The sequence below is a fragment of the Nannocystis sp. RBIL2 genome, from assembly GCF_026626745.1.
Lineage (GTDB): Bacteria > Myxococcota_A > Polyangia > Nannocystales > Nannocystaceae > Nannocystis.
The window spans coordinates 1375515-1490857 of record NZ_JAPNJW010000001.1 but is presented as its reverse complement, the minus strand read 5'-3'; the positions used below and the strand labels follow the sequence as shown (position 1 = coordinate 1490857).

The 115343-nt window shown below is 72.0% G+C and carries 90 protein-coding genes (2 of these 90 cut by a window edge); 49 read left to right on the top strand and 41 right to left on the bottom strand.

The annotated features are described in order from the left end of the window. The 5 genes in view from OV090_RS05875 to tssI are tightly spaced (at most 25 nt apart) and all read right to left on the bottom strand, a layout consistent with a single transcriptional unit that may run on beyond the window. Positions 1 to 750 carry the 5' portion of a hypothetical protein gene (locus OV090_RS05875; RefSeq protein ID WP_267702490.1) on the bottom strand. 147 nt of this gene lie to the left of the window's left edge, so 750 of the gene's 897 nt are visible here — the first part of the coding sequence; it begins with the start codon at positions 748 to 750; its stop codon lies beyond the left edge, outside the window. Positions 751 to 773: 23 nt separating this feature from the next. After that, on the bottom strand, positions 774 to 1745 hold the full coding sequence (locus OV090_RS05870; protein WP_267702489.1) for a DUF2169 domain-containing protein: 972 nt from the start codon (positions 1743 to 1745) through the stop codon (positions 774 to 776). A 17-nt stretch (positions 1746 to 1762) separates the two neighbouring features. Continuing rightward, complete coding sequence (locus OV090_RS05865) at positions 1763 to 1978, bottom strand: hypothetical protein (protein ID WP_267702488.1); 216 nt, start codon at positions 1976 to 1978, stop codon at positions 1763 to 1765. 5 nt (positions 1979 to 1983) lie between these two features. After that, positions 1984 to 3408, bottom strand: a complete 1425-nt coding sequence (locus tag OV090_RS05860; protein ID WP_267702487.1) for an ADP-ribosyltransferase — start codon at positions 3406 to 3408, stop codon at positions 1984 to 1986. A 25-nt stretch (positions 3409 to 3433) separates the two neighbouring features. After that, positions 3434 to 5713 (bottom strand): type VI secretion system tip protein TssI/VgrG, encoded by a 2280-nt coding sequence (tssI, locus tag OV090_RS05855; protein ID WP_267702486.1) that lies wholly within the window; start codon positions 5711 to 5713, stop codon positions 3434 to 3436. A 474-nt stretch (positions 5714 to 6187) separates the two neighbouring features. On the opposite strand from tssI, the gene tssC reads away from it, so the two are divergent. Continuing rightward, complete coding sequence (gene tssC / locus OV090_RS05850; RefSeq protein WP_267702485.1) at positions 6188 to 7711, top strand: type VI secretion system contractile sheath large subunit; 1524 nt, start codon at positions 6188 to 6190, stop codon at positions 7709 to 7711. 53 nt (positions 7712 to 7764) lie between these two features. Here tssC and OV090_RS05845 read toward each other — a convergent pair whose 3' ends face one another. After that, positions 7765 to 8559 carry a helix-turn-helix transcriptional regulator gene (locus OV090_RS05845; RefSeq protein ID WP_267702484.1) on the bottom strand — a complete coding sequence of 265 codons (795 nt, stop codon included), beginning with the start codon at positions 8557 to 8559 and terminating at the stop codon, positions 7765 to 7767. A gap of 1126 nt (positions 8560 to 9685) precedes the next feature. Here OV090_RS05845 and OV090_RS05840 point away from each other — a divergent pair. From OV090_RS05840 to OV090_RS05750, 19 genes are all read left to right on the top strand, one after another. Continuing rightward, positions 9686 to 9844, top strand: coding sequence for a hypothetical protein (locus OV090_RS05840; protein ID WP_267702483.1), 159 nt, complete (start codon positions 9686 to 9688; stop codon positions 9842 to 9844). 103 nt (positions 9845 to 9947) lie between these two features. Further along, positions 9948 to 10112 carry a hypothetical protein gene (locus tag OV090_RS05835; RefSeq protein ID WP_267702482.1) on the top strand — a complete coding sequence of 55 codons (165 nt, stop codon included), beginning with the start codon at positions 9948 to 9950 and terminating at the stop codon, positions 10110 to 10112. 94 nt (positions 10113 to 10206) lie between these two features. Beyond that, the gene (locus OV090_RS05830) at positions 10207 to 10371 is read left to right on the top strand and encodes a hypothetical protein (RefSeq protein ID WP_267702481.1); all 165 of its coding nucleotides are present in this window, start codon (positions 10207 to 10209) and stop codon (positions 10369 to 10371) included. 73 nt (positions 10372 to 10444) lie between these two features. Continuing rightward, on the top strand, positions 10445 to 10612 hold the full coding sequence (locus OV090_RS05825; protein ID WP_267702480.1) for a hypothetical protein: 168 nt from the start codon (positions 10445 to 10447) through the stop codon (positions 10610 to 10612). Between the two features lie 94 nt (positions 10613 to 10706). Next, complete coding sequence (gene gwsG, locus OV090_RS05820) at positions 10707 to 11696, top strand: grasp-with-spasm system ATP-grasp peptide maturase (RefSeq protein ID WP_267702479.1); 990 nt, start codon at positions 10707 to 10709, stop codon at positions 11694 to 11696. Then, the gene (locus OV090_RS05815) at positions 11686 to 11886 is read left to right on the top strand and encodes a hypothetical protein (RefSeq protein ID WP_267702478.1); all 201 of its coding nucleotides are present in this window, start codon (positions 11686 to 11688) and stop codon (positions 11884 to 11886) included. The genes gwsG and OV090_RS05815 overlap by 11 nt, the downstream gene beginning before the upstream one ends. Before the next feature lie 2 nt (positions 11887 to 11888). Then, positions 11889 to 13034, top strand: coding sequence for a grasp-with-spasm system SPASM domain peptide maturase (gene gwsS / locus OV090_RS05810; RefSeq protein ID WP_267702477.1), 1146 nt, complete (start codon positions 11889 to 11891; stop codon positions 13032 to 13034). 45 nt (positions 13035 to 13079) lie between these two features. After that, a complete protein-coding gene (locus tag OV090_RS05805) occupies positions 13080 to 14288 on the top strand; it encodes an erythromycin esterase family protein (RefSeq protein ID WP_267702476.1) in 1209 nt (402 codons plus the stop codon). Beyond that, complete coding sequence (locus tag OV090_RS05800) at positions 14285 to 15238, top strand: biotin/lipoyl-binding protein (RefSeq protein ID WP_267702475.1); 954 nt, start codon at positions 14285 to 14287, stop codon at positions 15236 to 15238. The genes OV090_RS05805 and OV090_RS05800 overlap by 4 nt, the downstream gene beginning before the upstream one ends. A gap of 6 nt (positions 15239 to 15244) precedes the next feature. Next, on the top strand, positions 15245 to 17452 hold the full coding sequence (locus tag OV090_RS05795; RefSeq protein ID WP_267702474.1) for a peptidase domain-containing ABC transporter: 2208 nt from the start codon (positions 15245 to 15247) through the stop codon (positions 17450 to 17452). A gap of 8 nt (positions 17453 to 17460) precedes the next feature. Further along, positions 17461 to 18336 (top strand): efflux RND transporter periplasmic adaptor subunit, encoded by an 876-nt coding sequence (locus tag OV090_RS05790; RefSeq protein WP_267702473.1) that lies wholly within the window; start codon positions 17461 to 17463, stop codon positions 18334 to 18336. 139 nt (positions 18337 to 18475) lie between these two features. Then, positions 18476 to 20233, top strand: a complete 1758-nt coding sequence (locus OV090_RS05785; RefSeq protein ID WP_267702472.1) for a hypothetical protein — start codon at positions 18476 to 18478, stop codon at positions 20231 to 20233. A gap of 326 nt (positions 20234 to 20559) precedes the next feature. Continuing rightward, entirely contained in the window at positions 20560 to 21633 is a 1074-nt protein-coding gene (locus OV090_RS05780; RefSeq protein ID WP_267702471.1) for an FIST N-terminal domain-containing protein, read from the top strand. Between the two features lie 8 nt (positions 21634 to 21641). Further along, entirely contained in the window at positions 21642 to 22658 is a 1017-nt protein-coding gene (locus tag OV090_RS50505; RefSeq protein ID WP_267702470.1) for an STAS domain-containing protein, read from the top strand. 253 nt (positions 22659 to 22911) lie between these two features. Beyond that, on the top strand, positions 22912 to 23559 hold the full coding sequence (locus OV090_RS05770) for an RNA polymerase sigma factor (protein ID WP_267702469.1): 648 nt from the start codon (positions 22912 to 22914) through the stop codon (positions 23557 to 23559). Positions 23560 to 23645: 86 nt separating this feature from the next. Next, complete coding sequence (locus OV090_RS05765) at positions 23646 to 27062, top strand: serine/threonine-protein kinase (protein WP_267702468.1); 3417 nt, start codon at positions 23646 to 23648, stop codon at positions 27060 to 27062. A 272-nt stretch (positions 27063 to 27334) separates the two neighbouring features. Further along, on the top strand, positions 27335 to 28717 hold the full coding sequence (locus OV090_RS05760) for a DUF2403 domain-containing lipoprotein (protein WP_267702467.1): 1383 nt from the start codon (positions 27335 to 27337) through the stop codon (positions 28715 to 28717). 26 nt (positions 28718 to 28743) lie between these two features. Beyond that, positions 28744 to 29754 (top strand): glycoside hydrolase family protein, encoded by a 1011-nt coding sequence (locus tag OV090_RS05755; RefSeq protein ID WP_267702466.1) that lies wholly within the window; start codon positions 28744 to 28746, stop codon positions 29752 to 29754. A 234-nt stretch (positions 29755 to 29988) separates the two neighbouring features. Beyond that, positions 29989 to 31008 (top strand): SDR family oxidoreductase, encoded by a 1020-nt coding sequence (locus tag OV090_RS05750; RefSeq protein WP_346660352.1) that lies wholly within the window; start codon positions 29989 to 29991, stop codon positions 31006 to 31008. Between the two features lie 111 nt (positions 31009 to 31119). Here OV090_RS05750 and OV090_RS05745 read toward each other — a convergent pair whose 3' ends face one another. The 3 genes from OV090_RS05745 to OV090_RS05735 all read right to left on the bottom strand — a co-directional run bounded on the left by OV090_RS05745 (position 31120) and on the right by OV090_RS05735 (position 32751). Then, positions 31120 to 31761: a hypothetical protein gene (locus OV090_RS05745; protein ID WP_267702464.1), complete on the bottom strand. Its 642-nt coding sequence runs from the start codon at positions 31759 to 31761 to the stop codon at positions 31120 to 31122. Positions 31762 to 31819: 58 nt separating this feature from the next. Then, the gene (locus tag OV090_RS05740; protein WP_267702463.1) at positions 31820 to 32326 is read right to left on the bottom strand and encodes a hypothetical protein; all 507 of its coding nucleotides are present in this window, start codon (positions 32324 to 32326) and stop codon (positions 31820 to 31822) included. Positions 32327 to 32409: 83 nt separating this feature from the next. Further along, positions 32410 to 32751 (bottom strand): hypothetical protein, encoded by a 342-nt coding sequence (locus OV090_RS05735; protein ID WP_267702462.1) that lies wholly within the window; start codon positions 32749 to 32751, stop codon positions 32410 to 32412. Positions 32752 to 32948: 197 nt separating this feature from the next. Here OV090_RS05735 and OV090_RS05730 point away from each other — a divergent pair, with 197 nt between their 5' ends. The 4 genes from OV090_RS05730 to OV090_RS05715 all read left to right on the top strand — a co-directional run bounded on the left by OV090_RS05730 (position 32949) and on the right by OV090_RS05715 (position 38274). Further along, positions 32949 to 33989: a hypothetical protein gene (locus OV090_RS05730; RefSeq protein WP_267702461.1), complete on the top strand. Its 1041-nt coding sequence runs from the start codon at positions 32949 to 32951 to the stop codon at positions 33987 to 33989. A gap of 47 nt (positions 33990 to 34036) precedes the next feature. Further along, the gene (locus tag OV090_RS05725) at positions 34037 to 35254 is read left to right on the top strand and encodes a sigma-70 family RNA polymerase sigma factor (RefSeq protein ID WP_267702460.1); all 1218 of its coding nucleotides are present in this window, start codon (positions 34037 to 34039) and stop codon (positions 35252 to 35254) included. 42 nt (positions 35255 to 35296) lie between these two features. Beyond that, a complete protein-coding gene (locus OV090_RS05720; protein ID WP_267702459.1) occupies positions 35297 to 36136 on the top strand; it encodes a hypothetical protein in 840 nt (279 codons plus the stop codon). Between the two features lie 458 nt (positions 36137 to 36594). Next, positions 36595 to 38274 (top strand): serine/threonine-protein kinase, encoded by a 1680-nt coding sequence (locus tag OV090_RS05715; RefSeq protein WP_267702458.1) that lies wholly within the window; start codon positions 36595 to 36597, stop codon positions 38272 to 38274. Between the two features lie 3 nt (positions 38275 to 38277). Here the strand turns inward: OV090_RS05715 and OV090_RS05710 are convergent, their stop codons facing one another. Continuing rightward, the gene (locus OV090_RS05710; protein WP_267702457.1) at positions 38278 to 38670 is read right to left on the bottom strand and encodes a DoxX family protein; all 393 of its coding nucleotides are present in this window, start codon (positions 38668 to 38670) and stop codon (positions 38278 to 38280) included. 55 nt (positions 38671 to 38725) lie between these two features. Further along, the gene (locus OV090_RS05705) at positions 38726 to 39100 is read right to left on the bottom strand and encodes a YciI family protein (RefSeq protein ID WP_267702456.1); all 375 of its coding nucleotides are present in this window, start codon (positions 39098 to 39100) and stop codon (positions 38726 to 38728) included. A gap of 280 nt (positions 39101 to 39380) precedes the next feature. Here OV090_RS05705 and OV090_RS05700 point away from each other — a divergent pair, with 280 nt between their 5' ends. After that, the gene (locus OV090_RS05700; protein ID WP_267702455.1) at positions 39381 to 40574 is read left to right on the top strand and encodes an ankyrin repeat domain-containing protein; all 1194 of its coding nucleotides are present in this window, start codon (positions 39381 to 39383) and stop codon (positions 40572 to 40574) included. Between the two features lie 67 nt (positions 40575 to 40641). On the opposite strand, the gene OV090_RS05695 is transcribed toward OV090_RS05700, so the two are convergent. Beyond that, positions 40642 to 41385 carry a hypothetical protein gene (locus OV090_RS05695; protein WP_267702454.1) on the bottom strand — a complete coding sequence of 248 codons (744 nt, stop codon included), beginning with the start codon at positions 41383 to 41385 and terminating at the stop codon, positions 40642 to 40644. A 419-nt stretch (positions 41386 to 41804) separates the two neighbouring features. On the opposite strand from OV090_RS05695, the gene OV090_RS05690 reads away from it, so the two are divergent. From OV090_RS05690 to OV090_RS05680, 3 genes are read left to right on the top strand one after another with little or no spacing between them, the layout of a single operon-like run. Next, positions 41805 to 43484 (top strand): DUF1592 domain-containing protein, encoded by a 1680-nt coding sequence (locus OV090_RS05690; protein ID WP_267702453.1) that lies wholly within the window; start codon positions 41805 to 41807, stop codon positions 43482 to 43484. Positions 43485 to 43494: 10 nt separating this feature from the next. Next, entirely contained in the window at positions 43495 to 44838 is a 1344-nt protein-coding gene (locus OV090_RS05685) for a DUF1552 domain-containing protein (RefSeq protein WP_267702452.1), read from the top strand. A gap of 45 nt (positions 44839 to 44883) precedes the next feature. Continuing rightward, a complete protein-coding gene (locus tag OV090_RS05680; RefSeq protein ID WP_267702451.1) occupies positions 44884 to 45792 on the top strand; it encodes a hypothetical protein in 909 nt (302 codons plus the stop codon). A gap of 15 nt (positions 45793 to 45807) precedes the next feature. Here the strand turns inward: OV090_RS05680 and OV090_RS05675 are convergent, their stop codons facing one another. Together OV090_RS05675 and OV090_RS05670 are read right to left on the bottom strand one after the other, a co-directional pair. Continuing rightward, the gene (locus OV090_RS05675) at positions 45808 to 47034 is read right to left on the bottom strand and encodes an MFS transporter (protein ID WP_267702450.1); all 1227 of its coding nucleotides are present in this window, start codon (positions 47032 to 47034) and stop codon (positions 45808 to 45810) included. Between the two features lie 601 nt (positions 47035 to 47635). Then, on the bottom strand, positions 47636 to 49084 hold the full coding sequence (locus OV090_RS05670) for an NAD(P)/FAD-dependent oxidoreductase (RefSeq protein ID WP_267702449.1): 1449 nt from the start codon (positions 49082 to 49084) through the stop codon (positions 47636 to 47638). Between the two features lie 106 nt (positions 49085 to 49190). Between OV090_RS05670 and OV090_RS05665 the strand changes: the two genes are divergently transcribed. From OV090_RS05665 to OV090_RS05645, 5 genes are all read left to right on the top strand, one after another. Beyond that, positions 49191 to 49484 (top strand): DUF4404 family protein, encoded by a 294-nt coding sequence (locus OV090_RS05665; protein ID WP_267702448.1) that lies wholly within the window; start codon positions 49191 to 49193, stop codon positions 49482 to 49484. Between the two features lie 168 nt (positions 49485 to 49652). Further along, positions 49653 to 50225, top strand: a complete 573-nt coding sequence (locus tag OV090_RS05660; protein ID WP_267702447.1) for a hypothetical protein — start codon at positions 49653 to 49655, stop codon at positions 50223 to 50225. Between the two features lie 15 nt (positions 50226 to 50240). Next, entirely contained in the window at positions 50241 to 52340 is a 2100-nt protein-coding gene (locus tag OV090_RS05655; RefSeq protein WP_267702446.1) for a peptidylprolyl isomerase, read from the top strand. Positions 52341 to 52454: 114 nt separating this feature from the next. Further along, positions 52455 to 52949 (top strand): hypothetical protein, encoded by a 495-nt coding sequence (locus OV090_RS05650; protein WP_267702445.1) that lies wholly within the window; start codon positions 52455 to 52457, stop codon positions 52947 to 52949. Positions 52950 to 53123: 174 nt separating this feature from the next. After that, positions 53124 to 54623 (top strand): transglutaminase domain-containing protein, encoded by a 1500-nt coding sequence (locus OV090_RS05645; protein WP_267702444.1) that lies wholly within the window; start codon positions 53124 to 53126, stop codon positions 54621 to 54623. A gap of 130 nt (positions 54624 to 54753) precedes the next feature. Here OV090_RS05645 and OV090_RS05640 read toward each other — a convergent pair whose 3' ends face one another. Then, on the bottom strand, positions 54754 to 56307 hold the full coding sequence (locus OV090_RS05640) for a hypothetical protein (protein WP_267702443.1): 1554 nt from the start codon (positions 56305 to 56307) through the stop codon (positions 54754 to 54756). 215 nt (positions 56308 to 56522) lie between these two features. Here OV090_RS05640 and OV090_RS05635 point away from each other — a divergent pair, with 215 nt between their 5' ends. The 3 genes from OV090_RS05635 (at position 56523) to OV090_RS05625 (ending at position 59600) form a co-directional block, all read left to right on the top strand. Beyond that, positions 56523 to 56846 carry a transposase gene (locus OV090_RS05635; RefSeq protein ID WP_267701425.1) on the top strand — a complete coding sequence of 108 codons (324 nt, stop codon included), beginning with the start codon at positions 56523 to 56525 and terminating at the stop codon, positions 56844 to 56846. A gap of 83 nt (positions 56847 to 56929) precedes the next feature. Then, complete coding sequence (locus OV090_RS50500; protein ID WP_267702442.1) at positions 56930 to 57808, top strand: DDE-type integrase/transposase/recombinase; 879 nt, start codon at positions 56930 to 56932, stop codon at positions 57806 to 57808. A 556-nt stretch (positions 57809 to 58364) separates the two neighbouring features. Continuing rightward, complete coding sequence (locus tag OV090_RS05625; RefSeq protein ID WP_267702441.1) at positions 58365 to 59600, top strand: hypothetical protein; 1236 nt, start codon at positions 58365 to 58367, stop codon at positions 59598 to 59600. A gap of 63 nt (positions 59601 to 59663) precedes the next feature. Here the strand turns inward: OV090_RS05625 and OV090_RS05620 are convergent, their stop codons facing one another. Beyond that, positions 59664 to 60179 (bottom strand): gluconokinase, encoded by a 516-nt coding sequence (locus tag OV090_RS05620; RefSeq protein ID WP_346660351.1) that lies wholly within the window; start codon positions 60177 to 60179, stop codon positions 59664 to 59666. A 270-nt stretch (positions 60180 to 60449) separates the two neighbouring features. Between OV090_RS05620 and OV090_RS05615 the strand changes: the two genes are divergently transcribed. The 3 genes from OV090_RS05615 (at position 60450) to OV090_RS05605 (ending at position 63481) form a co-directional block, all read left to right on the top strand. Beyond that, positions 60450 to 61214 carry a glucose 1-dehydrogenase gene (locus OV090_RS05615; protein WP_267702440.1) on the top strand — a complete coding sequence of 255 codons (765 nt, stop codon included), beginning with the start codon at positions 60450 to 60452 and terminating at the stop codon, positions 61212 to 61214. Positions 61215 to 61218: 4 nt separating this feature from the next. Beyond that, positions 61219 to 63051, top strand: a complete 1833-nt coding sequence (locus tag OV090_RS05610) for a glycoside hydrolase family 15 protein (RefSeq protein ID WP_267702439.1) — start codon at positions 61219 to 61221, stop codon at positions 63049 to 63051. Between the two features lie 103 nt (positions 63052 to 63154). Further along, positions 63155 to 63481 (top strand): hypothetical protein, encoded by a 327-nt coding sequence (locus OV090_RS05605; RefSeq protein ID WP_267702438.1) that lies wholly within the window; start codon positions 63155 to 63157, stop codon positions 63479 to 63481. A 78-nt stretch (positions 63482 to 63559) separates the two neighbouring features. Here the strand turns inward: OV090_RS05605 and OV090_RS05600 are convergent, their stop codons facing one another. Beyond that, on the bottom strand, positions 63560 to 65200 hold the full coding sequence (locus OV090_RS05600; protein ID WP_267702437.1) for an ATP-binding protein: 1641 nt from the start codon (positions 65198 to 65200) through the stop codon (positions 63560 to 63562). 113 nt (positions 65201 to 65313) lie between these two features. On the opposite strand from OV090_RS05600, the gene OV090_RS50495 reads away from it, so the two are divergent. Next, a complete protein-coding gene (locus OV090_RS50495; protein ID WP_267702436.1) occupies positions 65314 to 66225 on the top strand; it encodes a DMT family transporter in 912 nt (303 codons plus the stop codon). Positions 66226 to 66234: 9 nt separating this feature from the next. Here OV090_RS50495 and OV090_RS05590 read toward each other — a convergent pair whose 3' ends face one another. The 3 genes from OV090_RS05590 to OV090_RS05580 are packed head-to-tail and all read right to left on the bottom strand — an operon-like array spanning position 66235 to position 73279. After that, positions 66235 to 66612: a response regulator gene (locus OV090_RS05590; protein ID WP_267702435.1), complete on the bottom strand. Its 378-nt coding sequence runs from the start codon at positions 66610 to 66612 to the stop codon at positions 66235 to 66237. A gap of 20 nt (positions 66613 to 66632) precedes the next feature. Next, positions 66633 to 70613, bottom strand: a complete 3981-nt coding sequence (locus OV090_RS05585) for a PAS domain S-box protein (protein WP_267702434.1) — start codon at positions 70611 to 70613, stop codon at positions 66633 to 66635. After that, a complete protein-coding gene (locus OV090_RS05580; RefSeq protein WP_267702433.1) occupies positions 70610 to 73279 on the bottom strand; it encodes a PAS domain S-box protein in 2670 nt (889 codons plus the stop codon). Before OV090_RS05580 ends, OV090_RS05585 begins: the two co-directional genes overlap by 4 nt. Positions 73280 to 73738: 459 nt before the next feature. Here OV090_RS05580 and OV090_RS05575 point away from each other — a divergent pair, with 459 nt between their 5' ends. The 3 genes from OV090_RS05575 (at position 73739) to OV090_RS05565 (ending at position 79696) form a co-directional block, all read left to right on the top strand. Continuing rightward, positions 73739 to 75058 (top strand): M20/M25/M40 family metallo-hydrolase, encoded by a 1320-nt coding sequence (locus OV090_RS05575; RefSeq protein ID WP_267702432.1) that lies wholly within the window; start codon positions 73739 to 73741, stop codon positions 75056 to 75058. 99 nt (positions 75059 to 75157) lie between these two features. Then, entirely contained in the window at positions 75158 to 75799 is a 642-nt protein-coding gene (locus OV090_RS05570; RefSeq protein ID WP_267702431.1) for an RNA polymerase sigma factor, read from the top strand. Between the two features lie 411 nt (positions 75800 to 76210). Then, the gene (locus tag OV090_RS05565) at positions 76211 to 79696 is read left to right on the top strand and encodes a protein kinase (RefSeq protein WP_267702430.1); all 3486 of its coding nucleotides are present in this window, start codon (positions 76211 to 76213) and stop codon (positions 79694 to 79696) included. Positions 79697 to 79817: 121 nt separating this feature from the next. Here OV090_RS05565 and OV090_RS05560 read toward each other — a convergent pair whose 3' ends face one another. Both OV090_RS05560 and OV090_RS05555 read right to left on the bottom strand, forming a co-directional pair. Next, the gene (locus OV090_RS05560; RefSeq protein ID WP_267702429.1) at positions 79818 to 81311 is read right to left on the bottom strand and encodes a hypothetical protein; all 1494 of its coding nucleotides are present in this window, start codon (positions 81309 to 81311) and stop codon (positions 79818 to 79820) included. Between the two features lie 73 nt (positions 81312 to 81384). Then, positions 81385 to 82122 (bottom strand): hypothetical protein, encoded by a 738-nt coding sequence (locus OV090_RS05555; RefSeq protein ID WP_267702428.1) that lies wholly within the window; start codon positions 82120 to 82122, stop codon positions 81385 to 81387. Positions 82123 to 82533: 411 nt separating this feature from the next. Here OV090_RS05555 and OV090_RS05550 point away from each other — a divergent pair, with 411 nt between their 5' ends. Beyond that, positions 82534 to 84051 (top strand): OmpA family protein, encoded by a 1518-nt coding sequence (locus OV090_RS05550; protein WP_267702427.1) that lies wholly within the window; start codon positions 82534 to 82536, stop codon positions 84049 to 84051. Between the two features lie 112 nt (positions 84052 to 84163). Here OV090_RS05550 and OV090_RS05545 read toward each other — a convergent pair whose 3' ends face one another. The 8 genes from OV090_RS05545 to OV090_RS05510 all read right to left on the bottom strand — a co-directional run bounded on the left by OV090_RS05545 (position 84164) and on the right by OV090_RS05510 (position 95792). Then, positions 84164 to 85237, bottom strand: coding sequence for a hypothetical protein (locus tag OV090_RS05545; RefSeq protein WP_267702426.1), 1074 nt, complete (start codon positions 85235 to 85237; stop codon positions 84164 to 84166). Continuing rightward, positions 85234 to 86274, bottom strand: a complete 1041-nt coding sequence (locus OV090_RS05540; RefSeq protein ID WP_267702425.1) for a DUF2169 domain-containing protein — start codon at positions 86272 to 86274, stop codon at positions 85234 to 85236. Before OV090_RS05540 ends, OV090_RS05545 begins: the two co-directional genes overlap by 4 nt. A 132-nt stretch (positions 86275 to 86406) precedes the next feature. Beyond that, on the bottom strand, positions 86407 to 87192 hold the full coding sequence (locus tag OV090_RS05535; protein ID WP_267702424.1) for a hypothetical protein: 786 nt from the start codon (positions 87190 to 87192) through the stop codon (positions 86407 to 86409). Continuing rightward, positions 87189 to 88805 (bottom strand): DUF4150 domain-containing protein, encoded by a 1617-nt coding sequence (locus OV090_RS05530; RefSeq protein ID WP_267702423.1) that lies wholly within the window; start codon positions 88803 to 88805, stop codon positions 87189 to 87191. The genes OV090_RS05535 and OV090_RS05530 overlap by 4 nt, the downstream gene beginning before the upstream one ends. Beyond that, entirely contained in the window at positions 88802 to 89902 is a 1101-nt protein-coding gene (locus tag OV090_RS05525) for a hypothetical protein (protein WP_267702422.1), read from the bottom strand. The genes OV090_RS05530 and OV090_RS05525 overlap by 4 nt, the downstream gene beginning before the upstream one ends. Positions 89903 to 90412: 510 nt before the next feature. After that, positions 90413 to 91486, bottom strand: coding sequence for a hypothetical protein (locus tag OV090_RS05520; RefSeq protein ID WP_267702421.1), 1074 nt, complete (start codon positions 91484 to 91486; stop codon positions 90413 to 90415). 174 nt (positions 91487 to 91660) lie between these two features. Beyond that, positions 91661 to 95128 (bottom strand): serine/threonine-protein kinase, encoded by a 3468-nt coding sequence (locus OV090_RS05515; RefSeq protein ID WP_267702420.1) that lies wholly within the window; start codon positions 95126 to 95128, stop codon positions 91661 to 91663. Positions 95129 to 95267: 139 nt separating this feature from the next. Beyond that, a complete protein-coding gene (locus OV090_RS05510) occupies positions 95268 to 95792 on the bottom strand; it encodes a hypothetical protein (protein WP_267702419.1) in 525 nt (174 codons plus the stop codon). Positions 95793 to 95948: 156 nt separating this feature from the next. Here OV090_RS05510 and OV090_RS05505 point away from each other — a divergent pair, with 156 nt between their 5' ends. Next, positions 95949 to 96242 (top strand): hypothetical protein, encoded by a 294-nt coding sequence (locus OV090_RS05505; protein WP_267702418.1) that lies wholly within the window; start codon positions 95949 to 95951, stop codon positions 96240 to 96242. Positions 96243 to 96294: 52 nt separating this feature from the next. Here OV090_RS05505 and OV090_RS05500 read toward each other — a convergent pair whose 3' ends face one another. The 3 genes from OV090_RS05500 to OV090_RS05490 form a co-directional block, all read right to left on the bottom strand. Continuing rightward, positions 96295 to 97791 (bottom strand): ferritin-like domain-containing protein, encoded by a 1497-nt coding sequence (locus OV090_RS05500; RefSeq protein WP_267702417.1) that lies wholly within the window; start codon positions 97789 to 97791, stop codon positions 96295 to 96297. 282 nt (positions 97792 to 98073) lie between these two features. Next, positions 98074 to 99747, bottom strand: coding sequence for a hypothetical protein (locus tag OV090_RS05495; protein ID WP_267702416.1), 1674 nt, complete (start codon positions 99745 to 99747; stop codon positions 98074 to 98076). A 384-nt stretch (positions 99748 to 100131) separates the two neighbouring features. Continuing rightward, on the bottom strand, positions 100132 to 100959 hold the full coding sequence (locus tag OV090_RS05490; protein WP_267702415.1) for a PP2C family serine/threonine-protein phosphatase: 828 nt from the start codon (positions 100957 to 100959) through the stop codon (positions 100132 to 100134). Between the two features lie 134 nt (positions 100960 to 101093). Between OV090_RS05490 and OV090_RS05485 the strand changes: the two genes are divergently transcribed. After that, a complete protein-coding gene (locus OV090_RS05485; RefSeq protein ID WP_267702414.1) occupies positions 101094 to 101699 on the top strand; it encodes a hypothetical protein in 606 nt (201 codons plus the stop codon). A 539-nt stretch (positions 101700 to 102238) separates the two neighbouring features. Here the strand turns inward: OV090_RS05485 and OV090_RS05480 are convergent. The 3 genes from OV090_RS05480 to OV090_RS05470 are packed head-to-tail and all read right to left on the bottom strand — an operon-like array spanning position 102239 to position 106676. Beyond that, positions 102239 to 103321 carry a pseudouridine synthase gene (locus OV090_RS05480; protein ID WP_267702413.1) on the bottom strand — a complete coding sequence of 361 codons (1083 nt, stop codon included), beginning with the start codon at positions 103319 to 103321 and terminating at the stop codon, positions 102239 to 102241. Beyond that, positions 103318 to 104718 carry a gephyrin-like molybdotransferase Glp gene (gene glp, locus OV090_RS05475; protein WP_267702412.1) on the bottom strand — a complete coding sequence of 467 codons (1401 nt, stop codon included), beginning with the start codon at positions 104716 to 104718 and terminating at the stop codon, positions 103318 to 103320. Before glp ends, OV090_RS05480 begins: the two co-directional genes overlap by 4 nt. Then, the gene (locus OV090_RS05470) at positions 104715 to 106676 is read right to left on the bottom strand and encodes a LysM peptidoglycan-binding domain-containing protein (protein ID WP_267702411.1); all 1962 of its coding nucleotides are present in this window, start codon (positions 106674 to 106676) and stop codon (positions 104715 to 104717) included. Before OV090_RS05470 ends, glp begins: the two co-directional genes overlap by 4 nt. A gap of 158 nt (positions 106677 to 106834) precedes the next feature. Here OV090_RS05470 and OV090_RS05465 point away from each other — a divergent pair, with 158 nt between their 5' ends. Beyond that, on the top strand, positions 106835 to 107065 hold the full coding sequence (locus OV090_RS05465) for a twin-arginine translocase TatA/TatE family subunit (protein WP_267702410.1): 231 nt from the start codon (positions 106835 to 106837) through the stop codon (positions 107063 to 107065). A 146-nt stretch (positions 107066 to 107211) separates the two neighbouring features. On the opposite strand, the gene OV090_RS05460 is transcribed toward OV090_RS05465, so the two are convergent. Both OV090_RS05460 and OV090_RS05455 read right to left on the bottom strand, forming a co-directional pair. After that, a complete protein-coding gene (locus OV090_RS05460; protein ID WP_267702409.1) occupies positions 107212 to 108066 on the bottom strand; it encodes a hypothetical protein in 855 nt (284 codons plus the stop codon). After that, positions 108066 to 109034 carry a hypothetical protein gene (locus OV090_RS05455; RefSeq protein WP_267702408.1) on the bottom strand — a complete coding sequence of 323 codons (969 nt, stop codon included), beginning with the start codon at positions 109032 to 109034 and terminating at the stop codon, positions 108066 to 108068. The genes OV090_RS05460 and OV090_RS05455 overlap by 1 nt, the downstream gene beginning before the upstream one ends. A gap of 363 nt (positions 109035 to 109397) precedes the next feature. Here OV090_RS05455 and OV090_RS05450 point away from each other — a divergent pair, with 363 nt between their 5' ends. After that, positions 109398 to 111170, top strand: a complete 1773-nt coding sequence (locus tag OV090_RS05450; protein ID WP_267702407.1) for an ABC transporter permease — start codon at positions 109398 to 109400, stop codon at positions 111168 to 111170. A gap of 4 nt (positions 111171 to 111174) precedes the next feature. After that, the gene (locus tag OV090_RS05445) at positions 111175 to 112683 is read left to right on the top strand and encodes an FtsX-like permease family protein (protein WP_267702406.1); all 1509 of its coding nucleotides are present in this window, start codon (positions 111175 to 111177) and stop codon (positions 112681 to 112683) included. A gap of 57 nt (positions 112684 to 112740) precedes the next feature. Here the strand turns inward: OV090_RS05445 and OV090_RS05440 are convergent, their stop codons facing one another. From OV090_RS05440 to OV090_RS05430, 3 genes are all read right to left on the bottom strand, one after another. Continuing rightward, positions 112741 to 113904 (bottom strand): DUF2169 domain-containing protein, encoded by a 1164-nt coding sequence (locus tag OV090_RS05440; protein WP_267702405.1) that lies wholly within the window; start codon positions 113902 to 113904, stop codon positions 112741 to 112743. A gap of 104 nt (positions 113905 to 114008) precedes the next feature. After that, entirely contained in the window at positions 114009 to 114971 is a 963-nt protein-coding gene (locus tag OV090_RS05435; protein ID WP_267702404.1) for a hypothetical protein, read from the bottom strand. 24 nt (positions 114972 to 114995) lie between these two features. Then, a protein-coding gene (locus OV090_RS05430) for a DUF2169 domain-containing protein (protein ID WP_267702403.1) crosses the window boundary here: on the bottom strand, positions 114996 to 115343 show its 3' end. Its footprint extends 612 nt past the window's final position; the window shows 348 of its 960 coding nt (coding positions 613–960); the start codon falls outside the window, past its right edge; its stop codon occupies positions 114996 to 114998.

The following is a 115343-nucleotide window of genomic DNA, read 5'->3' as shown; positions in this document are numbered from 1 at the left end:
GATCTCTTTCTTCTTCGGCAGCCGCGCGGTCTGGGGTCGGTGACCGCCCGCGGTCGGGGCGGTCTTGCCGGGCTGGCCCGAGGGCCGCGCCGATTGCCAGCTTTGGGCCGGCGGCGCCTTCTTGGCGGCCGTCGACGTCGCGGACGAGGCGGTGTTCTTGGCGGCGTTCTTGGCGGCTGTCCTCGAGGCCATCTTGGCGGAGATCTTGGCGCCGATCGGGTTCATCACCTGGCGGGTGACGAAGCCGCTGGCCCAGTTGGCGGCGTTCTGCCCGGCGAACTCGAGGGCGGCGTCGAAGATCATGCAGGCGAAGCCGAACAGGATGTCGAAGGGCGACATCCAGGTGAAGTGGGTGGTGACGCAGAGGACGAGGCCGGTCGGCAGCGACACCGGCTCCTGACAGTTGGCGTTGAGGCCGATCGCGACCAGCAACGCGGCGGCGCACGGCTGACCCTCGTGGGTGTAGGCGCTGGCGCCGAAGTAAGAGACGGAGGAGCTGAACAGGACGTCGAGCGGGGTGAGGATGCTCGGCGGGCCGATGTGCGGGATGCCGGGGCCGATGTCGCTGCCGCGCTGGACCGTCAGGCCGTAGAAGGTCTGGCTGGTCGGCGCGAGCATCGGCGTCAGCGGCTGGAGGCCGTTGAGGACCATCACGGTGACGTAGGGGACCGGTTTGGGCAGCGGGAGCGGGGCGCCCGGCGGCCAGCAGATGTGATGATCGATGCCGATCATCAGGTCCCAGTTCTTCATCACTGCGAACACAGCGAGGCCTCTCAGTCGGGCTCGACGAGCCGGAGGGTGCAGCTGCGCCGCTGGTGCGGCGTGACCACGTAGCGGAACGGATAGCGGTAGGTGAGGAAGACGCGGCGGGCGTCGGCGTCGACGCCGATCTGGTCGAGCACCGGCGTGCGCTCGCCGCCGTCGTCGCCGATCTGTACGCCCACGCGGAGGTCGATGGGCGGCAAGGTGAAGACGAGCGGGCCGTCCTCGCGGACGCCGTGGACGACCACGGAATCGCCGGGGCGGGCGCGCGGGGCGATCATGTTCGGGAAGGCGTCGTTGAAGAAGCCTGGGCGGATCTGGCGGACCGCGCCGGTGGCCTCGTCGAGCTCGAGGCCGCGGCGCACCCGCGGGCCGAAGTGCTGCGGGCAGGTGCCGGTGCCGACCGGCTCGGGGCGGTCGTCCCAGGCGCGGATCGGGGCGGCGGGATCCTCGAGGTTGGGCAGCGAGCCGCCGCGCGCGCGCGACCGCTCGAGGTAGAAGCCGCGGCCGCCGGGGTTGTCGGGGTAGGCGACCTCGAGGCCGTCCCACTCGTCGGCGCCGCCGTAGGCGTGCGCGAGGGTCAGCGGGACCGCAGAGACGGGCTCGGGCGCCGACGGCACGAGGCCGGTGACGCCGCTCCGCCACACGCGCTCGCCATACGCGACGAGGTCGGCGCGCCAGGTGCGACCGATCTGGACCGAGACGTCGATGCGAGGGACCGGACGACCGCGGTCGCTGCGGGCGGCGCCGAAGAGCAGGACGTCGACGCCGTCGCGGACGAACCTCTGGTCGCTCGGCATGGGCCCGAGCGGGCCCTGATACGGGCCGGCCGAGACCGGCCAGGGCTGCGCGTCGGCAGGCCGCAGGCGGCCGTCGACGATGTCGTGGGTGACGCGGACGATGAGGCCGGCGAGGACCCGCTCCTCGTCGATGCAGCCGCGGAACAGATGCGCGGGGTACCGGGTGGCGTTGTGCAGCTTCATCGCGGACGGCCCGGAGGTCAGCCCTTGTTGTGTGCGCCGGGCAACAGGGGCGGCTCGTTGCGCGGGCCGGAGTCGCTGACGATCCGGAGCCCGGTGTCGTCTCGGAAGCGGCTGCGGGCGAGCGGGACGGGCTCACCCGCGGCGATGGCAGCGCGGAGCTTCTCGTGACGCGCCCTCGCGGCGGCCTGGAGCCGCACCACGACGGCTGCGGAGTCGTTCGTATCGTCGGCCATGATCATCACTCCTCCACCAGGTAGATCACGTCCCTGACGACCGTCCCGAGCTTGCCGGAGTGGCTGCTCCCGGGCGGCGGCTCGAGCCACTCGAGGACCTCCATCTCTTCGCGGTGGACGACGCGGAACTTGGTGTTGGACGGGAACAGGACCTCGGACTCACGGTCGAAGTCGACGCCGGGCGGGTATTTCGGTCGCGTCGGATCGAGCTTGTGGTGGCCGTAATATGAAAGATCCTCGATGTACACGCCGGTCTTCGACTCGATGTAGATCTCGTGCTGCTTGCGGAAGGCGGCGGGGCTGTCGCTCGCCGCTGCCGTGCTCATGAAGCCCGGATCGGAGACGACCTCGCCCGTCTGCCACTTCGGGTCGATGGCCGCCGGGAGGTCGCAGCCGCGGATCACCGGACTCTTGTACTTCGGGAGCTTGGCCAGCGCCGCGTTCACCGTCCGCTCGTAGCCGCCCCACTTGGGATCCGGGTCCTGGTTGCGCAGCGCGGTGTTGACCCTGTCGTAATCGTCGCCGGTGTAGCGGAGCACCGCGTGCAATTCGTCGTCGGGGACGTGGCCGTAGATCTGGGGCTTGGTATCCTTGAGGTGTCGAATCCAGGCCAGCTCGGCTTCCTCGGTGTGTTTGCTATGCGCCTTCGAGGCCGACTTGAAGTAGGCGATGTCCTCCGGCGTCGCCTCCGGCAGCTTCGGGGGTGGGCCGGGCTGCTGCGTCGGGTCCGACGTATCGGGCGACGGCGGGCCGGATGGCTCGTCGGGCTGACCCGCGGGCTGGCCGTTTGGCGGCTGGTTCGAGTCATTCTTGCCCGGCTGACCCGCGGGCTGACCGGTGGGTTGCTGGCCCGGGTCGGTCGTGCCGGATTGTCCGGGCTGACCCGCGGGCTGACCGGTGGATTGCTGGCTCGGGTCGGTCGTGCCGGGTTGTCCGGGCTGACCCGCGGGCTGGCCGGTCGGCTGCTTGCTCGGGTCGGTCTTGCCGGGCTGTCCGGACTTCTTGCCCGCGCCAAAATTGGGCCCGGCGGACTGCTTGCTCGCCGGCCCGCCGCCCGAGTGGAAGCTGATCGTCGGCGGGAAGCTCGGCGAGAAGATCATCTGTCCCATCGACCATGTCCCTCCGGCCGGCTTCGCCGCCGGGGCCGTCGAAGCGAAGCCTGCGGCCTTCGGGCCCGCCTGCGACTTCGGCCCGATCAACCCCGACAGAAAGCCGAAGCCGCTGCTCTTGCCCGCGGACGAATTGGCCGGTGGGGCCGCCTGGCCGGGCTGCGGCGGCTTCGCCGAGTTCCCCGGCGAGACCTTCGTCGACGGCGGGGGACCCGGTGGCGCGAGGTTCGGCTGCTCGTTCGGCGAGCCGTGCGGCTGCTCGTTCGGCGTCTTGATCGACTGCCCGGGCGGTCCGGGGATGTTCTTGGTGAAGTTCGGCACGCCGGTAGGTCGCCTGTTCGGGTCGTCAGAAGAAGCTGCCGAGGGCGTTGCCCATGTTGACGGTGACGAGCGCGCCGTCGATCGTGATGTTGCCGCCGGTGGCGATGCTGATCCCGCTGGGGGACAGGGTGATCGAGGCGCCGCCGGCGGTCAGGGTGATCGTCGCGGCGCTGACCGTGAGGGCGCCCGTGACTGCGAGGCTGTCGGTGCCGCCGACCGTGGTGGTGCGCGTCCCGGTGACGCCGAGGCTGTGGTTGGCGCCGATCGTGACGATGGCGTCGGCGCCGATGGTCGCGGCGACCATCATGCCGGCGCTGTAGACCGTGCTGCCGACCACGGTGACGAACTGGTCGAGGCCGACCTCGAGCTTCTGGGCGCCGAGGACCTGGACGTGCTGGTTGCCGCCGACGGCGAGAGCGTTGTCCATCGCCGCCACCGTGAGGTGGTGACCGGTGACGCTGACCGTGCGGTCGCCGCCGACGACGGTGTCCTGTCCGCCGGAGACTGTGGTGCGCTGGTTGGCGTGGACCGTGGTCGTCTGGTCGCCGCCGATCGTGTTTATCTGGTTGACGGCCACGGTGCTGGCCTGATTGAGGCCGATGGTGTTGACCTGGTTCTGGCCGATGACGTTCGTCTGATGCTGGCCGACGACCAGGCTCTGGTCGACGCCGACCAGCATCGTCTCGTTGTTGCCGACCGACGCCGCGCGGTCGACGAGCACGTCCTCGCTTTGGTTGTTGCGCACGGTGAGGGCGTCGTCGCGGCCGACGTCGCGGGTGGCGTCCTGGACGACGACGGTGTTCATGTCGAGCTGGGCGTGGATGAACACCTCCTCGGCGCCCTTCGCGTCCTCGAAGCGCAGCTCGTTGAAGCCGCCGCCGCCGGGCGAGGACTCGCTCTTGATCGTGCTCTTGGTCTTCTCGTCGGGCAGCGGGTACGGCGGCGTGCGCGTGCCGTCGTAGATCCGCCCGGTGATGATCGGCCGGTTGGGGTCGCCCTCGATGAACTCGACCAGGACCTCGTGGCCGATCCGCGGGATGAACATCGCGCCGAAGTTGGTGCCGGCCCACGCCTGGCTGACGCGGACCCAGCACGAGCTCGTCTCGTCGAACGGGGCGGCGCGGTCCCAGTGGAACTGCACCTTCACGCGCGCCTGCTCGTCGACGTAGATCTCCTCGCCCGCGGGGCCGACGACCGTGGCGGTCTGGACGCCGCGGATCGACGGGATCGCGGTGATCCTCGGCGGCCGATACGGGGTCTCGACCGGGAGGGCGACGAAGTCGTTGGTGTAGGCGAGCGCGGCCTGGGCGTAGACGATCTTCGTCTGCTCGCCGCGGTGGACGATGCGAATGACGTGATAGTCGCCGTCGAGCTCGCCGCGCATGTGGCCTTCGAGGGTGAAGCAGTGGCCGGGGACGAGGCGTGGGCAGTCGCTCGTGCCGGTCGCGACCTTGCCTGGCACGCGCGCCTCCTCGAGGCGGATCTTCGCGCGGGTGGTGGCGAGGCCGGGGTCGCGCAGGCCGGCGGGCGCGTCGTAGAGCTCGAGCTGGGGGTAGTCGCGGCCCTGGTCGCGGCTCTCGACGTCCTGCGAGGCGTGGAGGTCGTAGTCGCGGACGACCGCGGCGCCGGGGACGATCTGGCGGCCGAGCGCGAACACTTTCACGTGCTCGCCGCTGCGGACCTGCTCGTCGATGCGGAACGAGAGCTTCGGGTCGCCCTCGATCTTGACCCGCCCGGTGTTGATATCGGACAGCACGAGGGTGTGCCCGGACTCGCCGTGCTCGAAGTAAAAGGCGATGCCGTCCTCCTCCATGAGCCGGCGGACGAACGCGAAGTCGCTCTCGCGGTACTGCACGCAGTAGTCCCGCGCGGCGTAGCTGCTGCCGAGGCGGGCCTGGAACGCGATGCCGGCCTCGGCCAGCACGGTCTGCAGGATCGCCGGCGTCGTCGTCTGCTGGAAGATCCGGCTGTTGCGGCGGAACTGCATGCGCCACATCGCCGGGACCAGAGTGATGCGGTAGAGCGACCGCGGCGGGGCCTCGCCGGCGTACTCGGCCCCGCAGATCAGGCCGTGGACGGTGCGAGGGCTGCGATCGACGCCGGCGAGGCGCAGGCTCGCGGTCGCGCCCACGAGCTCGTCGACGTCGACGTAGCGCGAGGCGACCTCGATCTTGAACTCGTAGAGCTCCGAGACGGCCTCGACCCCGGAGAATTGCAACACCCAGTAGGGATTGATCGAGCCGTCGACCTCGAAGCGGGCCGAGTTGCCGCCGATCATGCTCGCGGCGAGCAGTTCAGACTCCACGTCGTCCCCTCCGGCCCAGCATCGGTGAGGGCAACGTATCAATTGTCCCGTGGTGGTTTCAAGCCTCGCGGGCCCATGATGTCCGCGCATTCGATTTCACGGGATGAATTCGCACTGGCGCGATCGCGGGCTCGCGCGGGTCGCGGAGTGTATTCATACTCATGACGCCGAACCACGCGCAGTGGGTTCCCGGGACGCGATGGCGCGGGTTTCGGTGAATGCGCGGTGCGGGCTCCGCGGCTTGGCGCGCGATTGCTCGTAGTACGAACCACTCCTTTAAAGCACACAGAGTTCGACGCGGGCGATTAAACATAGCGGACTCTACGGTACGGCGAGCGTTACGTGCGATCCGGCCCGGGGTCAGGGTGTCGGCAATGTCTCGGCGGAGATCGAGCGCTGGACAGGTCGGTCGCGAATTTCTACGATTGGCGAAATGTGCGGTGGGCGTTCGCCTGGCGCGCGGAGGGCGAAATCATGAGTGGGAACGGGGACGATCGAGGGTCGAAGGGCGGGACGTTGCTGTCGGAGCTGCTCACGGTCAGCAGCGTGGGGCCGCGCGGGAGCGACAGCTACAAGCTGGTGCGCCGCGGGACGCACAGGCTGCTCGACGAGCTGCTGCGCAAGGCCGAGAAGGCGGCGCCGAAGCTCGACCGCCAACTGGTGGAGGGCATGATCGCGGAGCTCGATCGCCGGATGTCGGCGCAGGTCAGCGAGATCTTGCATCACCCGCGGGTCCAGCAGCTCGAGGCGGCGTGGCGCGGCGTGCGGTACCTGGTCGACCGGATCGACGTCGCGCAGAACATCGGCCTCGAGCTGGCCCAGGTGACGAAGGAGGAGCTGCGGGTCGACTTCGAGGACGCGCCCGACATCACCGCCTCGGGGCTCTACGACCTGGTGTACCGGCGCCGGTTCGGCACGCTCGGCGGCAAGCCCTACGCGGTGATCTGCTCGACGCACGAGTTCGGGGCCGAGGGCGACGACGTGGCGCTGCTCAAGCAGTGCGCGGCGGTGGCGGCGATGGCCCACGCGCCGATCCTGGTCAACGCTGCGCCGGCGATGTTCGGCCTCTCGTCGTTCACCGAGCTGTCGCGGATCAAGGACCTGCCGGCGCTGTTCGAGGGCGGCAAGTACTCCCGCTGGAGCTCGTTCCGCGACAGCGAGGACGCGCGGTTCGTCGGCGTGTGCCTGCCGCGGTTCCAGCTGCGCTACCCGTACGGCGAGCCGGTGCACGTGCCGGAGGATTCGTCGGAGTACGTGCCGGCGGCGCAGCGGCCCGACGCGCCGGTGACGTCATTCGTGTACACCGAGGACGTGATCGACCATCACGACCGCTATCTGTGGGGGCCGGCGTCGCTGGCGATGGCCGCCCGGATCGCCGACAGCTTCACGCGCTATCGCTGGTGCCCCAACATCGTCGGGCCGCAGGGGGGCGGGGCGATCCACGAGCTGCCGCTGCATATCTACGAGCAGGGCGGGCGCCTCAAGACGAAGAGCCCGATCGAGGTGTCGCTCGACGATCAATGGGACCGCGAGCTGTCCGAGCAGGGCTTCATCGCCCTGGTGTTCCGCAAGCACAGCGCCAGCGCGGCGTTCCTGTCGGCGAACTCGGCGCATCGCCCGAAGCTGTATCCGCGCACCCCGGAGGGCGAGGCTGCGGCGCGCACCGACGTGGTCGGCTCGCGCCTGCCCTACACGTTCGTGATCGCACGGATCGCGCATTACATGAAGGTGCTGCAGCGCGAGCAGATCGGGTCGTGGAAGACCCGCGCCGACCTCGAGCGCGAGCTCAACGAATGGCTGCGCGGCTACGTCGCGGACATGCCGGACCCGCCGGCGGACACGCGGGCCCGCAAGCCGCTGCGCCGCGCGCGAGTGACGGTCGCGGAGGTCCCGGGGCAGCAGCAGTGGTTCCGCTGCGCGCTGGCCGTCGAGCCCCACTTCTCGCTCGAGGGGGTGCCGGTCGAGCTGGGCCTGGTCGGCAAGCTCGACCGCGCGTGAGGGCGCCTGCAAGGCCTCAGGCGGGGCGCGGAGGCCGGGCTCGTGGAAGGACCTCAGCGCCGCTTGTCGCGCTCGCCGGCGCGGTGGCGGGCGCGGTAATCGCTCGGTGACTCGCCGGTGACGCGCCGGAACATCGCGCTGAAGTTCGCCAGCGACGCGCAGCCGACCTCGAGCGCGAGCGCGGTCAGCTTCATGTCGGTGTCGCGCAGGGCCGCCTGGGCCGCGCGCACCTGGGCCGCGTTGTACTCGTCCTGGAAGGTCGTGTTCTCCTCCTGCAGGCGCCGCTGCAGCGAGCGCGCCGACATCCCGAGGGTCGCCGCCGCCTTCTCGAGCGTGATCCCGGCGAAGGGCGGGACGAGCACGCGGCCCAGCCGGGCGACGATCCCCTCGTTCATCGCGTCGGCCACGATCGCGTCGAGCTCCGCGACGAACGGCGCCGGCTCGGCGAGCCCCAGCCAGCGCAGCGCGGGCTCCGGGTCCTCGTGCACCTGCGTCGGATAGGGCGGCTCCATCACCTGATAGAACCCGGTCACGACGGCGCCGGGCAGCCCGGCGGGTCGCAGCAGCGCCTGCCGGGTGACGACGCCCTGATAGGCGGACTGGCGCATCCCGAGGTACGCGACCAGCGTCTCGTACGCGCCCTCGTCGACGCCGACGAGCCGGCGCAGGTCGACCAGGGACGCGTGCGGGGCGACGTCGGGGCGGATCTCCACGTCGAGGATGGCGGTGAGGGCGCGTAGATCGGCGACGTCGGGCCGGCCCCACAGCGCGAACCCGTAGAGCTCCGCGCTGGCGCACCAGTACACGAACACCCGCGAGGCGACGTAGAGGCCGATGGGCGCCGTCATGAACTCGGACAATTGCTGCGCTGGCTGCATGCGACGTCTCGCCGGCCCCCGGCGTGCGTCGCCGTCAGCCTGGACCGTCCCGATTAACGCCAGGCGATCGCGCTGTCAACGGACGCGCGCGAGCCCCGGCGGAGGAACCCTCATGGCCCGGGAGCACCCCGTGTCGCGCAAAGGCCCCACCCCTGGCGTCCGAGCCTCTGATGTCTCTCGGGTCAGGTGCGGCCGCGGCTGCGCACTCGCGCGCTCGCCGTCGGGCTCGCTCGCGGCGGCCAGGGCGGCGAAGCCGAGTTCATGCGTCGTCGTCGCTCGAGCGGGCCGCAGAACGGCGCTGGCGCGGTCCTACGCGCGATCGAGGCCGCCCGGCGCCGGGGTCGTCCGGCGGGTTTCAGCGGCGGCGAAGTTTTGCGGGTGAGCCAGCCCGGCGAAGTCGGCGGTCGAGGTGGTCACACCTGCGCGGCTCCGATGCACGCGCGCACCGTCGGTCGCGTCGGCGAATGTAAGGAGGACGGGCAAAATTGATTGGGCATAGTCTGGGCGCGGCCGGAGTTCTCCATACATAGGATCGCTGGCGGCACGCCGATTGGCGTCTTCTCGAAAGCGCCGTCGCATGAACGCAATTCACCGGTCTGCGCGGACCCGTTCACTGCGATCACGCTAAAAAATTCCGGCGAAACTGTTGGCAACGTCAGGTGCCGCTGCTACAAGAGTTCGACCGGCCTGGCCGTCATCGTAGACGTTCGGGCCGGCGCGTCCCCTTCCGGGGGGCGTCCCTTGCTTACGCCTGAAAGAGCTTATTGATGCGCCTTCCAGCCAACATCCCGTCGCGCTCCTGCACCGCGGTGCGGCGGCGCTCCGTGACGGTTCACCATGACGCTTGCGTCATGGTGCGTCGCGACGGACGCGAGTTCGGCGGCGATGTGCTGGTGAATCATTTCGGTGGTGACCGCGAAACCTGCGGCGACGGTGACGAGTCAGAGGCACACCGTCGCAAGCGGCCGCACTACGGCCGCCGCGCCTCCGGGTAGCGGCGATCGTGTGCGGGGCAGGCGAGCGGATCCTCGCACCCGACTTACATTAAACTGATTGAACTGAACTCAACTCAATGGATTGGACTATGCTTGAGACAATGAAGCGGAGAGACGACGAGAAGCAACTGCCCAAGTTCGAGTTCCGCACGCTCGGAGCGGACGAGCTGTGCCAGGTGACCGGCGGAGTGGCTCCGGAGACTGGCGCCACGCAATGCGGCTGCCACGTCGACGGCGTTTGTGACTCCGAGGGCGGCTGAATCGGCGCCGGCCCTCGGCGCGACGTAGCATCGATCTTCGCCCCGGCGGTTCGGGGCGAGTAGCGAACGAGTTTCCCGTGCGAACGGGAGGAGTGGATAGACCATGAACAAGAACAATAAGAAGCAGGACAGCGAGAAGAAGCTCCCCAAGTTCAAGGCCAACACGCTCGGCGCGGACGAGCTGTGCCAGGTGACGGGCGGGATGCCGCCGGAGACCGGCAGCACGCGGAGCATCTGCCACGTCGACGGCATCGACGACGGCGACTGAGCCGCGACGGCGAGGCTCGTACCGAGATTCGAAGTTCCCCTGCATCCATCGGCATTGGGCCGGTGGCGACTACTGAGAAGAAATGGAATTAGTCATGAACAAGAACGAGAAGAAGAAGGACAACGAGAAGAAGCTCCCCAAGTTCAAGGCCACGACGCTCGGCGCGGACGAGCTGTGCCAGGTGACCGGCGGGGTGCCGCCGGACAGCAGCGGCACGACGAGCGCCTGCCACGTCGACGGCTGCTACGACGGCGATTGAGCCGCGACGGCGAGTCCCCTGCATCCATCGGCCCTCGGCCGGTGGCGACGACTGCGAAGAACTGGAATTAGTCATGAATACGAACGCGAAGAAGAAGGACAGCGAGAAGAAGCTCCCCAAGTTCAAGGCCACCACGCTCGGCGCGGACGAGCTGTGCCAGGTGACCGGCGGCATGCCCCCGGAGACGACCAACACGCGGTGCATCTGCGCGACCGACGGCATCACCGACAATGACCCCTGAGCTGGGGACGTGACCGCGACCTCCGCCGGCGCTGCGCCGGCGGAGGCCGCTCCTTTCGGCGACCTGCGGGCGAACCCAGCGAGCGAGACCTGCCATGATCCTGATCTTCAGCAATTCCGGGGATCCTTCGACCCTCGACGTGATGCGGTGGATCCACCACTTGAGCCCCGCCAAGGTCGTCCGGATCAACGCGGACGAGCAGTACCGCGTGGCGCTGACGTTCGCGGACGACGACTTCTTCGTCCAGGTGAACGACGACGCGTTCCGCCTCGCGGACGTGTCCAGCGCGTGGCTGCGGAAGGGCGGCTTCTGGTTCAAGGGCCTGTTCCCGGCCGTGACTGCGGAGGGGCGCCCGGCGCTGACGCGCCACGTGACCCAGATGCTCGAGCGAGAGAACCGCACCCTGCGCGATCACTTTCATTATGTGCTGCGAAAGCGCAGTTCCGTGCTGGGCAGCGCCCACGGCTCGACGCCCAACAAGCTGGTGGTCCTCGAGCACGCGCGCGAGCTCGGGCTGCGCACGCCGTCGTTCAGCGTGTCGAACCAGCGCAGCCACGCCGAGGGACTGGTGGCTTCGGGCGGCGGCTACGTGACCAAGGCGATGTCCGACGGCCTGTATCTGTTCGACGCGACCGACAGCAAGACCGGGTACTTCACGTACACGGAGGCGCTGGGGCCGCAGAGCCTCGAAGGCGTGGGCGCGAGCATGGCCCCGTCGTTCTTCCAGAGCTACGTCGACAAGGCCTTCGAGCTGCGGATCTTCTTCCTCGACGACCAGTTCCGCGCGGGGGCCATCTTCTCGCAGAACGACGAGCAGACCCGGATCGACTATCGCAAGTACAACGACGTGCGGCCGAACCGGGTGATCCCGTTCCGCCTGCCGAAAGAGATCGAGGTCCGGCTGTCGCGCCTGGCGCGTACGCTCGACCTGAACACCGGCTCGTTCGACATGATCGTCGACTCGCAGGGGGAGTACTACCTGCTCGAGGTGAACCCGGTCGGCCAGTTCGGGCCGCTGTCCGAGAAGTGCAACATGGGGATCGAGCGCATGATCGCAGAGAGGTTGGTGGCGCGTGAGCACTGAACTGAAGCCGATGGACACCGCCGTGATGGTGGGAGAGGGGATGCCGCTCGGGTACGCCCAGATCTTCACCAGCGAGACCATCATCGACGACGAGACGAACAAGCGGGTGACCCTCGAGCTGACGAAGTACCGCCACGCGGTCGTCTACGTCCCGCGCGCGGGCAAGCCGATTTCCAAGCTGGAGCTGTGACCATGGACGCCAAGACCTTGCTGCGCGATGGCCTCGACAAGTACGTGTTCCTCTACTCCGACTGCATCCCGGTCGAGGGGTACGCGGCGTCGGCGATCTACGATCTGACCCGCAGGCTGATCTCGACCTTCCCGTCGGCGTATTACCCGTTCTTCGAGCTGTTCCGGGCCCGCCGGCTGCGGGAGATCCTCGGCGAGCTGGCCCCCGAGGAGGGCGACGACTTCGTCGAGTTCCTGGACTTCCTGCTCGAGCACGAATACGTGGCCGTCGTCGACGACCCGGCGTCGTTCCCCGCGATCTCCGGGTCGTGGGACGCGCCCTGCACGATCCACAACGCCATCATCGATGTCCGCAGTCAGCACCACGACTATCGCAAGATCGTCGAGGGGCTCGACGCGCTGGGCTGCCAGCACCTTCAGGTGCGGGCCTACTCCAAACTGTTCGGTCTGACCGAGCTCACCGAGCTGGCGCGGCTGTGCCGCAGCTCGTCGATCCAGACGCTGGAGGTGATCCTCCCCCACGATCCGAGCCTCGGCGACGCCGACTACGTGGCGGTCGTGGGCGCCCATCGCATCATCACCAGCCTGGTCGTCCACTCGGCGGACGCGGAGCGGACGATCGCGGTCGAGTACGGCGCGCGCGGCAGCACCGCGAAGCTGCTGGCCACGGAGATCCAGCTGACCGTCAAGCCGCTCGAGTCCCACCTGGACTGCGGCCATCTGGCGAAGCGGCAGCTGCTCCCGCCGAGCACGCCGAGCTTCAACGAGCTGCACCAATTCAACGGTTGCCTCAATCGCAAGCTCGCGATCGACGAGGGCGGCCAGGTCCGCAACTGCCCGGCGATGCGCGGCTCGTTCGGCGACCACCGGACGGTCGCGCTGACGGACGTGGTCTCGCGCGAGGACTTCCGCCGGGTGTGGCGGGCCAAGAACGACGAGATCCAGGGCTGCCGTGATTGTCCGTACCGCTATGCGTGCACCGGTTGTCGGGCGCTGCTCGCCGATCCCGAGGCCGAGGACAGCAAGCCGCTGAAGTGCGGCTACGATCCCTACACCGATTCCTGGACCGACTGGCGGGCCCGACCGGGCGCCACTGCGACGATGGCCCGGTATCAGGCGCGCCTTCACCTGCCGATCGTGCGGTCCTAGACCGATCGGCTTTTTCACCACGCCCTAGCCCGAGGCAAGACGACGATGATGCTGCGATCGATAGCCCTCCTGGCCCTCGCCACCTGCGCGCCCGGGCCCGGCGACAGCCACGCCCCCGCGAAGCCGCGCGAGGACAGGGCCGAGCTCGATCGCCTGGTCGCCGACCTGTGCGACAAGCAGGTCGTGCTGCTCGGCGAGGGCGAGCACGGGGACGGTCATACCTGGGAGATCAAGACCGAGCTCGTGCGCGCGCTGGTGGATTCGTGCGGCTTCGATTCGATGTACGTCGAGAGCGGGCTGTACGACTTCCTCGCGCTCGACCGCGCCCACGCGGCGGGCACTGCGACCGCGAAGGACGTGGCGAACGCCATCGGCGCGCTGTGGGCGGAGGCCCGCGAGACGCAGGCGTGGATCACTTACGTTCACGAGGCCGCGGCCGCGAATCGCCTGGAGGTGATGGGTCTCGACGACCAGATCCACTCCACCGCCTTCTACGCGCAGCGCGAGCTGCCCGCGGTGCTCGCGGCCCACCTGCCGCCGGGGCGCAAGGAGGAGTGCGAGGCCCGCATCGTGCGGCATCACCAGTGGACGTACGACGAGGCCCACCCGCACTCCGAGGCGAGCCAGGCGGAGCTCCTGTCGTGCTACGCGCAGATCGAGGCCGCGGTGGCGAAGGCGGCGCCGTCGACGAACACGTCCGAGGCGCTCGTCATGGCGAAGAACCTGCAGCGCTGGGTGGCGCGTGATTTCTTCACCGACGGCCAGGCGGTCTTCAACGTCCGCGATCGGTCGATGTTCGACAACTTCCAGTGGCACCGTCAGCGAGCGGGAGGCCAGGGCAAGGCGATCGTGTGGTGCGCGACGGTGCATGCGGCCAAGGACCTCGGGGGCGTCGCGTCGCACCGCGGGTTCTCGCCGCTCGGGCAGTACATCCGCGAGCACTACGGGGAGCGCGCGGCGGCGATCGGCTTCTCTGCCTGGTCCGGCGCGACTCAGCCGCGCGGTCGTCCGGGGCGCGAGCTGTCCGTCGCGCCGCCCGAGTCGCTCGAGGGCCGCGTCCTGGGGCCGGAGCAGCCGCTCCGCTACCTCGACGCCGCGGAGCTGCGCGCGCTGGGCTCGGTCGAGGCGCGCCCCCTCAATCACGAGTTCCGCCGCGCTGCGTGGCACGAGGTCCTCGACGGGCTGGTCGTGATGCGCCGCGAGACCCCGGCCCATCACGACGCGAGCCAGGTCGCGAAGAAGGGGGCCCCGTGACCGAGCCGAGCAACGAGGGCGCGGCCGTCCGGCGGGCGATCTTCCGCGAGGAGGCCGTCCAGGCGCACCGCCGCGGCGCCGGTCCGGGTCGTCCGCTGCACATCGTGGCCACGTGGACGCGCTGGGCGATGGGCGTGACCCTGCTGCTGGTGGCCGCGAGCCTGGTGTTCGCAGTGACCGCGCGCGTCGGCGAATACGCCGAGGGCCGCGCGGTGGTGCGTCGCGAGGGGCGCGTGGCGGTCACCTCGGACGTCTCGGGCACGGTGCAGAGCATCGAGGTGCGCACCGGTCAGCGCGTCGCTGCCGGTCAGGTGCTGGTGCAGCTCGACGACGCGGCCCCGCGGGCCGAGCTGTCGCGGGTGGAGCAGGAGTACCACCAGCGCCTGGTGGAGCTGCTGCGGAGCCCCGCCGACGACGCCAAGCGCGAGCGCCTGGCGACCCTGAAGGCGCAGCTGCAGCTGGCCCAGGCGCGCGTGCGCGAGCGGCAGATCGTCGCCTCGCAGCCGGGGCGGGTCTCCGATGTGCGCGTGCGCCCGGGTCAGCCGGTGGCGCCCGGCGACGCGGTGATCGCGGTCGAACAGGACAGCGCGCGCACTGTGGTGATCGGGCTGTTCCCCGGGCACTACCGGCCGCTGCTGAACGCGGCCGGGAGCCGCCTTACCCTCGAGCTCGAGGGCTTCCCGGATAGCCGCCACGAGGTCAGCGTGCGATCGGTGGCCGACGAGGTGGTCGGCCCCGCCGAGGCGATGCGCTACCTCGGGCGCGACCGCCAGGGCGCGCTCGAGCTCGCGGGCCCCGTGGTGGTGGTGGAGACCGAGCTGCCCTCGGACACCTTCGTCGCCGACGACACCGAGTACCGCGTCTACGACGGCATGCAGGGGGTGCTCGAGGCCCGGCTGCGCTCCGAGACCCTGTTGGAAGTCCTCGTTCCGGCCCTGAAGCAGTTGTGAGTCGTCATGAGCCACATCGAACAAGACCGTGCGCTCTCCAGGCGCTTCCCCGCGCTGCAGCGTCTGGGCGCGATCGGCTTCCCCCGGCACCTCGATCACGTGCAGCAGATGACCGCGACCGACTGCGGCGCGGCCTGCCTGAGCATGGTGCTGCGCTTCTACGGCCGCACCCACCCGCTCGACGAGCTGCGCGACGCGATGGGCGTCGATCACAATGGGGTCAGCGCATTGGGCATCCTGCGGGCGGCTCGTAGCTACGGGCTGCGCGGCCGCGGCGTGCGGGTCGACGACCTCGACGAGCTCGACATGCTGCCGGCGGGGACGATCCTGCACTGGGAGTTCAACCACTTCGTGGTGTTCGAGCGCGTCGATCGTCACGGCCCGGTGATCCTCGACCCGGCGCACGGTCGGCGGCGGGTCCCGCGGGCCGAGTTCGAGGAGGCGTTCACCGGGGTGGCGCTGCTGCTCGAGCCCGGCGAGGCGTTCGAGGCCAGCGGCCGGCGCCAGCCGCTGCTGCGCCGCTACTTCGCGCAGGTGCTGGCCTATCCGGCGCTGTGGAGCCGCTCGCTGCTGATGTCGGTGCTGGTCCAGCTGCTCGCGCTCGCCTTGCCGCTGATGACCACCCTGCTGGTCGATCGCATCATCCCGCGCCGCGACGTCGACCTGCTGATGGTGCTGGTCGCCGGCCTCGGCATGATGGTGCTGTTCACGTTCGTCAGCTCGCTGGTGCGCGCCAACCTGCTGGTGCAGCTGCGCACCCTGCTCGACGCCAATATGACGATCGGCTTCCTCGACCACCTGATCGACCTGCCGTACTCGTTCTTCCAGAAGCGGTCCGCCGGCGACCTGCTGATGCGCCTCGGCAGCAACGCCACGGTCCGCGAGATCCTCACGTCCGGGGCCATGTCGGCGCTGCTCGACGGCACTCTGGTCAGCGTGTACCTGGTGCTGATCTTCTGGATCAGCCCGCTCATGGGCGCGGTGGTGGTGCTGCTCGCGTCGCTGCAGCTGGCGCTGTACTGGGCGACGCGCCGGGTCCAGCGCGATCTGATGAGCGAGGGCCTGGCGGTGCAGGCCAAGACCTCGAGCTACGAGGTCGAGATGCTGACCGGCATCGAGACCCTCAAGAGCATGGGGGCCGAGTACCGCGCGGTCGATCGCTGGTCCAACCTGTTCGTCGACTCGCTCAACGTGTCGCTGCGGCGCGGTCGCCTCGACGCCATGATCTCGTCGCTGCTCGACGCGTTCAGCATGGCCGCGCCGCTGGCGATCCTCGGCGTCGGCACCAAGCTGGTGCTCGACGGCGACCTCGGCCTCGGGGCGATGCTCGGCCTGTCGGCGCTGGGCTCGGGGTTCCTGCGGCCCATGGGCACTCTGGTGGGCGTCGCCATCAAGTTCCAGGTGCTGGGCAGCTACCTCGAGCGCATCGAGGACGTGATGCAGACCGAGCCCGAGCAGGATCCGAAGCGGGTCAAGCGGGCGCCGCGGCTGTCGGGGCGGATCCAGGCCGAGACGGTCACGTTCCGCTACTCCGAGGCGGTGCCGCCGGCGGTGCGCGAGGTGTCGGTGCGCGTCGAGCCGGGGCAGTTCGTGGCCGTGGTCGGCGGCTCGGGGGCGGGCAAGTCGACCCTGGCGAAGCTGCTGGTCGGCCTGTACTCGCCGCAGGGCGGGCGGGTGCTGTACGACGGCATCGACATCGCCGGCCTCGATCTGCGCAGCGTCCGCGAGCAGCTGGGCGTGGTGACCCAGCGCGGCGATCTGTTCGGCGTGTCGGTGCGCGAGAACATCGCGCTCGGGCGGCCCGAGATCAGCCTCGACGAGGTGATCGACGCGGCCAAGCGGGCGGCGATCCACGACGAGATCATGGCCCTGCCGATGGCCTACGACACCATCCTCGCCGATCGCGGGGCGTCGATGTCCGGCGGCCAGCGGCAGCGGCTGGTGCTCGCGCGGGCGCTGGTCGGCAAGCCGGCGATGCTGCTGCTCGACGAGGCGACGAGCAACCTCGACACCGTGACCGAGGCGGCGATCCAGCGCTCGCTGGCGTCGCTGCAGTGCACGCGCATCGTCATCGCGCACCGGCTGTCGACGGTGGTGGACGCGGATCTGATCCTGGTGATGGACGGCGGGCGCATCGTCGAGTCGGGCACGCACCGCCAGCTGCTGACCCACGGCGACGTGTACCGCCGGCTGTACGAGAGGCAGGAAGCATGAGGCGCGGAATGAGACAGTGGCTCGCGCTCGTGGGAGCGCTCGCGTTCGGCGGGTGCGATGGCGAGGTCGTCGAGGTGCCTGCGGTCGAGCGGGTCGCTTCGACCGTGAGCGTGGCGCCCGTGGTTGCCGACGTGATTTCGGCCGAGGCGATGGTCGGCGTGCTCGTGCCCGAGGCCGAGGTCGTGCTGACGGCCCCGGAGTTCGCGCGGCTCGAGCGGCTCGACGTGCAGGTCGGCGACCGCGTGCGCGAAGGCGACGTGGTCGCGGCGCTGGACGTCCGGGAGGAGCGCCATGAGCTCGCGGCGGCCACCGCGGCGTGGGAGGCGAGCAAGGCGGAGCTGGAGCGGCTCGAGCTCGAGCTGCAACGGGCCAAGGAGACGCGCTCCGACACCGAGCAGCTGGAGGGCGTGGTCTCGGGGGCCGAGCTGCGTGAGCACCGCTACGCGGAGAAGCTCGCCGCGGCCCGCAAGCGCAGCGCCAGCGCGTCGCTCCGACAGCAGCGCAGCTCGGTGGACGACGCCAGCGCGAAGATCGTCGAGGCGCAGCTGCGGGCCCCGTTCGCCGGCGCCATCTCGCGGCGCTACGTCGACGCGGGCGCGACGATCGAGCTGGGGCGGCCGGTGGTGCAGCTCATCTCCGACGCGCGGCTGGTGCGGTTCGCGGTGCCCGAGGCGCGCGGCGAGGCGCTGCGGCTGGGGGCCGCGGTGCGCGTGGAGTTCGTCGACGAGGGGCTGAGCGTGACGGGCGAGGTGACCGCGATCGCGCCCGAGATCGACGCGGGGACGCGGCTGGTGTTCGCAGAGGCCCGGCTGGCGCCGGCGGACGGGCCGCTGCAGGCCTTGCGGGTCGGGACAGTGGGCAAGGTGGACTTCGTCGCGCGGTGATTCCCGAGGTCTGTCCTTCAGGACATCTGATTCTTGGCAGTCAGGCGCGGCCGGAGCTCGGGCGGTTCGCCGCGGCGAGCGAGGGCGCGCGGGCGGAGAATGGCTGCGCAGGGGCGCGGGTTCGTGCGATAAGCGAGGCATGCCCGCGACCCTCGCAGCGCTCGAGTCCGCCCTGGCCACCGGCACCGAGGCGGAATGGCTGGCGCAGCTGAGCGACGAGACGGTCCGCGAACAGGTGCAGCGCGCGCTGCAGGCCGATCGCAAGCTGTGGACGCAGTACCCTGATTCGCTGGGGAGCTGCTTGCTGGCGCGGACGTTCGGGGTCAAGGCGCTGGCGTCGCTGCACCGGGGGTGGGCGAAGGAGCTGGCGGCGCGCGGGCGGCCGTGGATCCGGCCGCTGCGCCAGCTGCCGGTGGTGGTGCTCCCGCTGGCCGAGCTGGAGTCCGCCAAGGGGCTGTCGTTCGGGGGGCTGCAGGTGCCGCGCTTCGAGACGGACGACGTCTTGCTGCTGACCGCGCAGCAGCGCGGATCGGGGCGAAAGGAGCGTGTGCGCTGGCACTGGGCCGAGGGCCGCGCGCGCGTCGAGCCGGAGCCGCCGCGCGACGAGGCCGCGGCGAAATATCCGCAGTTCGTGAGCGACGGCTGGGGCCCGATGTATATGATCCGCGCAGAGGGAGCGCCGCGGGTGGCATTGCCGTGCCCGGAGGAGGGCAGCGCGAGCGTGCGATGGTCGGCCGACGGCTCGCGCCTGATCGTGTACGGGACGCACGACGAATACGCCGGGGGATTCGTGTATGTCGTCCATCCCGAGACTCTGGCGGTCGAGCGCAGGCTCGAGGTCGATTCGCCGGTGTCGAGCGTCGCCGACGGCGGCGGACAAATGGTGGTATCGACGTCCCGCAGCGGGATGCTCGGGTGGGTCGACGGCCGCAAGCACGTGCTGCCGATCTTCGCCTACGAGTTCGCGCTGTCGCCGAGCGGCAAGTATGTGGTCACCTTCGCCGGGGCGCTGAAGATCTGGTCGCTGGCGGAGCTCGTGCGCCACGAGGCGCCGCCGCCCGAGCCCGGGTTCCCGCCGTGCTTCGATCCGGACGGCGAACGCCTGCTGTGCGACCGGGAGCTGCTCGACGGCCGCACGGGGAAGCGCATCGCGCGGCTGAATCCGGAGTTCGGGTACTACCTCGAGGGCGGACCGCCGCAGCCGTCGCTGCACCTCGGGACCCGCGTCCTGATCTGCACGCACGGCGGGCTGCAGCTGTGGGACGCGCGCCGCGGCAAGCCGCTGGAGTCGACGGAGCCGCTCGGGTTCCCGCACTGGTACACTCTGGCGTACGACCGCGAGGGTTCGCGCCTGGCGGCGCTGCAGCAGGGCAAGAAGACTGTGGCGCTGCACGAGCTGCCGCACGGGCGTCTCGTTCGCACGCTGACCTTCGAGCTGGGCGGCTCGGCGCTGGGGATGGCCGAGGACGGGAGCATGCTCGCGGTGCAGCGCGGCGGGCGGGTCGAGGTCCGCACGCAGGATGGCGCGCTGGTGCGGCTTTGCGGCGAGGCGACCGGGGAGTCGCCCAAGCCGCGGTCGTACGATCCGCCGCCCCGGTTCTCGCGCGACGGCCGGCGAGTCGCGGCGCGCGTGGGCGACGGTTGGCGGATCTGGACGCTCGCCGGCGGGGAGGAGGAGCGCGTCGAGGACGGCGCCGGCGACGGCCTGGCGGACGTCGCCGACTTCGCGGCGCCGCGGCCTCCCGGCTGGAAGCTGGCGATCGGCAGGTCGTCGGTGTTCACCCACGAGGCGAGCGGCACCACGATCGCGCTGCCGGTGGGCGGCGGGTGGCAGTTCAATCCGGCCGATCCGCGGATCTGCATCTGCAACGAGCTGCTGGTGATCCTGGAGGGCTGAGAGGTCGACTGTCCTCAGGGACATCTCCTGTGATTGGGGTCGGCAGACCTCGAATCATCGTTCAGCGCGGCGACCGCCGCCGGACGAAGCCGAGTTCGGCGTGGACGATGTAGGCCGAGGTCGACGCGGCTCGTGCGAGGCGTGATTCCACGGACATGTCGCGGCCTGCGAATGTCTGCGGAGACCCGCGCAGCGGCCTTCTGTAGTACCCTCGCTGCATGCGGACAGCGAGTGCTCACAGTGACGAACGGGACACTTCGCAAGCGGCGAGGGCGGCGTACACAGCGGCGGTCGAGGCGCTCGGCGGGCCGCCGGACTGGTTGTTCGTGCAATCGACGGAGGCCCACGCGGGCGAGGCGGTGCGCCGGGCGCTGATCGAGCTCGGGGCGCCGGCGGCCCACGGCAGCAGCTCGTGCATGGCGGTGCTGACGGAGGCGGGGGTGCACGCGGGCGGGCTGGCGCTGCTGGCAGTACGCGACCCGGAGGGGGCGTTCGGGGTCGGAGCCGCGGACTTCGGCGCGGACCCGCGCGCAGCGGCCGAGCAGGCGGTGATGGCGGCGATCGACGACGCCGGCCGCCCGGGCGAGGTGCCGATGCTGGTGTGGATCACCGCGGCGCCGGGCCACGAGGAGGCGTGCCTCGCGGGGATCGAGGCGGTGGTGGGACCCGACGTGCCGATCGTCGGCGGTAGCGCGGCAGACGACGCGATCGCGGGCCGCTGGTATCAATGGACGCGGCAGGGGACGCACTCGCAGGCGGTGGTGGTGAGCGTGCTGTACCCGTCGGGCCGGGTGGCCTCGGCGTTCCAGAGCGGGTACACGCCGACGACGCGCAGCGGCAAGGTGACGCGGGCGGACGAGCGGGCGATCCTCGAGATCGACGGGGCGCCGGCGGCGGAGGTCTACGATGCATGGACCGGCGGGGCGATCGCGGCGGCGCGCGGCGGCGGCAACGTGCTCGCGGAATCGACGCTGCAGCCGCTGGGGCGGCGGGTCGGCGGGGTCGGCGAGCTGGCGTCGTATCGCCTGGCCCACCCGGCGGTGGTCCGGCCCGACGGGGCGATCGAGCTGTTCGCCAGCTTCGAGGTCGGCGACGAGGTGGTGCTGATGCACGGGACGCACGAGGCGCTGGCGAGCCGCGCGGAGCGAGTGGCCGCCGACGCGCTGGCGTTCGCCGGGGTGTCGCAGGAGGCGGTCGCGGGGGCGCTGGTGGTGTTCTGCGCCGGCTGCATGCTGGCCCTGCGCTCGCAGCTGGACGCGATCGCGGTCGGCCTGCGCGCGGCCCTCGGCGGGGCGCCGTTCGTCGGCTGCTTCACGTTCGGCGAGCAAGGATGCTTCGTCGGCGGCGAGAATCGCCACGGCAATCTGATGATCTCGGTCACCGCGCTGGTGCGCGCATAGGAACCCACGTGGCGCGCGACGACGAATTGCTGCGCGAGACCGTGGCCCACCTCGAGCAGGCGCTGCACCGCGAGCGCGAGCGCCGACGCGAGGCGGAGGGGCTATTGTCCGGGGTCGGCACGGCCGCGACTGCGCGGTCGCTGGCAGACGCCGAGGAGGCGTTGCTGACCGCGCTCGCGCCGGTGTTCGGCTACGAAGGCGGGGCGGTGCTGGTGCCCGAGATGGGCGCGAAGTACCGCGCGGCGGTCGCTACGCACGAGGCGCTGAAGGCGGCGCGACTGGCCGCCGGTGGGTTCGTGCAGCGGGTCGAGGGCGGCGAGGTTGTTGCCGTGTTCGACGTGGCGCGCGTGCCCGACCTGCAGCCGCTGGCGGCGGTGCCGGGGGTCCGCGCGGCGCTGATGCTGCCGCTGCGCACGAGTCGCGGGGCGGCGATCCTGCTGGGGGTCCACGCGCGCGCGGCCGCCTTCTCGCCGCGGCAAGTGGCGCTGGCCAGGAGCTTCCTGGGCACTGCAGGGCCGGTGCTGGAGAGCCTGGTGGCCCGCGAGCGCGAACACCTCGGCAGCGTGGCCGCGGCCCGCGCGGCGGCGCTCGAGCAGAGCAACGCGGAGCTGCAGCAGCGCGTCGACGAGATCGAACGCCAGCGGGCGCAGATCCTCCGGCTGTCGGCGCCGGTGCTGCGAATCTGGCGCGACGTGCTGGCAGTGCCGCTGGCAGGCACGCTGGAGGAGCAGCAGATCGTGCACGTGAGCGAGAAGCTGCTGGAGACGATCGTCGAGACGCGCGCGCGGGTGGCGATCCTCGACATGACCGGGCTCGAGACGATCGAGGTGACGGCCGCGGAGCGGCTGCACGCGATCTTCCAGGCAGTGCAGCTGCTCGGGGTGCAGTGCTTCGTCAGCGGGGTGCGCCCCGCCGTGGCCGATGCGCTGGTGAACCAGGGCACGGCCCCCCGCGCCGAGACGTTCGCCACGGTGGCCGACGCGCTGGCAGCCGCGATTCTCCGCTGCACGTCGGCGAAGCGCTGAGGTGAATGGGCGTGTGAATTGATTCGAGGGTGATTCGCGGATGCGTGCGAGGGGTCGAAAGAAATGATCGGTCGCGTGGTCATGAGGTTATCGGCGATCCCTCGATAGTGAGAAGCAATGATCGGAGAGGCCGTTGTCGGTGATGGGTGAGTGAGCGCCGACAGCGAGAAAAAGATCGACGGGCGACGGAGCCGGCTCTCGCGTGCTCGTTAAACTCGCGCGTTTTTCTAAAAAATCGCGCTAGACTGTGTGGGTGGACGAACGGGCGCTCCTCGAGGCATGGCGCGGCGGCGACTCCGAGGCGGGGCGGCAGCTCATCACTCGCTATTACGCGGCGATCTATCGCTTCTTTTACGGTAAGGCCGAGCCGGCGGCGTGCGAGGATCTGGCGCAGGAGACGTTCGAGGTGGTGGTGCGCCGCCGCGACGCGTTCCGCGGCGACAGCCCGTTCCGCGCCTATGTCTACGGGATCGCCCGATTCGTGCTGGTGGCGCACATCCGCCGGCGGCAGCGGCACGGCAAGCGCTTCGAGCCGGCCGAGGACAGCGCGATCGATCCGGCCACCGAGGGCTCGGTGACCGCGCTGTTCGCCGACCGCGAGCTCGAGTACATCGTCGTCCAGGCGCTGCGATCGCTGCCGCTCGACGACCAGATCCTGGTCGAGCTCAAGGACTGGGAGGGGCTGACGCAGTCCGAGCTGGCGGCCCTGTTCGAGGCGCCGCAGCCGACGGTGGCGCGCCGGCTGCAACGCGCCCGCACGCGCCTGCGCGAGGCGGCCCTGCGCCTGGTGGCCGACCCGGCCCTGCGCGACGCCAGCGTCCACGGGCTCGACAGCTGCATGCAGAGCATCTACGGCAAGCTGCAGGCCCACCTCGGCCGGGTGCGCGAGCCCGAGCAGTGAGGCCGGCGCGAGGAATCGACGTCGGCCCGCGCGCGGCGGGGATCAGAAATACTGGCTACGGACACACCACCGGCGAGGAGTTCGTCATGCCCGTGCCCCACCTTGCCCCGCCCACCGAGATCGTCCGCCGCGCCCAGGACCGGCTGCTCGCCCGCGTGTCCTCTCTCGGCGAATCGTCGGTGACCCTGTCCGAGGAGGCCGCGCCGCCCGCGGTCGCGATCGCCACCCGGCCGGAGGCCGCGGACGAGCAGCGCTACGTGTTCCGCGAGGCCCTGGCGTCGGGCGGGATCGGGGTCATCCGCCGCGCGGAGGACCGCCGGCTCGGCCGGGTGATCGCGGTCAAGGAGCTGCTGCGCGACAGCCCCGACGCGCAGCGGCGGTTCGCGCTCGAGGCGGCGATCACGGCCCGGCTGCAGCACCCCGGCATCGTGCCGCTGTACGACCTCGGCTGGCGCGACACCGGCGAGCCGTTCTACTGCATGAAGCTGGTCGACGGCGAGAGCCTGGAGGCGACGATCCGCCAGGCCACCACGCTGCCGCAGCGGCTGCGCCTGGTCGAGCACGTGATCGCGGTCGCCGACGCGATCGCGTACGCGCACGACCAGAAGGTGCTGCACCGCGACCTCAAGCCGGCCAACGTGCTGGTCGGGCGCTTCGGCGAGACTGTGGTGGTCGACTGGGGCCTGGCCAAGGACCTGACTGCCGCCGATAGAGAGATGACCGAAGGGGCATGTCCTGAAGACCATGGCGCTTCGGACATGACGCAGGCGGGCACGGTGCTCGGGACGCTGCGCTACATGCCGCCGGAGCAGGCGGCCGGCGAGGTCGTCGACGTGCGCTCGGACGTGTACGCGCTGGGGGCGATCCTCTATCACGTGCTGGCCGGGCGGCCGCCGTTCGCGGCGGTGACGGGCGCCGGGCTGGCGGCGCAGGTGCTGGCGGGAGAGGTCGACGACCTGCGCCGCGTCGATCCGGCGATCCCGGCCGAGCTGGCGACGATAGCCCAGCGGGCGATGGCCCGCGCGCCGGCCGATCGCTACCCCGACGCGGCGGCGTTCGCCGAGGAGCTGCGGCGCTTCCAGGCCGGCCAGATGGTCGCGGCGCACACGTACTCGCTGCGCGAGCGGGCGCGCCTGTGGACCCGCACGCACCCGGTGGCGTTCGCCGGGGTGCGGCTGGTGCTGGCGGGCGGCGTGGCGCTCGGATGGCTGGGCTACGAGCAGGCCCGCACGCGGGCGGAGGCGCGGGCGCAGACCGAGCAGGCCGAGCGCGAGGCGGCGGCGCAGGCCGAAAAAGCGGCACGGAGCGCGTTCGAACGCCAGGCGGTGGTCGACGCGCAGCGGCTGCAGGCGTCGATCCTGCGCGCGCAGGACATGTCCGAAGAGAGCGATCGCACCGACGAGGCGCGGGCCATCGCGCGGGCCGCTCTCGGGGAGGCGCTGCGCACCGGCGGGCCGGTCGCGGCGGCCAGCCGGGCGCTGGCGGCGGCGATGACTGCACCGCGGGCGATCACGACGGTGGGCGCGGACGATCAGGCGTACGTGGACGACGCCCAGTGGCTGGCCGATGGCGCGGTGATCGCTACGGTGGTCGAGAACCGGCGCATGCGCCTGTGGGAGGCCGCGAGCGGGCGCATGCTGGCCGAGATCGCGGGGGTCTCGAGCATCGGCGTGGCCAGCGACGGAGCGCTCGTCACTGCGGGCGACGACGGGCTGGTGCGCCGCGACGTCCGCACCGGGGTGGTGCACGCGACGCTGGGCCCCGAGCGCGGGCTCGTGGCGATGTCGCCCGATCGCACGCGCGTGGCGGCGAGGGGCGACGGCGTGGTGGTGGTGCGCGACGCGGTCAGCGGGGCGCTGGTGGCGACGCTGCCGCGCGTCGGTCAGTCCGCGGCGTTCTCGCGCGACAACTCGCGGATCGTGACCGGGTCGAACGGCTTCGCGTGGTTGTGGTCGTTGCCCGACGGCGAGCTGCTGGGCGAGCTGCCGACGTCGGCGCGGATGAACTCGCAGGTCGCGATCAGCGAGGACGGGGCGCGCGTGGCAGTCGGGGGCAACGATCACGACGTTTACATCTGGGACGCGAGCGGCGCGCGGCCGCGGCTGATCAAGCGCGCTGCCGGACCCCGCAGCTCGATCGGGCGGTTGATGTTCTCGCGCGACGGGCGGACGTTGATCTCGGTGATCATCAACGGCGCCTGGTTCGCGTGGGACACCCTCGACGGGCGGCTCCTCCGGCGCGTCGACACCGAGTTGTATCAGTTCGACGGCGCCGACCTCTCGCCCGACGATCGCTGGCTGGCGGTCGGCGGCGGTGATGGGACAGTGCGGGTGTGGGACGTCGTCAGCGGGGCGCTGCGCGCGACGCTGCGGTCGGAGTCGGACGAGGGCAGGTCGGTGCGGTTCTCGCCGGACGGGCGGCAGATCCTCGTCGGCACCACGGGCGGCCCGACGATGGTGTGGGAGCTGCCGGCCAGCGTACCTGCGCGGTGGCACGTGCCCGGCTCACCGACTGCGATGGACATCGAGGTCGCCACCGACCGGGTGGTGATGGTCGGGCAGGGGAGCGTGACGGTGCATCGGCTCGCCGACGGCGCGGCGCTGGCGAAGCTGCCGGATGACGGCGTGACGCGCACGCAGGCCGAGCTGTCGAGCCGCGGCGCGCTGTTCACGGCCGCGGCCGACGGCACCGCCGAGCTGTGGGACGCCGACAGCGGGGCGCGGCGCTGCGGGTTGCCGGCGCGGGTCAAGCTCGAGCAGCGGCCGATCTTCCTCGCCGACACCGACGGCGTGGTGACCGTCGGCGAGGACGGCAAGGTCGCGTCCTGGTCGAGCCTCGACTGCCGCGAGCTGCAGGTGTTGCACACGCCGCCGCTGCCGTACGGCAAGGTGCGCGGCACGCCGCTCGGGCAGATCGTGCTGCCCGGAGGGACGCGGCAGCTCGAGCTGGTCGACGCGTGGTCGCCGGAGCGACGGGTGAAGCTCGAGGGCATGCAGAGCTCCATCCTGCACGTGACGACCAGCAACGACGGCTCGCAGGTGTTCGCCCACGGCTGGCGCGGCGACGCGAAGTCGTGGGACGCCCGCACCGGCGAGACGCTGGCCGAGTTGAAGGGGAGCTCGACGATGATCCTGTCCGCCGTCTACTCGCCCGACGACAGCACGATCCTGACGCTGGACGAGGGCCACTCGGGGCGATTGTGGCGCGCCGAGGACATGTCGCCGCTGGGGCGGCTGGAGGGCCGCCGGAGCTGGGTGCCGCTGTCGGCCGTGTTCTCGCCCGACGGGTCGCGGATCGTCGCGGCCGACCGCAGCGGCGCGATCGGCCTGTGGGACGCGCGTGACGGCGCGTTCGCGGGGACTGTGGCGCGGCTGCACGGCGACGCGCCGCTGACCCTGGCGTTCTCCGCCGACAGCCAGGATGTGATCGTGGTGGGCGCGCCGCTCGGGGCGGTGCGGCTGCCGGCGACGCCCGAGGGGCTGCTGGCGGCCAGCGAGCCGTGAGCGCGACTGATGACATTGTCGAGACACGGTTGTCTCGCGATCCTCGCCGCCATTGCCCGGCGGCGGGCCGAGGCTCGTGCGCGGGCGCGGGTCGTGGAACCCCTGTCGGGCGGCGGCCCATGCCCGGGCAGAGGTGTACGGCCTTCGGCAAGCGGGGACGCGCCGCCTGCGTTTCGCATGGTGTACGCGGTGGATGCATTCGCGCGCGCGACGATTGCGATGGATTCGCCGCCTGGGGTCGCGGTAGAGTGAGGACATTGGGGAGGTCGAGGATGCGGCGGACAAGCTCGATTCACGCCTCGGTCGCGCTCGCGTGGCTGCTGGCGTGCACGCCCGGCGGCGCGGCGCAGCCGACTGACGGCAGCTCGACGGGCTCGCCGGCCACCGGCGCCACGGGGGAAGGCCCGACCGGCCCGGGGCCGTCGACGGGTGGCGAGCCCCCCACCACGGGGAGCGTCGATCCGACGGGTGGAGCGGACCCCACCGGCCAGGACCCGACCGGGGGGCCCAAACCCGATGTCGGCAATGACCCGACCGGCGGCGGCGACGGGCTGGGACCGGCCGAATTCGACGCCGACGAGCTCGACGCGCCGTCGCACGGCGGGACGATCACGTTTCAGGAGATCGGCGCGCCGGGCTGGTACCCGAGCCGCCGCGATCCGGCGACGGGGCCGTGCGACGCGTATCAAAACGATACGTGCTGTCTGGCGCAGCACGAGGTCGCGGGCGACCAGCTGACGCCGTGGGACGAGGACTTGATCCTCACATTGCGCGGGCCGCTGCAGCTCAAGCAATTCGCGGTGTATCAGCCGGGCGGCGGCGACGCGTGGACCCTTGCGTCGAGCTGGGACGAGCGCTGGCCGGCGGACGGCCAGGGGCTGGCGTTCAAGGGCAACGAGACCGAATCGCAGGGCTTCCACGGGGTCGTCGGCACCGAGTGTCTGGTCAATGTCTCGACCGCGGCGCAGTTCGCCTGCGGCGAGGGCAGCGTGCCGTTCTGCCCGGCCTCCGACGATGCGCAGTACGACGGCTGGGCCGGTTCGAAGCTGTTCGTGCTGCTGGCGCGCATGCCGAACGCCGAGGAGGTCGGCGAGCCGTGCTCGGAGGACATGACCGGCAACTGGTACGATGCGCCGTGGATCGGGCTGAGCCTCGGCGAGCTGGTGCGCGCGGGGGCGTTCTCCAGCTGCCAGTGCTACGCCAAGAACCCCGACGAATGGTACCTGGGCGACGGCTGCGGCCAGTTCAACGTGTGGGAGGTCGTCAACGACAACAACCAGTACCAGAACTTCGGCGTGTTCAGCACCAACTTCTTCGGCTACGCGGGCTACGTCGGCGAGGGGCCGTGCGGCGATCAGTGCGACGTGTCGCAGCTGGGGCCGGAGGTCGACCTGATCGACAAGGGCGAGAACGTCGAGGCGGCCGAGGGCGCGGTGGCGAGCCCGAATCAGGGGCCCGGGGCGGCGTTCCGGCGGCCGATCGAGGGCTATCGCTATTTCATCATCCTGATGGACACGGCGTCGCGCACGGTCCAGCTGGCGATCGTCCACCCCGAGCAGGTGCCGCCGGCGCTCGCGCCGCTGTTGCCGGGGCTGCCGGGGGCGCTCCCGCAGGCCGCGATCGCGGACGCGCTCGGGCTGCGTCTGCCCAATTGACGGAGGACACGACTATGATGATTCGCATGACATGGCTTGTGGGACTGGGGCTTGCGCTCGGCTGCGGGGCCACCCCGGGGGACGGCGACAGCGACGGCGGATCGGACGGGTCGACGACCGCGAGCCCGGCGAGCACGACCGGGACGAGCGCGGCGAGCGGGACGGAGACGAGCGCGGCGAGCGGGACGGAGACGAGCGCGGCGAGCGGGACGGAGACGGGGCCGGCGACGCCGACGAGCACGGGCGAGGAGCCCGGGACCGACACCGGCAACTCGACCGATTCGGGCGGGGTCGACCGCTCGGCGTGCAAGCGGGGGATCGCCTACGGCTACCATTCGCACGCCGACCTGGCAGCGCTCGCGCCGGGGGTGTCGTGGTGGTACAATTGGGCGGTCCCGCCCGACCAGGACGTCGGTGATTATGCATCGCTCGACGTCGAGTTCGTGCCGATGTTGTGGGGCGGTGGGTCGCTCGATCAGGACCCGCCGATCCCCGAGGGAGCGCGCTACCTGCTGGCGTTCAACGAGCCGAACTTCGGCGCCCAGGCCAACCTGACGCCGCAGGAGGCGGCGGCGTTGTGGCCGCAGGTCGAGGCGGTGGCGGACGCCCACGGGCTCGAGATCGTGTCGCCGGCGCTCAACTACTGCGGCGGGGACTGCAACAAGACCGACCCGTTCGAGTGGTTCGACGAGTTCTTCGCCGCGTGCCCGGGCTGCCGCGTCGACCACCTGGCGGTCCACTGGTACGCCTGCACGCGCGACGCCCTCACTTGGTACATCGGCGAGATGAAGCGGTACGATCTGCCGATCTGGCTGACCGAGTTCTCGTGCCTCGACGCCGAGGACAAGTCGGTGGCGGTGCAGAAGCAATACATGCAGGAGGCGCTCGAGTACCTCGAGGCCGAGCCTGCCGTGGTCCGCTATTCGTGGTTCAGCGGCCGCTTCGACCCCGAGCCGAACATCGACCTGCTCGGCGAGTCGGGTCAATTGACGGAGCTCGGCCAGCTGTACGTCAGCGCGCCCGCGAGCTGCCCCTGATTCGGAGGACCCGACGACCGGGGCGCAAGGAGGCCCGTCGGGGTTCACCCGGTGGGCCTCGGTCTTCGCGCTGTGCCGATCCATCGCCGGCGGCCTCGACTGGCGATTTCGCCGCCGGCGAGAGGGCAGCCTCGCGCGGCGCCTCCGTTCGCGGCAACCGGCTCGGTGCGGGCCTTCGCCGTCGGCGCGTGCTGGCGTCACGAGGCGACAGGGCCATTCTTGGCGCGGAGACGCATGACACCGAACGACAGCGACAGGATCACGCGGCGTCAGATCGTGGCCTCGATGGGCGTCGGGCTCGCGGCGACCGCCGTGGCCGGCCCGGCGACTGCCGCCGCCGCGCCCGCGAGCGCAGGCGGGTCGGTGAAGAAGCCCCGGCTGCAGAACCCGATCACGCAGTACCCACGCCCGCCGTTCCCGGCGCAGCAGCAGCCGTGGCCAGGGCTGGCGAGCAAGATGACGCCGCGGCCGGACCACGGCGAGAAGAGCTACCTCGGGTCGGGGAGGTTGGCCGGGCGCAAGGCGCTGCTGACCGGCGGCGACTCGGGGATCGGGCGCGCGGCGGCGATCGCCTTCGCGCGCGAGGGCGCCGACGTGGCGATCAACTACCTGCCGGCCGAGGAGTCGGACGCGCAGGAGGTGATCGCGTTGATCCAAGCGGAGGGGCGCAAGGCCGTGGCTGTCCCCGGGGACATCCGCGACGAGGCGTTCTGCAAAAAGCTGGTCGCGTCCGCGGTCGAGAAGCTCGGCGGGCTCGACATCCTCGTCAACAACGCGGCCCGGCAGCAGCAGCGCAAGTCGATCCTCGAGCTGACCACCGAGGACTTCGACGCGACCTTCAAGACCAACGTGTATGCGATGTTCTGGATCACCAAGGCCGCATTGCCGCACATGCCGGCCGGCGCGTCGATCATCAACACCGCGTCGGTCCAGGCCGTCGACCCGTCGGCCAACCTCCTCGACTATGCGCAGACCAAGGCGGCGATCGTGGCCTTTTCGAAATCGCTGGCCAAGCAGCTGGCGCCGCAGGGGATCCGCGTCAACGCGATCGCGCCCGGGCCGTTCTGGACGCCGCTGCAGCCCAGCGGCGGCCAGCCGCCGGACAAGCTGCCGAACTTCGGCGGCGACACCCCGCTCGGTCGCCCGGGTCAGCCGGCGGAGATCGCCCCGCTGTACGTGCTGCTCGCGTCGGCGGAGTCGAGCTATTGCACGGGGCAAGTGCTCGGCGCCTCCGGCGGGACGGGGAAATTTTAAAAGAATCAATAGACCCGGCGCCATCATGAGAGCCGGCGTCGGCCGGGTCGATCTCAGCTGTTCGCCACGATGGCGAACGGCTCCGGCTGGCCGGCGTCCAGGGCCCGCAATTCACAGAGGGGATGCTGGCGCGTGGACGACGATCTCGGCGAGCAGGCGCTCGCGTCGCGCCGTGGGCAGGGCCCGCTCGCGCTGCAAGCACGACTCCAGGGCCTGCTGCGCGTCGAAGTGGATCCGGGTCTCCGCCGGCGCCGACGACTCCTCGAATCGCCACAGCGCGTCGGCGGCGAGCGAGGTCAACCACTTCAGGCGCCGGAGCTGCCAGAACTCCTCGTTGTCCGAGTGGAAGAACCGCTGGGCGCGGATGAACTCGTGGCGGGGGGGCTCGTGCCACGCGCCGAGCACGACCCCGCGCGCGGCCTCCCGCGCGGCCTCGGCGACGGGCAGGGACACGTCGAGGGCCGCGCACACCGCTTCGTCGCAGCCGTCCGTCTCGCCGTCCGGGAGCCGATCGCTGATTTGCTGGTGTGCCTCCAGCAGCTCGAGCATGGCCGCGCGGTCGGGCGACCCGGTGGTGACGTGGAGCCGCTTCTGCTCGAGCTCGACTCGCAGGAGCCCCGCCGTCGCGGTGGAGAGGCCTTCCCGGCGCAGGGAGATGGCAATGGCCCGCTCTGCGCAATCGAGGGCGAAGCGCTGCAGGACCTGCTCGGGGGTCTTGGCGAGGAGCAGGTCGACGTCGTCACCGTAGTGCATGGGACGCGACGTTAGCCGATGCGCGGGCGGAGCGACCGGGCTGGAACTCGATGTGCGGTCAGCGATCGCGGGCGCCGAGCAAAGCGGCGAGCTGGTCCCACGAGGCCGGGTCCAGCCCGTAGTTCGGCGCCCGCGTGGGTCGACGGCCAGCGGCCTGGCCGCCGCCTTCGAGCCGGACGAGCCGCAGGTCGCCGCCGTCGGGGAAGCGCAGGGCGAGCAGGGGCTGCCAGAAGGTGCCGCCGCCTCCGCGGCCCTGCGTGCGGAACACGTACTGCTCGACGCTGGCCTCGACGTCGGCGACGCGGACCCGGCGGTCGGCGAGGACCAGCTCGCCGCCGTCGATCGTCAGGGTCGGACCGCGCCGCCACGTGAAGGTGATGTAGAGCAGGCCGAGGATGAAGACCGGACCCGCGAGCATGGAAAGAGCGCCGGCCACCGCCGGCGACGCGCCCTCGAGCGCCTTGGCGCCGATGACCACCAGCACGCCGGCGAGGACCGGGGTCCAGGAGAGGCGGACGATGTCCCAGGTCGAGCGATGCGGGACGAGCGGGGCGGCGAAGGTCATCGCGTCACCTTAGCGCGACCGGCCCGCGCGGGGCAGGGGCGGGATCGATCGCCGAAAGCCGATGACGCGCGGGCCCGCGAAAGTTACGCGGGGCCCGCGGGCGAGCAGGACTTGCAAGACGGGTGTTGCGGGGCGCCTTCCTGGCAGTGATCGAAGGCGTAGCCGCACGCGAGGACACCGTCTTCGAATTGCCCCCCGTAGAGGCAGAGGTCGGGCCTTTCGAGGCAGGCCGCGACACCGTCGGGATCGTCGAGGCATTCGTCGGGCACAGGAAGACATTGGCCGGGCACCGGCAGGTCGTCATAACATTGATAGGACTCGGACTCGCCGGTGTCGGTGTCGGTATCGGTGTCGTCGTCGTAATCGTCGTAGCAGGGATCCTTGGTGACGAGCTGGCAGAGCGGCGGACGCGGACCTCGATTCACGCCGAGCAATGGCTGGAGCTCGTCGCGGAGGAACGGGCACGAGGATCGACCGCAGGCGACGCGAGCGGGTGACGCAGGTCGTCACCAGTGTCGGCATCGCTGCGATCGATCGCCTGGCCGGCGATCGCCCACCGCACGGGGCGGGTCCGCGCGCCGGGGCTCGCCGGCCGACGGGCGCGTGGTATCCTCGGTGAACGATGCTCGTGCGCCTCGCCCTCGCGCCGCTGCTCGGCGCGGCGCAGGTGCCCGCGCCGCCCGAGGTCGCGCTCGAGTGGCGGGCGCCTGCCGGTTGCCCCGAGCGCGACGAGGTGCTGGCCGCGGTCGCGCGCCGGCTCGGGCGGCCGCTGACGGCCGAGGAGGCCGAGGTCGAGGCGACAGTGGTGCCTGACAGCGGGCGTGGGTTCACCCTGCGGCTGCGGCTGACGGCCGGCCAGCGCGGCGAGACGCGGACCATCTCCGACCCGTCGTGTGCGGCCCTGGCCGACGTGGTCGCGGTGCTGGTGGCCGCCGCGGTCGAGCCGGCCCGCGTGCCCGAGCCGGCCCCGACGCCCGCGCCCGAGCCTGCCCAGCCGGCCGAGCCGGGGCTGGAGCCCGCGGTCGCGGCCATGCCCGAGCCGGGGCCCGAGTTCGCGCCCGAGCCCGCGCCGGTGACGGACGAGCCCACCGAGCCGCTCGCTCCGCCTGTCTCTTCACGCAGGTCCAAAAGGCCAGGCGGATTCGTGCGCGTCCACGGCGGCGGCGAGGCGGGGGCGGTCCCGCGGGTCTCGGGGGCGGTCGGGGTCGCGGGCGGCGTGCTGTGGCCGCGCTGGCGCCTGGAGGTGCAGGGGCTGTTCGTGGCGCCGCAGGGGGTCCCGCGCGAGGTGGCCGGGCTGCAGGTGGAGGTGCGGGCGGCTCTGTTCGCGGCGGCGGTCCACGGCTGCGCCCGGCTGGGGCGCGGGCCGATCGAGGTGCCGCTGTGCGTCGGGCTCGAGGCAGGGGGCATGCGCGGCGAGGCGCGGGGGCTGTCCTCCGGGCGCGCGGCGGCGCAGGGCTGGCTCGCCGGCGTGCTCGGCGCCGGGGTCGTGTGGCACGCGGGGGCTCGCTGGGGCGTGTGGGGGGCGGTGCAGCTGGCGCTGTCGCCGGTGTATCCGAAGTTCGAGCTGGAGGCGGTCCCCGACCCGGTGCGCCTGTGGGCCCCGTCCTGGGCCTCCGGCCGGCTCATGCTCGGGGTCGAGCTGCGATTCGGAGACCCATGGTGACGGATCGACGCGAGCGCGGAGAATCGTGGGTACCTTCCGGACCCGCGATGACCCCGCGCGAAACCGCCCACGAGGACGAACCCCAGCTGCGTCGCTTCCAGGCGCTGTACCGCGCCGAATTCGCGTTCGTGTGGTCGGCGGCGCAGCACTTCGGCGTGGCGGCCGGGACGGTCGACGACGTGGTCCAGGAGGTGTTCCTGACGGCCTATCGCCGGCTCGACCAGCTGCACTTCGAGGTCTCGCCGCGGGCGTGGCTGTTCGGGGTGACCCGCCGCGTCGCTTTCCGCCACCGGCGCGGGGCGGCGCGGCTGGCCCGCCGCCACGCCGCGTTCGCCGAGCTGGCCCGCCCGCAGGCCGCGGCGCCGCAGCAGCGCCACGACGACGCGCAGCTGCTGACGCGCGTGCTCGGCGAGCTGGCCGACGGCACCCGCACCGTGTGGGAGATGACCGAGCTGCTCGGGATGAGCGCGCCGGAGATCGCGTCGGAGCTGGGCCTGCCGCTCAACACGGTGTACTCGCGGCTGCGGCTGGCGCGGCAACAGCTGCAGGCGCTGGTCGCCTCCGATCGCCTCGAGTCGCTGCGCGACGCCACGCGCCAGCGCCAGGCGCCGCCGCGCGAGGCCGAGTCGCGCACGTGGGGCGTCCTGCTGCCGGTCCTCGGCAAGCCCGCCGCGGCGGTCGGGCTCACCGCGTGGGTGTCGACCCAGACGGCCGCGGCGACGACGATGATCGTGGCCGGGGCCGCGACGGTCGGCCTGGTGGTCGCGCGCGAGCCGGCCCGCGCGGCCGATCGCCCGCCGACCGCCGCGCACGCGCCGGTGATCGCGGCGGCGAAGGAGCCGGCCGGCGCGCCCGAGCCGGCGCCGATCGCCGAGCCGCCCGTCGTTCCGGTACAGGTCCCGAAGGACATGTTTAAAAGGACATCCTCGGAGGTCGCCAGCGCCCGGCCGCAGGTCGGCACCGCGTCGGCGGCCGCAGCGAGCGACGCGGGCGCGCGGCTGGCCGCGGAGGTGGCGGCGATCGATCGCGTGCAGGCGCGGCTGGCTGCGGGCGACGCCGCGGGCGCCCTGGCCGGAGCGGCCGAGCACGCGCAGGGGTTCCCCGACGGGACGCTGGCCGACGTGCGCGAGGCGGCGCGGGTCGAGGCGCTGTGCCGCCTCGGCGACGAGGCGGCCGCGCTGTCGGCGGCGCAATTGCTGGTGCGCACGTTCCCGTCGTCGGCGGTGGCGCAGCGGTTCGCAAAATTTAATCGCTGCGGGCAGTGACGGATCGGGCACCCGGAGGAGACGAGGAGGCGAGGAATCGACATGAACCACTTCGCTTACGCCCCCCGGATCCTGCCCCTCGTGCTCGCGCTGGCCGCGTGCGAGCTGCCGACCAAGCTCGGCAACCTGAGCGCGACCGACTCCACCGGTGATCAGGCCGGCACCACTGCCGACGGGACGGACGGTGACACCAGCGCGGGCACCACCGGCGCGACGACCGACGCGACGACCGCGGCGACGACCGACGCGACGACCGAGACCTGGCAGACGGCGACCACGATGTTCGACCCGTCCGAGACGACGTCGGCCGAGACGACTGTGACCCCGCAGACCACCGACGGGCCGACGCCGATCGACTGCCTCGAGCTCGGCGAGCAGGACTGCGTGGCCTCCCCCGGCTGCATGGCCTATTACGGCAGCGCCTACGAGTTCCCCGGCTGCTCGTCGGGCCAGCAGTTCCTCGGCTGCACGGAGGAGATCGTCTGCGAGCACGACAAGCACACGTTCTGCCGCGAGGGCACCGACGAGGCCTACGAGGTCGTCGCCACGACCTGCGAGCCGCCGGGGTTCGTCCAGTGCGAGCCGCCGGGGGTCGCGTTCTGCGACTCGTGCGGGACGCTCGACGAGGCCGCGTGCCTGGCCGAACCCTCCGAGTGCCAGCCGATCTACGGCGCGCCGCACATCCAGACGAACGGGGACGTGTGCGCCGACTACACCGCGATGGAGTTCCTGATCTGCCAGGCCAACGGCGGCGCCTGCCCGCCCTTCATCCCGGTGGTCTGCGACCCCGACGAGCCCGACCAGGCCTACGACTCGCCGTCGGGCTGCATCCCGGCTGGCTGGATCGAGTGCGGCGAGATGGGCGTGTCGGGCTGCGATTGACGTGACCCCGGGGCGCGGGCCGCGTGGCCGCGGGTGAGGCTGTCCCGAGGGACAGGCGATGGGACATGTCAATCCGGGCGGGAGGGTGATCGACCGACGATCGCCTGTCCCGAGAGACAGAGCGGCCGGCAGGCGTCCGCGGCGCGCTCGAGCGTTCCTGTCCCGAGAGACATGTCGCCGCCCGGCGAGCCGAGCGCCGCGGGCGGCGCGATCCTGTCCCGCGAGACAGGTAAGCGCACCGGGCGAGCGTTCGCCCGGGGCGGGCGATCTTCGCCCTGCGGCTCCGCGCGGGCGCCTGCGCGGCGTGCGCTCGGCGACGCGGGGGCGCCCGAGGCCGGCAGAGGGGGTCGCCGGGGAACGCCCGGGGAGACGCCGCGGCCCGGCCGCGACAGGCGCGCTCCGGTTCGCCCCCGGGCGCGAGCCGGCCCGCTGGCGCCTGTGATACGTTGCGGCTCCCGATGAACGCCGAATCGGCAGGGGCGCACCTCGAAGCATGTCCGTTCTGCGGCGCGGACCACGACGAGGCGACGCTGCGCTGTCCGGCCACGGACATGGTGCTGCCGTTCGAGGGCCGCATGCTGGCGGGCAAGTTCCGCCTCGTCAGCGAGCTCGGGCGCGGCGGCATGGGGGCGGTGTGGCGGGGCCGCAACGTCCACGTCGACCGCGAGGTGGCGCTCAAGCTGATCCTGCCGGAGGCGCTGAAGAACAAAGAGATCGTGGCCCGCTTCCAGAACGAGGCGCGGGTGGCCGCGCGGATCGGGCACCCGGGGATCTGCGACATCCTCGACCTCGAGACGAGCGCGCTCGGCCCCGTGATCGTGATGGAGCTGCTGCGCGGGGAGAACCTCGGCCAGCGGATCGCCCGCGAGGGCCAGCTGGCGCCGACGGTCGCGGTGGCGCTGATCCGCGAGGCCCTCCACGCGCTCGACGCGGCCCACCGCGCCGGCATCATCCACCGCGATCTCAAGCCGGAGAACCTGTTCATCCATCAGCCCGACACCGGCCCCGCGGTGGTCAAGCTGATGGACTTCGGGATCTCCAAGTTCATCGACCGCGACGGGGCCCTCACCGGCAGCGGCGTGCTCATGGGCACGCCCGAGTACATGGCGCCGGAGCAGATCAACGGGGCCGTGTACGCCGACGCTCGCACCGACATCTGGGCGATCGGCGCGGTGCTCTACAAGGCGATCACCGGCGTCGACCCGTTCACCGCGGCGTCGGTGCCCGCGACGCTGATCGCGATCATCACCGCCGAGCCCGAGCCGGTCGACGCGCGCGTGCCCGGGGTGCCGAGCGGGCTGTCGGCGGTGCTCCTGCGCTGCCTGGCCAAAAAGCCAGACGAGCGGTTCCAGACCGCCAAGGAGCTGGCCGACGCGCTGCAGCCGTTCGAGACCCCGGCCGCGGCGGTCTCCTCGCGCGCGGCGGTCTCCTCGCACGCGGCAGTGTTCGCGCCGACGGTCGCGCTGTCGTTGCCGCCGCCGCCGCCGCCGTCGCCGTCGCGCTGGCCGGCGCGGCTCATGGGCCTCGCGGTGCTCGGCGCCGCCGGGTTTGCGGCCTGGTGGTACGTCGGCCGCGGCCCCGACGCGCCGCCGATCGAGCTGCCGACGATCGTGTCCGAGGCGCTCCGCACCGTCGATCCCGCGCCCGCGCCCACGCCCGACCCGACGGCAGGCGGCGCGGTGGCGACGCCGCCGTCGCAGCCGGTCGTGGTGCCGCCGACGCCTGTCCCCGAGGACAGGGTCGAAGAGCCAGCCCCGAGCGCGACCACCGGCGAGGAGCCGGCGCCCGCGACGGGAGGGACGACGGCCCCGCCGCCGGCCGAGGCGCCGCAGCTGATCGCGGCGGGTGACCTGGTGACGCCGGCGGCCCTCGCCAAGGCCGGCAATCAGCACTGGGCCAAGGAGTACTGCGCGGCCCTCGACAAGAACAAGTACCTCGGCATCGCCCGCTGGAAGCTCGCCAACCCCAACGAGGCCAAGAGCTTCGCCAAGGTCGCGGGCATCAAGCCGGGCGGCTACTGGACCACGGCGGCCCACCGCGGTCGCGCGCTGGTGGTGTGGCTGCCGAAGGGCAGCCAGACGTCGGTGCGCGTGACGACCAAGGCCGCGCGCCCGCTGTGCGTGGCGCCCAAGCCGTGACGCTCACCGCGGGCGCGGGTGGCGGAGCGGGAACAGGGCGAGCAGACGCTCGTCGCGCAGCAGCATGCCGAGCCACACGATCACGCCGAACCCGATCGTGAAGCCGAACGACGAGCCGTGGACGACGTGGACGGCAGTGGCGCCGCCGAGGTAGCCGGTGAGGAGCACCGCGCCGAGCACCGCGGTGCGCGGGACGGCGAACAGGACGGCGCACGCGGCCTCGAGGCTGCCGAGGGCGAACAGGGTGTCGGGCGGAAAGCCGAGCGCGGCCGAAGCGGTCACGACCGGCTCGGGCTGGAAGAACTTGGCGACGGCGTCGGCGAGGAGGAACAGCACCGGCAGGGCGCTGATGATGGCGCCGGCGCGGGCGCGCTTCTTGGCGGACGAGGTCTGCATGACAGGTCTCCTGGGAATGTGGGGTGGGGGTCTCGTGAATGAGGGGAGTCGGTGATCAGGCGTCGTGCGGCCCGAACATCTGGCGGATCTCGCACTCGCCGGTGTAGGCGTCGCCGAGCACGCGGGTGTGCAGCTGCATGAAGCGCCGGCCGAGCTCGACCGCCTCCTCCTTGGTGCGCGTCTGCACGATGGCGAAGCCGCCGATGATCTCCTTGGCCTCGGTGAACGGGCCGTCGGTCACGGTCAGCTTGCCCTCCGCGGCCCGGATCTTGGTGCCCATCGCGGTCGGCGCGAGGCCGCCGGTGTCGAGCAGGACGCCGGCCCGCATGGTCTCCTCGATGAACTTGCCCATCTCCTCGACCAGCGCGGGGCTCGGGGGGACGCCTTCCTCGTAGCTCCGATCGGCCTTCATCATCATCATGAATCGCATGAGTCGATACCTTTCGTGGCCGGCGCCGCCGCCCGGTGGCGTCGTCTTGTCCGGCCCTCATGACCACGTCGAACGAGGCCGGCGCGGATCGACACGCGCCGGCGATTTTTTCGATATTTTTGTAAATGGTGAAGATGACTGACGTTCTCGCGGTGCGAGGGCGCGGGAGCGCGGGTGAGCGGAGGTGCTGCTCGCGCGCCGACGATCTGTCTCGAAGGCCAGGTGGTGCGCGGGTCCGCGGCTTGTCGCGGCGGGTGAACCGGGCGATCCTCCGCCGGTCATGACTGCCAGCCACGAGGAGTCACCGGGGACCGCGCTGTTCGAGGCCATCCAGCGCGGCGAGCTCGACGCCGCGGTCGCGCAGGTGCAGGCCGACCCGACGCTGATCCACGCGCGTGACCCGGCGCTCGGCAGCACGCCGCTGATCTTCGCGGCCCACCGCGGTCAGCTGCCGGTGGTCGCCGCGCTGCTGCAGGCCGGCGCCGACGTCCACGCGCGCGAGGCGGCCAGCGACACCACTGCGCTGCACTGGGCGGCCGAGATGGGCATCGCCGCGGTGGCCGAGCTGCTGCTCGCGCACGGGGCCGCGCTCGAGCACCGCGATCAGTGGTTCCGCCTGACGCCGCTGGGCTGGGCCCTGGTGGTGCGCTGGGCCCCGCAAGGCCACCAGGACCGGCCGGCGGTGGCGCGCCTGCTGCGGGCCGCCGGGGCCCGCGAGGACATCTTCACCGCGCTGCCGTCGGGGCTCGGGGCGATCCGGGCGGTCGCGGAGGCCGACCCCGGGGCGGTGGCGCAGCGCATGGGCTTCGTGTCGGCCAGCATGACCGCGCTGCACCTCTCGGTCGCGCGCGGGCTCAAGAACTCGCTGACGCTGCTGGTCGAGCTCGGCGCCGACGTCCACGCGCACACCGACGACGGCCTGACGCCGCTGGCGCTGGCGCTGGCGCGCGGCGACGCGGCCCAGGTCGAGCTGCTGCGCGGGCTCGGGGCCCGCGAGGACGTGGCGACTGCCCTGGTCACGGGCGACCTGGCGACGATGGCGGCGCGGCTGCGCGAGGAGCCGCAGCCGCCGGCGCTGCTGGCGGCGTGGTTGGCGCTGACGGCCAAGAACGGGCGCGTCGAGGCGTTGGGGCCGCTCTTGCGCGGCGGGGCCGCGGTCGACGCTCGCACGCGCCGGCTGCTCGGCGAGACGACTGCCGAGGTGACCGCGCTGCACCTCGCGGCCCGCGAGGGCCACGCGGCCGCGGTCGAGAGCCTGCTGGCCGCCGGCGCCGCGGTCGACGGCCTCGCCGGCCCCGGGCTGCCGACGCCCCTGCACGTGGCCGCGGGCAACGGCCACGTCGAAGTAGTCCGCGCGCTGCTGGCCCGCGGGGCCGATGTCACCGCGCAAGAGGCGGTCTACGGGGCGACGCCGCTGGAGTGGGCCGAGTTCAACGCGCAGGCCGAGGTCGCGGTACTGCTGGCTGGCGCTTAGAGCATGTCCTCATGAGCATGCTCGATCGGGCATGTCCTCGGGGGCATGCTCTTTCGAGCATGCGCGCTCAGCCGCCGTACTTGGCGAGGCAGGCGGCGTGGCTCAGCTTGGGCGCGCGGATCGCCCCGCCGGCCAGGCGCTCGCCGTCCGGGTCGAGGTACACCCGCGCGCCGCCGCCGCGCCCGTGGCAGGCGACGTGGACGTTGAACACGAACGCCCCGTCGGTCTCGGCCTGGAACCAGTGGACGTTGTCGCGGCGGTCCGACACGGACGAGTGATCGCCGGGCGCGAACTCGCGGTCGATCGTCGGGCGGATGACGTAGTGAGCGGCGTGTGTCTCGAGCCGATCGTAGTGGCGCCCGCGCCAGCGGCCCGCGAGCACGATGAAGGCGGTGCACAGGTCCTCGTGGCCGTGGGGGACGATCGCGCGGCCGCGGCGGCAGCCGAACACGCGCTGGCCGAAGCCGAGCCGCGGGGCGCCGGCCAGCGCGGCGAGGTCGACGTCGACGCTGCGAGCGCCTGTGTCCGGCAGCGAGGTCCAGGCCGCCAGCGCGTCGAGGTCGACCGCGGCGTACAGGTCGGCGAGGTCGACGCGGGCGCACAGGTCGTCGAGCAGCCCCTGGAACTCGCGCTCTCCGAGCTGGCGGCCGCGCAGCGCCCGGGTCATCTCGGACAGGTCCCGGAGCCAGGCGCCGAGCGCCGGCCGCAGCGGGCCTGCGACGACGTCGCGTGACCCCAGAAGCTGCGCCAGGCCGACGGTGGCGAGCGCGGCGAGGGCCTGGCCGGAGAGGGCGCGACGGGTGACGGGCATGCGGGGCCTGCCGCGAGTATAGCGGGCGCTCGCTGGCGGTGCAGGCGTCGGCCACGGCGCTCGGCGTCGAGGCTGGCGAGGCGGCGGTCCGCGCAAGCGCGCGTGCGAGCGCCTCCGGGGGATCGACCGACGCCGGATCTTCCGTCCGGTGCGTCTCTCGCGGCTGCTGTCATGATTCGCGGCAGCGAATGATCACAGTCGATGAGCCGCGACGGCGGCACGCATCTGCCGACCCGACGAGGTTCACGCGCTGGCGATATCGACGCACTCGCCGCTCGCGGCTCGCCGGTGGCGCGGCCGCCAGGCGTGAAGCACCGACGAAGGGGCAGATCGGGCCACTCGTGGTGCGCCGGGAGCGGAGTGATCCGGTCGACCTTTCGCGTCGCTCGCCCGGCGAAGTTCGTTCATAGCAACCTGCGATGACGCGGTCGATCCTTGAGGCGATCACTGTCGCATCGTGTCTCACCTTGCTCGCGTGTCCGGCGAATGAGGTCACGGACTCGAGCGGCGACGAGGAGACGAGCACCGGCCTGCCCATCGCCGGCAGCGACGGGGCTCCGGAAGATTCCCCCTTCGAGCCCGTCCCCGGCGGCCTGCGTCGCCTGCTGCGCCACCAGTACGTCGGCTCGATCCGCTACCTCCTCGGCGACGAGGCGGCGGCTGCGGCTGCGCCCCCCGAGGACTATCCGCTGCACGGATTCGACGCCATCGGCGCGGCGGAGCTGGCGCTGCAGGCGAGCGCGATCGAGCAATGCGAGACGTCGGCGCGGGCGGTCGCGATTGCCGCCGTGGCCCACCGCGAGCGGCTCGGGGTCTTCGCGCCGTGCGTGAATGTCGCTACCTCCGATTCGAGCTGTTACGCCGGGGTCGCCGCCGATTTCGGGCGCCTGGCCTGGCGCCGGCCCCTGGCGGACGACGAGGTCGCGACTCTGGTGCGGATCGCCGAGGACGCGCGCGCCTGGGGCGATTCGTTCGCGGTCGGCCTCGAATACGAATTGATGGCGCTGCTGCAATCGCCGCACTTCATCTATTTGAGCGAGCTCGGCGAGCCCGACGCGGACGCGCCGGAGCGGCGGCGACTCACCGGCCTCGAGCTGGCGGCCCGCATGTCGTTCTTCCTGCTCGGGCGCACGCCCGACGCCGAGCTGCTGGCCGCCGCCGAGGCGGGCGAGCTCGAGAGCGAGGCTCAGGTGCGGGCCGCGGCGACGGAGATGCTCGCGCGCCCGGAGGCCCGCGCGACCCTGACGAACTTCTACAGCGAGCTGTTCCTGCTGCGCGACCTGCCGACGATCGCCAAGAGCGCCGCGCTGTTCCCCCAATTCTCGCCGGAGCTGGCCGCATCGATGGCCCAGGAGACCCTGCATTTGATCGAAGAGATCGTGTGGGAGCAGGACGGCGACATCCGCGGCCTCATCGACAGCGACTACACCTTCGTCGACGCCGCGCTGGCCGGGCTGTACGGCGTGCCGGCGCCGGAGGGGCCCAACTTCCACGCGGTCGCGCTGCCGGAGGCGCAGGGGCGCGCCGGACTGCTCGGTCAGGCCAGCTTCTTGGCCCGCTTCGCCCACCCGGCGTTGACCTCACCGACGCGCCGCGGTCAGTTCATTCGCACCCGCCTGCTGTGCGACATCATCTTGCCGCCGCCGCCCGGGGTCGACACGCACCTGCCGCCCGACGACCCCGACAAGCCGCAGACGATGAAGGACAAGCTGCAAAAGCACATGAGCGACGACGGCTGCGCCGGCTGTCACCGCTCGATGGACCCGCTCGGCCTCACTCTGGAGAATTACGACGCGCTCGGCCGCTACCGCACCACCGACAACGGCCTGCCGATCGACGCCGCCGCCGCCACCGACGACCTCGGCGAATTCGCCGGCGCGCGCGAGCTGGCCGCCGTTTTGACCGCCGACCCGCGCACCGCGGCCTGCGTGATCAAGAACTTCGTGCGCGGCGGCCTCGGCCACCTCGAGACCTTCGGCGAGCTGGCGGAGCTGGATGTCCTGCAGGACAGGTTCGTCGCCGGCGGCCACCGAATCCAGGGCCTGCTCGTCGACCTCGTCGCCAGCCCGCTGTTCCGCGCCGTCGCGGACCCTCGCTAGGAGCCCCGCCATGTCTCGTCGCCCCCTCGCTCGTCGCACCTTCCTGCGCGGCGCGGCCCAGGCCGTGGTCGCCCTGCCGCTGCTCGAAGCCATGCTCAACGACCACGGCACCGCGCTCGCCGACGACACGCCGCTGCCGACCCGCTTCATGACGTGGTTCTTCGGCAACGGCGTGCTGCTGCCGCGCTTCGAGCCGGTCGCCACCGGCCCGAACTACCCGCTGAGCGAGCAGCTGGCGCCGCTGGCCGACGTGCGCGAGTACGTGACAGTGCTGACCGGGCTGCAGAACCGCTGCGAGCAGATCATCACCCACCACGAGGGCATGACCGCCTTCAACGGCTACACGATGGTCGAGATCGACGGCCTGTTCTCGAAGGCGGGCGGGCCGACGATCGACCAGCAGGTCGCCGCGGTCATCGGCGACAGCACCCCGATCGCCTCGGTCCACCTCGGGATCTCCAAGCACGTCAGCATCATGGACTCCGGCACGACGATGTTCGCCCTGTCGCACAAGGGCCCCAACGAGCCGCAGTACCCGAGGTTCGACCCGCAGGAGGTGTGGGCCGAGCTGTTCGGCGCGTTCGTGCCGCGGCCCGACGATCGCGCGCTGCGGACCAGCATCCTCGACGCGGTCCGCGACGACGTCGCTCGCCTGCGCAGGCGCATCGGCAAGCACGACAATCAGCGCCTCGACGCCCACCTCGACGGCGTCGCCGCGCTGGAGAAGAAGATCACCGCAGCCGCCCCGCTGTGCAGCTTGCCGGCCATGCCGGGCCAGGCCAACGTCGACGTCGACGGGGTCGAGCCGATCACCGCGGTCAACGACGCGATGAGCGACCTGCTGGTGTACGCGTTCGCCTGCGACATCACCCGCGTGGCCAGCTGCCTGTTCATCGGCGGCGCCGCCGAGACCGTGTTCGCGGAGATCGGCCAGACGGCAGGGCACCACTTCCACACCCACGATGCGGGCGCGCAGGACCTGGTCCACGAAGGGGTGGTCTACATCATGGAGCGCTTTGCCGATCTGCTGCGCAAGTTCAAGGCCTGGCAGGACATCGACGGCAAGAACCTGCTCGACAGCTCGATCATCTACTGCAGCTCCGACTGCTCCGAGGGCATCTCGCACAGCATCGCCCGCCAGCCGATCCTGCTCGCCGGCCACGGCCGCGAGCAGCTCGTCCACCCCGGCATCCACTACCAGGTGACGCCGTACCCGTTCAGCGACGGCAACATGTCCGACGTCCTGCTGACCTGCTTGCGGGCGTTCGATCCGTCGACCGAGTCGGTCGGCGCCGGGGCGCCCATGTCGACCACGCCGCTGCGAGAGATCGCCGGCAAGGCGTTTCAGGGCTGACGCGGCGGCCTTGCTCGCCGAGGCGGCGCCGGGCATCTTGTCGGCGTGCGGTTCTCTCGCGTATTTCTATTCGCCACCACCACACTCGCGCTCGCCTGCAAGGACGACTCCGATCCGCTGGCGACCGCAGGGCCGATCACTGCCTCTTCGAGCGACCCCTCCGCGGGCTCCAATCCTTCGGGCCTCGACCCCACGAGCGAGGGCTCCAGCGGCAGCGGATCGAGTGGAGGCGATCCGACCGGCGGCGAGCCGACCGGCGGCGAGACCGGCGAGATGTCCGGCACGCCTTACGAATGGTGCCAGCGCTATCTCGCCTGTCTCGCGGTCATCGAGCCGAACGAGCTGCCCGGGGCCCTGGCGGGGTTCGGCAAGGACTCGGACTGCTGGACCGGGTCGGCGAGCGACGCGGAGCTGTGCCAGACGGCGTGCGTCACGGGGCTCGAGCAATACCATCCGGCGGTGCCGGACGAGCCTGCGTGCTTCCGCTGCAACGACGACAGCGAGTGCGATCCGGCCGATGATGCGTCGTGCATCGATCACGGGTGCATTCCCGCCTGCGGCAACGGGGAGATCGAGCTAGACGAGGTCTGCGAGCTCAGCATCGCGTGCGAAGATTGCAAGACCGGCGTCGCCTGCAGCCCGTACACCGGCGTGGGCTGCGAGGTCGGATACAAGTGCGTGTTCTCCGAGTTCGGCGACAACGTCGAATGCGTGGCGGGGAAGGACACCGACGGCGGCGTCGGCGAGGTCTGCGAGGACGGCGAGGGCTGCGGCAAAGGCCTCTACTGCCTGTACAGCGGCGCCTTCATCGACTTCGAGTGCGCCGGCGAGTATTGCTGCGCGCCCTATTGCAACCTCACCGGCCCCGACACCTGTCCCGAGGGCGCCGACTGCCAGGAGCTCCTCGGCAACAGTGTCCCACAGCTCGATTACGTGGGGCTCTGCACCTGGTGAGTCGTTCGCGGCCGACTAGCCGCCCGTCAACCGATCGCGCTCGGCCAGCGCCGGGAACCACTTCATCCACAGCAGCACGCACACCAGAGTGCCGACGCCGCCGAACACGATCGACGGCACCAGGCCCATCCACGCCGCGGTGACGCCGGAGCGGAACTCGCCCAATTGATTGGAGGCGCCGATGAACAGGTAGTTCACGGCGTTGACGCGGCCGCGGTACGCGTCGGGCGTCTCGAGCTGGACCAGCGACGCGCGGATGACCACGCTAAGCATGTCGGCCGCGCCGAGCACCAGCAGCGCGATCATCGACAGCGCGAACGACGTCGACAGGCCGAGGACGATCGTCGCCAGGCCGAACACCGCCACCCCGGCGAACATCACCCGGCCGGCCTGGCGCTCGATCGGTCGCCGCGCCAGCCAGAACGAGATCGCCAGCGCCCCCGCGGCCGGGGCCGAGCGCATGAAGCCGAGGCCGATCGGGCCGGTGTGGACGAGGTCGCGGGCGATGATCGGCAAGATCGCAGTGGCCCCGCCGAGCAGCACCGCGAACAGGTCGAGCGAGATGGCGCCGAACACCACGGGTTGGCTGCGGATGTAGCGGATGCCGGCGAACACCGACTTCGCCTCCGGTTCGTCGGTGACCGCGATCGTCGGCGCCGGCGGGCGGCGGATCACGCCGAGCAGCGCGACCGAGGCCGCGAACAACAGCCCGCCGACGGCGTACACCGCCCCCGGCCCGGCGAGGTAGATGAAGCCGCCGAGCGCGGGCCCGAGGATGACCGCAGACTGGGTCGCCGCGCTGGTGACGCTGACCGCCTGCGGCAGCTCGGCCGGGGGCACCAGCACCGGCAGCAACGCGCTGAGCGACGGGGCTGCGAACGCCTTGCCGATCCCGAGCACGAACACGCCGATGAAGATGCCGGTGACGTCGAGCCAGCCCTGAAAGCAGCCGAGCGCGAGCACCAGCGCGACCAGGCCCTCGAGCACGTGCCCGGCCTGGACCACGCGCCGGCGGTCGAACTTGTCGGCGACCTGGCCGGCGACCAGCACCAGCAGCACCGCCGGCATGAACCCCGCGAGGCCGACGTAGCCGAGCGCGAGGGCGCTGTCGGTGAGCTCGTAGACCTGCCAGCCGACCGCGACGGCCAGCATCTGGAAGGCCATCATCGAGCACAGGCGCACGCACCAGTACAGCGCGACGTCGCGGTTGGCGAAGATCGGGGTGGACGGGGGGGCCGTCATGGCGGTCGCTGCGGAGGGGATGATCGGGCCGATCGGCCCCCGCAAGCACGCGAGAAAGCCGGCGGAATCGCCGCGGCGAGGTGAGGAGGCGGTCGCGCGGAGACGGCGCTCCCTCGGATCGCCGCGGACATGTACTCGCCGTGCGTCGCGAGCACGACGCGCGCGAGCGAAGCGGGACAGCTGTCCGTGGCGCCGCACGAGCGCACCGCCCCTGCCTGGCGACGCCGCGAGCGGCCGAGCTCGGCATCACGATGCCGCAGTGCGAGTACTGCATCGGCGCGGCATGCAGAGGCGCAGACCGCGACGGCGATCGTGCGAGCGCGAAACGATCGGCGCGTCGCTCCGATGAGTCCCTCACGAACGCTTCGGCGCGCACGCGCCGCGATGCCTGCGTGGGCAGCAGCGTGGCGCGCAGCGCCCCGGGCACGACGAGCGCAGCGCGGCTCGCAGCGGGCACAGGCCACGAGGAGCGTCGCGGCTGTCCGCAGCGGCCCGGGCCGCGGGCACGTCCGCCACCACATGTATGAAGGGACATGCCTGAGCGGGCATGTCCCTCAAAGCATGTACCGGAGGACATGCCCGAACGGGCATGCCCGATTGCTCAGCCCATCGCCGCGATCTCGTCGGCCGCGCGCTGGCCGGACTCGATCGCGCCCTGCATCCAGCCGGCCCACACGGACGTGTGCTCGCCGGCGAACACCACCCGACCCTCGGGATTGCGGGCGGCGGCGACGATCCACCACTGGTCCGGCAGGGTGTCGGTCCACGCGCCCTTGGACCACGGGTCGTCGGACCAGCAGAAGTGGAAGAAGACCACCTTCTCGTCGCGGATCTCGGGGAAGAACTTCTCGACCTCGGAGAGGCAGAACTCCTCGCGCTCCTCGGGGGCGACCGCGCAGTAGGCGTCGGCGTTGTGGTTCTGCGTGTACGACTGGATCACGCCCATGGTGGTCCCGGCGGGCTGGACGTCGCTGAGGTTCCAGATCCGCTCGGCCGGGCCGTCGGTCTTGGCGATCTTGAGGCCGCCGATGCCCTCTTTCTCCCAGAAGCGCGTGCGCGTCTGGATGTAGCCGCGGCCGGCGTTCATCAGGAACAGCTCCTTGATCGCCTTCGTCTTGTCGGCCGAGAACTCGGGCTCGATGGCGACGTCGCGCAGGGTGGTGAAGGGGATGGCACACACCAGGTAGTCGGCGGACAGCGAGGTCTCGCCGTCGGGCCCGACGAACGTTACCGTCACGCCGGCGTCGTCGTGCGCGATCTTGGTGACCTTGCTGCTCAGCAGGATGTTGTCGAGCCCGACCTCCTCGGCCAGCCGCTTCGGCAGCTGATCGTTGCCGCCGCGGATGTGATAGGTGGCGAGCCACGCCTGGTCGGCCACCTCGGCGCCCATCCACGCCAGGGTGCCGATGGTGCTGATCTCGGAGCCGTTGTCGGCGCCGTACAGCTTCAGGTAGGTCTCGCTGGTCCCGCGCATGCGCAGGAAGTCGGCGTAGACCATGCCGTCGTACTTCTCGACGATGCCCGGCTTGGGGAAGCCGTTCATGCGCGGGTCGCCGAACTCGGTGAAGGTGGCGTAGACCTCGCGGGTCCAGTAGTCGCCGAGGCTCAGCTCGAGCTCGTCGTCGTTGAGGCCGTCGAGCGGCCACGGCTCGCCCGCGACGTGCATGAACCGCTTGCCGTCGATGTAGTAGAGCGGCTCGCCGTCCTTGTACTCGTCGAGCTCGAGGCCCAGCATCTCGCAGTAGTCGAGGGTGCGCTCGTGGACGTCGGGGATCCGCACCGCGCCGATCTCGGCGAACTGGCCCTGCTCGAGGCCCTCGCGCAGGGTCCACACGCGGCCGCCGACGCGGTCGCGCCCCTCGATCACGGTGACCTCGTAGCCGAGCTGCTGTAGCTCCCAGGCCGCAGAGAGGCCGGCGAGACCCGCTCCGAGCACGAGCACGCGCTTTTCGGCGGCGGCGGCTTGACCGCAGGCGGGGAGGGCATGGGCCGCGCCGGCCCAGACGAAGAGGCCGGCGAGACGCCGACGACTGATCCTTGGCTGCTGCATCGAGCGGGGACTGTACGCCCGTCACCCCGCCGCTGGAAGCCGCGCCGCAGGGGCCGCCGGGGTCGGGCCCGCTTGTCAGGCGGCCAAGATCCTCTATGGTCCCCCTGTGAGCCACACGGACCAACTGCGCCACACGCTTACACATTTGCATCATGAACTCGAGTCGGTGTCGACCGCCGATCCCGAGGTGCGTGGGATGTTGACGCAGACGCTGCGCGAGATCGCCGACCGCCTCTCGGCGCGGGGCGGCGAGGTGGCGACGCAGCCGACCACGGCGATCGCCGACGTCGAGACGGTCGATCTGCTGCGCGCGTCGGCCCGGCAATTCGAGGCCGACCACCCGCAGGTCGCGACCGCGATCGAGAGCGTCGTCGATGCGCTCTCGCGCATGGGGATCTGAGGTCTACTGTACCTGGCGCAAAGGACATGCTCCAGAGGACAGCTCGTCTTCGGCGGGCCTGGTGGGCCCCCGGACCGTGCAGTAAGGTGACGGTTCGACTCGCCTACCAGGAGCTCGTTAAAAATGCGCCATGACTCGACTTCACTGCTTGCGACCGCCAGTCTGTCCTTGATCCTGCTCGCCCTGCCGGGCTGCAACGGCAAGGAAGAGGCGACGGGGACCGAGACCGGCACGGGGACCGAGACCGGCACGGGGACCGAGACCGGCACCGGGACCGAGACCACCACCACGAGCACGACGACGACCACGACGGACACCACTGACGGCACTGTCAGCGAAACCGGGGTGACCGTCGCGCCGACGACGACCGAGCCGGGGACGACGACCACCACCACGACCGGCGAGCCGCTGACCAGCACCACCGAGCCGGGGACGACGACCACGACGACGACGGACACCACCGCCGGGACGACCGCCGACACGACGACCACCACCGGCGAGCCCGACGTGTGCGCCCCGGCCCCGAACGACGACGAGTGCACGACCTGCCTCAAGGACGGTTGCTGCGACGAGCAGGTGGCCTGCGCCGGCGACGAGGACTGCGCGTGCTTCTTCGACTGCATCGCCACCAACGACCCGCAGCAGTGCGGCCAGACGTGCATGATCAACCCGATGCAGAACCCGCAGATCCTCGCCCTGTTCACCTGCGCCCAGCAGAGCTGCGCCCAGCAGTGCCTGTGACCTGACCTTTCGGCCATGGAAGTGCCGCGCCCCGTCCGCGTCCTCGCTGCCTCTCTGTCGCTGCTGCTCGCGTGCGGGCGGCCGTCGACGCCGCCGGGTGGCGAGGACGATCCGGGCCTCTCGATCGCGCGCGCCGAGGCGCGACGCGAGGCCGGCTCGGCCGCGCTGGTCGAGCTCACCGCTCCGCCCAAGCCGTCCTCCGCGGCGATCCGCGGCCTCGGGCGGGTCGGCGACGCGGTCGCTCTGGCGCGGCTCGGCGAGCTGCTGGCGAGCCCCGACGAGGCCGTGCGCGTGGCGGCGATGCAGGCGCTCGACGTCGCCGGCGCGCTCGGGTCCGAGGTCGCGGGCTTCGAGGACGCGCTGTGGCAGCGCTGGCCGCAGGCGTCGCCGCGCGAGCGGCTGGCGATCGTGGCTGCCACGCGGCGCCTCGGCGGTCCGGCTGCGAGCGCGCGTCTGGCCGCGGCGCTGGGGGCCGGCGAGGCGATGGAGGTGCGCGAGGCGGCGGCGATCGTGCTGGGGATCCTCGGCCGCCGCGAGCTGCCGCTCTCCGACGCGGCGCGCGACGGTCTGGTGGTGCTGGCGGGCGAGAGCGAGCCGCGGCTCGTTTACGCGGCGGTGTACGGGCTGGCGTACGCCCACGCGGCCGGCCACGACGCCGGCGAGGCGGCGCTGCTGAGCGCGACCGCGGCGGCCGACCCCGACGCGCGGGCGCTGGCGCTGAAGGGCCTGGCCCGCCGCAAGCCGCCGGAGGCGCTGGCGGCGATGCGCGCCGGCCTCGGCGATTCCGATCCGTGGGTGCGGGTGGCGGCGGTGCGCGGCCTCGGCGAGCTGGGCGACGCGGCCGCGACCGCGGCGCTGTGGGACTGGCTGCGCGCCGAGCTCGCGGGTGACATTGTCGATGGGACAGGTCCCGGACACCCTGTCCTCGAGGCCATGTCCGTTCTGACAGCCGGCAAGAGCGTCCCGGCGGGGGCCGCAGAGGTCCACGCGCGCGCCGAGGCCCGGCTGGCGGCGGCCGGGCCGGAGGCGCGGCGGGTGTGGGCGCGGCTGTGCTGCGGCCTGGCGGCGCTGGCGGCCCGGACCGGCGAGTGGCGGCCGCCGCTGCGCTGCGCCGAGGCGGCCGGGGCGGCGGGGGAGATCGAGCGGCTGTCCTTCGAGACAGGTCTTCTCGGCCAGGGCACGGGCGGCCCGGCGGAGGCGCGGGCGACCCGGCTGACGGCGCTGGCCGGCCACGCCGACGCGCCCGTGCGGGCGGCCGCGCTGGCAGCGGCGGCCCGCCTGTGGTCGGAGGTCGACGTCGGCGGCCTGATCGCGGCTGGCCTTCGGGACAGCTCACCCGCGGTCGCCGGCACCGCGGCGGAGGCGGTGCAGGGGCGCTTCGCCGGCGACGGGCCGCCCGAGCCGGCGCCGGCGATCGTCGATGCGCTGCTCGAGCGGGCCGCGGCCGACCGCGACGCCGAGCTGTTCGCAGGCATGGCCGGCGCGCTGGCGGAGGTCGGCGGGGCGCGCGGGCTGCAGGTCTGTCGCGCCGCTCTCGGCGACGCCAATCCGAGCGTGCGCGCGGCGGCCCGCGCCTGCGTGAAGGCGGCCAGCGGCGAAGATCCCGGCGTCACCGGGCCCGCCGCGCCGGCCCCCATGCCGCCGCACGACCCGCAGACCGTGCTCGGGCGCGAACTGCTGTGGCGGCTGCACACCGAGCGCGGCCGTATCGACGTCGCGCTGGCCCCGACGGCCGCGCCGTGGCACGTGGCCGCGATCGTCGCGTTGACGCAGCGCGGCTTCTACGACGGCCTGACGTTCCATCGCGTCGTCCCCGGCTACGTGGTCCAGGGCGGCGACCCCGGCGGCACCGGCTGGGGCGGCCCCGGTTTCACCCTGCCCTCGGAGCCAGGCGAGGCTCCATTCGCGCGGGGCGCCGTGGGCATCGCCGACGCCGGCAAGGACACCGGCGGCAGTCAATTCTTCATCATGCACGCCCGCGCCCCGCACCTCGACGGCCGCTACACCCACGTCGGCGAGGTCCGCGACGGCCTGCCCGCAGCGCTCGCGCTGGTGGTCGGCGACCGCATTCTCCGGGCCGAGGTCGTGATCGCGCCGGCATCACCTGGTCGATGAGACAGGTCATGCGAGCGCCGCGCGAGCAATCGTTGCGTCCGGCGACCCGATCGTTCGCACGCGTTGCGGTTGCCCGGTCGAAGCGCCGGCGTATGACTCCTCGGGAGGTGCACCATGGTGCCCTGTGTTCAGACCGTTCTCAGCAGCAGCGTCGCCGTCGCCGCGATCGTGGCGATGGCTGCGTGTACGCCCGAGGAGGACCCGAATCCTTACGTCGAAGTCGACACGCCGATCGCCAGCGACAACGGGCAGTTCTCGATCTCTCTCCGCGCCGCCGAGGGGCGCGCGTGGCCGCGGTACGTCGGGCCGACCGCGCTCGCGGCCAACATCGAGGTCGGGCCCGATCCGCCGCACCCCAGCCCGGAGTTCAACGGCGCCGTGCTGAAGCCGCCGCTCACCCTGACCCTCGGGGAGCCCTGGAACGTGCTCGACGAGGCCATCACCGACCTGACCGCCAGGACCTGGCCCGTCACGCCCGACGGCTTCAAGTGGATGGTCGCGGTCGACTTCACCACGCCCGGTGACTGGGTGTTCCCGCTGACCGTCCGCGACGCGCTGGGTCGCAAGGACCGCGCCGAGATCGTGTTCCACATCGAGCCGAAGCCGTAGCGCGCCCGTGCGGGGCTCGGCGGCTTCGGGCGTGACGCGAGGAAGGTGCGAGATGCCAGGTGAGCGCTCGCGCCCCGCGTCGGCAGCCCCGGCGGGCCCGACCACGGCGCGCCGGGTCCGCCCGTGCTAGGCTGGCCCAGGATGACGCGTGCGCGGCTGAGCTGGCTCGGAACGTTGTTATTCTGGACATTTCGTGCGATCTGGGCGGCCGTGGTGGTGGTGGCGCCGGCCCTCGGGGTGTGGGTGGCGTCGTCGCTGGCGGCCTACCGCAACGGGCCGGTGTGGCTGGTGTGCGCGGCGGGGCTGCTGCTGTTCCCGATCGTACCTGTCGCTTGGGACATGTTGTCCGAGCTGCTGCGGCGGCGCCGGGCCCACCGGCGCGACCGGCGGGTGCTGACGACGTGGGACCGCATCGTGCTGCGCACGCTCCTGGTCAACCTGGCGGTCCTGACGGCGCTGCTGTGGTCGCGGCCCGAGGCGGTGTTCACGGCGATCTCGACGCGCGGCGACTGGTTCCTCGAGGGCGCCGAGCACCCGCTGGCCGACCGCGCCCGCGCCGGCCTGCTGCAGGCGGCCGATGGGCTGCAGTGGCTGTACGAGGCGGCCCACGACAATCAGTACGCGGAGCTGATCGAGACGAAGCCCGCAGAGGCCCCGACGCCGCAGCCGGTGCCCGCAGACGACGCGTGGAGCGACCCGTGGCAGCGGCCGCCGCAGCCGTCGCCCGCGCCCGAGCCGGGCACCGAGCCCGCGCCGACGCCGTCGCCCGCGCCCGCGAACGAGCCGCAAGCCGCGATCGGAGCGGCCTGGCCGTCGCCCGCCGAGATCCACCCGGCGGTGCTGGCGATGTCCGACGAGGCGCGCAGCAGCATCGACGCCGTCGGCCGGCACCTGGCCGCGAGCGAGCCCGATCCGGCGCGCCGGATCAAGGCGATCCACGACTTCGTCGCCACCCACCTCGCCTACGACGCGGCGTCGTACCTCAACCGCGACGTCTACCCCGACCAGCGCGCCGAGGCGGTGTTCGCCTCGCGCCTGGCCGTCTGCGCCGGCTACGCCAACCTGATGCGGGCGATCGCTGCGGTCACCGGCGACGAGGTCGTGGTCGTCGTCGGCGACGCGCGCGGCCTGTCGCGCGAGGTCGAGGGCGAGTCGCACGCGTGGAACGCCGCCCGCGTCGACGGCCGCTGGTACCTCATCGACGCCACCTGGGACTCCGGCCACCTCAAGGACGGCGCGTTCGTCCGCGAGTACCGCACCGACTACCTGTTCGTGCCGCCGGCGCTGATCGGGGTCACGCACTTCCCCGAGGAGCCGGCCTGGCAGCTGCGCGAGCAGCCGCTCACCCGCGGCGAGTTCGCCCGCCAGCCGATGATGCGGCCCAAGTTCTTCGCCGACGGCCTGCAGCTGGTCGAGCCGCGCCGCTCGCAGGTCACCGTCGCCGGCGAGTTCGCAATGAGCCTCGACAACCCGCGCGGCCGCAACCTGATCGTCAAGGCTGTCCCCGAGGACAGCTCGCCCGCGGTCGAGTGCGAGCTGACCGGCACCCGCGCGGTCTCGGTGTCGTGCGGGCCGCTGCAGAAGGGCACCTACGCGGTCCGGATCTACACCTCGCCGACCCTCTACGGGACGTACCAGGGCGTGGGCGAGCTGCAGGTCCACGCGTCGGGGTAGCGGGCGCGACCGCGACGTTCGAAGCGCCCTGGAGCGAGCCGCGCGGGCGCGCGGGGCATGATATGTCTTCAGAGACATATCATGATTGCGCGTGCTCACGAGCTCGCCGGCCGATCGGTCAATCGCGCTGTTACATGAGGCACTCTTCGGGCGCCTTGGTGGCGATCGGGCGCGAGCGCGCGAGGGAGCCGAAGCGGTCCCCGGCCTCGGTCACCTGGACGTCGATGTCGCCCTGTTCCCATTGCTCGCCCGCGAGGAGCGTGGGGGCGGTGGAGCTGTCGAGGTACAGCACCTGCACGACGCCCTCTGACTCGTTCCCGATGGTGAGCTCAGAGGGGACGGTGAGGGCGAGGTCCGTGGCGCCGTCACCGTCGAAGTTGCCGCACGCTAGGGACGTTCCGAACCAATCACCGGCCTCCGGGGTGTTGGGGACCAGCGAAGTGTTTTGGTCCCACATTTGGTTGTCCGTGTCGGTCAAGCCGCTGGACGAGCCACGAATCACATGCACCACTCCCTCTCCGGAGTTCTCGTGAGGGACCCCTACGACCAGATCGGTGAAGGCATCGCGGTCAGCGCGGAGTGTCGCCAGAGTATACCCGAACTGATCGCCGGCCTCGCCCAAACCTTGCATGCTCTCCCAGTCCTGACTGATGTACTGATAGGCCGGAGAGGTGGTTTGCAGGCCGGTGCTCGCGGTGCCGTAGAGCACGGCGACCGCGCCCTTGTCGCTGCTGGCCCCGGGAACGCCGACCGCGAGGTCCTGGCATTCGCGCCCGCCAGAGCTGTCGTGATTGAAGTTACCGGCGGCCAACGACCACCCGAAGCTCTCCAGGGAGACGATGCCCGCCGGGTTGGTGAAAGAATCTACGCCTACGCTGGACAGTCCGGTGCTCGAGCCGTAGCGGACGTCGACGCGTCCGAAGCTCTGCAGAGAGGTCGAGATGCTGTAAGCCCAGTAGCCGACCGCCAGGTCTTCGTAGCCGTCGCAGTTGAAGTCGCCGGTCTCGAGGGGCAGGCGGAACCCCTGACCGGTTTCGGTGAGGAAGTGGTGGGCGCCGGGACCGTTCAGGCCGCTGAGCCCGCCGCTGCCGCCGTAGACGAGCATCACGCGCGACCTCGTCTCCTCGGGGGCGTCGTAAACGAGGGCGAGATCGTCGTAGCCGTCGCCGTTGAAATCCCCGGCGACGATCGTGCTGTGGCCGAATCTGCTGTCTGCCGGATCTCCGGGGATACCGCTGCTGGCGAGCGTGAGGACATGATCGTTGTTGGTGGCGAGGCCGATGAGGGAGCCGTAGAACACGTGGATCGCGCCTGCCAAGAGCTCCGATCCGACGTCCTGTCCGCCAACCCCGACGACAAGATCGTCGAAGCAATCGCCGTTGAAATCACCCCAAGCCAGAGTTACCCCGAGATCATCCCCCTCTTCGGAGGCGCCCTCGACGCCCGCCAGATCTTGCCAGATGGACGTGGCTCGATTGCTCGGGTCGTCGAGTCCCATGGCGCTGCCATAGAGCACGTTGACGAGGCCAGCTTCCGAGAGGCCGCTGATGACCTGCCCGGGCGAGCCGATGGCGAGATCCTCGAAGCCGTCCCGATCGAAGTCGGGACCCCGGGCGTGCGCGAGCGAAGGGACGAGATACGTTGCGAGAGCGAGGCAGGTTGTGGATGAAAAGATACGACGCATTGTTCAGGTTGCTCTGATTTGCAGAGTACTCAACGGGATGGAGGTGAACAAGGCGGCGAGGGGATGTATCGTGTGACTTTAGAGAGCGTTCAAGATCGTACACGCGAGCGATACATGGCTCGTACTCTCGCCGGTATTCGCTTCCGGCTGTTTTGGCTCAGCTGGAGTGGGACACGCCCCGGCCTGGTAGAAGGAGCCGGGGGCAAGGATTGCCCATGAGCAAGAAGACACGTCGTCACCACACCCCTGACCAGAAAATCAACCTGCTGCGTCGACACCACCTCGAGAAGGTGCCGGTGTCGGAGGTCTGCGAGGGCGCCGAGCTGCAGCCGAGCGTCTTCTACGGCTGGCAGCGCCACCTGTTCGAGCACGGCGCCGCGGCGTTCGGGGAATCTCGCAAGCGCGTCGAGACTAGCCGGGAGCAGGAGCTGCTCGCGGAGAACGAGCGGCTCAGGGCTCGTCTGGCCCGCAAGGACGAGGTGATCGCCGAGGTGACCGAGGAGCTGGTCCGGACAAAAAAATCTGTTGGGGAGCCCTGACGGACCGCTGGGTTCCCCACGACGAGCGCGACCAGGTCGTCGACTTTGTGCACAGGCTGTCCGAAAAGACAGAGGTGCCGCTCGTGAAGTTCGTGGAGTGGCTGGGCATCGCCCGCGCCAAGTTCTACGAGTGGCGCCGGCGATACGGCAAGCTCAACGAGCACAATGGCAAGACCCCGCGCGACCACTGGATCGAGCCGTGGGAGCGTCAGGCGATCGTCGACTACTTCGACACGCACCCGCTCGAGGGCTATCGCCGTCTGACGTTCATGATGCTCGACGAGGACGTGGTCGCCGTCAGCCCCGCGACCACCTACCGCGTTCTGCGAGCCGCCGGGCGCCTCGATCGCCATCGTCCCAAGCCGAGCAAGAAGGGCACCGGCTTCGTCCAGCCCCTCGGACCGCACATGCACTGGCACATCGACATCGCCGTGATCACCATCGCCCGCGTCTACTACTACCTGTGCTCCGTCCTCGACGGCTACAGTCGATACGTCGTGCACTGGGAGTTCCTCGATCGGATGACCGAGGCCGACATCGAACTCATCCTGCAGCGTGCCCTCGAGGCCCACCCCGGCGCTCAGCCGCGAGTCATCTCCGACAACGGCTCGCAGTTCATCGCCGGCGACTTCCGCCGCTTCATCGACCTCGCCGGCCTGACCCACGTCCGCACCTCCGTGAACTATCCCCAGGCCAACGGCAAGATCGAGCGCTACCACCGAACCCTCGACAAGGACACCATCCACGCCGTCACGCCCGACGGCGCCCACGCCACCATCGCCGCGCGCATCGCTCACTACAACCACCACCGGCTTCACAGCGCGATCGGCTACGTCAGCCCGCGCGACAAACTCCTCGGCCACGAAGCCCAGATCTGGGCCGACCGCGATCGCAAGCTCGAGGAAGCCCGCGAGCTCCGACGCAAGCGCCGAGAAGTGGACCACCTCGGCGCTGCCGCGTAACTTCTCTCGACCCTCCACTTCACCCTCAGCGTCTCCGTTCGTCAACCCTCCATCTGTCCCGTTCACGCTGAGCCAATACACGGCGGAATAGGACGAGCGTAGCTCGCTCCCGCAAGAGCGGCCGGAAAATCGGGAAGCCGTCGTGTCCCTCGCACTCCGTTCGCCGCAAGTTGGGAGGGGGGCATCGGGGGTCATGCGATTCGCGTGGCAGCCATCTCGAGGCTCGAATGGATCGAAGAGACGTAGGACATGTCCGGAGCTCGGCGAAGCCGGCCTCGCGCTCGCCGCTCCGTGCCGCGCGGACGTGGGCCTGGCCGATCGTTATCATCTTCGCACGGCCCGCCGTCACGGTTCCCCGAGAGAGTGGCCGCTGCTGCTCGCGGCGCCGTTGCGGAGGGTGACCGTTCGGGCATGTTCCAAGAAACATGTCTTGCATGTGCGGGCGAGACCGCCGGACGAATCCGAGCAGCCCGCGCTCGGGCATGGCGAGGTCCGGTATCCGGTATTCACGGCGGGGGCTGGTGCCCCGCACGGGTCGTCGGTATCGTGCGGGGATATGAGTGACACCGAGGAGCAGCTGGAGCGCTGGCGCGAGTGGGCACGGCAGTGGGCTTCGTGGTCGGGGCCGCCGCTGCCCGGGCACGTGCCGATGACCGACGATCTGCTGCGGCAGCTGATCGCCTCGCGCGTGCAGGAGGCCGCGGCGGCGACCGGCGACAGCAAGCCGGCGGCTGGCGGCAGCAAGCCCGCGACTGCGGCCGCGGCGGCGACCGTGACGGGGACGCCCGAGGAGCACCGGGCGCGGCTCGACGCGGACCCGCTCGCGTACGACAGCTTTCACGCTCTGTTCTCGCACTACCGCGGCCAGGACCAGCTCGACGCGGCCTTCTGTGTGGCGCGGGCGCTCGTGTTCCTCAAGCAGGCGAACGCCGACGAGGCGCAGCTCGACCGGCAGTTGCACCGGCCCGAATTTCGCCAGGTGCGCCAGCCGCTGAGCGAGGACATGCTGCGGCGCAAGGTGTTCCACTCGGCTGAGACCATCGGGGTCACCGCCGTGTTCGGGATGGCCGCACCGGCCGCCGCGGCGCAGTGGGCCAAGCCCCTGCCGTCTTTCGTGAAGTCGCGCGGCCGCCTCGACCTCGCCGGCGATCGCTCGCCGGTGGCGCGCATGGTCAAGTACGTCCAGGAGGTGCTGAACGTCGGAGAGCCGGACGTCTACCTCATGGACGATGGCGCGGGCGTGTCGGTGTTCAACTCGCAGCGCGACGGTCGCGTTCACCCGGCGCTGTTCGTCGGCCGCGAGGCGGCGGTCGGCGACGACCTGCGGCCGCTGGCGTTCGCGCTCGGCCGCGCCATGACCGAGCTCTATCTGCCGCACTACATGTTCGTCTGCGTCGACCGCTCCTTGCCCAACCTCAAGGCGGTGCTGCGCGCCTGTCGGGTCATGGCCAGGCTCGACGTCGGCGCCCCGCCCGACATCGAGGCCCTCGCGCGCGAGCTGCGGGCGAAGCTGCCGAGCCGTCAGCCCGACCAGCTCCGCGACCTGTTCGCGCGCATCGAAGCCGAGGGCTTGCCGCTCGACGCCGAGCAGTGGGCCCGGAGCGCCGAGATCACCGCGCACCGCATCGGTCTCATCCTCGCCGACGACCTCGGCGTGGCCGCGCAGCACATCCGAGGGGAGCGCGAGGGCTTCTCGTTCCTCACGGCGCGCGACATGATCCAGGAGCTGGTGCGCTTCAGCATCAGCGAGGACTACTTCGCGGTCCGCAAGAGCCTCGGGCTCGCGGGGTGACCGCCTGCGTTTTCGGACATGCTCGATGGAGCATGTCCTTGAATGCATGCTTTTAAAAGCATGTCATGACGGACAGGGGAGGCCCGCGAGGATGTCGGCGACGACCGCCTCGACGGGCTGGGCAGCGTCGACTGTGACGGCGTCGTCGGGCGGCTCGAGCGTCGCCAGCTGGCTGTCCAGCAGGTCAGCTTTAAAAAAGTGGTGGCGGCGGGCGAGCAGGCGGGCGCGGGCCACGTCCGGGTCGATCTGCAGGTACACGAACACGACCCGGGTCGGATCGCGGCGCAGCATGGCGCGGTGGACCGCGCGCAGCGCGGAGCAGGCGAGCACCACGTCGCCCTCGTGCTGCAGCCAGCCGTCGATCTCGGTCGCCAGGGTGTGCAGCCACGGGGCGCGGTCGGCGTCGTCGAGCGGGGTGCCGGCCGCCATCTTGGCCCGGTTGGCGGGCGTGTGAAATTCGTCGGCGTCGATGAAGCGGGCGCCGAGCGCGGCGGCGAGGCGCAGGCCGATGGTGGTCTTGCCGGCCCCGGACACGCCCATGACGACGATCACCACGCGGTGAGCGAAGCGCACTCGCACGGCCGCGTCAACTCGGGCGCGTGGCGATCGGGGCTCACGGCGACCGATCGCGGTCGCGTCAACTCCGCGGACCGCGAGCCTCGCCCGTGTGGCGGGGGCGAGGGCGCTTCGAGGGCCGCCCGCGCGGCGAAGACGGGCCTTTCGCCGTGCCCCGCGGGCGCGCGTGCGTCACACATGGGCGATGCGCACGAGCGAGGACGCACCGCACGAGGCCCGCCGTCGGCGAGCGTCGTCCGTCGGCAGCGCCGCGCCGTCGCGTCGGGAGGTCGCATGCGACTGAAAGGAAAGACGGCCCTGGTCACGGGCTCGAGTCGCGGCATCGGCCGTGAGATCGCCCTCCGCTTCGCGCGCGAGGGCGCCGACGTCGCCGTCAACTACAACGGCAGCGCCGAGGCGGCCGAGGCGGTCGCAGCCGCGATCCGGGCCGAGGGTCGGTGCGCGGTGGTGGTGCAGGCCGACGTCGGCCGCACCGGGGAGTGCGAGAAGCTGGTGGCCGAGGCGTGGCAGGCGCTGGGGCCCCTCGACATCCTCGTCAACAACGCGGGGATGGAGATCCGCGCGCCGTTCGTCGAGGTCACCGAGGCCGACTTCGACAAGGTCCTCGATACCAACCTCAAGGGCACGTTCTTCACCACGCAGGCGGTGGTGCGCCGCTGGCTGAAGGGCGAGCGGGCGGGGCGGATCGTCAACATCAGCTCGGTGCACGAGGAGCTGTCGTTCCCCGGCCACGCGACCTACTGCGCGGCCAAGGGGGCGATCCGGATGCTCACGCGCGACCTCGCGGCCGAGCTCGGTGGCCACGGGATCACGATCAACGCGATCGCGCCGGGCGCGATCGCTACCGACATCAACCGCGACGTCACGGAGGACCCGCGGGCCCGCGCCGGGCTTCTGGCGCGGATCCCGTTGAAGCGGATCGGGACGCCGGCGGACGTCGCCGGCATCGCGGTGCTGCTGGCGTCGGACGACGCGGCGTACGTGACCGGCTCGACGTACTTCGTCGACGGCGGCATGACCTGGTTCCACGAGGAGTGAGGCGATGGGGTACCTGCCGATCCACGACCACGGGATCATCGGCAACATGCGGACGATCGCGCTGGTCGGCACCGACGGCGCGATCGACTGGTTCTGCCACCCGCGCTTCGACTCGCCGAGCGTGTTCGCGTCGCTGCTCGACGACGAGAAGGGCGGCGAGTTCCGGATCTGCGCGGAAGACCAGGCGGCGCCGAGCAAGCAGTTCTACTGGCCCGACACCAACATCCTGGTCACGCGGTTCTTCTGCGCCAACGGGGTGGTGGAGATCGAGGACTTCATGCCGGTCGGGGACAACATCGACCACGGCTGGCACCACCAGATCGTGCGGCGCGTGCGGGCGGTCCGCGGCGAGGTGTGGTTGCACGCCGACTGCCGCCCGGCCTTCGATTACGCGCGCGCGCCTCACGAGGTGGAGCTCGTCCGGCACGGGGCGGTGTTCCGCGCGCCGGGAGTGACGATGTCGCTGTCGGCCAGCGTGCCGCTGACGGTCGCCGAGCGCGGCGGGGTGCACGCCCGCTTCCGCCTGCGCCAGGGCGAGCAGGCGGTGTTCGTGTTCCGCGGCGGGGCCGAGCACGACTGCCCGCGCAGCCCCGATTCCGACGAGGCGGAGACCCTGTTCCGCTGGACCGTGGCGTACTGGCGGCGCTGGCTGTCGCGCTGCTCGTACCGCGGTCGCTGGCGCGAGACGGTCCACCGCTCGGCGCTGACGCTGAAGCTGCTGACCTACGAGCCGACCGGGGCGATCGTCGCGGCGCCGACGCTCGGCCTGCCCGAAGAGCCAGGTGGGGTGCGCAACTGGGACTATCGCTATACGTGGATGCGCGACGCCGCGTTCACGCTGTACGGGTTCTTGCGCATCGGCTTCACCCAGGAGGCCGACGCGTTCATGGGCTGGCTCGACCGCCGCTACCACGAGCCGCCGGGCGAGGACGGGGCGCCGCTGCGGCTGCTCTACACCGTCGAGGGCGCGACCTGCATCGAGGAGTTCGAGCTGCCGCACCTGGCCGGCTACAAGGGCGCAAAGCCGGTGCGGGTCGGCAACGCCGCGCACAGCCAGTTCCAGCTCGACATCTACGGCGAGCTGCTCGACGCGGTGTACCTGTCGAACAAGCACAGCCGCCCGGTCTCGTACGACGCGTGGATGCACCTGCGCCGGATCGTCGACTACGTCAGCGAGAGCTGGCACCTGCCCGACCACGGGATCTGGGAGCCGCGCACCGGGATGCGCCACAACGTCAACTCGAAGGTGATGTGCTGGGTCGCGCTCGACCGGGCGCTGCGCCTGGCCGAAAAGCGCTCGTTCCCGGCCCCGCGCGAGCAGTGGTACCGCGCCCGCGACGACATCTACGAGGCCATCTTCCGCCGCGGCTGGAGCGACGAGGAGCAGTCGTTCGTGGCCGCGTTCGACGATCGCTCGCTCGACGCGTCGGCGCTGCTGATGCCGCTGGTGTTCTTCCTCGGGCCCGACGACCCGCGCATGCTGAAGACGCTGAAGGCGATCCGCCGCCCGCCGAACCAGGGCGGCCTGGTGTCCGACGGCCTGGTCTATCGCTACCACCCGGAGCAGCTGCCCGACGGCCTGCCCGGCCGCGAGGGCAGCTTCAACATGTGCTCGTTCTGGCTGGTCGAGGCGCTGACCCGGGCCGGCCGCGTCGACCCGGCGCTGCTGGAAGAGTCCCGCCTGCTATTCGAACGCATGATCGGCTACGGCAACCACCTCGGCCTCTACTCGGAGGAGACCGGCGAGCACGGCGAGGCGCTCGGCAACTTCCCGCAGGCGTTCACGCATCTGTCGCTGATCAGCGCGGCCTTCAACCTCGAGCGCGCGCTCGGGTGAGCGCACACCGGCGGCCTCGCGCGGCGGCGCGAGGTCGCTGCGCGAGCCCCGTTCGTCCGTCCGGGGTCGGGCGTGCTATGACCGTCGAGCGAGCGACCCGCTGATGTCCGAACTCCCGGCCCGTCGCCACCTCCTGGACCGGCCGCAGCGCCTCGGCTTCCTGCCGACGTATTGGTTCTGGAGCGACCCCGAGCGAGAGGTCCTGCTGCGGCCGCTGATCGCCGCGATCGCGCTGCCGCTCACGCCGCTGCTGTTCTTCATGATGGTGCAGCTGCAGTGGTCGTGGTGGACGCTGATCGCCGTGTCGGGGCTGTGGCCGTCGCTGGTGTGCGGGCTGGTCGAGCGCCACGTCCGCGCCGAGCTGCGCCGCCGGGCGTTAGCCGCGGCGCTGGCCGAGCCCGCGGCCCTGCCGGCGGAGCCGCGAACGTAGCTTGTCTCCGGGAGCATGCCCCCGGGGGCATGCGTGAAGAGACATGCCCGAAGGGTCATGTCCATTTTTAAAGAGAACTCAATCGGCCGGGAGCCAGAACGTGAACGTCGAGCCGACGCCGGGCTTGCTGGTGACGGAGATGTCGCCGCCCATGAGCTGGACGAAGTTGAGGGTGATGGCGAGGCCGAGGCCGGTGCCGCCGAAGCGGCGGGAGATCGAGGCGTCGGCCTGGGTGAAGTTGTCGAAGATCCGGCGCAGCTGGGGCTCGCTCATGCCGATGCCGGTGTCCTCGACGACGAACACCAGGCGGCGGGCGCCGGCCTCCAGGTGCTCGCGGATCCGCAGGGTCACCGTGCCGTGCTGCGTGAACTTGTGGGCGTTGCCGAGGAGGTTGATGAGGATCGCGCGCACGGCCGTGGCGTCGGCGCGCAGGGCCGGCAGGGGGTCGGGGACGTCGAGGACGAAGCGGTTGCCGCGGCGCTGCTGGCCCGGGCGACAGGCGGCGTCGATGCTGGTGAGCAGCGCGCCGAGGTCGACGTCCTCGGGGTGCAGGGCGAACTTGCCGGCCTCGATCTGCGACAGGTCGAGGACGTCGTTGATGAGGCCGAGCAGGTGGCGCGCCGACGCGGCGATCCGCTCGATGTCGGCGACGAAGCCGGGCGAGGCCGCCGGGGCGTGCTCCTCGAGCAGCAGCTCGGTGTAGCCGATGATCGCGTTGAGGGGGGTGCGCAGCTCGTGGCTCATCGCCGCGAGGAACGAGCTCTTGGCCGCAGTGGCCTCGAGCGCCTGGTCGCGCGCCTGCGCGAGGTCGCTGTTGGCGAGCGTCAGCTCGTCGAGGGCGCGCCGCAGGTCGGTGATGTCGAACAGCAGGGCGGTCAGCTCGCCGCCGCGGTGAGCGGCGGCCTGGAACGAGATGACGCGCTCGCCCATGGCGAGCTGCTCGGCCACTACGTCGCCGGCGGCGGCCCGCTGGACGGCGTCGCGGAGGGCGGGGAAGCCGGCGAGGGCCTGGTCGGCGCAGGCGCCGAGGCAGGCGGCGGAGTCGAGGCCCAGCTGGCGCAGGCCGGCGCCCTCGGCGAGGGAGATCCGGCGCGTGGTCGGATCGAGGCTGAGCAGGGCGATCGGCAGGGCGTCGACGACGAGCTGGAGGCGCCGGGCGGTGGTCGCCAGCGAGGTCTCGGCCCGCTGGCGCTCGATGCGGTCGAGCAACTGACGGTAGACCACGCCGGTGAGCTTGCTGATGAAGCCGAGCACGGCGATGTCGCCGTCGGTGAAGCGATTGGGGGTGCCGGAGGCGAGGCCGATCACGCCGAGCACCTCGTCGCGGCACAGGATCGGCATGAACAGGCGCGCGCGCACGACGAAGCTGCGCGCGCTGTTCTGGGTCTGCTGGCCCTGGTCGTTCAGGACGTCGGGGACGTGCAGCAGCCGCGGCTCGCGGAACACGCTGCCCGGGTGCCGCTCCCACGCGGTCCGCTCGGCCTCGGCGCGCTCGGCCGGCGAGAAGCCGCGACCCGCGAAGGTCCGCAGGCGCCCGGCGTCGAAGTCCCACAGGTACAGCGCGATGTACTCGGCGTCGCACAGCTCGTCGAGCGCGCGCTCGATCTCCTGCGCGAAGCCGTCGAGGTCGTTCACCGACGCGATGCCCGACGAGATGCTCGACAGCAGCTCGATGAGGTGTCGATTCGCAGGGTCGATGGCGAGACCGGAACGACTCAAGCCGCGCGCTCCAAAGTGGGCTCGTCGTCACCGCCGATCGCGGCGACCGCGGGCACGCGGTGGACTGCGAAGCTCATGCGAACGTCGTGCGCCCATGGTACAGTCAGTGTCCCGTGGGTGTCGTCGAGAACCCGCAAGACGCGGAGGCGGCGGCCACGCAGCGGGGCGTGATCCATCTCGTCACTGCCGCGATTCTCTTCAGCGGACTCAGCGTGCTGGCGAAGCTGGTCGGCGCGCGCGTTCCGCTCCCGGAGGTGATTCTCGTCCGCAGCGTGGTGGCGGTCGCTTTCGCCCGGGGGACGCTCGCGCGTGGTGACATCCCCGTATGGGGCACCCGGCGCACGATGCTGGCGCTGCGCGGGCTGTTCGGCTTCGTCGCCCTGACCTGTTATTTCTATGCGCTGATGCACCTGCCGATCGCCGACGCGATCGTCATTCATTACATCCACCCGGTGTTCACGCTGCTGCTGGCCACGGTGTGGCTGGGCGAGGCGCTCGACCGCCGCGAGACGGTCTTCATTGTCGGGTGCTTCGTCGGCGTGGTGCTGGTGACGCAGCCGCAGGCGCTGTTCGGCGCCGAGGCGGTCCCCGCCGATCCGTTCGCCCTGGCGATCGCGGTGCTCGGGGCCCTGATCTCGGCCGGCGTGTACGTGATGATCCGCGAGCTGCGTTCGACGGAGCACCCGGTGCGGGTGGTCTTCTACAACGCGCTGGTGGCGTCGCTGCTGTCGGCCCCGTGGGCGGCGACGACGTGGGTGACGCCCGATGCGCGCGAGTGGACCATCCTTTTGGCGATCGGGGTCTGCACGTTTCTTCATCAGCAGAGCATGACCCGCGGACTCCACATGGTGCGCGCCGGCCGGGCGACTGCGCTGGGCTACGTGCAGGTGCTGCTGGCGATGCTGGCGGGGATCTGGTTGTTCCAGGAAGAGGTCGACCTGGTCGGCTGGTGCGGCGCGGCGATCCTGGCGGTCAGCGCGGGCCTGCTGGCGACCGACCGCAAGCCGATCCCGCCGCGCGCGTGACGGCCGCGCTCAGGCGGCGCGGCGGACGACGCCGCCGATGAGGTCGAGGAGGAAGTCGATCTTGACCGGCTTGCGCACGACGTCGAGCGCGCCCAGGGCGGTGATCTTGTCGGAGGTCTCGACGCCCGCGGTCAGCAGCACCAAGGGGATGGCGCTCCAGGCCGGGTTCTTTCGCTGCTCCTCGCGGAACTGATAGCCGTCCATGCGCGGCATCATGAGGTCGAGGAGGATGAGGTCGGGCTGCGGCCCCTCGGTCAGTCGCCGCAGGCCGTCGGCGCCGTCCTCGGCGACCAGCACCTGGTAGCCCTCCTCGGCGAGGATCTCGGCGAGCACGTCGCGGATGTCGCGGTCGTCTTCGACGATCAGGATGATCGGTGCGCGGTTCATCGGTCCCTCGTTCTCCACGTTCATGGTTGCGCCGCCTGACGCGGGAGCTGCAGGCGAAAGGTCGAGCCCTGGCCCGGGGTGCTGGTGACGTCGAGGACGCCGCCGTGCGCCTCGACGATCCGCCGGGCGATGTAGAGGCCGAGGCCGAAGCCGCCGTAGTGCGCCGACGAGACCGCGCGCTCGAAGCGGTCGAAGATCCGCGGCCGGTCCTCCTCGGCGATGCCGATCCCGCGGTCCTGCACCTCGATGGCGACGTCGGGCCCGCACTCGAACACGCGCACGTCGACCGGGCGGCCGGCGCCGTACTTGAGGGCGTTGGCCAGGAGGTTGTACAGCGCCTGGTCGAGCTGCTTGCGGTCCCAGGCGCCGAACAGCTCGTTCGGAGCGTCGACGCGGATCTCGCAGCGGGCCCGCTGGGCGTCGGGCTCGGCGCGCGCGACCAGGTCGCGCACGAGGACCACGAGGTCGAACTCCGCCAGCTCGAGCGAGAGCCGGCCGAGGCTCATGCGGCTGACGTGGATCAGGCTGTCGACCAACGCGGTGACGCGCTCGATCTGCCGGATCGCGCCGTCGACCTTGCGAGCGAGCACGCCCGAGTCGTGCTCGCCGCGGTCGACCAGGCGCACCAGGTGCTCGAGGTGGAAGCCTAACGCGGTGAGCGGGGTCCGCAGCTCGTGCGAGGCGACCGAGAGGAAGTCGTCGCGCACTGCGATCGCGACCTGAAGATCGGCGACCAGCCGCTCGCGCTCGCGCTCGGCCAGCTTGCGCTCGGTGATGTCCTCGGCGATGCCGGCGGCCCGCCACGGGCGCCCGACGGCGTCGCGGATCAGGGTGCCGCGGTCGCGGATCCACTGCACCGCGCCGTCGGGCCGGACGACCCGGTACTCGAGGTCGCGCGAGTCGACGGCGCCGGCGACGAGCTCGCGCTGCGAGTTCTCGGCGGCGACGCGGTCGTCGGGGTGGATCGCGCGGGTCCACAGGGTCGGGTCGCCGTACAGCTCCTCGGGGGCGCGGCGCCAGGCGTGCTCCCAGCCGGGGCTGACGTAGACGAAGCGCCAGCGCGGCGAGAACTCCATCAACCAGAACGCCTCGTCGATGGTGGCGGCGATCTGCCGGAAGCGCTCCTCGCTCTCGAGCAGGGCCCACTCGGCCCGCTTGCGGGCGCTGACGTCGACGGAGACGGTGAGCACGCACGGGCGCTTGCGGTACTCGATCAGCTCGGCCGACATCAGCACGCTGTGGATCCGCCCGGTCTTGCTGCGCACGCGCAGCTCGAGGTCGCGGACCGCGGCCCGGCGCGACAGCAGGCGGTTGAAGCGCTCGATGTCCTCGGCGTCGACGAGCACGCCGAGCTGCAGCGGGCTCTTGCCGAGCATCTCCTCGCGCGAGAACCCGTGGGCCTTGATCGCGGCCTCGTTGACCTCGAGGTACTCGCCGCCGGGGAGCTCGTTGACCGTCATCGGGTTGGGGTTCTTGCCGAAGGCCCGCGCGAACAGCTGCTCGCTCTCCCGCAGGTCGAGCTCGGCCCGCTTGCGCTGGGTGATGTCGATACCTATCCCATAAATCATGGTCGTACGGCCAGACTCGTCGTACGCGGCGCGACCGCGGCCCTCCATCCAGCCGACCGCGCCGGTGTCGGCGCGGACGAAGCGGAACTCGATCATGTAGTCGCGCCGGGCCGCCACTGCGGCGCGTATCTCGGCCCGCAAGTGAGCGCGGTCTTCGGGGTGGACGGTGGCGTAGAGGTTGCCCTCGCCCGGGGCCCCGGCGGTGAGGCCGAGGATGTCCTCGAGCTCGCGCGACAGCCAGGTGGCGTCGGTGTCGGGGTCGAGCATCCAGGTGCCCATGTGGCCGGCGCGCATGACCAGCGCCAGCGCCTCCTGGGTCTTGCGCAGCCGCACCTCGGCCTGCTTGCGGTCGGTGATGTCCATCGAGATGCCGATGAGGCCGACGACCGCGCCGGTGGCGTCGCGATACGGTGACTTCGAGGACAGGAAGATCCGGCCGCCGGGGCCCTGCTCCTCGAAGAAGTCGGAGCGCCCGCTGGACAGCACGCGCTGGTCGTTGTCGCTGATGTCGCGGCCGTACCCGGCGTCCATGAACTCGGCGTCGCGCCGACCCAGCACGGCCTCGGCCGGCTTGCCGATGGCGCCGATGGCGGCCGGGTTGACGAACACCATGCGCCCCTGGTTGTCCTTGGCGAACACGAGGTCCGGGGTGTTGTCGCACACGGCCTGCAAGATGGCGCTGGCGTGGTGCGCGGCCGCCTCGGTCCGCCGGCGCTCGGTGATGTCGCGGACGACGCTGAGCACGATCCGCTCGCCGTGGACGTCGGCGCCGCGCGAGCTGACCTCGACCGGGAAGGTGGTGCCGTCCTTGCGCCGGTGCGTCGTCTCGAAGAGGTCGCCCTCGGCGTCATGGCAGCCGGCCAGGGCCACCGGCTCGCCGGGGGCGTCGTCAGCTCGCAGGTCGGCCATTCGCAGGCGCAGCAGCTCTTCGCGCGCGTAGCCGTAGGCGGCCACTGCGGCGTCGTTGGCCTCGATGATGCGGCCGTCGTCGCAGCGGACGAACAGGAAGAGGTCGCGCCCGTGCTGCGACATCAATTGATAGCGGGCCAGCGCGGCGGCCTGGCGCGCCAGCTCGGTGACCTCGCGCTGGGTGCCCCAGGCGCGGCGCAGTTTGCCGTTCTCGACGGTGCCGATCAGCGAACGGAGGAAGCGGCGCTGGCCGCCGGCGCGGTCGGTCTCGGCGGCCTCGACGTCGAGGAGGCGATAACCACAGGCGATGAAGGCGCGGTAGAACTCGCGCAGCCGCGGGTCGTCGCGCGGGAACAGCAGGTCCATCGGCGCGCCGCGCAGCTCGTCGGCCCGCTCGTAGCCGAACATGCGCGCCATGGCGTCGTTGCACTCGCAGATCCGGCTGCGCTCGTACCACAGGTCGATCTGCTGGTCGGGCGGGAGGTCGGTCGGCACCGGCTCGTCGCCCTCGAGGCACCAGATGGCCTCGCCGCTGTCGGCGACGAAGGCGCGGAAGCTCTCCTCGCGCCGCGCCAGCCGCTGGGTGACCTCGACGCTATCGCTGATGTCCTGCATCGACCCGACCAGCCGCAGCAGCCGGCCGTGCTCGTCGCGCTGGACGAAGCCGCGGTCGACGATGTTGGCGAAGCGGCCGTCGCCGCGGCGGAACCGGTACTCGAGCTGCCAGCGCACGCGGTCCGGGTTGTCGCGGATCATCCGCTCGACGTCGGCGATGACCCGCGCGCGGTCGACGTCGTGGATGTTGTCGGTCCACCAGGTGAAGGTCGACTGCACCTGGTCTCTCGGCCAGGCGAGCGCGTCGTACAGGGCGTCGCCCCAGAACACCCGATCGGTGGCGACGTCCCAGTCCCACAGCACCTCCTGGGTGGCCCGCGCGGCCAGCTCGAAGCGGCTCTCGCGGTCCTTCAGGGCGCGGAAGGCGATCGCGTGCTCGAGCGCGAGGCCGACGTGCTCGGCGCACACGTAGGCGGTGTTGAGGTCGTCGTCGCAGAACGGCCGCCGCTGGTCGTCGCGCCACATCGCCAGCGCGCCGACGACGGCGTCCTCGGCCCGGATCGGGACGATGATGACGCTGGCGATGGCGAACCGCCGCACGTACGCGCGCAGCTCGGGCGGCAGCTCTTCGGCGAAGTCGGCCGGCAGGTGCGCGTGGAACACCGGGCGGCCGCTGGCGATCACCCGCCCGGCCGGCAGCAGGTCGACCGGCAGGTGCGCGAAGCTCTCGCGCAGGAACTCCTCCGCGCCGAGGTCGCGGTGGGCGTAGGCGCGGACGTCGAAGCCGGCCCTGAGGTGGGCGGAGCTGCCGTCGACGAAATCCTTGACGAGGGTGCGGGTGGTGACCTCGACGATCGCGGCCGGGTCGGCGCGCACCTGGGCGATCGCGCGGGCGAGGCCGACGATCATCTGCAGCGGCGGCCCGCCGTCGCCCGACGCGTGCGAGCTGGGAGAGGCGCCGCCGCTCATCCGACCACGTCTCCTCGCAGCAGCGGCACGCCGTCCTGGTCGCGGGCGCCGGGGGGCGACAGCGTCGCCGGCCGGGGGTGCCGCGGCAGCTCGACGCGGAAGTAGGTGCCGCCGGTGCGCGTCGACTCGACCGCGACGGAGCCGCCGTGGGCGAGGGCGATCTGCTCGGTGATGTAGAGGCCGAGGCCGAGGCCGGCGGTCTTGGCCCCGCCCTTGGCGGCGCGCTGGAACGGGTCGAAGATCGCGCCGAGCATCTCGGGGGCGATCACGCCGCGGTTGTGGACGACGAAGCGGACGACGCCGGGCTCGCGCCCGTCGACCTGGGCGGTCGCCACCGGCGCGCCCTCGGCGTGCTGGATCGCGTTGCCGATCAGGTTCGAGGCCATCTGCGACAGGCGGTCGACGTCCCAGGTGCCGCGGGTCTCGCCGCGCACGTCGAGGACGACCCGCGCGGCCGGGTTGGCCTGCTGGTGCTCGTCGATGATGGTGCGGCAGATCGCCGCCAGGTCGGCGCGCGTCGGCCGGATCTCGAGGCCGCCGGCGGCCCGGATCCGCGTGACGTCGAGCAGCTGCTCGATCATCCGCAGCATGCGGTGGCCGCTGCTGGCGATCTGATGCAGGACGCGGCGCGTGCGGTCGTCGGCGCTGCGCCGCAGGCCGAGGCTGGTGGCCATGAGGATCGCCGACAGCGGACTGCGCAGGTCGTGGCCGAGCACGGCCATGAACATCTCCTGGTAGTGCATGGCCCGCCGGAGGTCGGCCACCAGCGCCTCGCGCTGCTCCTCGACGCGCCGCTTGTCGCTGACGTCGACGCACACGCCGACCCACTCGCGGACCTCGCCGTCCTGCCCGAGCATCGGCACGGCGCGCACCTCGGTGTCGGCGTAGGTGCCGTCGGCGCGGCGCAGGCGGTACGCCATGTTGCCCGGCTGGCGCCCGCTGCAGATCTGCTTCCAGGTCTCGCGGACGCGGGCCCGGTCCTCGGGGGCCACGCAGTCGAGCCAGCCGGCGCCGAGCATCTGCTCGAAGGTCTGGCCGGTGAAGGCGCGCCACGACGGCGAGTCTTCGAAGGCCGCGCCGCTCGGATCGGTCGACCACACGATCTGCGCGGTGGCCTCGACCAGGCCGCGGAACCGGCTCTCGCTGGCCCGCAGCGCCTGCTCGACGTCCTTCAGCTCGGTGACGTCGTGGAGGATGACGGAGATCGCCGAGACCTCGCCGGTCGAGTCGTGGACCGGGCAGGCCGAGACCGTGACGGCGAACAGGGCGCCGTCGTCGCGCCGCACCTGGGCCTCGAGCTCGCGCACGACGTCGCCGGCGAGCACGCGCCGCAGGGCGGCCTCGATCTCGCGGCCGTGGCCGGGCACGAGGTCGCCGAGGAAGCGGCCGCGGATCTCGGCGCCGCCGTGGCCGAGCAGCTTCTCGGCGCCGGGGTTCCAGATCGCCACGGTGCCGTCGGGGTTGAGCAGGAACAGCGCGTCGGCGGCGTTCTCGACGATGACCGCGAGGCGGGCCCGATCGAGCTCGGCGCGCACGCGGGCGGTGATGTCGGTGATCGTGCCGACGTAGAGCTTGCGGCCGGCGCCGTCGAGCACGCCGGAGAACTGGCCGAGCACCCACACCGTGGCGCCGTCGGGCCGGAGCATGCGCCACTCGCCGCTGAACGGCTCGGCCTCGACGAAGGCGCGGCGACAGCCGGCGATCACCCGCTCGGCGTCGTCGGGGTGGAGGGCGCGACGCCAGCCGCCGCCGCGCACCTCGGGCAAGGTGCGGCCGGTGATCCGCACCCACTCCTCGTTGACGAACACGCACTCGTTGTCGGCCTCGCCGAGGAAGATGCCGACCGGCGACAGGCGGCTGAGCAGCTCGTACTGGCGCTCGCGCCGGCGGCGTTCGTCCTCGGCGCGGCGGGGGGCGTCGATGTCCTCGACGAGGCCGAAGTAGAACCGCGGCTCGCCGCCGGGGCCGCGCACGACGCTGGCGTGGACCCGCGTCCACACGCTCGAGCCGTCGCCGCGGATCATCCGCTTGGCCACGGCGTAGCTGCGGATCTGGTCGGCGCACAGCTGGGCGAACTTGTCCTGGTCGAACTGACGGTCGTCGGGGTGGGTGAGCGCGAACAGGTCGTGGCCGACGAGCTCCGCGGAGGGCCGCGCGAGCAGGTCGCACAGCGCCCGGTTGACGGCCAGCACGGTGCCGTCGAGCTGGGCGCGGACGATGCCCAGCGGCGCGGCGGCGACCAGCGCCGCGGCCGCGGGATCGGCCGGACCGACCGGGGCGCGCACGCAGAAGCGGGCGCCGACGAGGGCGCCGTGGGGGTCGCGGCCGGCGCTGGCAGAGAGGACGACGTCGCAGGTGCCGGAGGCCCCGCGCAGGCGGGCCGGCCGCCCGCGCACTCGCTCGCCGGCGCCGAGCCGCGCCCAGATGTCGGTGAAGACCTCCGGGTCGACGTGCAGCTCGGCGGCGTGACGGCCGACGCAGTCGTCGGGATCGCGGCCGAGCGCGGCGCACAGGGCGGCGTTGACCCACACGATCGCGCCGGTGCGGTCGACGACGCAGATCCCCACGGCGCTCTGCTCGAGGCACTCGACGAGGTCGTCATGGTCGCCGACGAAGGCGCCGGACGCGGCGAGGAGCTCTCCGATGTAGCGACGCTCGCTGGCCATCCTTCCTTTCGGAGTCGGAATAGAACCGATCGGACCCTTTTCAAGCGTCGCACCCGGGCACGAGCGGGCGGCGGTCGGCAGCGCCGCGACCGCCGGCCGGCGTCGGCAGCGGCGGGGCGAACGGACCGCGCGCCGCGATCGCGGCGTGCGTCACCAGTCCCAAAGGACAGGTCGTGGCGGACCACCCCCGCGCCGGCGCGCGCCGCCCGATCGCCGGAGACCGCGAGCCGCGGCGACGCGAGCGCCGGGCTCCGCTACCATGAGGCGGTGCGTCCATGCTTTTTTGTGTTCGCGGCGATGCTGCTGGAGTGCGGCGGTCCGCCCGCGGGTGCCGCCGGGCCGGCCGCGGCATCCGCGAGCTCTGGTCCGCGGCCCGTGGGAGGTGCCGGCGACGAGGCGCGCAGCGCAGCGCCGGCGAGCGAGCGGCCGGCTTCGTCGGACGCTCCACCGGCGGCGCCGATGACTGTGGCGCTGCCCGGTCCGGCGCCGGCGGTGGTGACTGCGATGCTGGCGGACATCGATCCGGCGCGCCTGCGGGCGGACGTCGATCGCCTGGCGAGGTTCGGCACGCGCCACACGCTGTCGGACACGACCTCGGAGACGCGCGGGATCGGGGCGGCGCGGCGGTGGCTGCTGGCCGAGCTGCAGCGGGCCGCGGCGAGCAGCGGCCGCACCGGCGAGCTGGCGATGACCGCGGAGCTCGAGGTCCACGACGTCGCGCCCGACGGCAAGCGCATCGATCGCGCGGTCGAGGTCGTCAACGTGATCGCGGTGCTGCCGGGGTCGATGCCGGAGGCGAGGCGGCGGCGCTACTACGTGCTCGGGCACTACGACTCGCGGGCGAGCGACGTGATGGACGCGGCGATCGACGCGCCCGGGGCCAACGACGACGGCTCCGGCACTGCGCTGGTGCTCGAGCTGGCGCGGGTGATGGCGACCCGCAGCTTCGACGCGACCCTGGTGTTCATGGCCACGGCCGGCGAGGAGCAGGGCCTGGTGGGCGCGCGTCGCCACGCGGAGGCGGCGAAGGCGGCGGGGCTCGAGATCGCGGGGGCGCTCAGCAACGACATCGTCGGCGACCCGAGCGACCCGCGCGGCGGCAGTCATCGAGGCGAGATCCGGCTGTTCTCGGAGGGGGTGCCGGTGACGGCCGACCCGGCGGCGTGGCAGCTGGCGCGCCAGACCGGGGCGTTCGCCGACGCGCCGTCGCGGCAGCTGGCCCGCGTGGTCGCCGAGGTGGCGGCGCTGCACGAGCTGCCGGTGCGGCCACGCCTGGTCTTTCGGCCAGATCGGTTCCTGCGCGGCGGCGACCACACCGCCTTCAACGAGCAGGGCTTCGCCGCAGTGCGCTTCACCGAGGTCGCAGAGGACTACGACCGCCAGCACCAGGACGTGCGCGTGGAGGCCGGCCGCAGCTACGGCGATGTGCCCGAGCACGTCGACGCGGCCTACCTGGCCGACGTGGCCCGCCTCGACGCGGCCGCGCTGGCCCACCTGGCCAACGCCCCGTCGCCGCCGGGCGACCCGCAGCTGAGGGCGACCGAGCTGACCGGCGACACGACGCTGCGCTGGACCGCCAGCCCCGAGCCCGACGTGGCCGGCTACGAGGTGCTGCGGCGCGCGACCTCGGCGCCGGCGTGGGAGCACGCGCAGGACGTCGGCCAGGTCACCGAGGCGACGCTGCCGGTCAGCAAGGACGACTGGCTGTTCGCGGTGCGCGCCTACGACCGCGACGGCTACCGCAGCCCGGCCGCGTTCCCCCGGGTCGCGCGCGAGTGAAGCAGGGCGAGATGTCTCGAAGGACATGGCCGAACGCGCAGGTCTCGGCTACGTCGGCGGCGGTCGACCGCGGGCGGGCCGTGCGCTAGAGTGCCGATCGTGGCGGGACGCGGCGACGGCGAGCTCCTGGGCGCGTGGCAGGCCGGCGACGCCGCGGCCGGCGAGGCGTTCGTCGACCGCCACTTCGACGCGATCACCCGCTTCTTCCGCAACAAGGTGTGCAGCGAGGACGACGTCGCCGAGCTGGTCGGTCAGACGTTCCTCGGCTGCACCGCGGGCAAGGACCGCTGGCGCGGCGAGGCGGGGGCGCGCCAGTTCCTCTACGCGATCGCCGGCAACGTGCTGCGCAAGTACATCCGCGGCCGCTACAAGCGCAAGAGCGAGGCGCTCGACTTCGCGGCGGTGTGCGTGCAGGACTGCGAGGGCGCGTCGATGAGCTCGATCGTGGCGCACCGGCGAGAGGCGCGGTGCCTGGTCCAGGCGCTGCGGGAGATCGCGGTCGAGGACCAGATCGTGCTCGAGCTGATGTACTTCGAGGGGCTGTCGGGCAGCGAGGCGGCGGCGCTGCTCGGCGTGCCGGAGGGCACCGTGCGCGGCCGGATCGCCCGCGGGCGTCAGCGCCTGCGCGAGCGCGTGGCGGCCCTGCTGGCGGCCGCGCCCGCGGCCCCGGCCGTCGACGTGACGCCGGAGCAGCTCGAGGCGTGGGCCCGCGAGCTGCGGCGGCAACAGGGCTGGGATTAGACCGTCACATGGCCGAAAGGCCAGGTCTGACCGCATGACAGTCGGTTCTATGGATGTCCAAAAGGACATGTCGATCGAGTCATGTGCCGTCATGTGGGTATCGGTCGGGTATGACGCGGAGGCCTGGTCGTGGCCGCGCACGCCGGCGAGCCCGACGTCGCGGTCGCCTGTCGCAGGCCCGGCGAGGGCGCTGCCTGGGCGCGAGCGGGGATCGGCTTCGCGCCGTGATGGGCCGCGAGAGACCGAGCGGGTCGGCGGCGCGGCGCTCCCACGACCTGGTTCTTGGAGCAGGACGGCCGCCTGCGCTCCGGCCCGCCGAGGCGCCCGGTCCGCCGCCTGGGCGAGGCGTCGGGCCGCGTGCGCGGGGACGCGCGTCCCGGGCGGCGCGGGGGCGGGTTATCCTCGCCGAGGATGTCCGACGACCCGCGGAGCGTCCGCAACACGCCGCTCCGGATCGACCCGGAGCGGCTGGCGCACGCGCTGGCGCGGGCTGACCTGAAGGCCAGGTTGTTCGGCCCGCCGAGCGAGTCGGAGCGGGTCGGTCGGTTCGCGGTGCTGCGCCGCGTCGGCGCCGGCGGCATGGGCGTGGTGTTCGCCGCCTACGACGAGCAGCTCGACCGCCGGATCGCCCTCAAGCTGGTCCACCCCGGCTCCCACGACCCGGCGGCCGCGGCCCGCAGCAAGCGCGAGGCGCAGGCGCTGGCCCGGCTGTCGCACCCCAACGTGGTCCAGGTCTACGAGGTCGGCGAGGCCCGCGGGCACGTCTACATCGCCATGGAGTTCGTCCAGGGCGAGACGCTGCGGGCCTGGCAGCAGCGCGCGCCGCGGAGCTGGCGCGAGACGCTGGCGATGTACGTGCAGGCCGGGCGCGGCCTGGCGGCGGCCCACGCGGTCGGCCTGGTCCACCGCGACTTCAAGCCCGAGAACGTGCTGGTCGGCGACGACGGGCGCCCGCGCGTGGTCGACTTCGGGCTGGCCCGGGCCCGGCCGCCGGATGGCGCAGAGAACAGGTCCGAAGGGGAAGGTCCGAAAGAACAGGTCCGAATGGGCATGACTCCGCGGGCAGGTCTGCGCGTCGAGGCGGCCGAGCTGACGGCCCCGGGCGCGGTGGTCGGCACGCCGGCGTACATGGCCCCGGAGCAGCACGCGGGCGGCGAGGCCGACGCGCGCAGCGACGTGTTCTGCTTCTGCGTGGCGCTGCACGAGGCGCTGCACGGGGCGCGGCCGTTCGCCGGCGAGCGCCGCGAGGACGTGCACGCGGCGATCGTGGCCGGGGCGATAGCCCGCGGCCCGCGCGAGGTGCCGGCCTGGCTGCAGCGGGTGGTCGACCGCGGGCTGCAGGCCGACCCGGCCGCGCGCTGGCCGAGCATGGACGCGCTGCTGACCGCGCTGGGCCGCGACCCGACCCGCGTGCGCCGGCAGCTGGCGCTGGCGCTGGCGCTGCTGGCCGCGCTGGCCGGCGGCGGAGCGTGGGCGTGGCAGCGGCTCGAGCAGCGCCATGCGCACGACGTCGAGGAGCAGCGGGCGCGCACGGCCGCGACCGCCGCCGACCTCGAGCGCACCCAGGCCGCCGAGGAGGCGCGCCGCCTGGCCGCGGCCGCCGGACAGCACGCCGACCCGGCCCTGCGGCTGTTGCTGGCGGTGGCGGCGGTGTCGACGGCGCGCGAGCGCGGCGAGCCACCGCCGCTCGAGGTCGAGCAGGCGCTGCTCGACGCGCTCGACGGGCCGCGCAGCGAGCTGTTCGCGCGGCCGGGCGCAGCGGTGGTCGACGCGTTGGCCGAGAGCGGCGACGGGCGCTGGCTGGCCACCGGCGAGCGCGAGGGGGCGGTGGCGCTGTGGTCGACGGCGGCGCCGCGGGCCCCGGTCGACCTGGCCCTCGGGACAGGCAGCGTCCGCGGCCTGGCGTTCGCGCCGGACGGGGCGGCGCTGGCGATCGCGCGCGCCGGCGGTGCGCCGTGCGTCCACGCGCTGGCGCCGGCCGGGGAGCTGGATGAACCTGTCTGTTGGGACATGTCGCCGGCCGACCCGCGCGACCTGGCGTGGAGCGCCCGCGGGGCGCTGGTGCTGCGCGACGGGGCGAGCGTGCACGTGCTGCGCCCGCAGCAGCCGCCGCAGGCGATCGGCGAGCCGACGGCCGAGCTGCGCCGCGCGCTGTGGAGCCCCGACGGGGCGACCCTGCTGACGCTCGCGGGCGACGGGGCGCTGCGGCTGTGGCCCGAGGCCGGCGGCCCGGCGCGCGCGCTCAAGCTGCCGGCGCCGGCCGCCCGCGGAGCGACGGGGCTGCTGGCGGCCGAGTGGCGGACCGACGGGGCGGAGATCGTGGTCGCCCGCGCGGACCATACCGCGGCGATCGTGCCGGTCGACGGCGGCGCGGCGCAGCGGCTGTCCGGGCACACCGACGAGGTCTACGGCGCGGCGTTTTTGGCCGGCGGGCAGCAGGTGGTGACGGTGTCGCGCGACGGCAGCGCGCGGGTGTGGGAGCGCGACGGCAGCAGCGAGCGGATCGAGCTGCAGGGCCACGAGGAGGCGCTGCTCGGGGTCCAGATCGGGCCCGATCGCAACCTGCTCCTCGGGACACCCGCAGGCGGCGAGCTGTGGCTGTGGCAGCTCGACGTCCGCGGCCCCCCGCTGCGCCTGCGCGGCCACGCCGGCAGCGTGGTGGCGGCCGGCTTCTCGCACGACGGCGCCCGCGTGCTGTCGGCGTCGGTCGACGGCAGCGCGCGCCGCTGGCCGATCGCCGACGACCCGTGGCTGCTGCGCGGGCACGCGGCGGGGATCGAACAGGCGGCGTTCCTCGCCGACGCGCGCACGGTCGTGACGGCGGGCCTCGACGGATCGGCGCGGGTGTGGCCGCGCGACGGTCGAGCCTCGGCGCGCCTCGGCGGCCACCGCGAGGGCGGCTCGGTCGCGCTGGCGCCGAGCCCCGACGGCGCGCGTCTGCTGACGGTGGGTAGCGACGGCCGGCTGCGCCTGTGGTCGCTGGCGGGGACCGAACCTGTCCCTGCGGCCAGCTTCGCCGCGCCCCGCGGGGCGGCGTTCCTCGACGCCCGCTGGAGCCCCGCCGGCGACGTCGCGGCCGTGGCCGGCGAGGACGGCCGCGTCCACCTGGTCCGCTTCCCCGCGGTCGGCCCGCCCGGCCTCGAGGAGGTGGCGGCCCACGCGGGGGCGGTGCGTGTCCTTCAGTTCATGTCCGATGGGACAGCCATCGCCAGCGCCGGCGACGACGGGCCGGTGCGGGTGACGCCGCTGCCGGGCTCGTCTGTCCGCAAGGCCAGCCTGCAGGGCCACGCCGGACCGGTCCGCGCCCTGGCGATCAGCGGCGACGGCGGCCGCCTGGCCAGCGCCGGCGACGACGCGGTGGCGCGGGTGTGGTCGCTGACGCACCCCGAGGCGGCGCCGATCGAGCTGCGCGGCCACGCGGGCTCGATCGGGCAGATCCAGCTGCGCCCCGACGGCCGGGCGGCCCTGACCGCGTCGACCGACGGGACGGCGTGCGAGTGGCCGCTCGACGGCGGCGAGCCCGTGTCGCTGCGCGGGCACACCGACGCGGTATGGGTCGTTGCGTACAGCCCCGACGGCGCCGCGATCCTCACCGCCTCGGCCGACGGCACCGCCCGCCTGTGGTCGCGCAACGGGGCAGGCTTCACGTCGCTGCGGCTGCCGCACACGCCCGCGGCCGGCCCCGGCGAGCCCGATCACACGCTGTGGACGGGAGCCTTCTCGCCCGACGGCCGGCTGGTCGTGACCGCGGGCGCCGACGGCCTGGCCCGTGTGTTCCCGGCGACGCTCGACGGCCGCCTCGCCGAGGCCTGCGCCCGCGCCGGCCGTGACCTGACGCCGGCGGAGTGGAGCCATCACTTCGGCGAACGGGCGTACGCGCGGACATGTTCGTCATGACATGTCCCATAGAACATGTACGTAAGTAAGGCGCGCAGGGCCGAGTCTGTTCAATTGAATATGGCGCAAGAGACAAGTCCTTGGAGCCATCACGAACACCGGCTCGCAGTCCTTTGATTCATTAGGAATCATGACATTTGTTCGCGGTCCGGGTCGGCCAGGCGATCGCGGTAGCGTGCGAGCAGGTCGGCTTGATCTTCGATCCGGTAGGCCAGGTCTCGTCGGCCTGGGCGGTCTGGATGTCGAGGTAGGTGAACGGCGGCTCCGTCGCCGGCGTGTACGGGTGGAGCCGCTCCCACGCGTCGAGGGCGGCGCGGGCGGCGGGATCGCGGCTGCAGCGGAGGGCCGCGCGGCACTCGCCGGTGGTCTCGAGATCGTCGGACTCGGCCAGCACGGTCCGCAGCTCGCGGCAGGTCCACGGCGCATCGATCGCGGCCAGCAGGGCCGCCGCCTCGCCGCGGTGCATGGGCACGCGCGAGCGCAGGGCGCGACGGAGCAGACCGAGGGCCGCGGGGGCGCGGAAGGCCAGGGCCAGCGTCAGAAGACGGGCGTCGGCGCGATCGTCGAGGTCATCGAGGCGGGCGAGCACTGCATCGACTTGGCACTGGTGTTCGAGCAGGAGCGCGGCGCAGGTGGCGAAGATGTGCGGCTGGGGGATCTCGCCGCGCGGGTCGACGCGCTGCAGACGGTCGAGCACTGCGTCGGCGTGGAGATCGGGGCGCCAGCGCGGCTCGATGAGCTCGAGCGCGAGCGAGACCAGCCCGCTCGGGGGGCTCGCCAGAGCGGCCAGCAGCAGCGCGTCGAGGTCGTCCACTGCCAGCGCTGCGAGCCCCCGCAGGGCCAGGAGCGAGGTGTGGTGCGCGCGCTCGGCGAGGCCGTGATCGAGGCGTTCGCGTCGGAGCGCCAGGCACTGTGCGGCGCGCGCGTCGAGCTCGGCGTGCAGCGTGGGGTCGGTCGCCAGCTCGCGGGCCCACGGCCAGTCGCCGAGACAGGCGGCGATCCAGCACCGGCGCGCAGGATCGGCGAGCGCCCGGCACACGCGATCGATGGCGCCGATGCTGCCGCGCAGCGCCGACGAGAGGCGGAAGTAGACGCGGTGCCCGCCGCGGACCAGGGCGCCGGCGTCCTGCATGTCCTCGATCGCCAGGACCACGAGCTCGAGCTCGGGGCAGAGCGCGTGCAACCTGGCCTCGGGGACATCCGGCTCGCGCAGCGAGCCGAGGTGGCCGACGTAGAAGTAAGAGTCGAAGTGCTCGGCGGTGTCGTCGACGAAGTCGACGTCGATCGCCTCGCCCGTGGCCTCGCAGGTGAGGCAGCAGCCGCGGCCGTGGAACAGGTAACGCCAGCCCGAAAGCCCGGGCACCTCGCCCTCGTAGTCGTCGACGGCGGATGAGTCGCCGCGCAGGCGCTCGCGCACGACCCTCAGCACCCAGTCCTGGCGAGCTTGATGCCGGGCCAGGCCGATGAGCGTCCAGGTGTCCCACGGCGAGGGCAGGGCGCCGACGTACGGCAGGCGCCGCAGCGCCGCGCCGAGGTCGTCGGGGACGGGGGCGTCGGCGAGCTCGGCGAGCGTGGTGAACAGGCGCGCGACGGCAGGAGCGAGCGGCGGCGACACGCGACGAGGGTACACCGCGCCTGCTCCGGCGGTGTCGCTGACAAGGGAGAGTTCGCGCGAGGTTGCGCGGCGATCAGCGAGGCGCGTCGGAGCGCTCGAGCGCGGCGCGGTGATCGTGGCCGGGGAGCCAGGGCACCATGCTGGCGTGGACGAACTCCTCGCCGAGGACGAACAGCTGGTTCTGCGGGGCGTTGGTGCCGGTGGCGGCGATGATGGCCCGGATCTGCGGGACCTCGATCACCTGCGGGCCGGAGGCCGCGGCGCGGGTCAGCCAGTCGGCGTCGAGCGGCCAGGGGCGGGCGCGGGCGAGCTCGGCGTCATCGAGGTCGGACCGCGTGGCGACGCGGCGCACGAACAGGGTCGCGGCGTGCGGGAGGTAGAGGTCGACGCCGGTCCGCGGCGCGGCGAGCCGGGCGATCCGGTCGTAGATGGCGTGGAGCTGCGCGGCGAGCCTGGCGGCGAAGCCGTTGTAGTTGCGCACCTCGTGCAAGGCGCCGTCGGGCAGGCGGGCGCGCAGGATCGTGACGCTCGCATCGGCGGCGCAGACCCGTCGCTGCGGCGAAGGATTGCACTCGTCGAGGTAGCTGCGCATGCGCGCGACGCCGAGAGCTCGCACGTGCTCGATGTGGTCCTTGGCGGCCCACTCGAACACGCTGTAGCGGAAGAGGCCGCGGCGCTGCTCCGAGTCCCGGGTGAAGAGGACGGTGCCGTCGCGGTAGAGGGTGAAGGCGGGCACGCGGCCAAACGGCTGGGTCGGGTCGCCGGCGAAGACGATGCCGAAGGTCGGTTCGTGCTCGAGCTGGAGGAGCACGTCACCCCGCGTGAGCGCCCAGGCCGGCTCGCTATCGGGCAGCGAGAGCTGCGGGGGCTGGGGCGTCGGAGCCTGCGTAGGCGAGGAGGAGTCGCAAACAGGGGCGGGCGATGCTGCGAGCGTCGGCGGCTGGCTGGACGGAGGACGCGTCACGCAGGCGCAGAGGCCGAGGGCGAGGAGCGGGAGGACTCGCATTCACGCGGGGGGACACGCGAGCGGCGAGGAGGTTCCGCGGGGACAGCGGCGCCGGAGTGACCGGGCTCGGCCTTGATGCTCGATCCCAGGATGGGCAGTGAGAGTCGGCGGACCACCGTGTAGGTCGGCCTGCGGCGGGGCGCGACTTCACGCCGCGAACATTTATTTGCGAGGCGACCGATCGGCTCGGCGGAGGTCGGTACTTCAGCGGCCGCCATGACCCATGCCCTCGTCTCGCGCCGCTCCCCCGGTCTGTTCGCCGCTGCGCTGCTCGTCGCGCTGCCCGCGAGCGCCCTCGCCCGTACCAGTCCTTCGGGACAGGTCGAACCCGAAGGGCCGGCGCCGGCAGCGACGGTGGAGACCTCCGCGCCGCCGTCCGCAGCTCCGGCCGAGGCTCCCAGGGCGCGCTGTCAGGACGCGCGCGAGGTGCCGTGGATCCGCCGCTGCCGGCCCGAGCGCAACACCTTCGAGCTCGGCGCCTTCGCGGGCGTGTTCTTCACCGGAGGCAGCGCGCACGAGCTGTTCGACCCGCACCGCCAGCTGGCGTCGCTGCAGGACGGCGACCCCGACAGCGTGTTCTTCCAGCCTTACCGGGCCGCGGCGCCGCAGTTCGGCGGGCGCGTCGGCTTCTACCCGCTGGCGTTCCTCGGCGGCGAGGTCGAGGCGGCCGTGATGCCGACGCGGATCGTGATCGACGGCGAGCCGCGCGATCGCGCGATCCTCTTCAACTTCCGCGGCAACCTGATCGCACAGCTGCCGTTCTGGCGCGTCGCCCCGTTCGCGCTGGTCGGCGGCGGCGGCCTCGGCACCACCGGGGCGCTCGGGCATGACATCGACCAGTCGGTCCACTTCGGCGGCGGGGTGAAGGTGTTCCTGTCGCACCGCGCGCTGCTGCGGCTCGACGTGCGCGACGTGGTGGCGGCGCGGCGGCGGGTGGACGCGGGCGCGGTCAGCTATCCGGAGATCCAGCTCGGGGTGTCGGCGCTGCTCGGGCGCAAGTCGCCGGCGGGGCGGCCGGAGAAGGACAGCGACGGCGACGGCTTCCTCGACCGCGTCGACGCTTGCCCGTTCGAGCCCGGGATCGCGCCGGACGGGTGCCCCGAGCGCGACCGCGACGGAGATGGCTTTTTGGACAGCTGCGACGTGTGCCCCGACATCCCCGGGATCGCGCCGGACGGGTGCCCCGAGCGCGACCGCGACGGAGATGGCTTTTGGGACAGCCAGGACGATTGCCCCGACGTCCCCGGCGTCGCCCCGCGCGGGTGCCCGATCCCCGACAGCGACGGCGACGGGATCCTCGACGACGTCGACCAGTGCGTCCACGAGCCCGAGACCCGCAACGGCCTCGAGGACGACGACGGCTGCCCCGACGACCTCGATCCGGTGCGGCCCGTGATCGGGGTGATCCGCGGGATCTACTTCGACCTCGACAAGGACACGATCAAGCCGCGCTCGCGGCCGGTGCTCGACCGGGCGGTCCGGGTGCTCAGCGAGCACACGAGCCTGAAGATCGAGATCTCCGGCCACACCGACAGCACCGGCGGGCTGGCGCACAACCGCGACCTGTCACGCCGCCGCGCGGAGTCGGTGCGCAGCTACCTCGTCGAACACGGAATCGACGCAGCTCGACTCACGACCCGTGGCGCCGGCCCGGACGAGCCGCTCGACACGAACCGCACGGCGGCGGGCCGCGCGAAGAACCGCCGCATCGAGTTCATGATCTTGGTGCAGTGATTCGCGAGACGATGGTGATCGTAGCGAATGATGGTTCGAGGCGGGTTAATGCCGCGTGGTCGGCACGGTGGCCGCCTCTCGCACGACAGCGATCGTCGAGGTCGACGCGGTGTCACGAGATGCCCGCGTCGTTTCGGCGGACGGCTCGTGATTCGCCGGTCGCGGCAGTGACGAGCGCGCCGCCGACAGTCCCGGCGTCGGACGAGGAGAGCACCACGGCGCTGGCGAGCGAGCCGCGCCAGCGGGCCCGGAGATCGAAGTCGTCGAGCGCCCACGCGAGACCGAGCGGGAAGGCCGCCGCGCCGCAGTCGCCGAGGGCATCGGCGAGGGCCCGCACGCGCATCGGCTCGGGCATGAGCTCCACGTTGCGCAGATAGGCCGTCGACAGCTCGGTGGCGAAGAACCGCTCGTTGCTCTGCGCCGCGATCACCTCGTCCACGCGCTGCGGCCAGTGCTCGCGCAGCTCCGCGAGAACTTCGGTGAGCCCCGCTGCTCGGCTGGGCGGCCCGCCAGCGAAGGGGGCGGGCTCCTGGGCGCAGACGACCGCCTCGATGACACCGAGCTCAGGACTGCCAGTCCGTTCGCTCGCGCGCCCGAGCAGCAAGAACGCCGCGCCCTCGCCTGGCAGACGCCCGTCGCAGTTGCGGCGCCCGAGCAGTCGATTGTGACGAGACAGCTCGCGCAAGGCGTCGCCGGCGACGAGACAGTCGAGCCCGCCCACGAGCACCCGCGGCGCCCCGTCGTGCAGCTCGTGCAGCGCCGCCGTCAGCGCGACCGCACCGCTCGCTCGCCCGTCAGCGATCAAGCTGCGCGGCGTCCAGCGCAGCTCCGCGGCCGGGGACACGGCTTCTGCGAGGACTTCTTTCAACCGGCGGGAGCGGCCTGCCTCGTGTGCCACGGCTGGCACCGCGACGAACACCGGCACTGGCTCCGTCGAGCCGCTAGCGACGAGGCGCAAGGCCTGGGTGGCCGCCCGCCGCGCGAACCAGAGCGCGCGCTCGAACGGATCCTCGCCAGGCAGCGATTGCAGGCGACAGCCGCGCGCGGGTTCGCCTGCGAGATCGAAGACGCCGTCGAGCTCGACGAATCGACGAATCCCGGCCTCGACCGCGGCGAAGGCCGCCCGCGCGGTCAATCCGAGCGGACAGGCGACACCGACCCCCAGGACGCGCGCGGAACGAGTCACGCGCCGTTCTCCCACGGCTCGAGTTCGCGGACGCGGATCGTCTCGATGGTGGCCATGTCTTTTTGGACAGGTAGCGCGGCCCGCCAGATCATCGTGCAGCGCTCGTCGTCGGGCATGATCGTGAGGCCGTCGAGCACCATGTGCGCGACGCCGACTCGATCGCCGAGCGTGAGCTTGACCTGGATCCGCGGCGCCGGCAGCTGAAAGCACAGGTCACCGTCGGGGTGGGCCCCCTCCACGCTCACCAGCTCCTTGCCGCGCAGGTGCGGGGTGGCGCACAACGGCTCGGGAGCGGCGCAGAAGAAGCGCTCGTCGAGATCTTCCGGCCAATGGGGTGCTCGTCGGCGGACCCATGCCTCGTCGTAGGTCCCTGCGTACTTGCGCCGCGGCGACCAGTGCCGCGCGATCGGCCCGAAACCGACGGGGGCAGGGAGGTCGTCCGGCCCGTCGATCGGAGCGCGGGGATCCTCGAAGTTGGGCAGCGGCTGGTCCGAGGCCTCGCGCCCAGACGTGACCAGGCCGCGCCCCACGGGGTTCCGCTCGCTCGCCTCCACGAGCCGCTTCGCCTCGGCGCCGCAGGCTCCGCCGAAGCTCCGTTCGTAGCAGATCGGCATCCGCTCGAACGGTTCGGGCTTGGTGGGGCGAAGACCACCGAGCCCCCTCGACCAGCGGCGCTCACCGAACACCACGGCCTCGTGGCGAAGGGAGCCGACCTGTAGCGCGACGTGACCGCGGATTACCGGCCGCCCGCGTGGCGCCCAGGCGTGGCCGAGCAGCTGAATGTCGGTTGCGGGCTTGCGATAGGCGGTCTGCGCCTCCCGACGCAGGCTCGAGCTCGCGGGGTCACCCCAATACTCGTCCGCGACCACGACGGGCTCCTGCAGCTCGCACAGGCTCAGCGGCGCAGCGGTCGCCCCACCGGCGGGCGGCAAGCGATAATGCGCGGCGAGCACGACCAATATCAGTTCATTGCCGTGCCGATCCATGGACGGCATCGCCGCGGCCGCGAACGGAGTCAGGTTGACGAGGTTGTCCATCGGTGAGTCTGTACGTTCACTCGCTCGCGTGGCGGTGCGCGGCGGCGGGCTCGTCGCCGATCCACTGGTTGGGCCGCTCGCAGCACCGCGGCGGCGCAAGAGGCGTGTCGAGGGGGGGGACTCATTTTGGGCTCAAACTTGCATGAGCTCCGCGCGATGATCGGCGATGATCTCCACGATCCGGCGCTCCTCGGCATCGCCCCGCGCGCGTACCCGCAGGCTGACATCCCGGTCTATTGGGTTGCGCAACAGGGCGACGGCGCCCCGTCCCCGTGCTTCGAGTGGAATGGTGGTGGTCGACGCCGCGAGCTCGGTGGTCGTAAATCCCAAATTGGCCAACAGCCCGAAGGTTCGGGCCATGACATCGGGGTGACGGCCGAAGGTGAAGAACGGCGGCGAGCCTCGCTCGAGATCGAGGGCGACTTTGGTGACGAGGACCGCCCTGAGCAGGTCCGAAAATGTTGGAAAAGGGTGCTCCGCGCCGGAACCTCGTAGCAGGCGTTCCTCTTGGAGGCGGAAGACGAACGCGTCCGTGCCGTCCTGCGTCGGTCGTGCGAGGTCGAAGAAATCGTCGGGTTGACGGCCGTTGTAATCGTCCTCGCCAATGGCGAATTTCAGATACCTGGAAGGATCCGCCCGTTCGCGATCGGTCTCCCGAGCGTCTTCGAGAAGCGACGAGATCGAGGTGGTCCCCCGGGTCAACCTCCACGGGCCCATCGCTTCGCCCATGGTTGCGAGGAATTCGCGATAGACGGGAGGCAGAGCCTCCGAGCCGCCATGGCGCTCCGCGAGGAGCCGGATCTGATCAGCCGAGGCTGCCCGGAAATCCTTCGTGCTCCGTGGCTTCCATCGTTCCATGAATGCGAGCAGCCCTGTCATCGCCACGGGCGCGGCTGCCGGTATCTCGGACCAGTTCATCCGCAGCTCTTCCCCTCGAGGTCGCATCGGGCCATGTACAGCGTGTCCTGACACGCCCGGCACGAAGGAACGGTGAGCTCGCTCCTGCGCCGCATGTCGCGTCGCTCCGCGATAAACACAGCCGTTGCCTCCGTTGTCGGTGGCGTCCACGGTCCTCCGGCGGGAGCGAATTGTTCGGGACCCCGATAGATGACGCTGAAAGTCAGGGCCTTCTTGCCTCCGGTGAAGGGGAAGTAGATCTCGGTCATCGAGCGGGCGATATGGCCGCTCTTGCCGACCAGCTTGGCCCCCGCGCATTTACCGGGCATATTATTGTATCCCGGGACTCCTGTTTCGTATCGGTCCATCACGTCGCCCCACGCCGTGGCCACTGCGTCCGGACGCGAGTTCATCGCCTGGAAGTCCGCCACCGTCGCCGCTTCTGCCACGATCGTGCAGCCATGTTTCGCGGCGATGGCCTTGAAGCCATCCGGCACCTCGTCGCCGGAGACGGCCGCGAACTTTTTGCCCGTGAGGCAGACCATCACCCCGAACATGTAACCACCGGAGTCATCGCGGCGGTGGGAGGCGAGGGCGTCGCGGGACTGGGTCAGGCCGGCGATGTTGGCCTTTCGCGCTTCGATCGTGGCCGGCTTCATGTTCGGGTTCATCTTCAGCTGGCGCTCCAGCTCCGCCGTGGCCGACGCCACCGCCTCGTTGGCCTTCTTCCACCCGTCTTCGCGCGCCTTGAGGTCTCGCAGGATCTTCTGGGCGATGTCGAGGCTGCTCTCTTCGGCCGTCTCCTCTTTGATCGCGTGGCTCTCCGGGCTCTTCTTGCACAGGGGGCATTCGCGCTCGAAGTCGTCGCCGTAGGCGAAGCCGGTGCCGCCCTGTTCGATGAACGCGGTGTTGAAGCTGTTGCCGTTGTGTTGGGTGACGTCCATGAAGCGGACGACGCCCTTGCCCTCGACGAGCACGTCGGGGCTGCTGCTGCCCCAGGTCAGCTTGCCCTTGACCTTGTTCGACATGAGCCCGCCGCCGGCCGTCCCGGGTTCGTCGCCCGTGCTGGTGCGGAGGTTGGAGCTGGCGAGGGCGATCGGGTTGCCCTCGATCGCCGTCCGCTTGCTGCCCCCGGCGAGCTGGCTGTCCTGCGCTGCGTTGACGTAGGGCACGGGGACGGGACCACCTGGCGTCGGGGTCTTGCACACGTCCGGCGGCGCGGCGACTTCGGTCTGGCCGCTGCCCTTGTGCGTCACCTTGCGTGAATCCGCGAAAACGCTCACTTCGCTGGGAGTATTGCAGACCCGCGGAGGAGCAACAAGCGGCCGGCGAGCGAGGCCCCTGGCCTGATGCGTCGTCTCGGAGCATGAACGGCGAATCGCGGTTCGGTGCGGTCCGTGATTCACTCGTGCCGCGCGGCGCGCCTGACGACGCTGATGCTGGCGACGATCGAGATGATCGAGGGCGCAGCGGTGCTCGCATAGGACGCGACGCGCCGGGTGCTCGATATGGCGGGCGGGCAGCCTCGACGAGCTCGAGGTCGGGCCCTTGCTCGACGCGGCTGCGCTGGCGAGGCCAGCGGCCGACGGATTGTCGGCCGCGGCGACGGACCCGCGAGCGGGACGCGAGGTCAATCGCCGCCGAAGCAGCTGAGCTCGGGCGGGAAGGCGTACTTCTCGACGGTCACGTCGAAGGTGGCGTGGAGCGGCTCGTCGTGGGGCGGGTTGCCGCCGTGGGCGATGGCGCTGAGCTCACCGGTGTAGTGATTGTCGGCGCTGTCGGTGAGGGTGATGACGCCGTCCGAGCCGATGAGATCGACGATGTACGTGTAGCCGCCGCCGCCGACGGTGGAGAGCCACTCGACGGCGACGAGGCTGGCGATGTCGCCGGTGCTGTCGACGCCGAAGTCGATGCGCAGCGACTCGACGCCGCCGTCGACCTCGCGCACGGACTTGACGGTCAGCGTGCGACTGCCGTCCTCGGCGTCGGAGTAGATGCCGAAGCCGCTCATGTCGAGCGGGAAGCTCGCGGTGTTGCCGAGGAGCTCGAGCTCGATGGTGCCGTCGCCGAGGCCGGAGGTGTTGTCCGGATACTTGTAGGTGCCGCGGAGGGTGGCGAAGGTGCCGAGCTGGAAGAAGCTCTGGGCGATGGTGGTGTCGGTGAGGTCGCAGGCCTCGACGATCCAGAAGGCGTCTTCTTCCGGGACGTGACGGGCGAGGGAGATCCGGTGGTCGGTCGCGGGGCGCGGCAAGATCAGCTCGACCGGCTGGGCGAAGGCGACGTCGTCGGGGGTGAAGCGGAACACCGGCGAGGCGAACTCCTGCTCGAACGGCGGCGCGGTGGGCGGCTCGATGACCTCGATGCCGAACACCACGTCCTCGGCGACGGCGTCCGCGGGGACCCGCAAGGTGGCGCCGCACAGCGAGAGCTCGCCGCCGGCGGGGCCGAACGCTTCACTTACCGGCGGGCACTCCTGGCCGGCGGTGGTGGTGTCGACGCTGGTGGTAGCAGTGTCGGTGCCCGTCGGGGCGTCCGTGGTGCCGGTACCAGTGTCGGTGGTGTCGACGCCGCTCGTGGTGGTCGGCTCGTCGACGGTGGTCGCGGGGCTCGTCGAGGCGGTCGTGGTCCCGGCGTCGGTCGAGCTGCCGTCCGTGGTCGTGCCCGGGTCGGTGCAGGCGGCGAGGCTGAGGCAGAGGGACGCGACGAGGGCGAAGCGATGGGTAAGGGGCATGCTTCGCTTGTAGCCGAGGACCGGGCCGCGGGCTCGCCGCGACCGGCAAGAGCGGCGGACCGGTCGCGGTATTCGTGTCGTCGGGATCGCTGCGCGAGTCGCTCCGCGCCTCCGTGGCTGCCTGCGTGTGAGCGTTTAATGGCCCCTGCGCGGGCTTGGGCAGCAAGATGTCTAAAAGGACATGTCGGTGACAGATGTCCGCGACGGAGGTGACGGGGCGGGGTCGAGCGGCGATGTGAGGTCGCGGACGGCGAGGTGCTGGAGAAATCGAGCACGTCGAGGCGGCGCGGGATCGAGACGGAGCGGGCCTGAATTTTGCGGAGCTGGAAACAGGCTCGTCGTCGGGCTGGCGGGGCGCGACAGCGGGGACGGAGACGCAAGCACGTCGGGTCGGACGATGCAGGCAGTGCTGAGGCTCTCAGGGGTTACGTGGAGAGCATGTCCCTGGGGACATGTCATGGGAGCGTCAGCTCGTTGTCGCGTTCGGCGAATTGCTGCAGCGTCACCGGATCAGCGCGAGAGGAGGGCTCGCAGGTGGGCGCGGGAGGCTTCGAGGTCGTGCAGGTGGCCCTTCCAGGCGAAGCACTTGGGGGCGGCGAGGGTGAGGAGGACGCCGGCGAGCACGAGCGGGCGCAGGGCGGCGGGGCGGTGCGGCGCGGGGACCTCGAGGGCGCGCACCAGGGCGTAGAGCAGCGGGCCGCCGGCGAGGAAGGCGAACACGCGGGTGGTGTCCTCGGTGAAGAAGGTCGCGCCCAGGGCGAGCGCCTGGGTGACGACGAGGCCGAGGGCGGCCCGCGGGGCGAGGCGACGCAGGCCGAGCAGCAGCGCGGGCAACCACACGAGGTGGGCGAAGGCGAGGGTGTAGAGGAGCGGCCAGCCGGGGCCGGTCCAGTAACCGAGGAGGACGGGGAGCGGGTGCGCGGCCGCGGCGGCGAAGCGATCGTCGGCGATGTGGATGCCGCAGAGGTGGAGGGCGAGCTTGCAGGTGACGATGCCGGTGAGGAGGCCGGCGACGAGGGCGAGGGCGCGCGGCCGGAGGCGCGGCTCGGCGAAGGTCCACCACAGGACGAGGGCGCTGGTACACACGACGAGCCACATCCACAGGTGGTTCCACGCGCCGAGGGCGGCGATCGGGAAGATGAACGCGGGGCGGCGCGCGAACAGGAGGCCGAGGGTCAGGGCGTAGGTGAGGGCGTCCGGATGGCAGGTCCAGGCGTGGGCGATCATCGCGGCGGGGTGAGTGACCGCGACTGCGAGGACGAGGGCGAGGTCGGAGAGCGAGAGGCGGGGCGCAGTGACGAGGCGGACGAGGCCGAGCCAGAAGAAGCTCAGGACAAACACGCGAAAGGCGAGGAGGCTGCCGGCCAGGCCGAGCGCGTGGGCGAGGCCGACGTGCAGCAGCGATTCGCGGTAGTAGGGGGCGTGCGCGGCGGGGGCGAACGGGGCGGCGACGAGGCGATGATAGAAGCTGCCGCCGCTGCCGAGGCCGTAGAGGGCGAGGCCGGCGACGATCGCGGCGAGGATGAGACCGGCGCGCGCGAGCCGGTCGCGGGCAGAGGTCGCGGAGGCGTCGGCGGTCGACACGGGGAGCAGGAGGGTAGCAGGTCGGGGCGAGGTTGGAGGGTGGCTGTCTCTTGGGACAGGCAAAAAGATCGGCGGGATGTCGGAGGGTGTCCAGACGGACAGGTGGAGGATTGCGGCCTGTGAACACCCGGCACGCCCAGCGAGGGGCGCCCCTGGATGTCTCGAGGGACAGGTTCATTTTCTGCGGCGCGGGGGGAGGCGCTCCGGGGTGGCGGTCTCTAGCCAGGCTCGCAGCTCGGGCATGGTCTCGGGCAGGTCGTCGGGCCAGACCCGCAGGGTGCCCTCGAGGCCGAGGGTGACGATCGTGCGGCCGCCGGCGGCGAAGCCGGTGCCGCTGGTCGGTTGGGTGTGGCCGGCGAGCGTGCGGCCCTCGCCGTCGGCGAGGTCGATGAGGCGGACGGCCCCGTCGGCGCCGTGGGTGAGCAGGCGGCGGCCGTCGGCGGCGAGGGTGAAGCCGAGCAGCTTGCCGAGGGGGCCGGCGAGCGGGGCGAGCTGGGCACCTGTCTCGACGTTCAGGCGACGCAGGTGCGTCTCGCCGCCGCTGAGGAGGATAAGCTCGGCGCCGTCGGCCGAGAAGGCGAGCTGCTCGACGCCGTGGCCCCCCACGTCGAAGGCGCGGAAGCTGCCGTCCTGCACGCGCCACAGGCGGGCGGTGTGGTCGGCGCAGCCGCTGGCGAGCCGTGACGAATCGGCGGAGAAGGCGAGGGCGGTGACGCGCTCTTGATGGGGCTCGAGGTCGCGGCGCTGGCCGGTGGCGAGGTCGACGAGACGCAGCTCGCCGGCCTCGCTGCCGAGCGCGAGCCAGGCGCCGTCGGGCGCGACTGCGAGGCTGGTCGCGGGCGCGGCGAAGCGGGCGCGCTCGACGAGCGTGGCGGTGGGATCGATCTGCAAGGTGGTGCCGTCGACCAGCGCGACCACGACGGCGTTGCCGTCGACGAGCCACGCGAGCTCGAGCGCGGCCGCGGGCAGCTCGACGCGAGTCGGCGCGACTGCGTCGAAGCTGCCGAACAGGAGGGTCGCAGGTGGGGCTTGGCGGTCGGGGTGGCGACCGTCGGCGACTGTGACCCAGGCGCGCGCGAGGCCGGCGAAGCTGCGGCCGTCGGGGGCGGTGACGAGGTGGAGCTGCGGCGCGCGGGGGACGGCGTGCTCGGCGAGCAGGCGGCCGTCGAGGTCGCTGATTCGCAAGCGGCCGCGATCGTCGATCGAGGCGGCGCGACCGTCGACCGAGAGAGCGAGGCCGGTGGTCGGGGCGGCGTGATCGGTGACGATCCGGCCGGCCCGGCGCGGCTCGAACAGACGGACCTCGCCGACGCTCGAGACCGCGAGGATCGATCGGTCGTCGGCGAGCAGCTCGACCTCGGTGACGATGCCGTCGAAGCCGGCGTACACCTCGCTCTGGCCGGAGCGGAGGTTCCAGGTCCGCACTGTGCGATCGACGGCGCCGGAGATGAGGCGGCGATCGTCGCGCGAGAAGGCGAACATCTGGACCGGACCCTCGTGACCGACCAGTCGCCGCACGAGGGCGCCGGTGCGGAGGTCGTGGACGACGATGTCGGCGCCGACGGCGAAGGCGAACCGATCGCCGGCGGACGAGAAGACCGCCCGCCGCGAGTGCGAGCCGACGTCGAGCGGCCTTCGCGTCATCGTGGCGAGGTCCCACAGCGCGACCGACTCCGGGGTGAGGTGGACTGCGAAGTCGCCGTGGTGGTCGAGGATCCACCTGCCGGGCGCGCCACTGGTGCCGGGGAGCTGTCGTTTCGTGGTGCCGTCGACGTCGCGCACGTAGGCCTCGGCGGCCTGCGGCTGGACGATGAGGCGCTGGCCGTCGAGCGAGAGGTTCGACCAGCGCGGCGCTTCGTCGAGGGGCGACAGCAGCTCGACCGCGGCGGCGCCGGGCCGCAAGCGCCAGGCCGGGCCGCTCGTGGTGTGCCAGCCGAGGATCGCGCCGTCGGGGCGCATCACCAGCTGGCGGGTCGGCGAGGCGGCGAAGGTGGCCCGCAGGGCGCCGGTGTCGGCGTCCCACAGGCGCAGGGTGCTGTCCTTCGAGACAGTAGCGATGGTGGCGCCGTCGGGCGAGTGCTGGGCGTTCCAGATCTCGTCGCCGTGACCGGCGAGGACGCGCGCGCGGCCGCTGGCGATGTCCCACACGCGAGCGGTCTTGTCGTCGCTGGCGGTGACGAAGCGGGCGCCGTCGGGCGAGACGCCGAAGCGATTGATGTACTCGGTGTGGCCGTGGAAGGCGCGCGAGAGGCCGCGGGCCGCGGCGTCGGCGGCGATCCGGCGCACGCGGGCAGCGTCGGCGAATTCGGGGGAGAGGGTGCGCAACCAGGCGAGCGCCTGGTTGGGATCGCGGCGCAGCGCGTCCTGGGCCTGCAACAGGGTGATGCCGTCGGCGCGGGCTGTCGCCTGGGCGCGCGCGTCCTCGGCGGCGTGGCGGGCCGCCTCGGCCGCGCGCGAGGCGTCGACGGCCTCGCGCTGCTTGTCCTCGGCGAACCGGCGCGCGCGGTCGGTCTTGACGAAGGCGGCGAACACGACTGCGGCGACGAGCACGAGCGCGGCGGCGGCGATCGACAGCGCGGGGCGGTGGCGCTGCCAGTAGCGGCGCAGGAGCTGGCGCGCGGAGTAGGTGTGGGCGGCGACGATCCGGCCGGTCTGGAAGCGCTCGAGATCGGCGGCCATCTCGCCGGCGTTGCGGTAGCGAGCGGCGGGCTCGCGGGCCATGGCCTTGTGGACGATCGCGGCCAGCTCGTCGGACAGCTGCGGAGCGAGCTGCTCGAGCGGCCGCGGCGGACCCTCGAGGATCGACAGGAGCCGCAGCGCGTGCGGGGCGTCGCGGTAGGGCGGGACGGCCGCGAGCAGGTGGTAGAGCATCGCGCCGAGGGCGTAGACATCGGCGCGCTCGTCGACGGCGAGGCCTGCGGCCTGCTCGGGCGGCATGTACGAGGGGGTGCCCATGACTGCGCCGTCGATCGTGAGGCCGTCGCTGGGCGCCTGCGCGACGGTCTCGGTGGTCGGTTCGTCCTCGGCGAGGTCCTTGGCGAGGCCCCAGTCGATCACGACGGTCTCGCCGAACTCGCCGACGAGGACGTTGGCGGGCTTGAGGTCGCGGTGGATGATGCGCCGGCTGTGCGCGTAGGCGACGGCCTGGGCGGCAGTGAGGACGTGAGGCAGGAGGGCGAGCCGCTCGCTGAATGATTCGCAGTGGGCGATCAGATCGGCGAGCGTGCGGCCCGAGACCAGCTTCATGGCATAGAACGGCGCGCCCTCGGGCCACCGCGCGGCCTCGTAGATCGGCACGATGGCAGGGTGCTGCAGCCGCGCGGTGAGCAGCGCCTCGCGCACGAAGCGTCGCTCCTGCCGCTCGTTCCACACCAGCAGCTCCTTGATCGCCACCGGGCGATCGAGCCGGCGATCGCGGGCCCACAGGACGCGGCCGATGCCGCCCTGCGCGACCTCCTGGCCGACGACGTAGGCGTCGCGCGCGACCTGCGGGAGCGGCGGCGTGTGGCGTCCGGGCGAGGTCGGGCGCTCGTCAGAGCCAGGAGTCGGTGCGGCGAGGGTGTGCGCGTCGCCGAGCGGGTGAGGCTGGATGTCGGGGCCGGCCGCTGGCTCGTGCGTCCCGCGCTCGCTGCTGTGCGCCATGCCGTGCTTCGTCCCCCGCGTGGCCGAGGCGATGGTCGCACCTTCGTGCTGCGCTGGCCACCGCGGTTCAGCGAGCAGGCGGGGTCCTGTCATTGCCTGGTCCGCGGCCGCGGGCAGGCCGCGGCATCGCGTCATGGAATTACCACCAGTGGACGTTGACGAGGACCTCGGTGATTTCAGCGGCGTGGGCAGCGAGGTCCTGGCGCAGGCCGGCGAACTTGGGACCGAGGTGCTCGTAGTCGATGTCGCCGAGCCATTGACGGGCGCAAGGATTGGGCTGCTCGGCGAGCAACCCGGCGACCTCGTCGACGACGAGGCGCAGGTCGGCCAGCGGCCACGGCGCGGACCAGGCGTACCAGTCGTCCTCACGCTCGACGAGCTCGTCCACCAAGGCGATGAGGTCGATCCACGGCTGCGGCCGCTCGACGAGATCGTGGGCCAGCCAGGGGATGAGGGCGTGGTAGAGGTCCCGCACGCGCATCTCACAAAAATCGCTGGCGCGCGGGAGCTCGAAGTCGAGACAATAGCGGCCGCGCGGGAACGGATCGTCGCCGGCTTCGCCCCGGCGCAGACTGCTGCGATAGCGCGCGAGGGCGTCGGGCACCCGCGGGGCGCCGCGCTGGGCGTGGGCCCGCAGCTGGCTGGGGTCGATGCGGCGCTTCATGGTCGCAGCATGATGCCACGCAGGAGGGCCGTGGCAGATGATCATGGTGCGACGGACCGCATCTCGAGATCGAACACCAAGCGAGTTCGCGTTCGCCCTGGCGGGTCGAACCAGCCGGCTTGACCACCGGGCCGTCGCGGCGGCACCCTTCGAATCATGCTGGCGCGGCGCGGGAGTCGAGCGATCGTCGTGGACGGCCACGAGCTGCTCTGGTGGGTGCGTCGGCGCGGGCTGCGGAATTGTCAACACTGCGACGAATGCACTGTGACGCTGGCCCACGCGTCGCGCACCGGGGCGATCGTGCAGGCGCATGTCGAGGATGCGTGGCGCGCCGAGGTCGTGCCGATCGCGCCGTCGCGGATCGCCGCGCTCGCGCGTGATGCCCTGGCCCGCGGCTGGGTGCCGGGGGAAGGCGCCGGGGTGGTGGCGTTGGGCATGTTCTCGCCGTGACGAGGGGTGGCCGCGCGGCGGCCATGCTCGTGTGTAGGCGACGATGCGAGGGTCACGCGGCGCACAGCCGGGCGGCCGCGGGGCGGACCAGGCCGTCGAGGGCGCGGCGCCACACGGCTGCGCGCAGCGGGGCATCGATTACGCCGTGGCTGCGGAGCTCGGGGTCGCCTGGTCTTGAGGACATGTCCTCCGCGGCAGCTTCTGCGCTGGCCAGGGCGGCGGCGAAGCAGGCCTCGGCGCGGCCGCGGTCGGCCCCGGCCTCGCTCAGGGCCCATTGCACGAAGCGCCAGCCGAGCTCGGCGTGGCGTTGCTCGTCGGCGGCGATCCGCGCCAGCAGGCGGGCCAGCGCCGGGTCCTCGGCCTGGGCCGCGGCCTCGCGCAGCTCGAGCCCGGCGAGCGTCTCGGCGACGCAGGCCTCGGCGATCACCGCGGCGACGACTGCGTCGAGGTCGGCGGCGATGTGCGGGCGGCCGACCGGCAGCGGGCCGGGCCCGACACCTGTCCCTTCGTACAGGCTGGCCAGCGCGAAGGCGATCCGCGCGTGCTCGATCTCGTCGGCCATCGCCCGCTGGGCGTCGCTCACCAGCGTCGGCGGGGCGCCGACTGCGAGCAGTTGCAGGACGAACACCGCGAACGAGGCCACCGACGCGTGTTCTGCCAGGGCGATCGCGGTCCAGTGCGCGCGCAGACGGGCGCGCAGGACCGGCTCGCCGGCGGGGACGGCGACGAGGCCGCGCCAGTCGTCGCGCGCGGCCGCGGGCGCGGTCACGGGGGCCGCGTCGACGATGAAGGGGCGACCGCAATCGACGTTGTTGCAGATCCACCGGGCGTCCTCGATCACGCACAGGTTGCCGCCGCAGTCGGAGGGGCCGTCGCACTCGTCCTGCGGCGTGGTGCAGGCGGCGTGGACGAGGCCGTCGGAGCACGCGCCGCCCGCGACGCCGCACAGCTCGCCGGGACAGTCGGCGTCGGCGGTGCAGTCGGCGGCGATGCAGCGAGTGTAGGTGCCGAGGCCGTCGCCGGCGCAGCGGCAGATCTGTCCTTCGGGGCAGTCGGTGTCGGTGCGGCAGCCGTACTCGCACTCGCACGTCGGGCCGGAGCCGCCGGTCTCGGTGGCGAAAAGGCCGCCGAGGATGATGCTCTCGCGACATGTCCCGAAGGGCAGCTCGGTGCAATCGTCGTTGCTGAGGCACCCGCCCGGCGCGGCGTCGGCCGGGCAATTCGACGGGGTCGCGGGCACCAGGCACTCGAGCTTCTCGGCGCGGTGGACGATGCCGTCGTCGCAGCGCACGTAGCCCGAGGGCGCCGGCGGCTCGACGTCCGCCTGCAGCAACGGGGTGAGCTCGCCGGGGCACGCGGCGGGCTCGCCGGTGGTCGGCGCAGTCGTGCCGCTCGTGGGCGCGCCGGTGCTCGTGGTCGTGGTCGTGGCGGTCGAGGTGGCGGGCTCAGCGGTCGACTCGGTCTCGCCCTTGGTGGGCCCGCAGGCGGCGATCCAGCCGAGAGCGGCGAACAGCGGGGCGAGGTCGAGGCGGGTGCGCAGCGGGATCATCGACATCAGCACAGCGGGCGCCGCTACTCCCGTCAAGCCCGCGCGATGCGTCGGCATGCGGAGTGATAGCGAGCCGGGGCGAGCGCTGGCGGCCTTTCGCAGGATCGTCGGCGCGGCCCCCGGGCTGGCCGTCTCCCGGGCGCGGCGAGCAGCGGCGCGAGCGACGTTCGCGAACGCGCCGCGCGGACCTACGTGATGGTCCGTCGAATCCGGCGCTGGACGACGCGACGCTGAACTGCGACGGCCGGAGCATCGCGGCCGTCGCGGCGCTCGCGGAAGGGTTCAGGGCGTCGGGTCGTACTTGACCTTGTCGATGGCGAGGGTGACGCCGTGCAAAGTGCCGGTGTCGCCACCGCCGGCGTCGCCGATGCAGACGCGCCAGGTGCCCTTGGTGGTCAAGCCGAGGAAGTCGTCCAGGTCCATGCCGGGGCCGGCGCCGGGGTTGGGGTGGAACTCGCAGGCGATCGGCGGCTGCTCGTCGACGCACACGATGTCGTTGGTGCCGGGGATGGCGGCGCCGATCTGCTCGGCGTCGGTGGCCCCGCCGTTCTTGAACGTCAGCGGGTTCGACTGGCTGATGTTGGAGTTGTCGCCGCAGCAATCGCCCTGGCCGTCGACGCCCTCGACGAGGCCGGCGCGGCTGAGGATGGTGCTGATGGTGCCGTCGGGGCCCTGGATCTTGATCACGAGGTCGCCGACGAAGGTGTGGTCGGCGGCGACGGTGAGCGTGACCGCGGCGACGAAGTCGAGGCCGTCGTCGGGCACGACGAGGACTGCGCAGGCCATGCTGGCGAGCGAGCCGTCGTAGGTGTCGTCGGGGATCGAGGTGGCGAGGTTCAAGGCCTCGACCGTCTCGGTCTTGCTCGCGCCGGGGCACTGGTTCTTGAACTCGGGGGCGAGGATGTCCTCGCACATCGGCCCGAGAACGCCGAGGAGCGCGTCCTGGTCGGGCGCGGCGACGCCGGCGGTCTCCATGGCGGTGACGAGGTCGGTGACGAGGGCGCCGAAGTCGTTGATGTCGATGCCGACCATGTCGTTGGCGTCGACCAGGCCCTCGTGGGCGGCGGCCATGGTCTTGCATTCGTCGCCGACGCCGACGCCGGGGTCGATGCCGGGCGGGGCGTCGACCTCGAGGCCGTACCGGGTCGGGCCGTCGATGCCGCCGACCTGGCGCGTGAGACAGGTGTTGAGGCGCTCGAACTCGGCGGCGGCGAAGAAGCCGTTGATGGCGACGTCGAGGGCGACGTTGTCGACGAACGAGCCGGCCTGGCCGGGCGCGCCGACGAGGCTCTTGATCGCCGGCTTGCGACCGATCCGCTGGTAGACGGTGGCGTCGCTGGTGGCGTCCTCGACGATGTCGGGCGCGAGCTCGCCGAGGGCGCCGAGGATCGCGGTCTTGTCGTCGTCGCCGAGGTCGGGGTGGGCGCCCTGGTGAGTGTCGAGGGCGGTCGAGAAGTCGAGCGCGAAGTCCATGAAGTCGTCGGTCGAGATCCCGAGGCCGGCGTGCGCGGTCTTCATGTCGAGGCAGTCGTACGCGACGCCGGCACAGCCGGCGACCTGGCCGAGCTGCTTGATCAGACAGGCGCGCAGGTTGCCGCCGTCGACGTCGTTGTTGAGGAAGTAGCCGTTGACCCTGTCGTCGTTCAGCACGACCCCGAGCGCGCCGTCGACGAGCTCGCCGACGCCGACCTCGCCGCCGAGCCGATCGCACAGGGCTGCGGGATCGCCGGTGGTGGTGTCGGTGTCGACCGTGGTGGTGCCGGTCTCGGTGGTGGTGCCCGTCACCGGCTCGGTCGTCGGCCCCATGGTGGTCGACGTCGGCTCCACTGTGGTCGAGGAGGTCGGCGGGTCGCCGGTGGGCGCGGCCGTGGTCGCGTCGGTGGTGGAGCCGGTGCTGTCGGTGGTCTCGCTCGCGCCCTCGGTGGTCGCGCCGCCGTGGTCGCCGCAGGCAGGCATGAGGACGAGTCCGAGCAAGGCGAGGGTAGCGGGAGTAAGGGCGCGACGCATGGTCCCGCCATTTCAGCCCCATCCGCCGGCGATGAGAAGAGGCGTACGCGGCTGCACGCCACGGCCGCGTCCGCTGGAGACCCGCGGAGGTGCGCGCCGACGCGCGGACGGGATCTGTCCCCGCGGACATGTCCCTACATTGCGTCGCACCCGGGAGCCGGCGGCGAACGCGGTCCATGACGGGCGACGCGGGTCGGCGAGAGCGGCGAAGAATGAAGCTGGTGAAAGAGACAGGTGGTCGTCGCGGCGCCGGCGACCTCAGCTGCAGGCCCGCGGTTGTGCGGAGCTTGCGGGCCTCGAGAGGGGGTCTGCGAGATCGATCCGCGCGAGACGTCAGGGGCCGGGGGCGCTGTCGAGGAGCTCGACGAACAGGGCGGTGATGTTGTCCTTGCCGCCGCAGGCGTTGGCGTGGGCGACGGCGGCCGGGGCCGCGTCGCGGGCGTCGAGCTGGAACAGGTCGGTCAAGGTGTCGGCGCTGTCGAGGTACTCGTGCAGGCCGTCGGAGCACAGGAGCAAGCGGTCGCCGACCTGCAGCGGGAAGGCCAGGATGTCGACCTCGACGAAGTCGTGCAGGCCGATCGCGCGGGTGATCGAGCTCTTGCGCCCGCGCGCGTGCTCGGGGCTGACGAGGCCCAGCTTGACCTGCATGTTGAGCAAGGTGTGGTCCTCGGTCAGCTGGTGGACGTCGTCGCCGCGCGCGAGGTAGACGCGCGAGTCGCCGACCTGGCCGACGATCGCCAGCTCGCCGGCGACGAGGACGACGGAGGCGGTGGTGCTCATGCCCGAGTAGTTGGCGTCGACCTCGGCCATGCCGTGGACCAGATAGCAGGCGTTCTGCAGGGCGCCGCGGATCATGGCGCCGAGCCGGGCGACGGTGTCGGGCGAGACCCACACCGGCGGGCCGGCCAGGGGCCGCGCGTGCACGACGACGCGCCGCGCGAGCCGGGCCTCGTCGGCCGCGACGGCGATGGTCTCCGCCTCGCGCTTGACCCACTCCCAGATGATCTCGACGGTCTCCTGCGCCGCGACCTCGCCGAAGGCGCGGCCGCCGACGCCGTCGCAGACGATGAAGAGGCCGAGCCGCTCGTCGGCGAGGAAGGCGTCCTCGTTGTGGCTCCGCCGCAACCCAGGATCGGTCGCGCCGAAGTGCCGGGTTCGCATGCTCGCAGCATACACCCGCGCGCCGGTGTCACCGAGCTTTCTGAAGCGCAGGCCACGAGCGACCGGTCGCCGCGCGCGCCAGTCAGCGCCTGTCCGATCGGTCAGCCGGGCGGCGCGCGTGTTACGATCGCGGCGTGACGGATCGCTTCGAGTTCAGGTGCGAGCCCGTGGGCGCCGAGACGCGCCGGCATCGGTTGTCATCAGGCGATACGGCGGTGTCCTGGGCGGCGTTTGCGGCCGGTCTGCGCGCAGATCGAGGGCTGCGGTCGGCGCTCACCGAGACGCTGGCCGCGAGCCCTTATCCGGGGTTCTTCTGGGAGACGCCGGGGGTGTCGGCGAGGTCGACTGCGCGGCCGTTCGAGATGGTGGTGGTGTCCGCTCCCCACCTGGCCCGCGCAGCGCCGTCGCCGACAGCGTTCGCGGAACACCTCGAGCCGGACGGCCCCGCGGTCCGGACGTTCGCCAACCTCGGCGGCGATGCGACTCTGGTGGTGCCCCGGCCGCTGACGGAACACGCGACGTACGGCCACCTGGCTGCGTTTCTCCGCGGGGGTCCTGCGGCGCAGATCGATGCGCTTTGGCAGGCGGTGGGCGCGGCGCTGGAGGAGGCGTGGCAGCGCAGCCCGGCGCCGGTGTGGCTGAGCACGTCGGGGAGCGCGGTGCCGTGGCTGCACGTGCGGCTCGATGCGCGGCCGAAATATTATGTGTTCGGGGCGTATCGGGCGGTGGGCGAGGGGTAGAGCGGGGGCTGGTGATGGGCGTGGGCTGCGGGCGGCAAGAGGGTAGGAAGGGGCAGCTCTTCGGCAGCAAGAGAGTAGAGGGGGCGCAAGGGCGTAGGTGGATGGTTCATGCAGCGCTGCGATGTTCGAGGTTCGATGCAGCAAGGGAGTAGAGTGGGCGCAAGCGCGTAGTTGGGTGCTCGACGCAGCAAGAGCGTGGCACGAGCGCAAGCGCGTAGGCTGCGATGTCCGAGACTGGATGCAGCAACGGAGTAGGCGAGCGCGCAAGAGCGTAGGCGGATGGCTCATACAGCAAGGGAGAAGAGTGAGCGCAAGGGCGTAGAGTGAGTGCAAGCGCGTAGGGTGTTCCTACAGCAAGAGCGCAGGTAGGCGCCTCGATGCAGCAAGGGGTGCAAGCGCGTAGGAGTGCTCATGCAGCAAGAGCGTAGGTGGATGCCTCGATGCAGCAAGACGGTAGAGTGAGCGCAAGAACGTAGGCGTGACCCGCAACAGCCTCGAGCGGTCGAGGCGTTGCGGGTCAGCTTCGGTCTTCGTCGCGCTCAGCCGATCGCCGCGGCGAACTCGGGCGGCAGGGGGGCGGTGACCGGGAGCTCGCCGGCGATCGCGGCCGAGAGGTCGAGGCGCAGCGCGTGCAGGTACAGGCGATCGGCGAGCTCGCCTTCGTAGAGCTCGTCGCCGAGGATGGGCAGGCCGAGCCAGGCGAGGTGGACGCGGGCCTGGTGGCGCCGGCCGGTCGCCAGCTCGAGCGACCACAGGCGCCGCGGGCCCGGCGGACCCTGCGGCTCCACGCGCGTGAGGGCCTGCTGGCCGGTACGGCGCACGGCCATGCGATCGCGGCCGAAGCCGGGGCCGAGCGGGGCGCGGACCTCGACGGCGGTGGGGCTGACCGCGGCGATCCAGGCGTCGGGCGGCGGCGGCCAGACATGGTCGAACGGACATGTCGTGACGGCCATGTAGTGCTTGCCCACGCGGGCGGCGGCGAAGGCGTCGCGGGCGGCGACGAAGGCGGCGCGGGTGCGGGCGAAGGCGACGACGCCCGAGGTGCCGCGGTCGAGCCGGTGGACCGCGCCGCCCTCGCGCGCGTCGAGGCCGGCCCCGGCGCACTCGGGGAAGCGGACGGCGACGCGGTCGGCCAGGGCGGGCGGATCGTCGGGCCGGAGGCGGTGCGTGTGCAGGCCGGCCGGCTTGACGACGTAGACGAACGCGTCGGTGGCGACGAGCAGCTCGGGGCCGGGAGCGGCGACCACCGGCGCGGCCGGGGCCGCCAATTCGAGGCGCTCGCCGGCGCGGACGCGGTGCGACGGAGGGGCCCGCTCGCCGTCGACGGTGAGGCGCCCGGCCAGCGCGAGCTCCCGCGCGACCCGCCGCGACAGGCCCGGGATGCGCCGTCCGAGGACGACGTCGGCCCGGGCGCCCTCGTCCTCGGGGTCGGCGATGCAGGCGAGCCGTGTGGTGATGGTCGGGTGGGAGTCGGGGAGCTCGGGGGCGGCCGCGGAGTCTTCGGGGCCGCCGTTCCTCGCCGTGCCCTCGAGCGTCCTGGATTCGGATGTATCTTCAGGACATGTCTTCTCGGACCTGTCCGAAGAGACAAGGTCTTTGGGGCCTGTCCTGGGGCGCGTCATTCGACTCCGGGGTCGGCGAGGACCAGCGCGTCGGCCTCGGCGCCGGCGGGCAGACCGGGGCCGGGCGGGACGAGGACGAGGAGGTCGCAGCCGCGCAAAGAGGTGAGCGCGCCGGAGACCTGGCTCGGCAGCGGCTCGGCGCGGCCGTCGACCAGGCGGGCGCGGACGCAGTGGGTGCGGCGCCCGGCGCCCTCGGCGGGCGCGGCGAGGACGACCCGCCGGCGCGGCCGCTCGACCTGCAGGTGGCCGGCCAGGCGGCGCAGGGCGGGGCGCGCGAACAGCTCGAAGCCGACGTAGGTGCTGGCCGGGTTGCCGGGCAGGGCGAACACCCGCGCGTCGCCGAGGCGGGCGAACGCCAGCGGCCGACCGGGGCGCAGGCGGACGCGGCGGAAGATCGGCTCGGCCCCGAGCGCGAGCAGGGCCGGCCACACGAGGTCGTGGTCGCCGACGGAGATCCCGCCGCTGACGAGGACGACGTCGGCGCTGGCGGCCGCGTCGGCGAGGGCCCGGCGCAGCGCCTCCGGCTCGTCGCCGACGCGCCCGAGGTCGCGCACTTCGGCGCCGGCGGCCTCGGCCTGGAGGGCGAGCATGAGGCCGTTGCTGCTGACCACCTGGCCATGTCCCGGAGGACAGCCGATGTCGACCAGCTCGTCGCCGGTGCAGAGGACGGCGACCCGCGGGGGCCGGTGGACCAGGACGTCGGCGTGACCGGCCCCGGCCGCCAGGGCGAGGTCGCCGGGGCGCAGGGCTGTCCCGGGGGACAGGATCTCGACGCCGGCCGTGAGGTCGCTGCCGGCCCGGCGGACGAAGTGCCCCGGCCGGATCTCGCCCGCGCGCCCGAGGTCGATCCACAGGCGCTCGCCCTGGCGCCGGACGTCCTCCTGGGCGACGACCGCGTCGGCCCCGGGCGGCAGTACGGCGCCGGTGGAGATCCGCATGGCCTGGCCGGACCCGACCACGGCGGCGGAGGGGTGGCCGGCGGCGCTCTCGCCGAGGACCGCGAGCTCGACCTCGGCTGTCCTGGGGGACAGGTCGGTGCGACCCGTAGCGATGGGGCTGGCGGCTGTCCCCGAGGACAGGTCGCCGGCTGGCCGGCCCGTGGCGCGGCCGCCCGCGCCCGCTGATCCGGAGGACATGGCGCTCACTGTCCCTGGGGACATGTCGATGCGGCCATCCGCGCCGAATCTGGCTGTCCCCGGGGACAGGTCGGCGGCGCGCACCGCCCAGCCGTCCATGGTGCTGACGTCGGCCCCGGGCATGGCCCAGCGGGCGTGCAGCGCCTCGGCCAGGACGCGGCCGCGGGCGGCCGGCAGCGCCCGGCGCTCGCCCGGCAGGGGAGCGCAGGCGGACAGGACGCGCGCGAGGGCGTCCGCGAGCTCGAGGTCGTCGGCCGTCATCCGGTCTTCTTCTTGCTGCTCTTCTTCGGCGGCGTGGTCTTGTGCTTGCCGCGCTTCGACCAGCCGCGCTTGCCCGGGAGGGAGTTGGTCTCCTCGGTCGAGGGCACGGGGTTGTCGACGGCGGACGCGGCGCTCGGGTCGTCGGCGGTGGCGGCGTAACGGGTGGCGTCGACGTCCTCGGCGGCGACGTCGGCGCGCAGGTCGTCGGGTGCGGGGCCGGCGTTGCCGCGCGGGGCGGGCGCGTCGACGGTGCCGCGGGTCTCGCCCGACTTGACGTAGACGACCAGCAGCTCGCCGGCGGCCGGATCGTGGCTGCGGTCGATGCCGTTGATGCGCGCCAGGTCGCCGTCGGTGAGGTCGAAGCGCTTGCCGATCTTCTCCAGAGTGTCGCCCTTGCGGGTCTTGTAGCCGCGCCGCACCAGGCCGCGCTGCTTGAGGCCGGCCTCGAGGTGCTCGCGCGAGCCGCGGATCACCAGGTCGACTGCGCTCTGCTCGAGCACGACGATCTTGGCCGCCTTGGGGTCGAAGGCCTTGGGGACGACGATCTGCAGCACCTGGCCCGGCTGCAGCCGCGCCTGCGGGTCGAGGTCGTTCCAGGCGACGATGCTGTCCCACGGGACAGAGAAGGCGTCGGCCAGGCCGCGCGGGGTGGTCGAGCGGGCGACGACGAAGAAGACGAGGCGCTGGTCGGCGGCCACTGCGACCTTCGGCGCCGGCACGAGCAACCTGTCCGTAGAGGCAGGTGCCGCGGCGGCCGAGCCGCGCGGGACCAATAGGACGATGCCGCGCTCGAGCTCGCCGTTGTCCTCGAGGCCGTTGAGCTTGCGCAGCTGGACCTCGGTCGCGCCGTAGCGCTGGGCGATGGTGGCGACGGTCTCGCCGTAGGCGACGACGTGCTGGATGTGGTCGCCGCCGGCGCCGTCGCGCACGCCGCCGCGCTCCCACGCGGCCAGCTTGGCCTTGGGGATCCGCACCGGATAGCTGCGCCCGGGCGGGGTCCGCTTGCGGATCAGCTGGGCGTTGAGCTCCTCGATCAGCGCCGGGTCCTCGTCGATCGCCTTGGCCACGGCGCTGAGGGCGGTGCCCGGCGGGACGTCGACCTTGACGAAGTGGAGCGGCGGCAAGCTGTCCGAAAGGTCAGGCCCCAGCTTGAACGCGGCCCGGTTGCGGCCGACCAGCGCGGCGGCGAGGATCTTCGGCACGTAGAGCGTGGTCGCGTGCGGCAGGCCGCTCTCGATCTCGCACAGGGCCCAGAAGTTGTTGCTGTTGGCCCGCGAGATCGCGGTCATCGCCAGGCCGTAGCCGCCGTTGAAGGCCGCCAGCGCCATCTCCCACGAGCCGAAGCGGACCCGCAGGTCCTTGAGGTAGGCGGCCGCGGCGTAGGTCGAGCGCTCGATGTCGTGCCGCTCGTCGACCCAGTAGTTCTGCTCGAGGCCGTACACCTTGCCGGTCGGCTCCATGAACTGCCACAGGCCGGCGGCGCCCACGCGCGAGCGGCGGTGCGGCTGGAAGCCGCTCTCCGCCATGGCGACGAACACCAGATCCTCGGGCACGCCGACCTCCTTGAGGATCGGCCGCAGGACGTGCTCGTAGCGGTTCATGCGCCGCAGCCAGCCGCGCATCAGCGCCTGGCCCTTGGCGTCGTCCTTGAAGAAACGCAAGTATTCGACCAACTTCGCGCCGTAGCGGATCGGCAGCTCTGGCAGGGCGAGCGCGGCGATCCACTTCTCGGGCGCGGTCTTCTCGATCGTCGCGCGCGGTGTGCCGGCCAGCACGCCCCGCTCGAAGCTGGCGAGGTCCTCGCGCGCGGCCGCGTCCGCGTCGACCGCCCGCGAGGCGTGCGTCTCGTGGATCGTGGCGCCGTCAGGCCGTCCACCACGCACCTGGTCGCGACCGCCGCCGGCGACCTCGAGGGGCCCGATCCGTTCGCGTTCGTCGACCGGTGCGCCGTGAGCCACACCTGCAACGGCCAGCCACAGCGCCGTGGCAAGCCCGCCAATCCCCCTCCAGAAGGGCGTATAGGCGGTTTTGCGGCGCCCGCGCAGATCCGGACCTGGTCGCATTCGCATCGCCGCCCACGCTAGCAAAGCGAGGCTCGAAGGACTACCTTTCGGCCATGCTCCTGGGTGTCCTCAGTCCCCTCGAGATCGTCATCATCGTCGCGGTCATCTTGCTCGTGCTCGGCCCGTCCAAGCTGCCCGCGCTGGGATCGAGCATCGGTCAGATGCTGCGAGGGTTCCGCAAGGAGATGAAGGCGATCGAACACGACAAGCAACAAGAGGCCGACCGCCGCGGCGAGATCGACGTCACGCCGAAGGACGAGCCGAAGCACGGCCGCCCGGGCTGAGCGCGCCTCGCTGCCGCTCGCGTCTTCGACGCCCGAGACGCCCGAGACGCCAGGACGCCGGAAACGGCGCCGAAAATTCAGGAAGCCCGCTCGTTCCGGTCGGAGCGAGCGGGCTTCGTCGTCGACGCCACGAGGGCGTCGCCCGGTCATCCCTTCGAGTTGAGGACGATGACCACCACGACGGCGATGATGACCACCACCACGAGCGCGATGTAGACGACGTTCGAGCTGCCGGTCGGCGGCGGCGTGGTGGCGATCGGCTTCGCCTCCGGCTCGGCCGGCTTGCTGGTCGCCTCTTGCCTGGGCGTCGGCAGGTTCGCGTTGGAGGTCGCGGCCTGCTCGACCTTGGCGGGGGCGATCGGCTCGGTCGGCGCGGGCGGGTTGCTGGTCGCGGTCTGAGCCGGCGGCGTGTGCGGCGGAATCCGCGGCTCAGGCTGCACTGCGCTGACCTTGGCCTCGGCGACCGCCTCGGCTTCGGCGGCCTTGTTGCCGGCCCGCATCGACGAGCCGGAGCTCGGCGCCGCGGCGACTTCGCCAGCCCGCGGATCCATGCTCGCGGGCCGCTTCGGCGCCTGGATGATCGTCTTGTTGCCGGCGCGCGCGGGCGGCTCGGCCGCGACGGGCGTCGGCGGAGGTGCCGAGACGGGCGGCGTCGGAGGCGTTTGCACCGACACTGGCGGCGTGGCCGCGGGCGAGGTCGGCGGCGCCTTGACGGCCGGAGTCTCGACCTCGACCGGACGGGCCGGCGGCGGCGCCTCGACCTTGCGCGGGGTGATGTCGGACTGCGGACCGACGTGGCTGTAGACGCTGAAGTACGCCTCGGCGCTCTCGAAGCCCTGAGCGAACAGCTGCCCGGGTTCGGCGAGCGACGGCTCGTTGGCCGCCTCGAAGTCCAAGATCATGCGGAACTCGCAGTGCGGGCACGCGATCTGGACCAGCGGGGCGATCTGGTCGGCAGGGATGCGGAAGGGACCGGCGCAGGACGGACAGAGGACGAACATTAGAAGTCCAGACCCAGGGAGAGAGTGTACTGCTGTTGCAGCCCGGATTTGTCGGCGACCTTGTTGCCTTCGATCTCGCCCTCGCGCTTGCCGCCGGGGACGATCATCGCCTCGACGCCGACGCGCAAGACGCTGAAGATGAATCGGAAGCCGAGGAAGGGGCGGTGCCGGTAGATCATACCCGCATCCTTGAAGACGAACTCGCTGAGCACCGGTGACTTGTCGAGGTACTCGTCCGTCGTCGGCGTGGCGTCGAGCACGCCGGAGCGCGCGAAGATCATCAAACCCTGATAGCCGACGTACGGCGTCAGGTTGACGGTCTTGCCGACTCCGAACACGTGCGAGATCGAGATGTCGAACGCGCCCGTGGTCATGTTCATGTCCTCGGCGCCGACCAGGCGCGAGAACATGCCACGCAGCGCGATCGACGGGATCGGCAGGTGGTGGAAGCCCTCGTGGATCGCCACCTTGCCGTAGCCGCTGATCGTCCACATGCGGCTGCCGAACAGGTGCGTCGCACCGGCGCCGACCTCGATGCCCGGCCACAGACCCTTGCGGCCCATGATCTGCAGCGTCGGCGCGACCTTGCCCGGATCACCGCGCGTCGCGTTCTTCCAGAAATTCTGGCCGTTGCTGATCGTGTTGAGGCTGATGTCGGCCGACACGGCGAAGCCCGAAAGACCGAGCGAGTCCGCCGGGTCGACCGGCTTCGGCGCCATCAACACGCCGAGCTCCGAAGCGAGGCTGCGGAAGTCGCCGTCGTTGGCCGACACGACGCCGCTCGGGTCCATCGTGCCCAACTGGCTGAGCCGCAGGTCGTAAGGTCCCGCCCAAGCCTCCGAAGAGCCGAGAAGCAAACTCAGGCCGAAAGCCGCTAGGGCAAACGAAGAAAGGAACCGTCTGGGCATGCGGGAGCTCCGAGATTCAGCGGTCGGCGCAGCGTAACTTGCGCCAGCGAGGTGTGTCAAGGTTCGCGCCAGGCCGTGCTGGGCCGAGGAATACGCCCGATTGTATGTTGCCGTGGGCCGCGCGTGACACGGACGCCGCTGCCGTGCTGATTCAACTAAGGAAGCCGAGCGCGCCCCGCAGGGGGCCTCGCACGGGCGCCGAGCCCAGGTGGAGGACCGCGGAATTCACCGCATCTCCGCCGTTCCAGGGCCCTACGCTCGTTGACCGCGCAAAGGCCGGCTGCTAGCGTGCCCGGCCTGCAGCCGCCGCACGTACAAGGCCCTCCGCTCGCCCGTGTGCGTCCCCATCCGCCGGGAGATCCGTTCGGGGCGCGGACGCCCGGTCCCGCGTCCCCCCGCCGGGCGGGACTGCTGAGCCTGTTCGTGCTGTCGTGGGCCTCGCCGCTCGCGCTCGCCGGGCCGCTCGGGTTCGCCGGCGATCTTCCCGAGTGGGCGCCGGCGGTCGGCTACGCCGGCGCGGCGTCGCTGGGCCTGCTGGTGCTGTTCTGGCTGCTGTCCGGGGCCCTCGGCTACGAGCGATCGCTCGGCCTGCGGATCATCCGCGCCGAACGGGTGCCGCGCGGCGCTCGCATGTTGTGCGCGGTGTGCTGGGCGATCGCCGGCGTCGCGCTGCTGCTGCTCAACCTCGGCTACCACAGCCTCGCGCTGGTGATCGCCACCGCCGCGGCCAGCTTCCTCGGCCTGCTGCTGCTGCTGGTCCAGTACTCGTCGATCTTCGGCACCACCAGCATCATCGGGGTGGTCCTGGGGGTCGCGGCGCTGATCGTCGTCCAGTCGGTCGCCACCGGCTTCCAGCACGAGTTCGAACGCCGCGTGCTCGGGGTGTACGCCCACATCAACGTGACGCGCAGCTCGGGCATGGCCGAGTACCGCCGCTTCGAGGCCTACCTGCGCACGCGGCCCGGCGTCACCGGCGCGAGCCCGTTCGTCTACTACGCGATGATGCTGGCGCCCTACGATCCCGAGGGCGGCCGCACCGACGATCTCCGGCTCGCCAGCGTGCTGGTGAAGGGGATCGAGCCCGAGACCGCGGCGGAGGTGATCGACCTGCCGGCCCACCTTCAACGCGGCAGCGGGCGGGCGATCCCGCTCCCGGTCCTGCGCTCCGATTTCGAATTGATGCCGGTGCCCGACCGCGAGTCGGACGAGCTGCCGCCGGCGATCGCGGCCACGCCCGACCCCCGCGGCGCGGGCTGGTACGAGCGCGCGATGAGCCACTACGCCGAGGTCCCCGCGGCCCGCAAGCGCATCCCGGGAGAGATCCGCGGCGATCTCCTCGACGACGACGTGTGGCCCGAGGAGCCCGCCGCCGGCGAAACCGCGGCCCGCTTCGACGCCAGCGCGCTGCCGACGATCTTCGTCGGCGCCACCCTGGCCCGCGAGCTCGGCCTTCAAGAGGACTCGCTGGTGATGGTGGTCGACCCAGGCTCGTCGTTCGACGCCTCGAGCGAGCCCGAATTCCAGTACTACCGCGTGGCCGGGATCTTCCAGGCCGGCTTCCAGGAGTACGACAGCCGCCTGGTGTACGTACACATCAAGGAGCTGCAGCGCTTCAAGTACCGCGGCCGCGACCAGGTCTCCGGCGTCGACCTCCGCCTGCAGCACCCCGACCTGGCGCCCCGGGTCGGCGCGTCGATCCGCGCGGCGCTGCCCGGCCGCGAGTACCAGGTGCTCGAGTGGCAGAACTTGAACGAGAACCTGTTCAAGAGCATCCGCCTGCAGAAGAACATCATCACGGTGATCCTCAGCCTGGTGATCACGGTGGCCACGTTCAACGTGCTGTCGGCGCTGTGGACGATGGTGGTCCGCCGCACCAACGACGTGGCGATCCTGATGTCGATGGGCGCGACCGGGCCGCAGGTGGCGCGGATCTTCCAGGTCACGGGGATGGCGATCGGCCTGTCCGGCGCGGCCGCGGGGGTGCTGTTCGGCCTGGTGCTGTGCTGGCTGGTGTCGCTCTACGGCTACACGCTCGACCCCGAGGTCTACTTCATCGAGGAGCTGCCGGTCGAGTTCAGCCTGGCCCAGATCGGCTGGATCCTCGGGATGACGCTGGCGATCTGCTTCGTCGCCACGCTGCCGCCGTCGCTCCGCGCGGCCAAACTCCGCCCCGTCGAGGGGCTGCGCTACGAGTGACGCCGTGGCCGCTCGCAGCTCCCGCCGCTGGGCCCTGATCGCGCTGGTGGCCCGTCGCATGCTCCTCCGCGAGGGCCGTCGCGGCCCGGGCAAGACGAGCCGCGCGGTCCTGAGGGTGGCGGTGGTGCTGGCGCTGGCCGGCGCGGCGGCGACGCTGCTCGGGGTCCGCGCGGTCACGCCGCCGCTGGTCGCCGGCATGGCGTCGCTGGTCGCGGTGGGGCTGCTGTGCGCCCGCCACCTGATGCCCGCGGTGGCGGTGGCGGTGTTCGGCACCGGCCTCGGCTGCGCGGCGCTGATCACGGTGCTCGGGGTGACGTCGGGCTTCGAACGCGAGCTGGTCGGCCGCCTGAGCAAGATCGGCGGCCACGTGACCCTCACCGAGTACGGCCTCGACTTCGACGAGTACCCGCAGGTGGTGGCGCGCTGGGGCCCGGACCCGCGCGTCCTGGCGGCCTCGCCGTTCGCGTTCTCGACGGCGGCGGTGGTGCCGCTGAAGCCGGATGGCCATGAGGACAGGGCCGATGGGGCAGGTCCGCAGAGACATGTACCCGAGGACATGTCCCTGGAGACGCACACCCGCCCGATCGACCGCAACGCGCCGGTGATCGCGCTGGTGAAGGGCGTGGACCCGGCGCTGGCCGCGGGGCTGCCGGGCACTGCGGCGATGCTCCGCGCCGGCGACCTGACGAAGGTCCGGCCCGGCGACGTGCGCCACGGGCCGGCGATCGCGCTCGGATCGCGCCTGGCCGAGCGCCTCGGGGTGGCGGTCGGCGACTCGGTGCGGCTGGTGGTGCCGGCCGAGCTCGACGGGACGGCGGCGGCGATGATGCGCCCGCCTCGCCACGGCGAGTACGAGGTGGTCGACCTGCTCGACACCGGGGTCGGCGACTACGACGCGTCGCTGGCCCTGGTCCACCTGTCGGCCGCGCAGGCGCTGTTCTTCGCCGAGCGCCGGGTGAGCGGGGTGGAGTTCGCGCTGCGCGAGCCGGACTCGGCGTCGGCGTTCGCCCAGGAGGTGGTGGCGGCGATGGGCGAGGGCTTCCGCGCGACGACGTGGGAGCAACAGGGCGAGGACGTGCTGGCGGGGCTGCGGCAGATCCGCGCGGCGGTGTCGCTGGTCCTCGGCCTGCTCGAGGTGGTGGCGGCGACGGCGTTGCTGGCGAGCCTCTTGTTGCTGGTCCGCCGCAAGCGCGAGGAGATCGCGGCGCTGATGAGCCTCGGCGCCGACTCGCGGGCGATCTTCGCCGTCTTCGAGGCGGTCGGGGTGTTCGCGGGCCTGCTCGGGACGCTGATCGGGGTGAGCCTCGGCCTGGCGTTCGGCTGGATGGTGGCGGTGTTCCGCTACCCGCTCGACCCGGAGGTCTATCCGGTCGACCACCTGCCGTTCGCCCTGTCGTGGATCGATCTGGCGGGACCCGCCGCGGCGGCGCTGATCATCTGCGCGCTGGCCAGCGGTCCGGTGGCGCTGGTGGCCTCGCGGCTGCCGCTGCTCGCGGGCCTCGGGCGCGCGTGAGTCGATCGTGACGGGCGGCGGCGCGGTGGGCCTCGCCTGGTCGTTCGGACAGGCGAGCTAGTCGCGCCAGTCGACGCGCAGGGGCATCGTAGCGAGCTCCTGCGGGTGATAGGCCCGCCTGGCCGGGGCGCAGCCGCGCCACACGAGGGTGACGCGATCGGCATCTGGCTCCAAGACCATGGTGTGAAGGACAGGTTCGGTTGCGTCGAGGCGACCGTCGCGGCCGTCGGTGTGCAGCCGCGGCGCCGGGGGGATGACGAGGGTCCAGCGGGCGCGGGTGGGGTGGACGCCCTGGAGCTCGACGAGCTCGCCGCCGCGGAGGTGGGCGAACTGCAGGCCGAGCGGCGCGCCGCAGGCGATCTCGTAGCGGAAATCGAGGCTGGTCCGGCCGGTGCCGTCGGTCAGGAGCTCGGGGACGAGGCCGCGCTCGACCTCCAGCGGGGGCTCGTCGAAGCAGTCGACGATCGGGACCAGGCCGCTGAAGGCGACGCGCGGGTACCAGTCGTAGTGGACCCACCCGCCGGCGTGCGGCAGCGGCAGGCGGTGCCAGTTGTCGAGCCAGTCGCCGACGATGCGCTCGGGGGTGAGGAGGTCGGACGGATCTTCGAGCTGCGGCAGCTCGAACTCGTCGACGGTGCCCGGGTCGAGCTCGAGCAGGTAGCCGCGGCCGACGGGGTTGCGCGGGTAGAGGAAGGGCGAGGCCGCGTCCGGATCGACATCGCCGAGCCCCTTGCTCCACTCGGGGCTGCGCAGGGGGTTGCCGTGACGGGCCTCGGCGCCGTGGTCCCGTCCGCCGTAGGCGAACACGGGCGACAGCGGGACCTTGTCGATCGGCTGCGGGTCGGAGAAGCGGAGCCGGCCCTGGCCGATCGAACAGGTGCGCTGGCCGACGACCGCGATCCGGTGCTCGTGGCCGGCGACGCGGACGAGGACGTCGAGCCGGCGGGCGCGCTGGCGGCCGTAGGCGTGGCCGAGCAGGACGACGTCGGTGCGCGGCTTGTAGGCGTGGAGGTCGGTGTCGGCGGCCAGGAGCGCGGGGACGTCGGGATCGTCGAGCGGCTCGGCGAACAGCGGGATTTGCTCGTCGGCAGGGACGCAGCGGCCGTCGGCGCCGACGTCGTAGGTGCGCTTGGCCAGCACCGAGAGCATCGGCTCGCCCGAGGGGAGGACGTCGGAGAGCTGCTGGACGGTGGGGCTCGGGCGGGTTTCGACCTGGCGCATGGGACAGATGAAGGGGAGGGCGACCTGGCGCGAGGGACAGAGGATGAGAGGGAGCGACCTGGCGCGAGGGACAGGAATTGGACCTGGCGCTTGGGACAGGAGCTTCAGGGCCGGCAGACGGGCGGCGGCGCGGGGCCGATGCTCGGCGGTCGGCGCGGGGACGGGGGCGGCTGGGGTGGGGGCGGGGGCGGCTTGCCGAACTCGTCGACGACGTTGTTGTTGAGGTAGTCCTGGGCGCCGCTGGTGGTGGCGCCGCCGGGGGTCCACCAGCCGAACGCGCCGTTGGCGTCCATGCCGAGCGGGCCGCCGAACAGGAAGCCGGACACCGCGCCGACGGCGTTGTTGAGGATCGGGTTGGCGGCCTCCCGGCTGGGGCGCATGAAGGCGGGGAACATCTTGAGGAAGGCGTCGGCGCGGGCGCGGTTGGCCGCGGCCAGCTCGCGCGCCATCTGGTTGATCACCTTCTGCTTGACCGTGCCGCGCAGGAGGTCCTTGGCGGCGGCCTTGGTCATCGCCGAGTTGAGGAAGCGGTTGGCGATCTTGTCGCTGAGCTTGCCGAGGAGCTTGTTGAACAGCCACTGCAGCGCCCAGTCGATGGCGAAGCTGAGGAGGCCGTGGAAGAAGTCGCCCCAGGTCATGCCCGCGTAGTGGGTGTTGAAGGCGATGACGATGCCGGGGCGCTTGGGGAACGGGGTGCCGCAGTTGAGGTTCAGGTTGAGGCAGGCGTACGGGATGATGCACACCGCCGCGGGCTTGCCCTCGGCCTTGTACTCGGTGGTGCCCCAGTACGACTTCGAGGCGCTGAAGAGGATGTCGAGCGGCAGCAGATACGACGGCGTGCCGATGTGCGGGATGCCGGGGCCGATGTCGCTGCCCTTCTGGACCAGCGCGCCCCAGCTGGTGCTGTGGCTGACCGCGCGCTGATAGGTGCCCTTCCAGCCGCACAGCAGGTGGAAGGCGAAGTACGGGACGGGCGCGGGCAGCGGCGCCGGCGAGCCGATCGGCCACGGGATGTGGAGGTCGTAGCCGATCATCGGGTGGAAGTCTTTGAGGACGGCGAACGGCACGGGATGTCCCTCAGAACATGTCCTTCAGCGCAGGGCGACGAGCTCGCACACGCGCTTCTCCAGCGGGTTCAGGACGTAGCGGAACGGGTAGCGGTAGGACACGAACACGCGCAGCAGATCGGGCTCGACGCCGATCTGGTCGATCGCGGGGGTCTTCTCGGCGGCCTCGTCGCCGAACGCGAGGCGCACGCGCAGGAGGTTGTCGGGCAGGTGGAAGACGAGCGGGCCGTCCTCGCGGACGCCGGTGAGCGAGACGCGATCGCCGGGCTTGACTGCGGGGATGATGAGCTGCGGGAAGGCGGCGTTGTAGAAAGTGGGCCGCAGGACGGTGAGCATGCCGCTGTCGGGGTCGAACTCGAGGCTGCGGCGCAT

Coding starts and splice junctions, on each gene's coding strand:
- OV090_RS05870 (WP_267702489.1), bottom strand. CDS start 1,745: ATGAAGCTGCACAACGCCACCCGGTACCCCGCGCATCTGTTCCGCGGC.
- OV090_RS05865 (WP_267702488.1), bottom strand. CDS start 1,978: ATGGCCGACGATACGAACGACTCCGCAGCCGTCGTGGTGCGGCTCCAG.
- tssC (WP_267702485.1), top strand. CDS start 6,188: ATGAGTGGGAACGGGGACGATCGAGGGTCGAAGGGCGGGACGTTGCTG.
- OV090_RS05845 (WP_267702484.1), bottom strand. CDS start 8,559: ATGACGGCGCCCATCGGCCTCTACGTCGCCTCGCGGGTGTTCGTGTAC.
- OV090_RS05840 (WP_267702483.1), top strand. CDS start 9,686: ATGAAGCGGAGAGACGACGAGAAGCAACTGCCCAAGTTCGAGTTCCGC.
- OV090_RS05835 (WP_267702482.1), top strand. CDS start 9,948: ATGAACAAGAACAATAAGAAGCAGGACAGCGAGAAGAAGCTCCCCAAG.
- OV090_RS05830 (WP_267702481.1), top strand. CDS start 10,207: ATGAACAAGAACGAGAAGAAGAAGGACAACGAGAAGAAGCTCCCCAAG.
- OV090_RS05825 (WP_267702480.1), top strand. CDS start 10,445: ATGAATACGAACGCGAAGAAGAAGGACAGCGAGAAGAAGCTCCCCAAG.
- gwsG (WP_267702479.1), top strand. CDS start 10,707: ATGATCCTGATCTTCAGCAATTCCGGGGATCCTTCGACCCTCGACGTG.
- gwsS (WP_267702477.1), top strand. CDS start 11,889: ATGGACGCCAAGACCTTGCTGCGCGATGGCCTCGACAAGTACGTGTTC.
- OV090_RS05805 (WP_267702476.1), top strand. CDS start 13,080: ATGATGCTGCGATCGATAGCCCTCCTGGCCCTCGCCACCTGCGCGCCC.
- OV090_RS05795 (WP_267702474.1), top strand. CDS start 15,245: ATGAGCCACATCGAACAAGACCGTGCGCTCTCCAGGCGCTTCCCCGCG.
- OV090_RS05790 (WP_267702473.1), top strand. CDS start 17,461: ATGAGACAGTGGCTCGCGCTCGTGGGAGCGCTCGCGTTCGGCGGGTGC.
- OV090_RS05785 (WP_267702472.1), top strand. CDS start 18,476: ATGCCCGCGACCCTCGCAGCGCTCGAGTCCGCCCTGGCCACCGGCACC.
- OV090_RS05765 (WP_267702468.1), top strand. CDS start 23,646: ATGCCCGTGCCCCACCTTGCCCCGCCCACCGAGATCGTCCGCCGCGCC.
- OV090_RS05760 (WP_267702467.1), top strand. CDS start 27,335: ATGCGGCGGACAAGCTCGATTCACGCCTCGGTCGCGCTCGCGTGGCTG.
- OV090_RS05755 (WP_267702466.1), top strand. CDS start 28,744: ATGACATGGCTTGTGGGACTGGGGCTTGCGCTCGGCTGCGGGGCCACC.
- OV090_RS05750 (WP_346660352.1), top strand. CDS start 29,989: ATGACACCGAACGACAGCGACAGGATCACGCGGCGTCAGATCGTGGCC.
- OV090_RS05745 (WP_267702464.1), bottom strand. CDS start 31,761: ATGCACTACGGTGACGACGTCGACCTGCTCCTCGCCAAGACCCCCGAG.
- OV090_RS05740 (WP_267702463.1), bottom strand. CDS start 32,326: ATGACCTTCGCCGCCCCGCTCGTCCCGCATCGCTCGACCTGGGACATC.
- OV090_RS05730 (WP_267702461.1), top strand. CDS start 32,949: ATGCTCGTGCGCCTCGCCCTCGCGCCGCTGCTCGGCGCGGCGCAGGTG.
- OV090_RS05725 (WP_267702460.1), top strand. CDS start 34,037: ATGACCCCGCGCGAAACCGCCCACGAGGACGAACCCCAGCTGCGTCGC.
- OV090_RS05720 (WP_267702459.1), top strand. CDS start 35,297: ATGAACCACTTCGCTTACGCCCCCCGGATCCTGCCCCTCGTGCTCGCG.
- OV090_RS05715 (WP_267702458.1), top strand. CDS start 36,595: ATGAACGCCGAATCGGCAGGGGCGCACCTCGAAGCATGTCCGTTCTGC.
- OV090_RS05710 (WP_267702457.1), bottom strand. CDS start 38,670: ATGCAGACCTCGTCCGCCAAGAAGCGCGCCCGCGCCGGCGCCATCATC.
- OV090_RS05705 (WP_267702456.1), bottom strand. CDS start 39,100: ATGCGATTCATGATGATGATGAAGGCCGATCGGAGCTACGAGGAAGGC.
- OV090_RS05700 (WP_267702455.1), top strand. CDS start 39,381: ATGACTGCCAGCCACGAGGAGTCACCGGGGACCGCGCTGTTCGAGGCC.
- OV090_RS05695 (WP_267702454.1), bottom strand. CDS start 41,385: ATGCCCGTCACCCGTCGCGCCCTCTCCGGCCAGGCCCTCGCCGCGCTC.
- OV090_RS05690 (WP_267702453.1), top strand. CDS start 41,805: ATGACGCGGTCGATCCTTGAGGCGATCACTGTCGCATCGTGTCTCACC.
- OV090_RS05685 (WP_267702452.1), top strand. CDS start 43,495: ATGTCTCGTCGCCCCCTCGCTCGTCGCACCTTCCTGCGCGGCGCGGCC.
- OV090_RS05675 (WP_267702450.1), bottom strand. CDS start 47,034: ATGACGGCCCCCCCGTCCACCCCGATCTTCGCCAACCGCGACGTCGCG.
- OV090_RS05670 (WP_267702449.1), bottom strand. CDS start 49,084: ATGCAGCAGCCAAGGATCAGTCGTCGGCGTCTCGCCGGCCTCTTCGTC.
- OV090_RS05655 (WP_267702446.1), top strand. CDS start 50,241: ATGGAAGTGCCGCGCCCCGTCCGCGTCCTCGCTGCCTCTCTGTCGCTG.
- OV090_RS05650 (WP_267702445.1), top strand. CDS start 52,455: ATGGTGCCCTGTGTTCAGACCGTTCTCAGCAGCAGCGTCGCCGTCGCC.
- OV090_RS05640 (WP_267702443.1), bottom strand. CDS start 56,307: ATGCGTCGTATCTTTTCATCCACAACCTGCCTCGCTCTCGCAACGTAT.
- OV090_RS05635 (WP_267701425.1), top strand. CDS start 56,523: ATGAGCAAGAAGACACGTCGTCACCACACCCCTGACCAGAAAATCAAC.
- OV090_RS05625 (WP_267702441.1), top strand. CDS start 58,365: ATGAGTGACACCGAGGAGCAGCTGGAGCGCTGGCGCGAGTGGGCACGG.
- OV090_RS05615 (WP_267702440.1), top strand. CDS start 60,450: ATGCGACTGAAAGGAAAGACGGCCCTGGTCACGGGCTCGAGTCGCGGC.
- OV090_RS05610 (WP_267702439.1), top strand. CDS start 61,219: ATGGGGTACCTGCCGATCCACGACCACGGGATCATCGGCAACATGCGG.
- OV090_RS05605 (WP_267702438.1), top strand. CDS start 63,155: ATGTCCGAACTCCCGGCCCGTCGCCACCTCCTGGACCGGCCGCAGCGC.
- OV090_RS05590 (WP_267702435.1), bottom strand. CDS start 66,612: ATGAACCGCGCACCGATCATCCTGATCGTCGAAGACGACCGCGACATC.
- OV090_RS05585 (WP_267702434.1), bottom strand. CDS start 70,613: ATGAGCGGCGGCGCCTCTCCCAGCTCGCACGCGTCGGGCGACGGCGGG.
- OV090_RS05580 (WP_267702433.1), bottom strand. CDS start 73,279: ATGGCCAGCGAGCGTCGCTACATCGGAGAGCTCCTCGCCGCGTCCGGC.
- OV090_RS05575 (WP_267702432.1), top strand. CDS start 73,739: ATGACTGTGGCGCTGCCCGGTCCGGCGCCGGCGGTGGTGACTGCGATG.
- OV090_RS05565 (WP_267702430.1), top strand. CDS start 76,211: ATGTCCGACGACCCGCGGAGCGTCCGCAACACGCCGCTCCGGATCGAC.
- OV090_RS05550 (WP_267702427.1), top strand. CDS start 82,534: ATGACCCATGCCCTCGTCTCGCGCCGCTCCCCCGGTCTGTTCGCCGCT.
- OV090_RS05540 (WP_267702425.1), bottom strand. CDS start 86,274: ATGGACAACCTCGTCAACCTGACTCCGTTCGCGGCCGCGGCGATGCCG.
- OV090_RS05535 (WP_267702424.1), bottom strand. CDS start 87,192: ATGAACTGGTCCGAGATACCGGCAGCCGCGCCCGTGGCGATGACAGGG.
- OV090_RS05525 (WP_267702422.1), bottom strand. CDS start 89,902: ATGCCCCTTACCCATCGCTTCGCCCTCGTCGCGTCCCTCTGCCTCAGC.
- OV090_RS05515 (WP_267702420.1), bottom strand. CDS start 95,128: ATGGCGCACAGCAGCGAGCGCGGGACGCACGAGCCAGCGGCCGGCCCC.
- OV090_RS05510 (WP_267702419.1), bottom strand. CDS start 95,792: ATGAAGCGCCGCATCGACCCCAGCCAGCTGCGGGCCCACGCCCAGCGC.
- OV090_RS05505 (WP_267702418.1), top strand. CDS start 95,949: ATGCTGGCGCGGCGCGGGAGTCGAGCGATCGTCGTGGACGGCCACGAG.
- OV090_RS05500 (WP_267702417.1), bottom strand. CDS start 97,791: ATGATCCCGCTGCGCACCCGCCTCGACCTCGCCCCGCTGTTCGCCGCT.
- OV090_RS05495 (WP_267702416.1), bottom strand. CDS start 99,747: ATGCCTGCCTGCGGCGACCACGGCGGCGCGACCACCGAGGGCGCGAGC.
- OV090_RS05490 (WP_267702415.1), bottom strand. CDS start 100,959: ATGCGAACCCGGCACTTCGGCGCGACCGATCCTGGGTTGCGGCGGAGC.
- OV090_RS05480 (WP_267702413.1), bottom strand. CDS start 103,321: ATGACGCGCCCCAGGACAGGCCCCAAAGACCTTGTCTCTTCGGACAGG.
- glp (WP_267702412.1), bottom strand. CDS start 104,718: ATGACGGCCGACGACCTCGAGCTCGCGGACGCCCTCGCGCGCGTCCTG.
- OV090_RS05465 (WP_267702410.1), top strand. CDS start 106,835: ATGCTCCTGGGTGTCCTCAGTCCCCTCGAGATCGTCATCATCGTCGCG.
- OV090_RS05460 (WP_267702409.1), bottom strand. CDS start 108,066: ATGTTCGTCCTCTGTCCGTCCTGCGCCGGTCCCTTCCGCATCCCTGCC.
- OV090_RS05440 (WP_267702405.1), bottom strand. CDS start 113,904: ATGCGCCAGGTCGAAACCCGCCCGAGCCCCACCGTCCAGCAGCTCTCC.